This window comes from Acidimicrobiales bacterium (assembly GCA_035546775.1).
Lineage (GTDB): Bacteria > Actinomycetota > Acidimicrobiia > Acidimicrobiales > JACCXE01 > JACCXE01.
In genome coordinates, this window is sequence record DASZWD010000054.1 from 1 (window position 1) to 98,145 (window position 98,145).

Here is a 98,145-nt window from a genome sequence, read left to right on the forward strand (position 1 = left end):
ACTGATGAGCATGTTGACGATGCGCACGACGGGCGCGTCGTCGGGCATGACGTCGGCCGTCGTCGCCGTCTTGTGACGCGACGACTCGGCGGCTTCGAACGCTTCGACGAGACGGCCGACGGAGTCGAGCGCGCGATACGCGTTGTTGATGGCGCGTTCGATGTCGGACGACGGCGCGATGTGCAGCGTCACCGCCGTCTTCATCGCCGTGCGCAGCTTGTTCGCGGTTTCCGGCGACGGGTCCGCGGCGGCGACGATCACCGTGTTGTCCTCGCCGCGGTGCAGCGGGATGACGAGCAGTTCGCGCGCCGTGGCTTCCTTCAGCAGCGAGACGACTTCGGCGTCGGGCGCCTCGCGTCGTAGGTCGGCGAAGGGCACGCCGAGCTGTTCGCCGACGGCGGCTACGACGTCGCGCTCGGCGATCGCTCCCATCTCGACGAGCACATCGCTGAGCGCTTTGCCCGAAGTGCCCTGACGTTCCTTCGCCGCCTCCAGCTGCTCGGTGGAAATAAGGCCGCGCTGCACCAAAAGGTTGGCGATGGCCGATCCGGCGCCCGCGGATGGCGCCGCCGACTGGGTCGTGGGCGCGCTCGGCTCATCGAGCGCAGGGCGCTCGGTCGCCTTGCGGCGGCCCAGTGCCATTACGAACCAGCTTCAAAGGTCACGGGCGCACAATTTTACCGCGAGGCTCCACAACCGGGGGTTACCGCGGGATTGCCGGGTGGTGGCTTACCGGAGGCGTCGGCGGAACCCGAAGGCGAATGCCACCACCACGCCGAGGCCGAACACTTCGCGTGACGCGTCGTCAGCGGCCGCCGTCTGGGTTGGTGGGTTCGCGGGCGTGGGCGAGGGCAGCGTCACCGCGACCGGCGCGACCACCGCGACCGGCGGCGCCGGCAGCGGTGGGGGTGGCGGAGGTGGTGGCGTATCGGCGTCGAGGTGCACCGTCCAGCCGAGGTCGTGGAGGATGCCGAGCGCCGCGGGACCGACTTGGTGGATCGTCTCGCCGCGGCGGATCGTCGTGGTCATCAACGCGTCGGGACTCCCGGGCGAGTAAGCGACTTCCGCGAGGTGAGCCAGGCTGCAGTGGTAGTTCCATTGCGACCGCGACTCGATCCGGATGCGGCGGCCACCGGCGTCGCGCGCGGGGCCGCCCCAGACGACCGCGCCGCTCGTCACCGCGACGCGTAGCGCGGCCGACGGACTCGGGAACGCCGACTTGTCGAGCAGCGGTGCGCCGCTGCGCCCGTCGACGAGGAACCGGTCCATGGCGACGGCGCCGAAGCCGCTGCCGTCGTCACCGAAACGCCCCCACGCGACCTGGCCGTCGCCGGCGTCGTGAAACGACGCGAATAATCCGAGTCCGTGACCGATCTCGTGCAGAGCGAATGTTTCGAGGTCGACGTAGCCGGGCGGTGCCGGCGTGTCGGGGTCGAATTGCCAGCGCTCGCGCGTGCTGAAGGTGATCGAAACGTCGGGCCGCCCGTCGCGCAGGTCGCGCCCGCTCAACGCGTCGGCCAGCGCGACCGGTTCGAGGTCACCGTCGGGTGCGGCGCGCACGAGACGCAGGTGGTCGCTCGCCGCCGCGACCAGTGGCGGAAGGTCGCCCCAGTGCACGGCGACGACGACGGGCACCGGCGTGCTGACAAGCGCGCTCCAGTGCGTCAGCGCGCGCTCGATGGCGACGTGCGCCTCAAGCGGTACCGACGCGTCATAGCTCGCGCGGAACTCGCTGCTGGTGGCGTGCGCCGGCGCCGGCGCGGCCAGCACGACCGCCGCGACGACACCAGCAATGCACGCGTTGATCCGCCCCCGGAAACGCACGATCGCAGGAGACCATGCCCGGGTACCGCGGCGCTATGGCAGCGGTCACATCGTGGGACTACGTGGTCTTCGAGGGCAGGCCGTTGCGGATGTTGTAGACCGCGACCACGTCCGAGACCGTGATCAGCCCGTCGCCGAGGTTGCCGGTGTAGGCACCGGTCACGATCGCTTCCACCGCGCCGACGACCTCGTCGTCCTCGACGATGACGGTCACCTGGAGCTTGTGGGTGACGGCGAGCTCATAGGTCTGGCCGCGCCACTCACCCACCTTCTCGGGCGACTGACCGTGGCCCCGCACGTCGGCGATGGTGAAGCCGGCAAACCCGGCCTCCTTCAACTGCTCGGCGACGTTGTCGAATCGGTCGGGGCGGATGACAGCTTCGATGCGCTTCATTAACCGGCCACCTCTTCACGCAGCGCCTTGGCCGACGTGGCCACCGACGCGTTTCCGACGGGAGCAAACACTGGTCCCTGCGCTTCGAGGAAGTCGGGATAGGCCAGCGCCCCCATTTCCGGCAGGTCGAGACCGGCGATCTCGTGCTCTTCCTTCGAGCGGAACCCGACCGTCTTCTCGAGGATCTTGAAGAAGATGATGCAGGCGATCGAGCACCACACGACGAGGGTGACCACGTCGATGAGCTGGGCGCCGAGCTGGCCGGCGCTGCCGTAGAAGAGTCCCTTCACCGGCGAGGCGACTCCGTTGAGGCCGGCGCCGTACGAGCCGTCGGCGAACAGGCCGACGGCGATGAGGCCCCACAAACCGTTGGCGCCGTGCACCGCGACCGCACCCACCGGGTCGTCGACCTTGAGCACACGCTCGACGAACACGACGACACCGACGACGAGGCAACCGGCCACGGCGCCGATGACGCAGGCGCCCCAGGGGGCGACGAAGGCGCACGGGGCGGTGATGGCCACGAGGCCGGCGAGCAGCCCGTTGGCCGTCATCGACGGGTCGGGCTTGCCGAAGACACGCCACATCACGAGCATCGCCGCTATGCAACCCGTCGCCGAGGCCAGGATCGTGTTGACGATCACGGCGGTGAAGCGGAAGTCGGTGCCGGCGAAGGTCGACGCACCGTTGAAGCCCATCCAACCGACGAGGAGGATGAAGGTGCCGAGGATGGCCATCGGCAGGTGGTGACCCGGGATGGCGCGGGGCTTGCCGTCCTTGTCGAACTTGCCGATGCGGGGCCCGAGCATCTTGGCGCCCCAGAAGGCGGCCACGCCGCCCATGGCGTGCACGACGCCCGAGCCGGCGAAGTCGACGGCGCCGTGGCCGAGCTTCGGGCCCATCGCGCCGATCTGGCTCAGCCAGCCACCGCCCCAGACCCAGTTGCCGTAGACGGGATACAGGATCATCGAGGCGAACAGCCCCCACACGCAGAAGCTCGAGAACTTCCAGCGCTCCGCCATGGCGCCGGTCGGAATCGTGGCGGTCGCATCCATGAACACGAGCTGGAAGAAGAAGAAGCCCAGGATCGAAACGTCATAGGAGTTGCCGCCGAGGAAGAAGCCGTGGTGGCTCAGGATGTTCCAGGCGCCGATGTGCCACGGCGCGCCGAGTGACGTGATGCCGAGTATCCCTCTGACGTCGACGGATCCGAACATGAATGCGTAGCCGCACACGTACCAGCCGATCACCCCCAACGCGAAGATGACCATGTTCATCATCATGGTGTGGCTGGCGTTTTTGGCTTGCGTGAAGCCGGTCTCGACGAGGGCGAAGCCCGCCTGCATGAACAGCACCAGCACGCCACCGACCGTCAACCAGACAAGGTTGATGGCGATCCGGTTCTGCTCGACCTGGTCGGCGATCTTCTCGATCGTGGGCGTGTGCCCGCCGGTGAATGACGTCGATACCGACGCGTCATTGCCAGTATGGGTGCCGTTGTGATCCCCGTTCGCCGCGAAAGCAGTGCCCGCCGTTGCGCCCAGCGCCAGCAGCACGATCGCGACGACGCCAAAAATACGTCTACGCCACATGATGTCCTCCGTCCGTTTCGTCGGAGTGTTACATCGGCGTCAGAACGGCGTAAGGATCGCGACGGGCTTCTTCACGGACGTTCACGTGGCTGAAACAGATTCGAAACAATCCGACGGCGAAGCGCCACTTTCGATCGGTCGTTTCCTCGGACGCGGCGCATCGACGTCGTTCGTGTTGCAGGCGAGCGCCGTCGTGCTCAATTACGTCACGAACATCGTCTTCGCCCGCACGCTCGGCGTCGACGACTTCGGCGTGTTCACCTACGTCACGAACTGGGCCCGGATCGGCGGCGGGATCAGCCACCTCTCGATGGCGAGCAGCGGGCTGCGCTTCGTGGCCGAGCATTCCGCCGCCGAGGACTGGCCCGAGGTCAAAGGCGTCATCCGCACGAGCCGCCAGCTCCCGGTGTTCCTCGGCGGTGCGGCCGCCGTCATCGGCTCGGTCGCGATTCTGGCGGTCCAGGGACGCACACCGGCGTCGGTCGCCATGGTGCTGGCGTTGTGGATCATCCCCACCGCCGGGCTCATCGAGATGCAGGAGACGATCCTGCAGGCCTACCGGCTCATCTTCCGGGCGTTCTTCCCGTGGCTCGTGTTCCAACCGATCGTCGCGATCGCATTGGCGCTCGGCGCGCTGCTATTCGGCGTGCACGTGTCGGCCTCGATGGCCGTCGCCATCATGCTCGGCTCCTACGTCGCCGCGCTGGCGTTGCAGGGCGTGTGGTTGCACGCGGCGATACCCGCTGAGGTGCACGCCGCGCCCGCGGCTTACGAGTACCGCGCCTGGACGAAGGTGACGGCGCCGATCTTCCTGTCCAACGTGGTGTCGATCGTGTTCACGCGACTCGACGTCGTGATGGTCGGCATCTTCCTCGGCGCCAAGGAAGCGGGTATCTACGCCGTCGCCATGCGCGCCGGCAACCTCGCCCAGATCGGTCAGTCGTCGATGGCCGCCATCGTCAGCCCGCGCATCTCACATCTGTACTGGGCCAACCGCGAGGACGAGCTGCAGGACCTCGCGCTCACGTCGGTGCGTTGGATCTTCTTCCCGTCCGTGGCCCTGACCGCGCTGATGTTCCTGTTCGCCAACCCGATCCTCAGTGTCTTCGGCCACGCGTTCATCGCCGGGCGCTGGGTGCTGATCTGGATCGCGCTCGGGCAGCTGGTCAGCGTCAGCTCGGGGCCCGTCGGCTGGCTCATGAACCTCACCGGTCGCCAGAACACCGCGGCGAAGGTGTTCGGCGCCACCGCCGCGCTCACCGTCGTCGGCTACATCGTGCTCATCCCGTGGCTCGGCATCGTCGGGGCTGCTATCGCCAACGCGGCGGCGATCGCGGTGCGCAACCTCGTGCTGTCGAGGTTCGCCCGTCGCAGCCTCGGCTACAACGTGTCGGTCTGGGCGTCGCTGCGCCGCCGCCATCCGGAGCAGGCATGACCGTCCCCGTCGACGCGCCCGACGGCGAGGGCACCCAGGGCGTCATCCGCTCCAGCGCGCTCGTCGCCGTGGGGACGGGGTTGTCGCGCGTTACGGGGTTCTTGGCGCTCGCGGCGGTCGCCTACGCCCTCGGCTTCACCCGCCTTACCGACACCTACAACCTGGCCAACACGACGCCGAACATGGTCTACGAGTTGCTGCTCGGCGGCGTGCTGTCGGCGACGCTCGTGCCCGTCTTCGTCGAGCGGCTCGAGGACGACGACGCCGAAGGCATCGGCGCGGTCGTGTTCGTGAGCATCGTCGCGTTGGTGGCGCTGACCGCGGTCGGGCTCTTGGTGGCGCCGCTGATCATCCGGCTGCTGACGGCGGAGGCGCCCGGCGCCACCGCCCATCTGCAACGTCACGTCGCCAACGGCCTGCTGCGCATGTTCATGCCGCAGGTCTTCTTCTACGGCCTGATCGCGATCGCGACGGCGCTACTGCACGCGCGCCGGCGCTTCAACGTGCCGGCGTTCGCGCCCGCGCTCGCCAACCTCGTCGAGGTCGCGCTGTTCCTCTGGGTGCGTCACGTCGCGAGCGGCACGCCGACGCTGCAGCAGGTAGCCCACGATCGCGGGCTGGCGCTGCTGCTCGGGCTCGGCACGACCGCCGCGGTCGCGTCGATGGCGATCCCGATCGCAGTGGCGGTACACCGCAGCGGGCGCGTGCGCCTGTCGACGAGCTGGCGCCACCCGGCGGTGGCGAAGGTGTTCCGGCTCTCGGGGTGGACGATTGGCTACGCCGTGGCCAACCAGGCGTCGCTGTGGGTGATCCTCGTGCTCGCCAACCGCCACGCCGGCGGGGTCGCCGCCTACCAGGGTGCCTTCGTGTTCTTCCAGCTGCCGCACGGGCTGTTGGCGGTGTCGCTGATGACGACGATCACGCCGGAGCTGGCGCGGCGGGCGACGCGGGGCGAGTGGCAGGCATGGCGCGATCGCTTCGACGGCGGGCTGCGCCTGCTGCTCGTGGTGGTCGCACCGGCGGCGACCGGCTACGTGGTGCTGGCGCGGCCGCTGATCACGACGCTGCTGCAACGCGGCGCTTTCTCCAGCGGTTCGACGTCGCTCACCGCGCACCTGCTCGTGACCCTCGCCGCCGGCCTCCCCGGCTTCTCGGTGTACCTCTACACGCTGCGCGGCTTCTACGCCCTGAGCGACACGCGTACGCCCTTCGCGTTGAACGTGGTGCAGAACGTGCTCACCGTCGTCGCCGCGCTCGCCTTGGATCCACACTTCGGTGTCGCCGGGCTCACCGCCGCGATCGCGCTGGCGTACACGCTCGCCGCCGTGTTGGCGCTGGCCGCGTTGCGCCGCCGCGTCGGCGGCGTCGTGCGCATGCACACGGTCGTCACCGCCGTGCGGGTCTTCGTCGCCTGCGCTGTAATGGGCGCCGCGGTGGTCGCGATCCGCCACGTGACTTCGGGCCGCGGTGCGCTGATGACGACCGCGGTCGGCGTGCTCGTCGGCATCGTCGTCTACGTCGCCGGTGTCTCGGCGCTGCGGGTATCCGAAGCCCGCGAACTCGTCGGGGTCGCCCGGGGCGTCGTGCGTCGGTAGCTAGAACCCCAGCGCCCGCGCGATGGCGGCGTGCCATGCGGGCGACAGTTTCCCGCCGGCGGCAACGCTGAGATCGAAGCGGTCGCGCGCCCGTCCCCCGACGGTGTCGACGGACGCGGCATGGACGTCGACGCCGGCGTCGGCGAAGACCGTCGCGATGGCGTGCAGCAGCCCCGGCTGGTCGGCGGCGACGACCTCGCACGCCGTATAGGCCGGCGATGCGTCGTTGTCGAAGGTCACGCTGGCGATGGCAACGGACGTCGGCAGATACGGCCGGTCGAGGGCCCGGGCGAACTCGTCGGCTCCGGGAGCGCCGTGACGGTCGACGACGAAGCTCTGGAGCGCGGCGCCGTCGTCCCACGTGGCGACGACCGCCTGAAGCACGCCGATGCCGTGCGCCGCGAGTACGCCGGTCGTCCGGGCCAGCAGGCCCGGGCGGTCGCGGGCCGCGATGTCGAGGTTCCACGCACCGCGTCGGCGCGCTGGGGTGGTGGCGACGCGCACTTCGCCGGCGCGTGGCAGCGGGTCGAGCAGCGCGGCGTGGCGCGCCAGATCGGCGCGGTCGTGCACGGCCACATAGGCCGCGGGCGCGGTGGCGATGCGGTCGGGTACGGCGGCGCGGCGGCGCAGCGTGATCATCGGCGGGCCCGGCGCACGTCCACCGCGCCACTTTTGTACGAAGGCTGGCGCGAGTAGGGATCGAACGACGCGTTGGTCAGCTTGTTCGTCGCCACGTAGTGCATCGGCACGAACACCTGCCCGGCGCGCACCGTCGGCGTCACACGGGCTTGCGCCTGCATCGACCCGCGCCGCGACACGACGACGACGGAGTCGCCGTCTCCGATCCGTCGCCGGCGCGCGTCGTCGGGCGCCAGCTCCACGTAGGGCTCCATGTCGCTCAGCGAGCGCAGCACCGCCGACTTCGCCGTGCGGGTCTGGGTGTGCCATTGGCTCGAGCCGCCGCGGCCGGTGAGCAGGAACAGCGGGTAGTCGTCGTCGACGGGTTCGGCCACAGGACGCGGGGCCTCGAACACGAAGCGCGCCCGGCCATCGGCGTGGAAGAAACGGCCGTCTTCGAACAGGCGGCGCTCGTCGGTCGCTTCGACCACCGCGCCGCGCGGGAAGGGCCACTGCACGCCGCCGCAGCGGTCGACGGCGTCGTATCCGTCGATGCCCGTGATGTCGCACGGTCGACCGGCCGAGAGGCGCTGGATGATCCCGAAGACGTCCTCGGGCGTTTGCCATTCGGCGAAGAGATCGCCGCAGCCCCAGGCGTCGGCGATCAGGCGGAAGATGGCGAAGTCGGAGAGCGCGTCGCCGGGTGCGGCGGCGACCCGCTTGATGATGCCGACGCGGCGCTCGGAGTTGATGAAGGTGCCTTCCTTCTCCCCCCAGCCGGCGGCCGGCAAATACAGGTCAGCGCACTCCGCGGTTTCGGTCGTGGGGTACATGTCCTGCACGACGAGGAAGTCGAGCTTGTCGAACCCGAAACGCATCATGTCCTGGTAGATCCACGAGTGCGCGGCGTTCGTGGCAATGATCCACAGGCCTTTGATCTTGCCATCGAGGACGCGCTCGACGATCTGGTCGTAGGCGAGCGACGGGCGGTCGGGGATGCGGCTCACGTCGATGCCGAGGATGTCGGCCACGTCGGCGCGGGCGTCGGGGTTGGCGAAGTCGCGACCACCGAGCAGGTTCGTCGTGTTGCTGAACAGCCGTGAGCCCATGGCGTTGCACTGGCCCGTGATGGAGTTGGCGCCGGTCCCCGGCCGCCCGATGTTGCCCGTCATCAGCGCGAGGTTCACGATGGCCTGCGCGGTGCGCGTCGACTCGTGACCCTGGTTGACGCCCATCGTCCACCAGAACGACACGCGCTCGCCGTCGTGGATCGTGCGCGCCAAGCGCTCGATATCGGTGGCCTCGAGGCCGGCGGTCGCCGCCACGTGCTCGGGCGCGAAGTCGGCCACGAACGCGGCGAACGCGTCGAACTCGTTTGTGTGGGCGTCGATGTAGCCGTGATCCACCCAGCCCTCGCGCACGAGGACGTGCGCCACTGCGTACAGGAAGGCGAGGTCCGACTTCGGTGTGATGGCGTAGTGCTGCGTGGCCGCCGCCGCGGTCTCGGTCGTGCGCGGGTCGACGACGATGATCTCGGGTGCGTGCGGGTTGCGGCACACGCGCTCCCACATGATCGGATGCGCGATGCACAGGTTCGAGCCGACGAGCACGATCACGTCGGACTCTTCGAAGTCGGCGTAGGTGTACGGCGGAGCGTCGAAGCCGAACGACTCCTTGTACGCCACCACGGAGGTGGCCATGCACTGGCGCGTGTTGCCGTCGCCGTGGACCAGGCCCATCCCGAACTTGGCGAGCGCGCCGAGGAAGGCCATCTCTTCTGTCGGGATCTGGCCGGTCGAGAGGAAGGCCACCGACTCAGGGCCGTACGCGTCGAGGATCGCCCCGAAGCGGTCGACGAACGTCGTGATGGCCGCGTCCCAGCCGATGGGCTGGAGCTTGCCGCGATGATCGCGCCACAGCGGCGTCGTCCCTCGGTCGGATGCGCGCAGCGGCGTCAGCGCTTCCCAGCCCTTGGGGCACGCCATCCCGAGGTTGACCGGATACTTCGTCGTGGGCGTGATGTTCACCGCCTGGCCCTCGCGCAGGTGGACGTCGAGCGAGCACCCTGTCGAGCAGAAGCCGCACACCATCGAGGTGACCGCCGTTGGCTTGCCGGCTGCCGGCACCTGGCCGAGGCCGAAGCCGCCGGGCACGCGGGCGAGTTCGCGTGTGAGCTTGCCTGTCATCGGGTGAAGAAGCGCAGTCGTTCGCGCATCTGCAGCGTTATCACCGCGGCGAAGAGCGGAAGCGACCACGGCGACACGATCAGCGCGACCGTGGCCAGGCCCGCGATCGCGGCCCCGCCGAAGAACCGCGCGCCCACGTGAGCGAAACCCCACCGCGGGGTCGTCGCGTAGATGAGCACCGAACACAGCACGCCGGCGACGCCGGCGCCCGCGGCGGCGAGGCTCAGCGCCAGGGCCGGCTTCACTGCGTAGGCAATTGCCAACGGCATGAAGACGCCGAAGGCGAGGATCTCCCGCGACAGCCACGACGTTCGCAGCCCGAGCAGCGCGCGGTACGCGTATCGCGGTCGTCCGAGGTGAAACACCGACGCGCTCAACGCCAGCAGCCCCACGGCGGCGATGAGGGAACTGTCGACGACGCTGCGCCGGCCAAGGAACAGTTCGGTCACGAACGCGCCCACGGACAGCTGCGTGAGCACGAGCATGACGGCGAGCGCCGGGTGCCCCTCCTTGCGACTTTGTGTATCTGAGTGCACCCCAGCGCGCACGGGAATACACAAAGTCGGTTTGGCGGTCACGTACTGCGTCGTCGACAGCCCGTCGACGACGTCCGCGGAGTCGACGATCGTGATCGAGATCGCCTGATTCGGACAACCCTGCACGCAGGCCGGGGCTTCGCCCTCGGCGAGGCGCCCGCTGCACATGTCGCACTTGCGCACGATGCCGAGGCGGTGGTTGAACGTCGGCACCTCGTACGGGCACGTCAGGGTGCAATAGGAGCAGCCGATGCACTGGTCGTCGAGATGCCGGACGATGCCGGTGACGGGGTCCTTCTCGTAGGCGTTGACCGGACAGCCGCGCATGCACGCCGGGTCGACGCAGTGATGGCAGGCGGCGGTCACCGTCTGCTGCGTCGCCACGCCTCCGCGCTCGCCGTCGACGCGGGTGACGCGGCGCCACGCTTCGTCCTCGTCGAGACCGTTGAGCGAGTGGCACGCCACCACGCACGCCTTGCACCCGGTGCAGGCGTCGAGGTCGACACGAAACGCGTACTGCTGCCCGGCTTGAGGTGACGCAGTCGGCAGCAGGTCGCGGTAGTAACGCGCCTGCGCGTGTTCCGCGTCGGCTTCGTGGCGCTGGGCGAAGCGTTCGACGGCGGTCAGGTCGGCCTGTTCGGCCAGCCAGCGGTCGACGGGCGTCGCCTCCGGTGTGTCAATGGACGACAGCAGCGTCAACGCGCTCCGATCTCGATGCGCCCGCCGACGACGCGCGTCGGGAACGTCGTGAGGTGCACGGTGGCGTCGTCGAAACACGCACCGGTGCGCAGGTCGAAGCTCTGCTTGTACACCGGCGAGCTCACCTTGGGCGCGTCGCCCCGCGAACCCACGATGCCCCGCGACAACACGTTGGCCCCTGAGAACGGGTCGTAGTTCGACAACGCGAAAACGGTGTCGTCGTCCCAGCGGAACACCGCCACCTGTTCGCCGCCGACAAGGGCGGCGACGCCGCGGCCGGGAATGAGATCGTCGAGACCGCACACGTCGGTCCATGTCGTCAACAGCAGGTCGGTCATGCGTTGATGAAGCTCCTGAATCGGGCGACCCGCTGCGGGTCGCGAACGGTTGCCTTCCACTCACACTCGTAGGCGGCGACGTGCTGTTCCATCTCGGCCTCGAGTTCCGCCGCGATGCCGAGGCAGTCGTCGATCACGACGCGGCGGAGGTAGTCGAGACCGCCGTCGAGCTTGTCGAGCCAGGTCGCCGTGCGCTCGAGGCGATCGGCGGTGCGGATGTAGAACATCAAGAAGCGGTCGATGTAGGCGACGAGCGTGTCGTCGTCGAGGTCCTCGGCGAACAGGTCGGCGTGACGGGGACGCATGCCGCCGTTGCCGCCGACGTAGAGGTTCCAGCCGCGTTCGGTGGCGATGACGCCGAAGTCCTTGCTCTGCGCTTCGGCGCATTCCCGCGTGCAGCCCGAGACCGCCGACTTGATCTTGTGCGGCGCCCGCAGTCCGCGGTATCGCAGCTCGAGGCGAATCGCCATCGCGGTCGAGTCCTGCACCCCGAAACGGCACCACGTTGAGCCGACGCAGCTCTTCACCGTCCGCAGCGCCTTGCCGTAGGCGTGGCCCGACTCCATGCCGGCGTCGATGAGGCGCGACCAGATCGTGGGCAGGTCGTCGACGCGGGCGCCGAACAAGTCGATGCGCTGGCCGCCGGTGATTTTCGTGTACAGCCCGAACTCCTTGGCGACTTCCCCGATGGTGATCAGCTGGTCGGGCGTGATCTCGCCGCCGGGCACGCGTGGCACGACCGAGTACGTGCCGTCGCGCTGCAAGTTGGCGAGGAAGTGGTCGTTGGTGTCCTGGAGCGCGGCCTGCTCGCCGTCGAGGATGTAGCCGCCGCCGAGCGATGCCAGCATCGACGCCACCGCCGGCTTGCAGATCTCGCAGCCGTGCCCCGTACCGTGGCCCGCCAGCAACTCGGAGAACGACACGATGCGGTGCACGCGCACGATGTCGAACAACTCCTGGCGCGAGTAGGCGAAGTGCTCGCACAAGTCGTTGCGCACCTCGACGCCGGCCTGGCGCAGCTCGTCCTTGAGCAACTCGGTCACGATCGGCACGCAGCCACCACACGTGGCGCCCGCCTTCGTCGCCGCCTTGATCTCGCGCACGTCGGTGCACCCACCGTCGCGCACGGCGCCACAGATCGTCGCCTTCGTCACGTTGTTGCACGAACACACCGTTGCCGTCTCGGCCAGAGCGCCGACACCGACGACGGCGCGGTCGCTGTCGGCGGCGGGAAAGATGAGTTGCTCGGGGTGTTCCGGCGTCGGCAGGTCGCCGCGGCTCATCTGCAACAGCAGCTGGTAGGCGGACGCGTCGCCGACGAACACCCCGCCGCGTACTGACGTGCCGGCATCGTCGACGACGAGGCGTTTGTAGACCTTGTTGACGGGGTCGTCGTAGGTGATGGCGCGGGCGCCCTCGCCGGTAGCGAAGGTGTCGCCGAACGACGCGACGTCGACGCCCATGAGCTTCAACTTGGTGGAGAGGTCACCACCGTCGAACGTCGCCTCGCCGCCCAGGACGCGGTCGGCGGCAACGCGGGCCATTTCGTAGCCGGGGGCCACGAGGCCCCAGATCCGATTGTCGGCGAGGGCGCACTCGCCGATGGCGTAGATCGCCGGATCCGTCGTGCGGCAGCCGGCATCGACGACGATGCCGCCGCGCTCGCCGACATCGAGCCCGCACGCCCGTGCCAACTCGTCGCGTGGCCGAATGCCGGCGGAGAAGACGACGATGTCGACGTCGAGCGTCGCGCCGTCGGCGAAGCGGAGGGCAGCGACGCCGCCGTCATCACCGCCGAGGATCTGCTCGGTGGCGCATGACGTGTGCACGATGATGCCCAATGCTTCGACGTGCGAACGCAGCGTGGCGCCGCCGCCATCGTCGACTTGCAGAGGCATCAGCCGCGGCGCGAACTCCATGACGTGCGTGTCGAGGCCCAGCAAGCGCAGAGCATTCGCGGCTTCGAGGCCGAGCAGCCCACCGCCGATCACGGCGCCGACGCCACGACCCGCGGCATAGCTGCGAATCGCCTCGAGGTCGTCGAGCGTGCGGTACACGAAGCAACCCGGACGGTCGCGCCCGTCGATCGGCGGCACGAACGGCGCCGACCCCGTCGCCAGGACCAGGGCGTCGTAGGCGATGGTGTTGCCGCAGTCGGTTGCGACGCTCTTGGCCGCACGGTCGACCGCGATCACCTGCTCCGCGAGGTGCAGGTTGACCGGGTCGTAATCACCGGGGGCGACGAGCGAGAGTTCCTCGGCCGTCGTGCCCGTCATGTAGGCGCTGAGTCCGACGCGGTCGTAGGCGACGCGCGTCTCCTCGCCGATGACGATCATCTCGACGCCCGCTCCGCCGTCGCGGTCGAGCACGGTTTCCACGAACTTGTGACCAACCATGCCGTTGCCGGCGACGACGACGCGGAGCCGTGAGGTCACGCCGGCACCGCGGCGAGTCGCTTTGGCGCGATCTCGTGGGCCATCTCACCCCGCACGTACACCGCCCATGTGAGGCCGGCGAATACGACGTAGGACCCGAGGAACACCATCAGCGCCGGAACCGACCAGTCGGCGTGTTGGGCGGCGATGGCGAGTTTGTCGGCGGGTGTCGCCGCGGCCGTCACCAGCGCCGACACGTGGAGGCTCGCCTGGCGCAGCACCATCTGGATGAGCACGCCGCCGAAGGCGCCGATCGCGCCGATCACGCCGATGACCGCGGCAGCTTGGCGCTTGAAGTCGAGGGCGGTGGCCGCGTCCTCCGAACGACGCCGGCCGAGCGCCTGGTAGATCGACGGGATCATCTTGTAGGTCGAGCCGTTGCCGATGCCGCTGAGCAGGAACAGCACCTGGAACGAGAAGAAGAACACGCCGAAGCTGTGGCCCCGTACACCGGTGATCGCCGTGGCCGTCGCCGCCACCATGCCGACGAACACGCCCAGTGTCACCTTCGCCCCGCCCATGCGGTCGGCGATCCAGCCGCCCAGGGGCCGAGCCAGCGAGCCGACCATTGCGCCGGTGAAGCCAAGCCCCGCGAGGTACGTCGCGATGAACGGGTGCGCGCCCAGGAACTCGGGGAACGTGTTCTTGATCACGAGCGGCAGGGCGAACGAGAAACCGATGAAGGATCCGAACGTGCCGACGTAGAGGATCGACATGATCCAGGCGTGACCGTGCTTCAGGGACGCCTTGAGCGGCCCGGTGTCCGACTTCGCCTGGGTGAGGCTGTCCATGTACAGATACGACGCCACGACGGCGACGGCGATGAAGGGCAGCCAAATCAGCCCGGCGTGGGCGAGGTGCACCTTGTGCGGTTGCAGCTTCACCGCCGCGGCCGGCACGCCGACGATGACGGCGAGGGGCACGAGCAACTGGGCCACCGACACACCGAGGTTGCCGCCCGCCGCGTTGAGGCCGAGGGCAAAGCCCTTCTCTTTCTCCGGGTAGAAGAACGAGATGTTGGCCATCGACGACGAAAAGTTGCCGCCGCCGACACCCGCGGTCGCGGCGCACGCCAGCAGGATCCAGAACTGGGCGCCGTGCGACTGGTGGAGCAGCCACCCGCTAGGCACGACGATCGCCAGCAGCAGCGTGGGGATGAACAGCAGCGCGGCCGACAGCGTCGTCCACGCTCGCCCGCCGAAGCGCGGCACGGCGAGCGTGTAGGGCAGGCGCAACAACGAGCCGATGGCGTTCGGCGCGAGGGTGAGCGTGAACAACTCGGACAGCGACAGCTTGAAGCCGGCGTTACCGAGGTTGAGCACGACGATGGTCCACAACACCCAGACGGAGAAGCCGAGGTGTTCGGCGAACATCGACAGCATCAGGTTCTTGCGCGCGATCCGCTTCCCGGTGCTGTTCCAGAACGCGGCGTCTTCGGGGTCCCAGTGATCGATCCATCGGCTCATGGGACGCATTCAACGGGACGAGCAATTCCGAACCGTTGCCTTGCCGTGAACGGCGCGCGCCAAGCGCCGAACGTTGTCGCGGCCCGTGTGTGCGGTCCTCGTAACGTCGGGTTAACGCGCCGCGAGCATGTAGCCGCGCCGGATCACGGTGCGCAACGAGGAGCCAGCGGGGCCGAGTTGGCGCCGCAGGCGACTCACGACGACTTCGAGCGCGTGTTGGTCGACCACTTCGTCACGCCACACCGCGTCGAGTAACGCCCGCTTCGAGACGACGACACCCGCGCGCTGGGCCAACACCCGCAGCACCGCGGCTTCGCGGGCGGTGAGTTCGACGCGACGCCCGCCCACGATCGCGAGCGTCCCGGCGACTTCGAGCGCGTGGTCGGCGAGGTCGACGCGGACGCGTCGCCGCGCCACGGCGTCGACCACCGTATTGACCATCGCCCCCAGCAGTGGTCGTGTCGGTGCAATCGCCGCGGGCAGGCCATGGGCCACCGCGGCCTCCTGGGTGACGGGTCCGACGCACACCGGAATCACCCCGTGGGTGCACGCGGCACGTACGGCGTCGGTTTGATGGCGATCCGCCGCGAGGGCGAAGAAGTTGCCGACCGCCGCCGCGCTGGTGAACGTCACTGCATCCAACGACTGGTCGACCACGGCGTCGAGCAGCCGGGCGGCAGGCGCTTCGTCCTCCGGCCGTTCCCAGCGATATGTACCGATCTCGACGACGTCGGCTCCGGCGGCGCGCAGGGCGAGCGCCGCGCGGTCCGCGTCGGAGCCGTCTCTTTGCGACGCGACCCGTACACCGGTCAACGGCCGGTCGAGTAGGTGGGCGATCACTTCGGACAGGCGTCCCGATGGGCTGCGCCACGCCACGTCGCAGCCGATGGTCACGAGCGAACCGGCGGCCTTGGGGCCGCGAGCCACGATCTCGCTGGCGCGCAGGACGTCGGCGACGTCGGCACCGAGACCCCAACTCTCACACGCCGACAACCATGACCGGATGCCCAGCGCGGTATTGGCGAGCACGAGCGCCGGCGGGTCGCGCAGGAGAGCCTCGGTGTTCGCCCGCAGAGCGGCGTCGGCGACAAGGGGGAGGGTCCGCAGCGTCGGGCCGTGGAGGGCGCGGGCACCGTGACGGTGCAGCAGCTCGATCTGCTCCTCGGCGCGCCGATCGGCGGTCACGCCGACCGCGAAACCGTCGAGGAGTCCAGACGCCACCCTCTCAAAGTGGTGCCCGCATGTTTCGCCGCCGTTTCGGTTTGCGCACAGCGAGGCGAAATAGGTTGCGCTGGTGCCGACGACGATCATGTGGTTCCGCCGCGATCTGCGACTCGCCGACAACCCCGCGCTCGTCGAAGCAGCGCGCGCCGGCAGCGTCGTTCCGTTCTTCTGCCTCGACGACGCGCTGCTGCGGCCCGCGGGGTGCAATCGCGTGGCGTTCCTCCTGCGGAGCCTGCGCGCCCTCGACGCGTCGCTCGACCATGCGCTGGTGGTGCGCCGCGGCGATCCCGTCGCCGTCGTGCCGGCGCTCGCCCGCGAAGTCGGCGCCGACGCGGTCTACGCAACCGCTGACTTCGCGCCGTACGGCGCGGCGCGAGATGACCGCGTTCGCGCCGCGATGGCGCTGCCGCTGCATCTCGTTTCGAGTCCTTATGCCGTCGCGCCGGGGACGGTGCGCAACGGCAGCGGCGAGCCGTACAAAGTGTTCACGCCGTTCAAGCGTGCCTGGCGCGCTGCCGGGTGGCCGGCGCCGCGCAAAGCGCCGCGGGTGCCGCAGTGGGTGACCGGCGTCGCCAGCGACGGCATCCCGGACGACCCGCACACCGACGCCACCCTGCCTGCCGCCGGGGAGGCGGCGGCCAAGCAGGCGGCGCGGGCGTTCTGGGATCGGCACCTGGCGCGCTATGACACCCAGCGCGACCGTCCTGACCTCGACGCCACCAGTCGTCTCTCGCCGTATCTCAAGTTCGGCGCTCTCCATCCGCGGCAGTTGCTCGCCCGGCTCGACGGCACCGACGCCCACCGTGTGTTCACCGACGAGTTGTGCTGGCGCGAGTTCTACGCCGACGTGTTGTTCCATCGACCGCGCAGCGCTCGCGAGACGCTGCAGGCGAAGATGCGCGGCCTCGAGGTCGACACCGGTGCCAACGCGGACGCGCGCTTCGACGCGTGGGCGGCGGGCCGAACGGGCTATCCGCTGATCGACGCCGGCATGCGGCAACTGCTCGCCGAAGGATGGATGCACAATCGCGTACGCATGGCGACGGCGAGTTTCCTGGTGAAGGATCTCCACGTCGACTGGCGCCGCGGCGCCCGCCATTTCATGCACCACCTCGTCGACGGGGATCTCGCGTCGAACCAACACGGTTGGCAGTGGACCGCCGGCACGGGCACCGACGCTGCCCCGTTCTTCCGCGTGTTCAGTCCGACCCGCCAGGCCGCTCGCTTCGACCCCGACGAGGCCTACGTTCGGCGGTGGGTGCCCGAGTTCGGCACCGACGATTACCCCGCGCCGATCGTCGACCACGCCGTCGAGCGGGCCGACGCGTTGCGCCGCTACGCCGCGTTGCGATAGGTCGCGCGCCCGCCGGCCGGAGTAAAGTCCGGTGCGAGATCAAGCCAGGCCGGGGGGGGATGTGACGAAAGTCCGAGCAGTGCGTCGTGGCCTCAGCGCGGTCGTTGCTGCACTCGCGGTGGCGCTGCTGCCGTCCACGCCCGCCGTTGCCGCTCCGCCGCGGATTTGCAACTGGAGCCGCTACGGCCGTGACGCCAGCCTGAGCTTCGCCGCACCGAGCCGCTGCACCAAGCTCAACCGGGCCAACGCCGCGCTGATGGTGCCCAAGTGGTACTTCCACGGCAAGGACTCGATGTCGGCGTCGACCACGGTCGTCGACGGCGTCGTGTACGAAGGCTCCTGGGACGGCGTGCTGCACGCGCTGTCGGCCAAGACGGGCAAGCAGCTGTGGTCGTTCAAGGTCGACGACTCACACGAGAATGCCTTTGGTCGCATCGTGTCGACGGCGGCGGTCGACACGTTCGCCGTGCCCGGCGTCGGCAAGGTGCCCGTGTTGCTCTTCGGCGGCGGCGGCACCCTGTATGCCCTGGCCCCCGGACGCGTCGGGCCGGTGCTCCTCGCAAAGGTCGACGTCGACCCGCGGACACCCGAGTTGAAGGCGAAGCAAGACAAGGCCGGCGATCATCCCGAGGTCGAGATCGAGTCCTCACCGCTCGTCGCCCACTTCGCCGACGGCGATCGCATCTACGTCGGCTTCGACCTGCACAACAACGACCACGTGGGGCGCGCCGGCATGCTGGCGTTCACGCTGCGCCCCGACGTCGGCCACGGCCGGCCGTACGCCTTTGACCTCGCGTTCAAGTTCGACCCCGAGCGCCACGCGGTCCTCCACTCGTTGACGGAAGACTCGGGTTCGGGTTGGGGCTGCGGTGACGTGTGGTCGTCGCCGGCGTTCCAGCCGACGGGACCGAACGACGGCGTCGTGGTGTTCGGCACCGGCAACTGCGACCACTCGAAGGAGTCGGCGGCCGCCGGCGAGGTCGGACGCGAAGGCATCTTCGCCATCAACGCCCGCAGCGGCCAGCGGCTGTGGGAGTACCACCCGCGCCCGCCCCAGGACCTCGACGACGACTTCGGCGCGTCGCCCAACATCCTCGACAACGGCGCCGCCGTCGGTGAAGGCGGCAAGGACGGCTGGTACTACAAGCTCGACCTCCACACCGGGAAGTTGCTTTGGGCGTCGCACGCCGGTCAGGCGGGCCACCTCAACACTGGCTTCGCCGTCGGCGGGTTCATCGGTACCACCGCGGTGGGCAGGGTGAAGCCCGCAGGACTCGGTGCCTCCCGTCCAGCCATCTTCGGCGCCGTCGCCATCGATACGCCGATCGCCCGTCCGATCGACGACCACCACGGCTCGCTCAGCACCAACCTCGCCGCCGATCCCACCCGCGTGTTCTCGCTCGTCGCCATCGACGAGCAGACGGGCGACGTCCTGTGGCGCGCTCCGATAACGGCGCCGTCGTACGGCGCGGTCACCTACAGCAACGGCGTCGTACTGATGGCCGACACCGTCACGTTCAGCCTCGACGCTTTCAACGCCAACACGGGCGCGCTGCTCGCGTCGCGGCCGATCCCCGGGCCGCCGTCGAGCGCGCCCGTCGTCGTCGGCGACTCGATCTACGTCGCTATCGGCACCAGCGAGTCGGACCTCGAGTTCAAAGCGTTCGGCCACCAACTCCAGAACGCGTTCAGCGACACGATCGGCGAGAGCCCGCTGAGTCCGCTCAGCGGCGTCATCGCCTTCAAGCTCCCCGGCTAGCCGCGGCGAGCGATCTCGTCGACCACCGCGGGGTTGCCGACCACGTCGCGCCACGAGGGGACCCCGAGGTTGATCAACAGCAACTGCTTGCGCGAGCGCTCGATGATCTCGGCGCTCTCCTTGGCGTCGGCTTCCAGTAGCTCGGCCGCCATGTGGATCATCGTCTCGGCGATCGACGACGCCAGCATGCGCCGGTCCTCCGCCGTCCAGTCGCGCACGAAGGGGAACTGCTCCAGGTCGACCATCAGCTCGTCGGCGAACAACTCGAGTTCACGCCGGATCGCGCGCCGGATGCGCTTGACGCCGCCGTAACGCTCGCGGGCGATGAAGCGGAAGTGCAACTTGTTGCGTTCGGTCGCCGCCACGACGGCTTCGACGGACGCGTCGATGGCGTTGGTGATGAGGTTCGGGTTGGCGCGCGCGTCGCGCAGCATGGCGTGCAGCGACTCGAAGGACTGATCGACGAGGGCGAGGCCGAGCGCCTCCATGTCGTCGAAGTGACGGTAGAACGCGGTCGGGGAGATGCCGGCTTCCTTGGTGACCTCGCGCAGGCTGATCGAGTCGAAGCTGTTGCGACTCAGCAGTTTCAGCGCGGCCCGCAGCAGTGCCTTGCGCGTGAGTTCCTTGCTCTCGTCCCGAGACCGGGACGAGTACGCGCGGTGGTGCGGACTCGGCACCTGTGAAGTATGTCACATTCAGTTGACAGATGTGCACCGATCTGATTCAGTGTACATATGTTCACCGAATCGCTCGCCCGCCGGACCCTCAGCGGTCTCGTCCATGGGCGCATCGTGGCGGTCGACCGCTCGGCCACGAACTCCGTCCTCCTGACGATCGAGCCGAACCGCAACTGGACGGGTTTCGCCGCCGGCCAGTACACGCAGCTGTCGGTCGAGATCGACGGCGTGCGCCACACCCGCTGCTACTCCATGTGCTCTGTCGCCGGCGACGACCGCCGCTTCCAGCTAGGCATCAAGGCGCATCCCGACGGCCTCGTCAGCCGGTGGCTCGTGGCCAACGCCGCGCCCGGAATGGTCGTCGGCTTGACGCCCGCCGCCGGCGAGTTCGTGCTGCCCGACGCGCGCCCGACCCGCACCCTGCTCGTCAGCGGCGGCAGCGGCATCACGCCGGTGCTGTCGATGCTGCGCACGCTGTGCGCCGAGGGCCACGCTGGAGCCGTCACGTTCCTGCACTTCAACCAGTCGCCGACGGGCGTGCTGTGCGGCGACGAGATTGCGGCGCTCGCCGCTGCGCATCCGAACGTGCGCGTCGTCATGGCGTACAACGAACTGCTGACCGAAGCGCACCTCGACGCCGCTGATCCGCAGTGGCGCGACGCCGACGCCTTCGTGTGCGGCCCGGCCCCGATGATGGACGCGGTGCGTGCGCACTACGACGCCGCCGGCGTCTCGCAGCGCTTCCACCAGGAAGCGTTCACGCTCACCGCCTTCGTCGGCGAAGCGGGCGACGTCAGCGGCGCCGTCTGCTTCGCCGGCAGCCAACTCGAGGTGGCAAGCGACGGCCGCACGCTGCTCGAGCAGGCCGAGGCTGCCGGCCTCACGCCCCAGAACGGATGCCGCATGGGCATCTGCCACACCTGTCCTCGCCGGCTGGCTCGCGGCACCGTCCGCAACGTCGTCACCGGCGAACTCACCAGCGACCCCGACGTGAACGTCCGCATCTGCGTGAGCGTGCCCGTCGGCGACGTCGAAATCGATCTCTAAGGAGTCTCAAGAAATGGTTGCCGTTCTCCAACCTCAACTCAGCACCCGGGCGACCGCCGCGTCGTTCGGCCTCACCGACGACGACCTCGACGCCTTCGGTGCCGAACTCGACGCCTTGCGCGACAACGTGATCGCCACCCGCGGCCAGGCCGACGCCGACTACATGCGCCGCGTCATCCGCGTGCAGCGCAGTCTTGCGGTGTCGGGTCGCGCCAGCCTGTTCCTCGTGGCGGTACCCGGCCTCGGCCCCATCGCCTGGGTCTACGGTGCCGGCGCACTGGGCGTGGCCAAGATCCTGGACAACATGGAGATCGGCCACAACGTCATGCACGGCCAGTACGACTGGACGCGCGACCCGGCGCTGGCGAGCGCCACGTTCGACTGGGACACCGTGTGCCCCGGCGACCAGTGGAAACACTCGCACAACTACTTGCACCACACGTTTACCAACGTGGTCGGCAAGGACCGCGACATCGGCTACGGCGTGCTGCGCATGAGCGAGTCGAAGCGCTGGACGCCGTGGGACCTGCTCAACCCGCTCAAGGCGAGCGCCCTCATGCTCGCCTTCGACCACGGCGTGATGCTCCACGACGTCGAGGTCGAGCAGTTGATGAAGGGCAACAAGACCTGGAAGTCGCAGTGGCCGATCCTGCGCGACGGACTGAAGAAGTCGGCGAAGCTCGACGGCCTCGACTACGTCGTGTTCCCGCTGCTGACCGGTCCGTTGTTTCTCTCGACGCTCGCGGCCAACGCGACCGCCAACCTCGTGCGCAACCTGTGGTCGTTCTCGATCATCTTTTGCGGGCATTTCCCCGAAGGCACCCACCAGTTCAGCGTCGACGAATGCGAGAACGAGTCGAAGGGCCACTGGTACTTCCGCCAGTTGCTCGGCTCGGCGAACATTCGCGGCAGCAAGCTGTTTCACGTTCTGTCGGGCAACCTGAGCCATCAGATCGAGCACCACCTCTTCCCCGACCTTCCGGCGAGTCGCTACCAGGAGCTGGCGCCGCAGGTGCAAGCAATCTGTGAGCGCTACGGGCTGCCGTACAACACGCGGGGCTTTTCGGGTCAGCTCACCTCGACGTGGAAGAAGATCTGGCGGCTCGCATTCCCGGGTTGAGCCACGGACGGCTTAGCTTGTACCGGTGGAATCCGGGGCAGTGAGCGCGTTGATCGTCGACGACGCCGAAGACATGCGCCTGCTGCTGCGCCGCGTGCTCGAGCGCGCCGACATCACCATCGTCGGCGAGGCGGTCGACGGGCTCGACGCCCTGCGAGCGGTGGCCGAACTCGGACCACCACCGGTGCCGACCGTGATCGTGCTCGACAACATGATGCCGAATCTCAACGGACTCGAGGCCGCCGAGCAGCTGCTGCGCGATGACCCGACGTTGCGGATCGTGCTGTTCACCGCGTACCTGAGCGACGAGGTGTCGCAGCGGGCGGCCGAACTCGGCATCCGCGCCGCGGTGTCGAAGTCCGATTTGTTCAACCTCGCCCCGTTGATCCTCGACGTGGCGGGCGCCGCGTAGTCAGGCGGCCACGGCGCGGCGCAGCGCCGACAGATTGCCCTTCTCGACAAGGATCGCGCCGGCTGCCTTGGCGTCGCGCACGACATCGGGCGTCACGTAGTTCGTGTAGACGACCACCTGCATCCCGTCGCCCTGGACTTGGCGGGCGACGTCGACGCCGTCGATCCCGGCCCCGAGCCGCAAGTCGACGACGAGGACGTCGGGGCGCCGATCGGCGCACAGGCGCAGCCCGGTCTCCCCGCTGGTGGCCGTCCCCACGATCTCGTGGCCCTCGAGGCCGAGGTCGAGTTGCAGCAGGCCGAGCACCGCCTCGTCGTTGTCCACCAGCACGACGCGGCGCGGGCTCATGCCGACTTCGCCACCGTGGATTCGGCCGCGTGCGCGAGCGGGAGCGCGAAGGCGACCGTGGCGCCACCACCCGCCCGGCGTTGCGCCCAGATCCGGCCACCGTGGGACGTGATGATCTTGCGGCAGATATACAGACCGAGACCCGTGCCGGTGACGTTGGCGTGGCGCCCCCGGCTGAACTTCTCGAACGACCGCTCGATCTCGTCGTCGCTGAGACCAAGCCCGCGGTCGCTCACCTCCACGACGGCCTCGCCCCCAACCGTCGTGACGTGCACGTCGATGCGGCTGCCGACAGGTGAGTTCTTGATGGCGTTGTCGAGCATGTTGGCCAGCACCTGCTGGATGCGCTCGGGATCGGCGCGCACCTCGCTGTCGGTCGCCTCGGCGGTGACGACGAGTTCGCGCTCGGGATTGAGCACGCCGTCGACGGCAACCTGCGCCGCCGCCGCCAGGTCGAGCGTTTCGAACGCATACGCCAGCTCGCCGGCTTCGATGCTGGCGGTGTTCAAGACGTCGCGGCTAAGCGCGTGCAGCCGGCGGGCGTTGGCGTACGCCTGCGACAACGCGTGACGGCGGTCGTCGTCCTTCATCGCCTCCCAGTGGTCGATCAGTGTTTGCAGGAAGCCGAGCTGTCCGGTGGCGGGCGTGCGCAGCTCGTGTGACACGATGCTGATGAACTCCTCGTGCGCCGCGCTGATCTCGGCCAGGCGGGCCTGTTCACGCCGCGCCGCCTGCAGGCGGGAGAACAACGTAAAGAACGTGACGATGCCGCCGATCAGGGCGACGCCCATCAGCAACAACAGCGCCGAGCGCAACGGCGCCGTCAGGTCGCCCTCGAACTCCTTGGTCGTCTGCCGGAAGGTGGCGTGCCAGCCGACGCTCGGAATCGGTGCGCTGGCGGTGATCCACGCGCCCTTGCGGTGGAAGTCGGAACTCGTTCGCAGCAGCGACGCGTCGGCGCGCTTGCCGACGATGTTCACGTTGGTCGACGAGATGACCGTGCCCGTGCTGTCGACGAAGGAGTACTCGTCGGTCTTGGCGCGGTGGAAGCCGGCAATGAAGCCGTTGAACGCCGAGTCCTTGGCGACATCGGACTCCTGCACCAGCGCGCCGACGACGGGACCCGTCGCACTCGCGCGGATGGGGCGCGCGATGGCGATGGTCGGCAGCGGCGTCGTCAGGCTGGCCCGCGATGTCGCCAGCACCAGCGGCGTTCCGGCGAGCACCTTGTCGAGGCCGGCGCGGTCCACCTTGGTGCCGACCACGCCCGGATCGGCGAGGAGCGTGCCGTCGGTGACGACGCCGTGCGCGTCGACCAGGTACATGCCGGTGCGCGCCGTCGGCTGCGCCGCTTGGAGCTGCTCCAGACCGGTGGCGTCGGACGTATCGGACGGCGTCAGGTGCCAGGTCGCGCCCGTCACCGGGTTGGTCAGTCCCGCGGTCGAGGCCAGCGCCGGCGCGAATGCACTGTCGAAGACGCGGGCGAACTGTTCGAGTTGCGCCAGTTGCAGGCGCTCGAGGGCGTGACGCCCGTTGCGCTCCGCGCTGAGTACTGCGGTCACCACCGACGCGGCCAACGCGACCACGATCACGGCGGCGAACACCGCGATTACGCGGTCACGGCGTGAGGCCATGTCTCGTCTCCCTCCTGTGCAGCTTCCTTCGCTTCATGGAACAGCGGCAGCGTCACCCGGAACGTCGCGCCGCCCTGAGGCGTTTCGTTGATACGGACCTCGCCGTGCATCTGCTCGACGAGTTGCTTGACCAGTGCGAGGCCGATGCCGATCCCGCGTGTCGCCCGCAAGGACTCGTCGTCGACGCGGTAGAAGAGGCGGAACACGTTCTCGCGTTCCTCGGGCGCAATGCCGCCGCCGTGGTCGACCACGGCGAGAACCGCGGCCCCGTCTTCGATCCCGAGACCCACTTCGATCGGCGAGTTCGGCGGCGTGTACTTGGCGGCGTTCGTCAGCAGGTTGGCCAGGATGCGCTCGACCATCGACAGGTCGCCGTTCACCGCTACGTCGGGGGTGACGACGACGCTGATCGGGCGGTCGCCGAGAACCGGCGACAGCTGATCGACGACTTCGGGGACGACCTTGGTGAGATCGACGCGCTTGAGGACCGGCCCCGATCCCCGCTCCATCCGGGCGAAGTCGAGTAGGTCTTCGATGAGCAGTCCGAGGGAGCGGGCGTTGCGGCGGATGCGCTGGATGTAGTCGGCGCGTCGCGGATCGTCCGGCGCCAGTCGGTCGTTGTCGAGCAGCCCGGCGAAACCTTCGATGGCCGTCGCGGAGGTGCGCAGTTCGTGGCTGACCGACCCGACGAAGGCGATTTTCATGGCGTCGACGTCGCGCAGGCGCGCCACCATGCGCTGCTCGTTCTCGAAGAGCTGGGCGTTGCCGAGGGCGGCGGAGAGCAGCGTGCAGGCCGCGACGAGGCTTTCGACCTGACGCTCGGACATGCCGTTGACCGGTCGGGCGCGCACGACGCCGATGGTGCGGCCGCTGCGCTCGAGGGCGATGTGGACGTAGGTGTTCGCCGCGATCGGTCCGCGATCGGTGACGGTCTCGGCGGTGCTGTCGGCGCCCAGGTCGGCCCCGATCGAGAACACCCGGCTGAGCTCGCCGGTCTCGGTGGCGAGGCTTACCGAGCACGCGTCGAAGTCGAACTCGTTGCCGACCTCGACGACGAACAACGGCAGCAGCTCACTCAGCGTCAGGCTCTGCTGGAGCATCGGTCCCATGCGGGCAATCAGAGCCAGTTCCTCGGCGCGGGCGGCCGCCTCGGCTTCGCTGCGGTGAACGGCTCGCTCGCGGCGGCCGACGATCACGGCGATGGCGATGGCGAATCCCAACCCGGCGACGAGAGGCAAAACCGGCAGCGCGGATGTGTGGGCGGCCGGTTTCGGCGCGGCGACCGGCGGGCTGAGCGACACGAGATAGCCGGCGAGTGCCTGCCGGCGGCCCGCGACGTCGAGCGGGTCGGCGCCGCCGTACAGCGCCTGAGCCTGGACGACGGTGGTCGAGCCGTCGGCGAGCCGGCCGCGTGCCGACTTGGCCACCCCGGCGTCGCGCGCCAGGGCGAAGGCGAGCTGCACCGCCGGCTGTTGGGCGAAGTCGAGCCCCACGACCTTGGGGGCAGATGCGGGGGGCACCGCGGCAACCACCGGCAGCGACGTCGCCGCCGTCGTGCGCACGACGCCCATCACCTGCCCGGCCGGCGCGAAGCGCAGCAGGGTAGCGGTGAGATCGGTGTCCGACGCGATCTGGTTGCCGTCGATCGCGGCGGCGCCGGCGAGCAGCAGTCGGGCGGTGGCGCGCCGGTTGGCCTGGTCGGCCGCGGCGGCCGCCGCGGCGCGTGCGTGCGCGACGCGGCGGTCACGATCGTTCCGCGCGTTGCGCGCCGCGACGAACGACGGCGTGGCGGCCGCGAGGACCAGGAGACCGACGACCAACGGCGTGGTGAGGCGGCGCTTCACGCCGTCCACTCCGCCGAGAGTGTCTCGGGCAGCTTGAAGATGTCGGCCTTGCTGACGGCGACTACGCCGAGGCGTTCGGCTTCGTCGCGGATCACGCTGTCGAGATCGGCGGTGAACAGAAAGATCCGCTGGTCGGGTTGCTCGTGCAGGATCACCTCGGCGACTTGGAGGCCGGTCTGATCCGGCAACTGCTGGTCGAGGAGCACGACCTCGGGGTGGATCTCACGCCACTGGTCGAGCGCTTCGGCTCCCGTGGTCGCTTCGCCGACGACGGCGAGTTCGCCATGGGCATGTTCGAGGACGGCACCGACGAGGAGCCGCATGTCGGCCTGGTCATCGGCGACAAGCACTCCGTGCACAACGGCCTCCAACGATCGTCACCCCGAACCAGTCGGGCTGCGACAACGTTGACGCCCAAAACCAAACGTCGGGCGGTACACAGCCCAACAATTTGACTATTCGCGTGACGGGCGGACGCACCGCGGTACAACCCGTGGCGTGACTTCCGACACGACGGTGTTCCTGGCCGATGACGCCCCCGACATGCGCATGCTGCTCACTGCGGTGCTGGAACACGCGGGCTTCACCGTCGTCGACGAAGCCGTCGACGGCACCGAAGCGTTGGCGAAGGTCGCCGAGTTGTCGCCGCCGCCGGTGCCCACGGTGATGGTGCTGGACAACCGCATGCCCGGCGCCACCGGTCTCGAGGTCGCCGAGCGCGTCCTGGCGACGTATCCGCATCAGCGAATCGTCCTGTTCACGGCGTACCTCGACGCCGAAGTGGCGAGCGCGGCGCGCGCCGTCGGGATTCGCGAATGCGTGTCCAAGGCCGACTGGAAGACGCTGCCGGCGGTCGTCGCCGATCTCGCCGCCGCCTCTTAGACCCGGAGGTCCCGTCGGGGTACGCCCCGTACGATGAGAGCTATGCCGTGGACGCGCTGGGTCGGCACCTGCGTCGGTGTCACCGCCCTCAGCGTGTTCGTGTTCGTGGAGCGCGTCACGCTGCGCCAGTCGTTTCACGTGTTCAGCCACCTGCGTTGGGACTGGGCCGTGCTCGCGGCCCTCGCCGAAACAGTGTCCATGGGGGCGTTCGCGCTGGCGCAACGGCACCTCGTCGTCGTCGCCGGGCACGGCACCCACGTGCGCCATGCCGTGCACACCGCGTACGCCGGCAACGCCATCAGCAGCTCGATCCCGTTCGTCGGTGCCCAGGTCGGCACGGTGTTCACTTTCCGGGCGTACCGCCGCCACGGCGTGGACGGTCCGACGATCGCGTGGGCGCTCGCCATCGCCGGCGTGCTCTCGGCCCTCGCCTACGGCATCGTGGCCGGAACCGGCGCCGTGTTGTCGGGTAGCACGTTCGTGTCGGGTGCGATCGCGGGTTCGACGGGCGTCGTCCTGCTCGGGAGCGCCTTCGGGTGGTGGGCGTTGCGCCGCCAGTCATGGCGACCGGGCGTCACCCGCCGCGCCGTCCGGGTGGTGACGTGGCGCCAACGCGTGATGAAGCAGTCCTTCGGCCGGTCACCGGCAGAGGTCGTGGCGATCGCGTTCGAGCGCTTCGACGCGCTGCGGCCGCGGCGCGCCGATTACGCCACCGTCTTCAGCTACACGCTCGTCAACATCCTCGCCGACCTGTCCGCCCTGGCGTTGTCGATCGTCGCGGTGGGTGCCGGCGTGCCCTGGACGCGGCTCATCCTGGTGTGGGTTGCGGGCTCGACGGCCAAGGGCATTCCGTTCACGCCCGGCGGCGCCGGCTTTGTCGAAAGTGCGATCGCGCTGGCGCTCGTCGGCAGCGGCGTGCATCCGGCGACGGCCACCGCCGCGGCGCTGCTCTACCGCGTCGTGAGCTTCTGGATGCTCATCGCCCTCGGCTGGTTCGCCGTCGCCCTCCGAGCATTCCTCCGCCGGTCAGCTCCGGCCGCGGCCGTTGACGCGCCGACGCCCGCCGCTGTCGAATGACGCTGTCCGCCGCGCGGTGGGCGCGGTGCAGGTCGAAGTTCGACGCGATCGACCCGACGAACGGGCCGGCGACCGGCAGCCAACCGGCGGCTGCCTCCCGGAGCATGCGCGCCGCCAGGCGTTCGGCGGCGCGGGTGACCGTGGCCTTGCTGACATCGTCGGCGTCGGGCAGCACCATGCGCATGATGGCGAGCTGCACCGATTCGGGATCGTCGATGCCGGCGACGCGCAGCTTGTGCACGATGGTCGAGAACTCGACGTAGGTCTCCCACACCGCGGCGGTCACCTGCACGGCCAGCGCCGTCGGCGCGGTGATGGCGACGGTTTCGGGTCCGGCGAGGAGCAAGCCCTCCGCGGCGTTGGCCGCCAGCGGCCCGGCGGCACCGGTGATCGTCGCCGACACGTGTCCGACCACGCGGCTCTTGACCGGCAGCGTGTAGCGCGACGCCGCGTCGATCAACGGGATCAGGTCCCGCCCGAGCGCTTCGATGAGCTTGGGGTCCCGCGCCAGCGCCTTGAGGTCCTTCGGACGGCGCGCCTTGGCCAGTTTGGGCAGCGCGACCTTGGTGAACGTCGCGATCAGGTCGCGCACGGCGGTGGTGGCGGTGTCGTTCACACCCACGGCAGTGCCCGCTGCGGTCGTTGTCTAAAGACTCGTAAGTCGGATGCGGAGTTAGCTGCGGGCGTCGGTTAGGCGACGTGCACCCACACGTCGCCGGTGCCTTTCTTGCCGCCGTTGTCGGTGACCGTGAGCACGACGTGGTACGAACCGCCGGACGCGTAGGTGTGCGTGGCTCCCCGCCCACGCGTGCTGGCGGTCTTGTCGCCCCAGGTCCACTCGTACGACGCGATGGTGCCGTCACGGTCGGTGGCACGCGCCCCGCTCACTTGGACGGTGCGGCCGCTGATCGCGAGTGTGATGACCGACGTCGGTGCCACGTTGCCCACGACCGTCGTCGAGGTGGTGGAAGTGGTCGAAGTCGTGGAGGTCGACGTCGTCGTCGTGGGCAGGCTCGCGGCGGTAAGCGGCTGCCACGTGGGCATGTCGTCTTCGCTTCCCGACGTGAGCTGCCGCAGGTTCGTGCCGTCCACCGAGACGGTGTGGATACCGGCGTCGGCTCCCGCGAAGGAGAAGGCGATGGTCTGGCCGTCCGGCGAGAACGTGGGCGAGTACGCCCGACCCTCGGGCAGCGTCACCGGGATCTCGTGCAGACCGGCGCCATCGTCGCCGACGACGTACAGGTGCGCTCGGTACGTTCCGTCGAGCAGACTCTCGTTGGCCGCGAAGACCACGCTGCGATCGTCGGGCGCGAACGCCGGCTCGCTGCGCACCTGGTACGGCGTGGTCGCCACGAGGTGGGCGTTGGCGCCGTCGCGATCCGCGATCCACACGTCGAACAGGTTCTCGTTCAGGTACGTCAGGCGCCGGCCGTCGGCGGACCACGACGGATACCACTCGCCGGATCCGTCGTCGGGGAACAGCTGTTGCGCGCCGGTGCCGTCGTAATTGACGACTTCGAGCTTGCCGTGGCCTGACGGATCACCCTTCATGTAGACGAAGTGCGTCCCGTCGGGCGAGATGCTCACGTAGAGATGCGGCGCGATCCCCGGTACGACTTGCTTGGCGGAACCGTCGGCATTCATCACCAAGGCACCGGCCTGCGCGCCCAGGTAGGCGATCTTCGAGCCGCCGGCGAAGAAGCTCGGAAACGCGGCGGCGTCGGGTGCCTGGGTGAGCGCGTGCAGGTCGCTGCCATCGGGGTTCATGGCGTAGAGCTCGTACTGGCTGCCGCTCAACAAGCGCATGAACACGATCTCGCCGTTGCCTCCTGGCTGCGAGGCGCCGGCGACGGGCAAACCGATGGTTGCCAGTGCCACCGCCGCAATCGCGGAGAACACGCAAAGGGCCTGAACGACGCGGCGAAGCCGGAACTGCATCAATGCCTATCGGCGCCGAATCCCAACGACTTGAGCGTCACACCCTGTCGGTACGGTGACGGTGGGCATCGAAGCTGGCCGTCACCTCGGCTTCCTCATTCCGCATCACGTGAGGAAGTGACGAACCATGTGCGCAATCTGCGACGGCATGACCGAGGACCAGCTGCAGGGCGACTTGCAGCGCCGCATCGCCCGCTACGGCTACACAACGCTGAGCGTCGACGGCCCCGAGGAGTGGACCTACACGATCGGGTTGACCGCGTCGTTCGACCATCCCGAGTTCGTCGTCACCGGTCTCCCGGCGCGACCGGCGTCCATGGTGATCCAGGCGCTCGCCGATCGCGTACGCAACGGCGAGCGGTTCAGTTCAGCTGACTCGGAGCGGCTCGTCGACGAGTTCCCCGTCCGCTTCGGCGACGTCCACCCCTCGCAGTGGCAACACGGCCGCTTCGACGGCTGGAAGCGCTACTACGCCTGGCTCGGCCGCACGCCGGCGCTGCGAGAGGCGCTCCAGATCGTGTGGAGCAACGACGAGTGGATCTACCCGCCCGACGAGCGCTTCGGCCTCGAGTGCAACAACGCCTGCCAGCCGCTGCTCGACTCGCCGGCTACGGGCAACGTCAACCGCCGCCGCCGCTGGTGACATCACATGGAAGTGAACGGGTGGATGGAGCGGGTGACGGGAATCGAACCCGCGTTCTCAGCTTGGGAAGCTGATCTCGAACGTTGACGGCGAACGTTGGCGGATGAATGCGCTGGTCACGCGTGTAAGGCGGACCACCGCGAACGGCCGAGTTTCTCAGCGCATGTGCCATAGATGTGCCATGACGCTTGCTCTTGGTAGCCCACCCGCTCGAACAAGAGCGACACTGTGGAGTGGTCGATCTCGAAGCCGAGCATCCGACGCTCGCGACCTCGGCGTTCGGTCTTGTAGCTCTGCTCGAGCACTGGCAGAGCCATATTGCGGCCAAGACCGATGCGTCCGCATGGATGCAGGACTTGGAGTTTGCCGCGAGAACCGAGCGGCTGGCGGGCCACCTCCGCGCAGTGCTGAATCTCGCTAGTGCCGAGCTGTTCCCGTCTGCGCTCGTCGTCTGTCGCACCGCGTTAGAGCACCACGTGCTCGATCGGCTTCTGTTGCTCGCAAACCGTTATCGCTTGGATTTCCCAACGGACGCTGACGAGGATCGAGACCGATTGTTGGCGGAGTGGGAGGCACAAGAAGGGGACTGGACCAAACAGGTCGAGTCTCTCGCTCCGACCAAGCGAGGGTTGCGCCTCGTACGGCGTGGCCATGCGGTCATCAATCCCGAGGGAGACGTCGTTGAGCAGATATCTCCTTATTGGCTAGCGATGGAACACTACGACGCGCTCGCCGGACACCCCTCGACGCAGGAGCAGTTGCTGAGGCCCTTTCGAGAACTGGAAGACAGCGTCAAGTGGGCAAAGACGAGCCAGCAGCTCTACTCGGAGTACTTCAAGTGGGGGGCGCTGTGCGACAACCTCGAATTGAACGACCTGGCGTCCGCAGACGAAATCTTGCAACTCCAGGTTCACTATCGGTTTCTGAGCGCGTTCACCCACGCAACGAACACTGGTTACAACGTTGCGCACCGAGATGTCAGACCCAACTCACCGTCAGCGACCCATCTGCTCAGCGAGTTAGCGCTCCTCTACGTGGCCGTCGTCGCCTCAGCGCAGATCGACACGTGGGCGGCTTTTCTCGCCAAACGGAGCGAGCGTCTACGCCCGCTTGGTGCCGAGGTTGCGAAGATCGCCGAAACGGCGCGTCAGCGAATTGGATATTTCTGGTTTCTCGGTGGCAAGCCGCAGCCGTTCGACGTCTACGAAGAGGCGAACCGGAGAGCGCACCCTCTGCTACTTGAAGGCAAACCAATTCCGCTCATGACAGACGTGGTTCCGGAAGATGTCCGTTACTACTCCGATCCGTATGACCGGCTCGCAAGACTCCACGTCGGCGAACGCGAATTGACGACGGGTTTCGCCTTCGCGCCACTCTGGCCAAGCCTTCACTGGTGAGAGAGCCGCCTAGTCCGGTCCGGCGAGCTGCGACTCGGCCTCGATTGCAACTGCGGCCAGAGACTGGTCTGCGACGACAGCGGCGAACCAACGAGTTGCCTCGGCAGCGATGAGAGCGGTTCCTCGTAACGGTGTGTGCGAGGTCGGCGTCGGGTCCAGCGTCGGCTCGCCCGAGCTGATCGCTAGGTACGAGTCCGCCGAAATCGCTGTGGGGTGCGCGTACTTCGACTCCAGCAAAAAGGCGACGTACACATTCGAGACGCCAGCGCGTTCGCATAGTTTCTCGGCGCTGTTCAGCAACGCGACGCCCGCCGGTTCTTTTGTGCCTGGTCCTGTCACGAGTCGTGACTCGTCAAGGTCCCAGTCGCGGGCAATCGCTGCCCTTTTTGTGCGAGCTCCCTGATGTTGGTGCTCCCACCGGATTTGCCTCGAGCACTTGATCGGGCTCGTCCAGCAGCCACTTCATCGCTGCGTAGTGATGCAGTACCACACGCACCAACGGCGAAGACTCGTGAGCGAGGCCCGAGTCATGCAGCACAGCGACCGCGTGAGCGGTTCGGATGATGCGTGACCACCAGCCGTAGGCGACGAGTGCTTCAGTGCGGTGGCCACTGGCGGGCTCAATTGCGGGGAGTTCATGGTGAGCTCGGGCTAAGGATCGGATCGCTCCGTCTGCAACTCCCGCCGTCGTCATCCCGCGGCCTTGGGGCTGGACGGACGTGCTGTTAGTCGTGTGTACTCGTCGCGCGCGTCCTCATCGACTTCGACCGTGCCCTTGCCGGCCCAATGCCGGTCCTGCCCGCTCTTCTTTACGCCCGAGATCCAGAACTCCTCACCGGTCTCGACATCGAAGTGGTTGCCCGGACCGCCGCCGTATGGCTTTCGCTGGAGAGTCCGGCCTCGGTAATAAACGGTGCGGCCCGTCTTCGAAAATGAGACGCGACCGATCCAAGCAGGGCCGTCATCGTTGTAGCCCGACTTCAGTTCGACGTACATGATCCGGTCTTTCACCGGGCATCAGGGTACGGACTCGCGAAGCGCTCACAAGTCGGTATTCGAAAGCCGGCGAAGTCAGTCCCACACACCTGCATCGCAATGCTTGTTGTCCGGTTCGGGGGTCGCGAACGGCTTTGTAGAGGTGATGCTGAACCTTCCGGAACCACACGCGCCCGAGCCGCTGCTTCTGACCATCGTCGAGGCAGCCCGGCTGCTGTCGGTCGGGCGAACAACCGTCTACGAGCTCATCGACCGTGGCGAGATTCGTGCGGTGCGCATCGGTCGGGCATGCCGGGTCCCAGTCACCGCCGTAAACGATTACGTCGCGCGACTTTTGGCCATTGAGGACGCCACACCCCCTTCGTACCGTGAGTCGGCATGAGCATCGACGCCCGCAAGTTGAAGAGCGGCAAGACCGTCTACGACGTGAGGTTGCGCACGCCCGACGGCCACCCGTATAAGCGCACCTTCCGCACCAAGCGCGAGGCCGAGACCTTCGAAGCGCGCGAGGTCGCGGACCGCAGCCGTTCGACCTGGATCGATCCGCGCGTCGCCGACATCACGCTCGACGACTTCGCGACGCGCTGGCTCAAGAACCGAGCCCAGCTACGACCACGCACCCGCGAGCTGTACGACGGTCTACTGCGGCTCCACATCCTGCCGACGCTCGGCGAGCTGACGTTGGCGCGGCTGTCCTCATCGGCGGTTCGGAAGTGGCACGGCGAGTTGTACGCGGCTCGTCACCCGGGAGCGTCGACGGTCGCCAAGTCGTACCGCTTGCTGCGAACGATCCTCAACACCGCGGTCGAGGACAGCATCATCGGCAAGAACCCGTGCCTGATCGAAGGCGCCGGCGTCGAGCGAGCACCCGAGCGACCGACGGCGACGATCCCGCAGGCGATGGCGCTCGCTGACGCAATCGAGCCGCGCTACCGGCTCATGGTCGTGCTCGCCACGTTCGGCGGCCTTCGACTCGGCGAGTTGCTCGGCCTCCAGCGCTGCGATGTCGATGTCGACCGGGTCGCGGTGCGCGTCGACGACCAGGCCGTCGAACTCAAGAGCGGCGCCCGCATCGTCGGTCCGCCGAAGAGCGAAGCTGGGCGGCGGACGGTAGCGCTTCCTCCGCAGATCGCCGACGAGCTGCGCAGTCACCTCGCATCGTGGACCGCCGATGCTCCCGACGCACTCGTGTTCACCGAGGCCGACGGCTCGCCGCTCAGTCGTCGCATCTGGAACCTGCGCTGGAAGGCTGCCAAGTCGAAGATCGGCCTTTCGCATCTCCACTTCCACGACCTGCGCCACACCGCCAACACGCTTGCTGCCGCGACCGGTGCATCGACGAAGGAACTTATGGCGCGCATGGGCCACTCGACCGCGCGGGCGGCGTTGATCTACCAACACGCCACCCGGGATCGCGACGTCGTCATCGCCAAGGCCATCGGCGAGTTCCTCGAGGCAGCGGATATCAAGCCGGCCGACGAGGCGACCGTCACGCCGATCGAGGAGCTACGTGCCAACCGCGAGAGCCGCCAGCAGTCGCTCTTCGAGAGCGGCTGAGGTCAAGTCGATCACAGCCTTCCTACCGACGTGGAGTTGCTCGGTAGCTATCTCTTCGGCGCGCGTTCACGTTCCAAGTACGGCAACAGATGTTCGAGCTGCCGGTCGGCCAACTCAGCCCTCATATCGGGCAGCACCTCGCCACGCAGTTCCGGTACAGACACCTTGCGCTGTGACGCGATCCGGCCGGCAATGCCGGCGGTCTTGTCTACTTTCGCCGCGGTAAGGCGTGGCACCGGCAACGTGATGAGTGAGGGTCCATGGCGGTCGATCTGCTTGAGGATCTCGGGCATGTAGGCGATCAAACTGCCCCACTGAACGACCGGGTCGTTAATGCGATGTGTCCAAGTCACCACGCTCAAATTTGTCGCCACGAGCGCGATCGCTTCCTCGTCTTGTTCGAGTTGGCTCGGATCGGTCGTGACAACGCCCTCAAATCCGTCGTGTTCGGCAGCGAGATGCAAAAGCCAGTCGGGCGTCGACGTGTTCGAGAAGACGTTGTTGAAGTCAACGAGGTGCGTGTACGTGACAGTCGCGTCGAGTTGGTCAGCGTCGAACCGCGGCTTCGGGAAGTTCTGATCCAGGAGCCAACGTCGCGGGGCCAAGGCTTACGCCGCGGGTCGCAGCTTCGATTCGAGTTCTATGGCATCCCTGACCTGAAGCTTGTTCAAGCCGGGATACAAGTCGGCAATTTCGCCGGCGCTTAGTCCGCGATCGTGTTGGAGCGTCCAAACGTTCGCTGTCGTGATGCGGGTCGTAGCGATGCAGGGCTCGCCGGCCATAACGAGCGGCAGGATCGATGTGTATTCCGATGGCCTGACGAGGTTGGGCCCCCACATCGGCTTGCCAACGTCTGGCAGCTCCTGCGCGAAATCGAAGACACTCATCAAGGCGCCAAGCCCCTCCATGATCTGGTCGCCGGTCGCTCGATCGAACTGCTCGTCTTCGATCAGCAGCGCCCGGTGATCGCCGCGCAGTACCGGTAGCGCGTCGTCCGACGCTGTCTCGAGCAAGCTTCGGACGAGGTCCACGTGACGGGAAGCGTTGGCGGGCGTCTGCCCTGCGCCTCGGAGCCATACGAACAAACGGACCAGCACGAGATCGCGATACGACCATTGCTTCGGGCGGAGATCGTTGAAGTCCGGCACGAACACGCGCTTCTGCGCCCAGTCGTGGAGCGTGCGCTGTGGCACGCCGGCCAAGTGGGCGGCGCGCTCGTACGTGTATCGGCCGACAGGACGACGTAGTGCCCTCGCGAGGCTACGAAGCTCGCGCTCGGACGGCTCAGGAGGTGGCGGCACGCATACATGTTCGCACTCCGAAACGCGCAGTGCATCAACCGAACTCGTTTTCGCGGATGTGCCATGAAAGTGCCATCGCTGCTCGGCACGTCGAGTCGCTGCCACCTCGGCGCCGCCGTGACCAGCGGAAAATTTGGAGCGGGTGACGGGAATCGAACCCGCGTTCTCAGCTTGGGAAGCTGATGTTCTGCCTCTGAACTACACCCGCGTGGAGCGACGATCCTAACGGTCAGCACCGTGTGCGGAGTTGTCCGGCCGAAGACCCGACGAACTCCGCACACGCCCCCTCGGCGTGGCGTCAGGTACCGACGGCGAAGCCGAAGGGGTTGGCGAACTCGGGACGGACCGCGGCGATGGGGTCGCGCAGGTCGTCGATGTAGCCGAGCGCGAACGCTCCCTTCTGGTATCCCATGAGCCGCAGCAGTTGCTCGTCGAGGGTGGCGGCGCACTCGCGCGATACGGCCAGGTACTGGTTCTCCTCCTGACGCAGCCACCCGCGGTTGTAGGTGATGTTGACGCCGATGCGCGTTTCGTCGTCGGTCACGTTGGCGCCCCCGCCGTGGTACACCGCGCCCGTGTAGATGACGACGGAGCCGGCGCGCATCACCGCGCCGACGGTGTCGCTTTGTTCGAGCCGCAGGTCGTTCTCGGCGTGGTTCGAGCCGACGGCGACGCGGGTCGCACCGTTCTGTTCGGTGAAGTCGGTGATCGCCCAGATCGTGTTGCACTGCACCTCGTAGCCGGGCGGGAACGCGAAGAAGTCGAAGGCCCACTGGTCGCGGTGGATGACCTGCGCCGGGCTGTTGGGGCCGATGCAGATCGCCTGTGTGAGGTGTAGCTGCACGGCCGACGCGTCCGCCAGCAGCAGCTTGGCCACCTCGAGCACCAGTGGGTGGGTGACGAGGGGTCGGGTGGCGGGGGCGCGCTCGATCAGCGCACCGAAGCGTCGCGTGTTCAGCCCACTGAACTCCTCGACCCCCGGCGCGGTCGTCGCCAGCGGTTGCGCCAGTTCGGCGCGCAACGTGGCGATCGTCGCGTCGTCGAGGACGTCGTCGATTATGACGGCGCCGTCGCGCACGAGAACCGCGTGCACGTCGACCGCGGTTGCCGTCGGTGCAAAGTGTTCGAGTCCCATGACGACATGATGGCCTGCACCCGTAAGGTGGCGCCCATGAAAGCCGCCGTCTATTACAAGAACGGTCCACCCGAAGTGCTCCAGTACGAGGACGTTCCCGACCCCGTGGTCACGCCCGGCAGCGTGCTGATCAAGGTCGAGGCGGTGTCGATCGAAGGCGGCGACACGCTCAACCGTCTCGGCGGTCCGCTGCTGTCCACTCCCCACATCGTGGGCTACCAGGCGGCGGGCACGATCGTGGAAGTGGCCGACGATGTCACCGATCGCAAGGTGGGCGACCGCGTCGTGGCGACGAGCTTCAACGGCTCGCACGCCGAGTTGTTCTGCGTGCCGAGCCAGATCACCTGGACGATCCCCGACGGCGCCGACGTCGTGGCGTGTGCCTGCGTGCCCGTCGCCTTCGGCACGGCGCACGACTGCCTCTTCGAGTTCGGCCACCTCACCGAAGGCGAGACCGTGCTCGTGCAGGCGGGCGCCGGCGGCGTCGGCATGGCGGCGATCCAGCTCGCCAAGCGCGCCGGGGCGACGGTCATCGCCACGGCCAGCTCGCTCGCACGCCTCGAGCCGCTGACCAAGCTCGGCCTCGACCACCCGATCGACTACTCGCAGGACAGCTGGGTCGACGACGTGCGCGCCCTCACGAATGGCCGCGGCGTCGACCTCGTCGTGGACTCGGTCGGCGGCGCCACGCTCCAGAAGTCGGTCGCCTGCCTCGCCTACCGCGGCCGGGCGATCACCGTCGGCAGCGCCGGACGCGACTTCACCCCCTTCGACGCCGGCGTGCTCGGCATGAACAACCAGTCGCTCACCGGCGTGTTCCTCGGCGCCGAGATCGCCACCGAGCGCGCCCAGCGCATGATCCAGGACCTCGTCGACGACGTCGCCGCCGGCCGCCTCACCGTGCTCGTCGACCGCACCTTCCCCCTCGCCGAAGCCGCGGCGGCGCACGCCTTTATCGAGAGCCGCCAAGCAGTGGGCCGCGTCGTCCTCATCCCGTAGGCTCTCCGAATGGTCCTGTCTGACCGCTCCATCCGCGAGGCCATCGACGCCGGGCGCATCGTCATCGACCCGCTGGGCGACGACTGCATTCAGCCGTCGTCGGTCGACCTGCACCTCGACAACCTGTTTCGCGTCTTTCTCAACCACACGATGGATGTGATCGACGTGAAGGCGGACCAAGAGGACCTCACCGAACTGGTCAAGGTGCCCGAGGATCAGTACTTCGTGCTGCACCCCGGCGAGTTCGTGCTCGGTTCGACTTCCGAACTCGTCGGCGTCCCCGACGATCTCGTCGCCCGCATCGAGGGCAAGTCGAGCCTCGGTCGTGTCGGGCTGCTGGTGCACGCCACGGCCGGCTTCGTCGACGCCGGCTTCAACGGCTACCTCACCCTCGAGCTGTCCAACGTGGCCAACCTGCCGATCCGGCTGTACCCCGGCATGAAGATCGGCCAGGTCAGCTTCTTCCAGATGACGACGCCGGCGGACAACCCGTACGGCTCGAAGTCAGTCGGCTCGAAGTATCAGGGCCAGCGCGGGCCCACGCCGTCGCGCTTCTTCGAGAACTTCAAGAAGTAGAAGCTCAGGAAATCGACCCGCCGCGTTCCAGCGCGTCGAGGAGATGCATCGAGATGTCGGCCACGACGACGTCGTCGCGCCCGTGTTCCTTCACGCCGTCGTCGATCATGATGTAACAGAACGGACAGGCGGTGGCCACGCGTGAGGCTCCGGTGGCCAACAGTTCGCGCGACCGCTCGGTGTTGACCTTGGTTCCGACGTGTTCTTCCATCCACATGCGGGCGCCGCCGGCGCCGCAGCACATGCCGCGGTTGCCGTTGCGCGGCGCCTCGACGATGTCGACACCCTTGAGCGAGCCGATGACGCGGCGCGGCGCCTCGTACACGTCGTTGTGGCGGCCGAGGTAGCAGCTGTCGTGGTACACGACGCGCTCGTCGAGCGACGCGCCGGACATGTCGAGCTTGCCGGTGTCGATGAGGTACTCGAGGAACTGGCTGTGGTGGACGACTTCGTAGGTACCGCCCAGCTGCGGGTACTCGTTGGCCAGCGTGTTGAAGCAGTGCGGGCACTGCGTGATGATCTTCTTGACGCCCATGCCGTTGAGCGTCTCGACGTTGGCGCCCGCCAACATCTGGAACAGGTACTCGTTGCCCGAACGGCGCGCCGGGTCACCGGTGCACTGCTCGGAGGGGCCGAGGATCGAGAACGACACGCCGGCGCGCTGGAGCAGCTTGGCCGTGGCCTGCGTGACCTTCTTGTTCTTGTCGTCGAAGGAACCGGCGCAGCCGACCCAGTACAGGTACTCGGCCTCGATGGGCGACGAGCCGTCGATGATGTCGATGCCGACGAGACCCTTCGCCCAGTCGGCGCGCTCGTTCTGGTTCATCGACCACGGATTGGCCTGGTTCTCCATGGCGCGGTAGGCGTTGCCCAATTCGGCGGGGAAGTCGGACTCCATCAGCGACAGGTAGCGCCGCATGTCGAGGATCTTGTCGAGGATCTCGATGTTGACCGGGCAGATGTCGTCGCACGCCTTGCACGACGTGCACGCCCAGATCTCTTCCGACGAGATGCGCTCGAACACCGAGTCGGACTTGACCGTCAGCTCGACATCCTGGCCCACGACCGGCGACACCGAACCCGACGGGTGCGTCGCCGCCATCACGTGGCCGACTTTCAGCACGATCTCGCGGGGGTCGAGCGGCTTGCCCGTGGCGTGCGCCGGGCACACCGACGTGCAGCGCCCGCACACCGTGCAGGCGTCGGTGTCGAGGAGCTGCTTCCACGTGAAGTCCTCGATCACGTTGGCGCCGAAACTCTCGAGGCTCGTCTCCATCATGTTGGGCAGCGGCTTCATCGCGCCCTTGGGGCGGTCGCGGTCCGACAGGTACATGTTCATCGGCGAGGTGAACATGTGGCGCAGCTTGGTCGTCGGGATCAGCACGAGGAAGGCGACGAACGCGGAGGCGTGCAGCATCCAGAACGTCTGGTGCCAGCCGTGCATGTGGGTGTTGTTCTGGAACCAGTACGAGACGGGGTAGCCGACGACCGACCACTTCTCGAACGCCGGCCGACCGACGATGGCGATGCGGAACCCTTCGACGAGGAAGCCGCCGACGCCGATGAGCAGGAACAGGCCGAGGATGACGTAGTCCTCGGGACGCGTCTTGATGCGCACGCGATAGACGCGCTGGACGAAGCGGCGGTAGATCGCCCAGCTGATGCCGATGATGAACAGCACGCCGGCGATATCGGCGCCGAATGACAGTGCTTGATAGGCCCGGCCGTGCAGGAACTTGAGCGACTTCGGCGCCTGCTCGTTGAAGATGACGAGGTTCGTGACCGCGAACAGCACGAGGAACGGGAAGTAGATCAGGCTGTGCATCAGCCCTGCCGCGCCGTCGCGCAGCAGCGTGCGCATCCACACCCCAGAGCGGAACGCCTCGATGCGCTGCTTGGCGTTCTTCGGCGTCGTCTTGCGCCGGTCAGGCTGGCCCCGCTCCCAGTTCTGCGCCCGCAGGGAGAACAGGTAGCCGACGCAGAGGAAGGCGACGGTCAAGACGCCGTAGAAGATGCCCTTGACCGGCGAGGGGATGTTCAGGAAGTCGTGCCGGCTGACGGGGGAGTCGTCGTGGAAGTGGAAGATCGCCGACGCCGTACCGGCGGCGAAGGTGAGCACGGCCCAGCCGACGCCGAGGAGGAGCGCGATGTGGCTCGGGCGGAGGCGGCGCGACGGCTTCTGCGATTCGGCCATGCGTTGCAACTTAGTGAACGCCGCTCGCAGGAGCGGAGTTCAAGACGTGCGGCTAGTTGCTGCCCATGTCGGCTTCGGCCAAGCGGGCGGCCATCGCCGCCAACAGCTTGTGGGCCAAGCCGGGGATGCTGTCGAGCACACCGGAGAATTCGCGCTGGCCGAGGACCAGCAGCGTCGTCTCGCCGCGGGCCGTGACCGTGGCGTTGCGCGGGCCACGATGCAGCAGCGCCAGCTCGCCGAAGTACTGGCCCGGGCCGAGCCCGTTGAGCTTCTTGCCCTTGCGCTTCACGTCCACACCACCGCTGAGCACGAGATAGAACTCGTGGCCCGGGTCGCCTTCCTTACACAGCACCGCGCCGTCGGGAACTGTCACTTCGTCGGACGCGCGCCCGATCGTCGTCAGTTCCTTCTTGGAGCACGCCGAGAACAGCCGCACTCGTGCGAGTTGATCAAGCTTCGTGTCTTTCGCCACTTTGTCCAGCCTCCCCTTGGCACGTTGAGCGAACAATAAGCGCGTCGCGAGCCTTCACGGCGGCGAAATGTCCCTGCAATGTTTCGTCTCTACGTTTTGCACCGTGGACGTAGTGCTCTTGCGATGGCCCGCGGAGGCGGCGCGGCGCGAGCACCTCGTCGAGATCGGCCAGGCGCGCCTGCTGCTCGTCGAGGACGGTGCCATGCCGCCCGAGGCCGTCGACTGCGTCGAGGACTGGATTCGCGTCCCCGCGTCCGAACTCGACCTGCGGGCGCGGCTGACGGCGCTCGAAGTGCGCGCCCGGCATCACTCCGTCACCACGCCGAGCCTCGACGGCGACGGCGTGCTGCGCTTCGGCCCCGGCTGGGTGCCCCTGCCACCGGTCGAGGCTCGCCTCACCGCCACGCTCGTCGACCGCTTCGGCGCGGTCGTCTCCCGTGACGCGCTGGCGTCGGCCGGCTGGCCCGACGGCGCCGCCGGCCGCAACGCCCTCGACGTCCACGTGCTGCGCCTGCGCCGCCGCGTCGGACCCCTCGGCCTGTCGATCAAAACCGTTCGTTCTCGGGGCTACCTGATGGAGGCCCTCGAACCACTTCATGCGGGTTATGGGACAACGGGGTCCCATAACCCGCAGAAAGTCGCCGGCGGCTAGAGGTAGGCCTCGGACTTGACCGTGTAGTCGTCGTTCATCTCGAAGACCCACGGCTTGCCCGTCGGGATCTCGAGCGAGGGGATCTCGGCGTCGCTGATGTTGAGGAGGTGCTTCACCAGGGCGCGCAGCGAGTTGCCGTGGGCGGCGACGAGCACCGTCTTGTTCTCGTGCAGCTGCGGGACGATGGCGTCGTACCAGTACGGCAGCACCCGCACGAGCACGTCGGCCAGGCACTCGGTCGCCGGCAGCAGCTCGGGGGCGACATCGGCGTAACGGAGGTCGTTGATCGGGTGGTGCGGCGAGTCCGTGGCCACGGGGGGCGGCGGCACGTCGTAGCTGCGGCGCCACAGCAGGAACTGCTCGGTGCCGTGCTTGTCCTCCGTCTCCTTCTTATTAAGGCCCTGGAGCGCGCCGTAGTGGCGTTCGTTGAGCCGCCAGTGCCGGTGGACGGGGATCCACTCGCGGTCGCAGGCGTCGAGGGCGAGGTTGCAGGTGGTGATCGCCCGCCGCAGTAAAGAGGTGTGGGCGACGTCGGGCAGCAGCCCGGCGGCCGCCAGCGCCTTGCCCCCGTCGACGGCCTCGGCGCGGCCTTGTTCCGTTATGTCCGGGTCTTGCCATCCCGTGAACACGTTGAGCAGGTTCCACTCGCTCTGGCCGTGCCGGACCAACACCAAAGTACCCATGGCATTGCAACGTAGCGGCCCGTAGAGTCCGCACGAAGTGGCGTGGAAGTTGGGGCCTTACCGCGTGGAGGACAAGCCGTTCGCCGCCGGGGCGACCGCCGAAGTCTTCGCGGCCCGAAAGGGCCGGACGGGCGAGCGCGTCGCGCTGAAGGTGCTGCCGCTGCGGACGTTCCGCGAGCGCGCCGCCGCTGAGGCGGAGGTCGGCCGGATCGACCACCCCCGGCTCATGACCGTGCACGACTCCGTCGTCGACGAGCGGCGTGGCGTCGTCGGCCTCGTGATGGACCTCGCCAACGAAGGTGACCTGCGCAACGCCCTGCGCGGCGCCGGCGCGCCGACGCCCATCGAGATGGTGCAGATCACCGACGACGTGCTGGCGGCGCTCGAAGCGCTCCACGCCGTCGGGCTTGTCCATCGCGACATCAAACCCGAGAACATCATGCTCGAGCGCGTCGACGGGGTTCTCCGAGCGCGCCTGGGCGACATGGGCATCGTGCGCCCGATCGACCGCACCCGCAGCACCGGTTCCGTCCTCGGCACCGACCTCTACATCGCGCCCGAAGTGCACGACGGCGGGGCGCCGTCGGCGGCTGCCGACCTGTGGGCCGTCGGTTACGTGCTGTACGAGGGCCTCTTCGGGGCGCCACCCCACGCCCACGCCAAGACGGCGTACCAGGCGATCGGCCTGCTGCGCGCCGAAGGTCCGAACCGACCGCCGAACGTTCCCGACGCGATTTGGAACGTGGTGGCGGCGCTGCTCTCGCCGTTGCCTGACAGACGGCCCGAGTCGGCACGCGCCGCCCGGGCCCTGCTCGACTCGGCCCGGCCCGCCGCCGAGAACGCGTCGATCGCGCTTGACGCTCCGCCCGACCTCGCGGGCGCGGCGCGCCGGCAGGGCACGCGCCGCCGCTCGACGGGACGCGCCGCCGACGGCTTCGTTCGCCCGACGCCGCGCTACGAGCGCAACTCCACGGTGGCGCGTGTTCTCGCCGGCGCGGCGATGATCGCGCTCGTCGTCGGTGGCCTGGCGTGGGCCGGTGGTCGCGACCGCTTCACGTTGCTGGGCAACGCGCCCGAGACGATCGGCGCCGTGCGCTCACTCACACCGCTGCCACCCGAGTCCAACACAATCGTGCCGACGCAGTATCAGTGGCGCCTGAAGCAGGGCACGCTCACCGGCCGTTTGGACGTGACGAATCCGTCGAACCAGCCGACGTTGGCCACCGAGATACCAGAGTTGTTCCCCCAGAGCGCCGTGCGCGGCAACGTGCTCGCTCTCGTCGGTCACGACGAGCCGGTCCAAAGGCAGAGCGACGGTTCGGTGCTCGTGCACTTCGACGTGCCGCCGATCGCGCCGCATCAACACCACGTCGTCGCCTTTCGTATGTCGGTTCCGACATCGGTGAGTGACGCCGTGCTGTTGGCGCGACTGGTGCGCGACCGCCAGGCCGCGATCTCACGCCACGCGCTGGCGCTCAGCGACGCGCCGACGTTGGCGTCGGTGTCCCTCGACCTTGTACCGGCGTCGGTCACCGTCGGCCAGCGCGCCGTCGCGAACGTGCACGGCGCCACTCCCTACGGCCAGGACGCGCCGGCGGCGTTGCTCAAGGACGCGCAACTGCAGGTCATCGGGAGCACGGGCATCGTGCGCGTCGACGGCTTGAGCGTCGTGGGCGTCGCCCCCGGTGCGGTGGTCGTGCGCGTGATTGTCGGCAATCTGCATGCCGACACGCCGGTAACCGTCGTCGCGGCGCCCGTCACCACTCCGAAGACCACGACCGTGCCGCGCGTCCACCGTGTGCCCACGACCGAGACGACGCTGATCGAGGAGGAGGAACCTCCTCCGCCGCCGCGGGATTACTCGGTGTGAGCAGCTTCGACGTCGCGCTGCTGATCGTGACCGACGCGGGCGAACGACCCGTCGTCGCCACCGTGTCCGATCACACGCTCGTCGCCGATCTGGCGGCCGCCGCCAGCGGTTCGGCTTCCGTGCCCCTCGCCCGTCTCGGCGAACGCCTCGATCCGGCGGCCACGCTGGCCGACGCCGGCGTTTGTGCCGGCGACACTCTGCGAGTCGGTGAGTCGGTGGTCGGTGACTGGAAGCGGCTCGGCCCGGAACTCCGGGTGATCGGTGGCGTCGATGCCGGGCAGCGCCGGCGCATTACTGAAGGCACGCTGGTCGTGGGACGCGACGCCGCCGCCGACTTCGTCCTGTCGTCCCTCGGCGTCTCGCGGCGCCATGCCGAACTGCACTGGACCGGCGCCGAAGTCGTCGTGCGTGACCTGGGTTCGCGCCACGGCACGTTCGTCGACGGCGAACGGATCCCGCCGGGCGACGCGCTCGCCGTCGCTCCGTACGCCGCCATAGAAGTCGGAGACAGCGTGCTCACTGTGGCCGCGGGCCCCGAGCCGGCGCCGGTCGTCGAGCGCGGCAGGTTCCGGTTGGCGAAGACCGACAACGCGCCGCGTCGGTCGTACGCCCCCTTCGTCATGCCCAGCGCCGGGGCGATTGCGTTCGCCGCGGCCGCCGGTGGTGCGCCACTACCGGTCACCCTGGCGGCGACGCCGGCAGCGCTGCTCGCCGGATTCGGCGTCGACCGGGTCTTGGCGCGCCGGGCCCAACGGCGCCTCGACGACGCGCACACCGCCCGTCTCGCGTCGATCGGCGCCGACATGCGCCTCGAAGCGAACGCGGTGGCGCGCGCGGGACGAGCGTTGCATCCGGATCCGGCGGCCCTACTCAGCCTCCTGGAGCGACGGAGCGCGTCGTTGTGGTCGCGGCCGGGCGACGATCTCGTGGTGCGCGTCGGGTTGGATGCCGACGCGCACGCGGTGGCGGTCGACGCCGACGACGCCGACGCCAAGGTTTTGGCTCCGGCGGGCGTCGCCCATGCCGTACCGATCACCGTGGCGTGCGACGGCGAGCCGCTCGCCGTCATCGGGCCCGAGCCGTTTCTCGACGACCTGTTCACGTGGCTCGTCGTGCAGGCCGCGGTCGCGCTGCGCCCCGACGACGTCGAGTTGCTGGTCGCCAGCGACGATCTCGACCGGTGGGCGTGGACGGCGCTGTTGCCGCACGCGCGCGCCCAAGTGGTCGTGTCCTCAGGTGCCGTGGCGAGCGGACTGCCGAGCGCCGAGCGCGCCCGCCGCCTCGTCGTGCTCGATCGCGTGCCGGCCGTGGCCACCGGTCCGAACGACGTCGTGTTGTTCCGGCACGAGACGAACGGCGGCCGTCACGGCGACGGCGTCGTCATCCGCGCGACGCGCCCGACTCGGGTGAGCGTCTCGACGCGGCACGCGGCGTCGTCGGCGGTGTTGGCGGACGTACCGGCGGCCGCTTCGGGCTACGCACTCTCGGTTGCGATGCATCTCGCAGCGCTCGGCGGCCACCGCCGCGGACGAAACGCCCTGCCGGCGCGGGTTCGTTTACCCGACATCGTGCCGGCGGTGACCAACGCCGCGGCGATCGCTCGCGGCTGGCGCCGCGCCGTCGACCCGGTGGTGGCAGTCGTCGGTGCCGACGAACACGGCCCAGTGGCGGTGACGCTCGCCGGCGCGGCGAGCCACATGCTCGTCGCCGGCACCACGGGCGCGGGCAAGACCCGCCTGCTCGAAACGCTCGCGCTCGGCCTCGCCGCCAACTACTCGCCGAGCGCCCTCAACCTCATGACGATCGACTTCAAGGGTGGCAACGAGCTCGCCGGGGCAACGCGGCGCTAACACCACATCTCTGCGGACGCGAAGAAAGCGCCTCTCGACGTGTGGCCCGAAGGCCCTCACGCGAGAGGCGCAATCTTCTGTCGATCGTCGCTGGGGGTCGACGTCGACAAAGCCGGTGCCGTCACAAGCCGGCGCCGACCTTCAGCTCAGCCGGGCCACCTTTCCCGGAGCATCCCGACCGGTAACCGAGGCGCCCTTCACCCGCACAGCAACGGGCTAGGCCTGAGCTAGGAGGTGGTGGTCGTAATTCACGACTCGGGCGGGTTGTTGGCCGGCGCCGCGTAGGTGCCGACGCCCAGCAGGATCGACACGACGATCGCCACGTGCGCGACGTCGAGGACGTGGCCGTGCACGAACGGCAGCGACGCCAACGCCGCGACGCTCGTGACGGCGTGCGGGACGAGCTTCCAGCGTCGGCCGAGCCACGCGCCGACGCGGATCGACAGAGGGGCGGTCTTGCGGGTCATCGTGCCTCCAAGGCTTGAGCGCGGTAGTGCGCGTCTTCGGACTGCTTCGTGCAGGGCCGCGGCGCCCGATCCGAGTACTCCTTGCGCACCGCGGCCTCTTGCTCGGCGAGGAACGGGGCGATCTGCGCCTCCTGCGCGGGGGTCGGTCTGATGCCCTGCGCGTCGAACGACCGGAAGATGAAGGACTTCCACGATTCGCGTTCCTTCTGGATCGCCTTTGCGAGCTCGTCGTTGTCGCGGAGGCACTCGCGGTGCCGGGCCTCGGAGCGAGCCTGGATGATCGCGCGATCGTTGGCGCGCAACGACAGGTAGCCGGCGGCGAACACCGCGCACATGCCGACGACGATCACGACAAGCAAGGCGACGACGATCTTGAGCAGCCGGACCGGGTCCGGCGCCTTCTTCGGGGCCGTGTACGGAGACGTCACGTCGATTCCTTTCTCTTGAGACGGCGCAGCTCGGCCTCGAGCTCGGCGCAACGGGCGCGCGCGGCGTCACGGTCCGCCTCCGCCTTCAGCCGGGCGTCGCGTTCCTTGTCGAGCTCCTCGCTGATGCGTTCGATGTCGCGGTCCTGGCGCTGCGACAACTTGTCGAGCCCGTCGATCGCCACCGCGGCGGCGTTCGTCTTGTTCTTCGCCATCTCCACGTTCTTCGTGGCACGACCGGCGATCCACGCGCCAACAGCCGCCGCAGCGACGAGGCCCACGAGACCGACGACAGCAACAGCAAACGATTCGCCGGCCACAGGCGATTACTCCTTCGGAAGTCGCGCGAGCACCTCGTCGCTCTTGTCCTTGAGCCCGGTGGCGATCGTCACGAGCTCGTCAGCGGTGCGCTGCAGCTTGCGGATGGCCAACACGAGCGCAGCGAGCGGCAACAGCACCAGCACGACGGCGAGGCCGACGCTGAGACGAGTCCAACCTGACGACGCGACGAACAGCGCGCCGGCCAACACGCATGCGGTCTTCATGTGAGCGGTCCTCCCGGTCTGCCCCGACCCGCACCGACTTCGAACACCGAGACCGCCCGTCACCGAGCGATCGGAGCCGCCCACGCGGCCTTCCACGTCACCGGCCCCACGACGCCGTCGACGTGAAGCCCGATCTGCCGTTGGAACTGCGCGCACACAGACTCAGACTTCGGGCCGTAGGCGCCGTCGACGCTGATCGACCAGCCACGGTGATGCATCTGCGACTGCCACTCGTGCACGTCGGCACCGTGCATCGGGTTCCGCAGGTAGCGGCCCGGCCACCCCGGCACCGGCGACGACGGCGCGCCCGAAGGCACCGGCGCCGCAGGCGGCGCCGAGTAGGTGAGCCCCGGCACGAGCCCGGCGTGCGTCCACGGCCTGCCGTTGGCGCCCCAGTTCCCGACGCCGTACGCCTTACCTCTGGCTTCGATCGTCGAGCCGTTGCCGAGCGACACCGCGACGTGATGCTCGCTGCCTGTCTGGATGAACAGCAGCGCGCCCTGCGTTGCGATGCCCTCGGCGACCGAGATCTCGGTGCCGTGCGACTTGCAGAACGCGAGCTGGGCGGCGGACCCGTCCGGCATCGGCGTGCCGACGCGGAACGTGCCCCACTGGACGAGCTCCGAGCAATCGAACGGGTCGCCGTGCGCCTTCGGGTCGGGATCGTTGAGGTTCACCTCGGCGCCGTAGACGTAGCGGTCGCCGGCCTCGTGTTGGCAGAGCGCGACGAAGTCAGCCGCATAGGGCATGGGCATCTCCTTCAGGGACGGCGCGGCCGGCGGCCGCGGGTTGTTGCGGTTACGAGATCTCGAGCACGCCGGTGAAGATGAGCTCGTCGGACGTGGCCCACGTGACGGGCGACGTGGCACCGACAGAGCTGGCGCCGTTCGAGATGGCCTCGATGTGTGTGCCGCTGGCGATCACGAACGCGGAGAGCACGTAGTTGTTGCCGGTCGACGCGTCGTAGCCCTTCGCAGAGAGAGCCTGCACGCTGCCGACCGTCGTCACGCCCGGCGGCAAGTCGAAGAAGTACGACCCGGTCCCGAACGTCGTCGTGGACCCGGCGACCCACCGGACGCGGACGTACAGCGTCTTGCCGAGCTTCTTGTAGGCGCCGGAGAGCGTGCCGTTGCCGAGCGAGGGCGCGGTGCCCGACGTCGACCATGTCGGCGTGTACGCCGTCCACGCGGAGCCGATCTCGGCGAAGTTCGAGTTGATCAGGTCAAGCCAGGCCGTCGGAACGACGACGCCGGTCGTCGGGTCGTGCGTCGCTGCCGGGTTGGCGTCGTATGCCATCTGAGAACCTTCCGCCTAGTAGCCGGGCCGGGTCGAGACGCCCGCCGCCGAGACACCGGCGATCCAATACGGCTCGCCGGTCGTGTCGAACGGCACCGGGGCGCAGAAGAACACCGTCGAGAGCCCGGAGTCCTTGTTCCACCGCTGCTCGATCCCGATGATCCAGCCGTCGTAGGAACGGGTGCCGCCGTAGGTGGGCCGCCACTTGACGGTGATCCGGTCGTTGAGCTTGCGGGCGAACACGTGCGCCCACGCCGGGTGCGTCGACTTGCGCGGCTCGAGCGTGACCGACCGGACACGGCGGTGCCGGTCCTTCTTCTCGGTGACGACACGCTGGGCCCGGTACAGGCTCTCGTCGTCGGTCTGATACAGCAGTCCCGTCTCCGAGAAACTGCGCTTCCGATACGTCGTTTTGCTCGCCGCGTCCTCGGCCGGCACGGCGTCGCCGCCGGCGCGCTGCATCGTGGAGTAGTTCACGATGCGGTCGTCGGCGAGAGCGATGCGTGCCGGCGGGATCTCGGCGCCGCCGCCGTCGCCGATCGTCACCTGCGACGTCACCGACGCCGCCGCCGTCCACCGGTACTGGCGGTTAATGAACCGGACCTTCCCGCCGTCCTGATGGTCGATGTACACCGAGCCGTTCTCAGTCTTGGCGATCGCCAGCATCGCCGACCAGGCGTCGCCACCGATGCTGGCGGCCTGCATCGTCGTGTTCCCCGTCGCGATGTTGCGCTGAGTCGACGAGTAGCCGATCAGGTCGAGGATCCGGCCGAGCCGAGTCGACGTGAGATCGCCGGCCCACGGCGTCGTGCCGGCCGACCTGTGTGCGGACACGCGGGCGCTCGACAGCGCCGACGTGTACAGCGCGAGCTCGTCGACGACGCCGGTGAGATACCTCGTCGGCGACGTGCCGGTCAGTTCGCCGGCGGCGACCTTCACCGGCTTGGCGGGCCACGTGACAGAGCCAGGCGCGCCGCTCGTCAACGTCTTGCCCTCGACGCCGTCGACATAAAGGCTCGTCGTCGCCCCGGCCTGCGTGATCACGATGTGATGCGTCGCGCCGTCGAACACCGCGGCCGTCGACTGGTACTCGCAGAACACGCCCGAGGCGGTGTCCTCGTACCGGTACTGCAAGTGCTGGTCCCCGGGCGCCACCATGCGGAGCTGAATGCCGTCGTAGACGGTCCCGATCTGGAGCAGGAACCGGGTGATCGAGGCGTCGCTGTTGGCGTTGACCCACAACTCGAGCGTGAAGTTCGCGCCCAACGTGATCGAACCGGTCACCGCGTCGTCGACGCCGTCGAAGTGGACCGCGGCGTTGTCGTCGTTCACGATGAGCCCGGCGCCGCTGTTCGCCGGCGCCGTACCGGCGTAGGTGCCGGCGTTCCCGTTGCCCGACGCGTCCGCGGCCGTCGAGCCGGACGACTCGCCGAGACGCCACCACAGCGCCGGTGTGTCCGCCGCGACCTCCGTCGCGTACGCCGACGACACCAGGTCGGTGTTCGAGAAGAACTCGGTGACGTCGACCAAGTGGACGTTCACGACCGAGTCGGGGAACTGCGACGCCTCGACCTGGAAACCGTCCTGCGACACCTGGCCGTAGAACACGTCGGTGTTCGCCGTCGTGGTGCCGCCAAGGATCCGGAACCATGTGCCGGGCAGAAGCTTGCCGAAGTACGTGCCCGACGTGTTGTCGGGGTCGAACAGGCCGGCCGAGTTGTCGAGCAACAGGTCGCCGGTGCCGGCGCCGGGCTGCGTGAACTCGTCCTCGGTGCCCCACTTCGTCGACCAGGCGAACGTTTTCAACGTGATGTCGACCCAGTCACCCGACGACGGCACCGCCGATGACGCGATACCGGGAGCGAACTGGATGAGATGCGCCGGATACGAGCCGTTCCCGGGCGTGGTGACCGTCGAGATCGCCGGCGCCTGCGTCGCCAACACGATCGCGGCGGCGGACGGGGTGACGGTGGTGCCGCTGACGATCGTCGGCGATTGCGGCGCCAACACCACCGCGGCCTCGGACGGCGTGACCGTCGTGCCGGTCGTCGCCGCCTTCAGCTCGATACCGATACCCAACGACTGGATCGACGTCGACCACGACGCATCCACGGACGTGTCGTTGTCGCTACGCCACTGGGATTCGAGGGCGGTCGCGGGTCCGCCGCCGGCGATGTCGCCGAGCTTCGTGAACCCGGTTCCCTGCGTCGTCGACTCGTTGGCGAGATGAGCGAACGCGCCGTACGTGCCGTTGTCGACCGAACCGAACGCGGCGAGCGTGACCGTCGCCGACGTCGCAGCCGAGAAGCCGCCACCGCCACCGCCGGACCCGGCGACGGCCTGCACGATCGCGTTCGACCCGTTCGTGCCGCCGGTGTCGCATCCGGAGAAGTCGTCAACAGACCACGAACACGACGTCTGCGTGACGCCACCGAAATCGATGACGATCGCCGCGGGCGTCGGCGACGCCGGCGCGACGCCCCGGAAGATCGTGAGGCGGCTCGTCGCGCGGACGTCGGTCGAGACCTGCGTCCATGTCGTGACGCCGCCGCCCGAAATCGTCGGCGTGTCCGGCGTCGTCGCCTTGCTGTTGAGGACCGCGACGAGGATCAGGTCGTTACCGGTCGGTGACACCGACGCCGTCGAAAACGACGACGCGTCCGTCGAGTCGCGGCTCGCGGTGAGGTTCGTCGCTGCGATCGTCATGCGAACTCCGTCACGGCCGCCAGGCCCGCTCGATTAGGCGTAGTCGAGGGTGAAGATGCCGTTCGCGTTCCACTGGATCGTGAACGTGCCGCCCGTCACCGAGAAGTCGGCGCCGAACGTGATCGCGACGATGCCCGGCTTCGCGGTCGGCGAAGCGATCGTGTCGTCGTAGACGAGCACGCCGCGCACACTGCTGAACGTCGCCGACGCCCACGACAGATCATTCGCGTCGAAGTTCAGCTGCGTCGCCACCGGCGAAGCCACGACCACAGTCAGACCGGACAGCGCGGCCCCGCCGGCCGAATAGCCCGTACCCGACACCTCGTTGGCATTGAACGGCGCCGCCGCGTACGCCGTGTTGGTGTCGAAGTTCGGCGTCGTCAGCGAGTTCGTAAACAGCGCGGCCTTGATCGAGTCGCTGTCGAGATCGACGGCGGTCGTGTTCTTCAGGATGTCGCGCAGCGTGAGCCCGAACGCTCCGCTTGCATTAAACGCCATGCCTTTAGCCCTCGCCCTCGTTCACGGCCGCCTCGAGGCCGGCGGCGACCACGTAGTCGCGGATCTCCCGCCAGTAGCGGCGAGAGGCGTGCAACGCCTCACACGCCGAGTCGTAGGCGTCGTGCTGCTCCCGGGTGACCTCGCCGCCGCCGTCGACGACAGCCTTCGTGGCGTCGTACGCGGCGTACAGGTCGATGACACCAGGCAACGACTCCGCCCCCACCGGCGCGCTCGGCGGCCGTTCCGAATCAGACATCGACACTCCTAACCTCTGATCGCTTTGCCCTGCACACGGGTGTGCTCGGCGAACACGGTGGCGTCCTGGCGCCCGTCCCAATGCTCGGTACGCACCCCCGCAACACCCGGCTTGTCCTCACGCGCGACCGGCGTCGACCGCGACGAACCCGGCCCCGAACCCATCCGACGAAACGCCGAGCTCGGCCGCCCCACACCAACACGGCGCTTCCACTCCTCAGGCGTCTCCGGCCTGTCCGGCTTCACCGACATCGCTTCCCCCTCTACGGCTTCAGGTACGCGCCGCGGCCGTTACCGATAGCGCCACCATGAGCGAAGTGGTACTCGAGGCCCTGGACTACGGCGGCCGCGACGTCACGCTCGGTCGCCAATACCTGACCCGTTTGGACGATCACGGTCAGATCGCCGCGACTGCCGCCAGCCGGCTGGCCAACGACATCGAGCGGTGAACGCGAGGACGTGCCGTCGAGGTCATCGTTCGAGACGACGTACTCGCCGCCATGCGCCAGGATCACCTGAGGCGCGCCCTTCGGGCCGGGCACGAAACCGCCCTTGGCGAACGCGTGCAAGCGACGGCCAGAGTTGTCAGCCTGAACCAGGTTGACCTGGACCGTCTTGTCCTTGATCCCGCCGAGAGCACGATTCACGTCGTCACGGAACTGGTCGAACTTCGACGCGGCATCCTTCAGCTTCGGCCCGATGCCCGGCACCCAGCCGAACGCCGACGCAGCCGCGTGGATGATCGTGCCGACCATGCCGAGGATCTGATCGGCGACGAACCTGACGCCGGTCAGGAACGCGTTCTTGATCGTGTCCCAGTTCTTCGCGATCACGACGGCGAGCAGCGCGACGGCGGCACCGACAGCGACGAACGGGATGGCGTCGAGCGCGATACCGAACGCTGCCGCGCCCACGGCGCCCTCGGCGAACAACGGTCCGATCACCGCGGCGGCGACGCTAAGCCCGCCAAGGACCGTGATGAGGCCGCCGCCGAGAACGATCGCCTGTTGCATGCCGGGACTCAGTTTCGAGAACGCGTCCGCGCCGGCACCGATTGCGTTGAAAAGCTTCGTCGCTAGCGGCTCGGCGGCGACGAAGACTTGGTTCTTGATTTTCGTCCACTTCTCGCTGAAGTCTTCGGTGTCGGCTCCGGCCTTGCGGATGGTGTCCTTGCCGGACGTGATGCTCTTGAGCATGTCGTCGTAGGACAACTTGCCGGAGCGGATCAGACCGGCGAACTTCGTGCCTGCCTTGGTGCCGAAGACTTCCATCGCGTCGCCGGCGGCCTTCGTGTCGTTCGGAGCGTTCTTGATCGTCGCGAACGTGTCGGCGAGGAACTGTTGCGCCGGCACACCGTCCTTCGCTGCGGCCGCCAGTGCCTTACCGAGTGCGGGGATCACGTCGGACGTCGAGAGGCCTTCCTTGCCAAGCGTCGCGACGAGAGCGGTCGTTTCGCCGATCGTGAAGTGGAACTGGCTGAGCGTCGTCTGAGAATCAGCCACCTGCGACGCGAGATCTGAAAAGGCGACGCCAGACTGCTGCGACGCGCGGAACATCTCGTTGAGGATCGCCGGAGCATCCGCGGCCCGGACTCCGAACACGTTCAGCGCGTCGGTGGCGGACTGCATATTTGCCTGAAGATCGGTGCCGGTGATGCGGGACAGCTCGAGGAACTGCTCGGAGAGGCCGCGGCCCGTCTTGCCGGTCGCGTCCATCTTCTGCGCGACAAAAGCGACGGCGTCGCCGGCCGACTTGAAGTCGGTCGGGACGTCCTTCACCACGGTCTTGAAGTCGGCCTCGAGGCCTTTCAGCTTGTCGCCGGTCGCGCCGGTCGCGACGCGCAGGTGATCGTTGACGGCGTCGAAGTCCTCGCCGACCTTGTACAGAGCGCCGCCGATCGCGCCGATCGCGGCGCCGGCGCCGGCGGCGACGGTCGCGTACTTTGCGAAACCGGAGCCCGAGGTGCCGAGCCCGGCGACGACCTTGGACACGGCCTTCTCGAACGACGACGAGTCGCCGAGGAACTTGACGACAACCTCATTTGCGGCCATGCGTTTTCACCTCGATTCTCGGGCCTTGCGGCGGTATTCGTCGACCTGGAGCTTCAGGTCCTCCACCTCGGCGAACGTGAGGTGTTGCACTTCCCACGGCTTGACGCCGAACAGGTACGCAAAGAACGGCAGATACGACCTCAGCCGCCTTCGCTGTGTGAAGGGTCCTCGAGCTTCTCTGCGGACTCCTCCTCGTCGTCGCCGATCGGCTCGACGATGTCGAAGTTGATGGCGTCGGACACCGCCCGGAACGCCAGGCCCTTGCTGCTGCCGCGGCGACGGACGAGCCAGGCCAGGCCGGCGAACATGCGGGCACCTTTCGGACCGTCGCCGAGCAGGATGGCGTCGAGGTCAGGGCCGCCCTGGGCGAGGAGGTCGCCGACATCGCTGGCGGTGATGTCGGAAGGCGACACGCGGTAAGCGCCGGCGAACGGGCCGGACGTGACACGGAACGTGATGTCTGGCATTGAAGGATTCCCCTCGGTTCGTTTGGTGTGATGGGTCAGGTGAGATGGGCGCGGTCGAGCAGGTCGGCCATGCCCTCGTCGTAGGTCTCGAGCGCCTCGTCGCGGGTCGCGACGATCGCCGGGAAGATGATTCGGCCTTCGCGGATGAACGGGCGTTCCACGGACTTGTTTCGGCCGACGCGGCCGCCGAAGTCGATGAACCCGTAGTACGGGACGCGGGCGCCGCCACCCTTGATCGAGGCACCGCGCTGCTCGGCCCGCGCGACGAGCGACGCACGCAGCCGGCCGCTGAGCTCAGGGGCGCGGCCCTGTGCGTTGCGGGCGACGATCTCGGAGACCCGCTTGTGGAGTTGGCGGAGCTCGCGCGGCAACTCGTCGGACACCTGGCGCAGCGCCCGCTGCACCTCGATGAGGCCGACAACTCCGATGCCGTGCGCGCCGGCGTTGACCGCCACGGCTACGGCGTGGACTCGCCCGAGACGACCGTGACGGTGAGCGCGGTCGAGTCGGCGGCGGTGGCGACGAACTTGCCGGAAAGCGGCTGCTCGAGCACGTCCATGTTCGCCAGGTTCGGCATGCCCTTGTCGGACCGGATGTTGCCGGCGACGGTGACGGAGTCCGAGCCACGCGTGAACGCGAGGGACAGCGCGGCCTCGGTGCCGTTCACGATGCGGTTGAGCGCCGTGAGCGACTCGAACTCGCATTTGAGATCGAACGAATACTGGCGGCGGCCGTTCTCGAGCGGCTCGCTGATCGTCGAGTCACCGGTGAAGATCCGGTCGAGGTTGAACGCGTTGACACCCTTGATCGACCCGGACTTCACCTTCGCCGCCGACCCGCCGATCGTGATGGCGCCGTGCACGAACGACAACAGCTGAAGCCCCGACGTGTACGACGCCGACGCCAGCGCGGTGGCGGTCGTCTGGTCCTTGGCGACGACGGTGAACACGAGCTTCACGTGCTTGTTGACCTCGAAGCTGAGCTCCCAGTCGAGAATCTTCACGCCGTTCCACGTGAAGGGCTGCACGGTGCCGTCATCGGACGGACGGCCAGCCTGCACCGTCAGACCCTTGCCGGTCAGATCGCCCGGCGAGATGGTGTGCGTGTACGGCCCCGCGCCCGTCGTGACGACAGAGCCGAGCGCGTGCTTGAACAGCAGCGCAATGTTCTTCGTCGCCAGCTCGAGCGTGATCGGCCCCGTGACGCGCTTCGTGCCGCCGACCCAGTCGTCGGAGCGCAGGACGCGTTGCCCGGAACGGATCCCTTCCGACTCGATCCGCGCGATGTCGAGGTCAATGTTCTCGTCGAGCAGCTCGTAGAACCGCGTGACGGTGACCGCGGTCCCCCACGTCGACTCCTCGGCGACGCCGAGCTGACCGGAAATTCCCGAACCTGTAGCCACTACTTGCCCTCCTCGGACTTGTCAGCGGCCGCGGGCGCGGCCTTGACGGGGGTTTCGGCCGAAACGGACTTCGGCTTGCGGCCCGGCGTCGCGGCCTTCGCGCCGGCGGCGGCGGGCTCGGCGAGACCCTGATCGATGAGCGAGGCCGCGACGTCGTCGTCGACGTCGACGATCTGGCCGCGTTTCACCTCGAGCTGTGGGTCGGCGAGCCCGCGGGGCTCTGCAATCCAGCGAATCTTCATGACGGCGCTCCTCGATTCAGATCAGGCGGGCGTTGACTTCGACTTCGAACTCGATGACGCAGGCGGCGCCGTTCGTTGTCGGGTCGGCGAGCTCACGGAACTGGCCGGCGACGGCGTGCACGACACCGTCGACGTTCCCGAGGCTTGGGTCGTCGGCGAGGGTGTCCTCGATCTCCTGCAGCAGCACAAAGGCCCGCGTCTCGACGTCGGCGACATCTTCGGGTGCATCGCTCACCACGGAGACGACGAGCGTGAGCGCGTAGTTCTCGTCGCGCTGCTTGCGGCCGGCCTTGATGTTCGCGATCTCGTGACGGCCGGTGACGCGGTCGGTGTAGATCGCTTCGCGTTCGATGAAACTCTCGCCGGGGTAGCCCTGCGAGATCTGCACGCCTGCGAGCGCGCCGTTCGCCGAGAGAAGTGCGACGAGCGCGGCCTTGACAGCCGGCACGGTCGACCCGGTAGCCATCAGCCGATCGCCGCGACACGGTCGGGGCGACGGTCGTCGAGGAGCAGCTCGACGACGGCGTTCGGTACCGCAAAGGGCGCGACGCCGAACACGGGGCCCGACTCGGCGTCGACGCGGTAGGCGCCGGCCTGCGGGCCGCGCTGGCGCCACACATGGGCGATCATGATCAGCGCGGCTTGCTTGAACTTGTCGGGCGCCGCGGCGGTCGAGGCGGCACGGCCGCTCGTGTACGTGAACACCACGTTGCCCTGTCCCTGCAGGTACCGCCATTCGATGCCGCTGCGCCGGCGGAACACGAGAGCGGTCTCCGGCTTCACGAGGTAAGCGTCGGCGGGCTTCGTGTCGAACGTCTCGGGCGAGAGCGTCGTGCCGGCACCGGTGCTGTCGTACTCGACGGCGTTCGTGATCGTGGTCGTTGCCAGCGGGCCGACTGCGGCGTGACGCAGCTCGATCGACGAGTAGCCGCGGTCGACGGCCTCGTCGAGGAACTGTCGGCCGACGAGCGGCCCGCCGTCGTAGGTCTCGTTGGTGAACGTGCGGTTCACGACGGGGCCGCACAGATCGACGAGACGCTGCGACACCGCCGTGATGACCGAGGCGAGCTCGGTGTCGTACGTGCCCGTCGCGCTCTTGACGTTGATCGCGGTCTTGCCCTCGTCGAGCGTAACGATGTCGTACTGATCAGCCACGTCTCAGCTACTTGCCCTTGCCGCGCGGAGCGACCGCCTTCTTGGCCGCGCCTACGGCCTTCTTGGCGGTGCCTGCGGCCCCTCGCGGTCCTCGGACGGGCTTCGCATCCGGTTCGGGTGCGCCGGCACCATCCGGTTCGCTGGCGGCGTTTTCGGCCGGGTCTGCGGCGGGCGCACTGTGCGGTCGTCGACTGGTTCCTTCACTGATCGCCTCCTCGGCGTAGCCCTGCGAGATCAGGTCGTCGGCTTCGTGCTCGGGCACGTCGAGCTCGTCGCCCACCTCCGGCCACGGCACGCCGTTGCGGTACCCCTGGATCTTGAGCTTCATTCGGACGGTCTTGTTTGCGACACGCATAGTCATATTTCCTTTCGTTTGATCTGTTGCTCGAGCACGTCGACTTTGCGAAGGGCGGCGTTCCAAGCTTCGAGATCGTCAGGTCGAAGGGCCTCGTGTCGATCGAGAACAGCCAATTCCCAGTTGGGCGATGAGACGTCAGCGGCGCTGTAGGCGTCAGCGGTGCCCGATGCTGCGAGGTAGAGAAGCGCTCGGCGAGCAAGTGTCACGCTGTCACGAAGGTTCCCGAGAGCAGCGTTACAAGCGGTGCAGAGGAGACCTCGCACGGCCCCGGTTGCGTGATCATGGTCGACAGCGAGTCGTCGGACAGGTTTGCCGTTGCGAAGTCAATACTCGTTCTCTTCGGGCCGACAGCGGCACATGGCGCAGCGCCCACCCTGAGCGGCCAGCAGGGTCTCGTAGTCTGCGATCGTGATGCCGTACTTCCGGGCATAACGCAGCTCCCGGTCGTAGTCCGGATCCGCATCTCGTTTCGCCGCCGCGCGTTGCCGATTTCGTTCTCGCACTTTCGCGAGATTCGCGGCGCGCCATTCCCTCTGCCGCTCAGCGTCGCAACGCTTGCACCGGGAGGCACGTCCCCCCGTAGATCCTCGGTGTATTGGGAAGTCGACCATGGGCAGCTCACGGTCGCACCCCGGACACATCTTCGTGCCTTCGATGAGCGGCGCGACACGAGCCCGTGCAGCGCGCCTTTCCCGGTCGCGGGCGCGCAGCCGTTCCTGATTCGCCTCGCGCCACGCCTTGTAGCACTCACGGCATTGCCACTGAAGCCCATCAGCTCGGTCGCCCTTCCGATTGAAGGCCGATGTCGGCTTCGATTGATTGCAGACCGGGCAAGTCTTCGTGGCCATTCTCCTTTTGGGACCTGCGAGGGTCAGAGCCGGTGGGGCGCGCAGTTCGTGCGCGCCCCACCGAACATCGGCGTCAGATCCGGCTTAGGTGGCCGAGTTGACGTAGAGCTTCACCGCACTGGCATCCTGAGTCAGGCCGTCGTAGCGACCGAACCCGAGGAAGCCGACCTGCAATTTCTCAGCGAAGCGCTCGTCGAGGCGGAGCAGCTGGCCACCGCTGACCGTGCGCACGACGTAGCCGGCGCTGAAGGCGCCGAACGCGATCGACTTCGCGTTGGCGGCCATCGTCGCCATCGCGTTGTTGATCGAGATCGGGTAGCCGAGCAGCGTGTCGGGCGAGTCGAGGCTGATCGCCGGCTGCCACAGCGGCCGGTTCTGGCTGTCCTTGAGCTTGCGGATGATCGCAAGCGACAGGTCGTGCATCGCCCAGCGGCACTGCTCGGACTGGCGGTAGGCGGCGTCGACGGAATGGATCAGGTCGACGAGGTCGTCGTAGATGACGGTGGTCGTCTGGCCGGTCGTGCCGGTCTTGCCGGTCGTGGCGCCGGTGACGTAGCCCTGGGGCTGCGTGCCGCCGCCGGTGCCGGTCGTGAAGTGCTGGTTCACGATGCGACCGAGGCGCTGGCCGGCCTTCTTGGCGATGAACGCCTCGATGTCGATGCCGGTGTCCTGGAGCAGCTGGCGGGACACCGGGATCATCTTCGAGGAGTACATGAAGGCGTTGAGCGTCTTCTGCCCGAAGGTGAGGTCCTGGTTCGCGGCCGCGGTGTTCTCCGAGAGGAGCTCGCCGACGTTCGACGTGTCGTCGTTCGTCGCCCACGGCAGCGCGTTGCCGGCGTCCGTATTGACGGTCTCGGCGATCGTCGCGACGTTGGCGTACGCCTTCAGCGTCTCCGTGACCTTGGCCCAGAAGCCCTGGGGCACGGTGTAGCCGCCGGCGCCGCCAGTGGCGATGCCCTGGTCACGGAAGTTGGCTTCCATGAGCGAGCGCTCCTCGGCGTCGAGGTTCGCGATGCCGCCTCGGCAGTACTTGACGAACGCTTCGGCGTACTGATCGCGGCTCCCGCCCGGGTCGCCGGTCGGGTTGACGACGACGGTGTCGGCGTCGATGTCGGCGAACCGCTTGTCGAGCTTCTCGCTCTTCTCGCGGTTCTCGATCTGCGTGCCGAGCTCGTCGACCTTGGCGAGCGCGCGTTCCCACGCGGCCTCGTCTTCGCCCGACATCGGGTCGCCCTTCTTGGCGCGCTCGTTGAATTCCTGGGCCTGAGCCCAAATGCCAGCCCGCTCTTCGCGGAGCTCCTTGATAGTCGGCATTAGCCAACCCTCTCTTTCATGAGGTCCATCTGCATCGCCAAGTGGGCGCGTGCGATGGCACGGATGGGGGGTTCGCCCGTGGTCTCTGCCGGCGGACTGTCATCACCAGTGGCCGCGTCCGCGGCCGGCTGGCTGGTATCGCTTTCGCGAAGGTCCGCGGCCGGCGCAGCCAATGGATGCGCCAGACCGCGGAGAACGTTGACGAGCTCGTCGTCGGGATCGGCGAGGCGCTTCGCCAGCGCCGCGATCATCGGATCGTCGAACCCTTGCGCACGCGCGCAGGCGAGCAGCTCGCCGCGCATCGACGCGTCGGTGCCGCCGTACGCGGGCATCCCGCACACGGCGACGTCGAACAACTCCATCTCCCGGAGCGTGAGGAGGTCTTCGCCGTCCTCGGCAAGGGACCACTCCCAGGTGATCGCTCCGAACGCGAACGACATGCCGGTGAGGTCACGGCGGGAGAGCCCGGTCTCGACGTCGCGGGCGTACGAGTAGTCGCCCATATCGGCGTCGACGGCCAGGCCGACGTCGTCTTCGGAGAGACGGAGCGTGTCATTCGACGTGCGCGCCAACAGCAGGCTGTTGTTGTGGTCGCGATTGAAGATGATGTCGTTGTTCTCGACGACCTTCTCGCGGATCGTCTTCGTGAACGCGCCAGGGTCGATCTGCTCCCACCAGCCGTACCGCTTCGACCCGATCCACGTCCGCTGGTTGAAAACGGCGGCGTGGCCCTTGAAGCCAATGCCGTCGCCGCTGTCGGCGGCACGCGTTGCCATGTCGCCGACAGCGCGAGTGCGGCGAATGTGGCCCGCGGCATCGACGGGAATGTCGAGCTTCCGGCGAGCGGTTTCCATGGTGATGACGCGGCGCGTCATATCGGGCAACGCACGAGGCATTGAGTGCTCCTTGTCGGAGGTGGGGCGGTAAAGGAAGGAAGCCGACGTCGCGGCGCCGGTCACGGCGTGGAGTCGTCGGGCAGCACGGGGTCGACGGTGTTCGAGTCGACTGTCTTCGGAGCCATGTCGTCGCCTGGGGCGACGGCGTTCTTGATGTTCGCTAGCGCGACGATCGTGAAGTCACCAGGGTTGTACGGCGAGACGCCGTCCCACACGATGACATTCACCACGTTGCCGTCGCTGTCGACAAGCGCGTACCGCGCGTTCAGGTCGTCGGAGCCGTGCTCCACGATGAAGTCAGACACGCTCGTCCACCCCCTCTTAGAAGTAGTTGATGACGACGATCAGGCCGGCGCCGCCATCGCCGCCCTTGCCCGAGCTCTGACCGTTGAGTGACGCGCCTCCACCGCCGCCACCGCCGCCAGGAAAGCTTCCGTTGGCGCCCGCTCCTCCCGCACCCGCGCCGCCGCCAGCGCCGCCACCGCCGCCCGCGGCACCGCGCGGCGGTGGAGCAATCGGCGTGGGGGTGTTAGACGCTTGCGTTCCAGCCCCACCGGGCGCGACGCCCGCGCCACCCGAGGTGGTGCCTCCAGCCCCGTAAGCATTCGATCCGCCGCCGATGCCACCGTTGGCGGACGTGTTGGTCGCGTTGATTCCACCACCACCACCGCCGCCAGCAGCACCCAAGGCCGCATTCGCGCCCTGTGCACCGGTCGAATTTGATCCGGCGCCACCCGAAGAGCCTGCGCCGTAAAGGCCGCTGCCATTCTGGCCCGCTGCGCCCGCTGCGGCCGTGCCGCCTGAACCTGCCGACCCCACGTAAATCCCTAGTGCGAACGTGTAGTCCGCCGCGCCGAATCTGCTAGCTCCGGCAGCGGTGCCGTTGTTGCCGTTCGTGTCGTCGGCGGTGACGGCCGCGCCGCCAACACCATTAGCCCCAACCGTCACGGTCACAGACGACGGAAGCTCAGCGGCCGACACGTCCGCTATTGCGAGTGCGCCGCCGCCACCACCACCACCACCGAAACGATCAGTGCCAGCCGCGCCTCGACGGCCAGAGCCGCCACCGTTGCCAGCGCCGAACACCATCACACGCACGGCCGTCAAACCCGCGCGCTTCGTCCAGGTGCCCGACGATGTGAACACGTCGATGATCGCCGCCGGCCGCGCGGGATTAATGATCTGCATGAGCTAGACACCACCCATCAGGACGTCAAAGGTGATCGATCCGGACGCGACGATCGCCCACACCTGCTCGCCCTGATCAAGCTGTTCAGTAATGATCGTCCCGGCAACGACGGGAACGCGGCACCCATTTCCCGCGGTCACGGAGTCCGATCCTCCGAGCACGACAGTGCCCGCTCCTTGCGCGACGGCCATGAACCGGGCGCCCGCGTTGTTGTCGTGAGGATCGGAGTCGAGGCGCACGGCAGTCGTGCCCACGACAACACCCTGCTGCGGTGAAAGTGCCATCCTCGTGTGCTCCTTTGGATTACGCGGCGAGCGCCGCAGCGATCGCGCCGGCCTTGTCGGTGGCGGGATCGAACACGGTCATGTTCTTCGGCAACAGGTACACGTCGAGACCATCGACGGGCTCTTCGTTCTCGAGGACGCGGACCTCGTTGAGCGACAAGGCGCCGATCATGACCATCGTCCGATAGAACTCGGCCCGAGCCCGCGAGTCGCCGCGCAGCAGGCCCTCGAGCGAGTACTCGGCGAACCATGACCCCGACGTCCACCCACCCGGCAACAGCTCGCGCGTGGCGCGCTGCTCTACGAGATCAGCGAGCTGCTTGAACCCGAACTTGACGACGCCGAGCACCTGCTGCTCGATGCCGGTACCCCACGACGTCGTCTTCTCCATGTCGCCGAGCATGAACGGCGGCAAGCCGACCATCCGAGAGATGTCGGTCACCGCCCACTTGCGCGACGTGAGCAGCTCGGCCTCCTGCGGCGGGAGCATGATCGGCTCGAACTTGAGGCCCTTGTCCAGGACGACGACATCGCCCGTGTGCTCAACGCCGGCGGTCTTCTGCCGCCACCGGGCCTTGATCGCGTCGGCGATGTCGTTGTTGAGCTTCTGCTCGGTCTGCAGCACACCCTGGATGCGCATGCCGGCGCCGAACAGGCGAGCAGCGGTCTCCTCGGCCGCGATGCCGGTGCCGAGCGACTGGCGGAACACATTGAGTGGGCTGATGCCGGCCACGCCGTCGATCGACAGGTACGGCACGTGAAAGATGTCCCACGCCGAGTAGGTCTTCACCGATCCGTCGCGCGCCGTGACGTGGAACACCTTGCCCTCGGGGTTCGACGACGAGGGGTCGACCTCCTCGACCCGCACGCGAGACGGGTGCAGCGGCCACACCTGGCGCACGATGTCGGCGCCGTCGCGCAACTTCCGGCCGTACATGTTCCCCCAAGTGACGGCGTTGGCGTACATCGTCTGCCAGAACTCGAACGGTGTCTGACGGGGGTTGGGGTTGTCGAGCACCGTGCGCTGCATCACGGCCGTCCGCGTGCCGCGCTGATAGGGCTTCAGCGGCAGCCCGGCCATCGTGCCCGAGACGATCGACACGCCTCGGTAGTACGCGGGGATGCCGAGGACTCGCTGCTCGGACACCCGCACGCCGGCATGAGTGCGCTCGCCGCCGAGCCAGTCGACGATCGACGGCGACGACAGCGGCACTGTCGGATCTTCGAGAGACCGTGACCCGCCGAACAGCGAGCGGAGAACCGTCACCGGCCGGTGCGCTCAGGGTCGCTCTGGCGACGCAGATCGAGCTCGAAGCTCTTGCCCAAGAGGGCGACGCCGCCGACGACGAAGGCCGCGGCGTGATGCATGTCGTGCTGGGCCACGCCGACCACGACGAGCGCGGCGCCGCCGAGCTCGAGAGCCGCGACACGAAGACTGCGAACGACAGAGAGCAACGACTTGACCACGGTGGTCCTCCTCAGTAGATGTCGCCGACGGCGTCGTCGCTGTCGGCCGTCACCACGGCGCGCACGGCCATCGTCACGGCCTTGATCGGCGAGATCTCGATCGGTGACGCACGCATCGCCCAAGTCCACGCGTCGCCGACGAGGCGGCGCCGCGCGCTGGCGACGGCGTAGTCGAGCTCGGGTTGCGACAGGTGTCGGAATGCCCGCCGCATGATCAGATCGTTGAGCGTGCCGCAGGCGTCGACGAGATCCTTCTGCGAGCACTCCTCGTACTCGACGCCCAACGCGTCCAGCTCGTCGGCGATCGTGCACCGCGGCCCGCCGACCTCGATCACGATGCGACCGCCGTGTTCCCGGCGCAGCTCGAGCAGGCGCTCGGCCACCCAGTCGGTACCGCGCCGATACTCGACGACCTCGCCGTGTACGAACTCGAAGTCGGTGACGCCGGCAGCGGCGATCGTCGACCACGTCAAGTCGTACGCGACGGAGACGGCGAACACGATCCCGTCTTCGATCTCCGAATCTGCGTCGGCGCACGCGTGCCACTTGTCGAGGGCGATGCCATCGACGGACTCCTCGGGATCTTCCCACCATCCCAGCCGTTCCCGCATGTACTCCCGGACCGGCATCGATAGACGCTCGGCACGGATGTAGGCGCGGGTGATCCGACGATCAAGAGCGGGGTTCGCCTGACGAACGAGATCCATGTCGTCGAGCGCGCAGCCGACCGCGACGCCGGGCCGATGATCGCACTGCTCGACCGCGCACGGCCGTTGCTCCGCGCACCACTCGATGTAGCTCAGCGTCGGATCGCCACCGGGCCGGCCACGCTCACGCAGCGCCCGCAGCACCTCCGACGATGCGAAGCCGGCCGACGACCCATAGATCGCCTGCGGGTTCGGCCGGGCCGACAGTGTCGGGAACAGCGAACCGATCATCGCCGCGATCACAGCGAACGCCTCGTCGAAGAAGATCGTGTCGCCCGACAGGCCGCGGCCCCGCGTCCTCGAACGCGCCCGGAACTGGATCCGCTGACCCGTCAGCAGCTCGATGCCCTCTTCGCCGTTCGTGTTGTTGATGTGCTTGACGCGGCGACGGAGATGATCCCACTCGGTGAAGAGGCTCTCCATCACCCGGAACGCCTCGATGGCGGTCGAGAACAGGTGGGCCGACCACGAGATGAGCTCGTCATCGAAGAGCAACAGCTTCGCCAACGCGATGACGATGAAGCAGAACGTCTTGAGGTTCTGCCTCGGCGCGATCAGCACGCCCTCGATCGCCGCCCACTTGCCGAGCGAATTCTCCGCAAGCAGAGCATCGATCGCGATGCGCTGCTCAGGGTCCGGCACCAATCCCACCGTCTCGGCGAGACCGATCGCTTCGGCGCCCGCCGACGACCGATGCTCGGGCACCCACAGGTACGCCGGCTGCACAACCTCCAAGGTCGCCGCCGACCTACGCGCCACGAGACCGTCGCTTCTGCCGTTGCTTCTCGAGCTCGTCGATCGGGTCCGACTTCTTCGCCGCGTTCACCGTCGCCGCCTGCAACGCGGCGCGCAGCTCCTTCGCCAGCGCCGCCATCGCCGAACCGGAGTCGACACCCTTGTCGAGACGCAACGCCAAACTCAGAGCGACGCGACCGAGCGGCGTCGTCTCACGCTTGCACTCGACGAGCGAGTCGTACGTCGCCTGCGTGATCGTCGGCCCAGGCAGCTCGGCGCTCGTCGACGCCTCGTGAGCGTCCGCTTTCTTCCGGCTCGCCGCCTTACGACACGCGTCGCTGTGATACTTGCGCGATCGACGCTCGGCCTTGAACTCCTTGCCGCAGCCGGCGCACTCGACAATCACCAACGCCGCGACCGAACCTTTCCGACGCCGGCACGCAACAGATTGCCGAGCGTGGCCCCCGCGCTGCGGTTGCAACGAGCGTGCGCCCAACGAACTGGACCGCCGGCGCCGCCGAGAGCACGCGGCTTCACGTGGTCGAGGTCGAGCTTGTCGCTCGGCCACATCGGCTGACGACAGAACGGGCACGGCGAGCCGTTGGGCAACGGCAACACCGAGCGGAGACGTCGATGCTCGGAGCCAAGACCCTGTTTCGGCATGGCACCGCCTCGTCGTTACGCGGACTTTTGTTTTTCGGGGAGAGAAAAGCGCGTGCCGGGGTCTTCCGCCGGTCACGACGATTGAAGATTCGACCCACCCCTACCCCTTGCCGAGGTTCGCCGGCGCGACTCCACGCACGTGTTCCGTGCACGATGCGGATCGACGCCGGCCGGCGCAGCTCCACCACGTCGTAGACGCGCGTGGATCCTCGGCCGCTGCTGAATAGCTGGCCGTCACCATCTCGGCCGGTGCCTCAAGGCGCACTGCGCCGAAGCTAGGTGATGTCCTCCACTGAACCACACGAATGTGATTTGGTCAAGCACTCTCTGACGAGAGGAACTCGACGAGGTCCGGGTTGCGTCGGATCACGTCGACAAGAGCGGGGCGCGATGCGGTTCACGATCGCCTCTTCGAGACGTTCGTCGAGCTCGACGTCGAGGCCGACAAGGTTCATCAGCGTGTGCAGAAGTTCGTGCACGAGCACTACGCGGACGTTGTCGACGTTGGCGCATTGAGCCAGGTCGATGAGGATGCAGAGCTCGGCGCTGTCGGTCCGGCCGGAGAACAGAGTCGCGGGTCATCGCGTCGCGCCGCGTCGAGCTCGGCTTGCTTCGAAGAGACGCGGTAGCGGAACGGTCCGACCTGGATCGCGGTGGGCGTCGTGGTGATCACGCGGCGTTGCCCTTGGCGTTCTTGCGCACCGTCTTCTTCCGGCAGGCGTGGCATTCCTTGCGGCCACGAGCTGCGAGCCGGCCGTCGTTGTTGATGCAGAAGCGATCAGGGCCGGCGTCGATGGATGCGTTCTTGGTGGCGTGCCGGTGTGCGAGCTCGAACTTGCCGCGCACGTTGGCGAGATGACGGTCGGCCCGTGCGAGCCAGGTCATCACCGCCGAGGCATGGACAGCGTCAAGCCGCGTGGCGCGGTCGGCGAGGTAGTTGAGTCGCCAACGGATCACCACCAGCGTGTGCGAGTACTCGGCGAGGGCGCAGTTCTCGATGCGCGCCACGACCGGGATGCGACGCTTCTGGCCGGGCCGCTGGCCCGGTTCGGGACCACAGGCAACGCACGCATGCTCGAGCGCCACGTCGGCCGCAACGAGTCGACGCGCCGCGTTGCGCAACGCCTCCTGCGACAGGTGATCGCCGATCGCGATGTCGTACTTCGCGCCCGGCACATAGACCGACTGCTTCAGCGCTTCCGCCTTCTGCTCGTCGGTCAGAGCCCGGTGCACGACGCCACGCTCTTTCGGTGCCGTCGAGATATCCCACGCCTCGACCCACGCCCAACGAACCATCTCGTCGATGTAGGCGACGACAGCGAGCAGGCCCTCGTCGAACTGGTCGGGCTCGTACGACTCACGGTCCTCGGGCTTTGTCTTGTTGACGTGCCCACGAACCATGTCCAGGATCAACGACGGCGCCGCCTTCAAGTCACGGTCCTCTCGGGCCAATCAGCGCACCCGTCGGTGCCTGAGACCACGGCAGTGAGCGCGCTGTCAGAATGTGCAGTGGTGGCCCTAACAGTTCGCCGCATCGGCGACAAGATCGCCCTGGTCGTCGGCATCGCTGTCGCAGCCGGGACCGTGCTCACCCAATGCGGGGTGTTCGACGCCCGCAAGGCGCGACACTGGTCCCATGCCTGCGTCACAGTGGCGATGCGACCCGACCAGGGGGCGCAGCCCGACGACTTCGGCTTGTCGCTCAGCCAGTTCCGTGCCGCGGCGTGGACCGTATGCATGCGCGAGAACGGGTACACGTGTCCGCCGCCGCGAGGCGAAATCGCTGCGCCGTCGTGCCGCCAGTCGGGAAGCTCGGCTAGTGCGGATAACCCCTTCGACCGATAGGCGTCAACTACTTGCAGGTGTGATCGTCGCAGCGACGTTGATCGGCGCCGCGGCGAGTGGCGTGGCGGCGGCGGCGTTAACGACCGTGCGTTAGGAGTCCGCCAACCACTCTTCGATGTTGGCGATGTCCTGAGCGACGTCGCGGTGATCGATACACGGTGCGGTGATGATCCCGGCAACATGTGCCCCGCCGTCGCGTTCATCGGTAAGCACCTTGACTCGCACAGCGCAACCGCACGCGAGCACAACATCGGTCGGCGCGTGTTCCGGCATCGTGACAACGACGATACGACGATCTTCGCGACGGCATCCGTCGCCCCTTGACTCATGGTGTCTGCTGCCACTAGCTCGGCTCCTTCTTCGCCCACAGATCACGGTCGCCCTCGGCGACCTCATCAACGTCCTCGAAGAACGCTCCATCGGCGTCGAGCACGCCGACCTTCTCCATGCCGAGCGCCCGCAGCACCACATCGGGGTTGTTCTCGATCACCCGCATGACGGCATCGACCGACAACAAGCAGGCGCCTGTGTAGTGGTCACTGCCAGCTTCACGGAGCAGTTCACGTAGTTGCTCTCCTGCCACTCGTTCGGATGAAGGTGCGGGCTTCGTCGTATGTCCTACCGACTCGGCCGTCACGGACGGACTTGCCGTGCCCGACTCAACGGAAGCACGCCCACTATCGGAGCGCCCCGCACCCTCATCGAAACGATCGTCTGCTGCCATCACGCCTTATCTCCGAAGTCGGGCGGGAAGTAGCGCACAACGAGTTCTTCGCCAACGTGCTCGGTCGCCAGTTCGTACGGGTAGTCCTCGCCGCCGAGAGCACGCACAAAGGCGTCGGGGTTCTTCTTGATCTGCTTCGCCACGTCCGCCAGGAACGCACGCATCGACGGCACCGTGTCAGCCTTGTGCTCAGAATGCGACAGCAACGCAGCGGTCATCAGTGCGTCTCGTAGATCGTTCTTCCCTGCCACGGCTAGCTGCCCTTCTTGATGTGGATAGTTGCCGGGAACAGCCACGCCGATCCGGCGGCGACCTTCGCCAGCGACACGGGTTCGCCACCCAACGCACGCAGCACCGCGTCTTGGTGGCTCAGGACCAGCGCGTCGGCCGCGACCATCGCGCCCATGACGAGCGCGTTCTCTGGCGTCCAGCCGTCAACGTTCACGTTGGCGACGGCTTCCTTTGCGAGCCGCGCCAGTTCCTCTCGGGCCTCATCACGTCCTGCCACTAGATGGCCTCCCAGTCGGTAATGCGTCGAACCTCAACTCGGAACGGTCGGCAACCGAGGGATTCGTCTGCGTTGTCACGTTCACACCAGCGGCGGGCCTCAGCCTCGTCGTGGGCGTATGAAGGCGTGTGATCCTCTGAACAGACGACTCGCCATTCGGTCACTTCTGCCACTACTTCGCTCCTTCGTTGACGCCCGCACCAGGCGGGCAGATGCAGCCCCGCTCGGGGTACTCGCACCAGTAGACGTGCTGCGGTTCGGGCTTCGGATGCCGACCGAGACAGCCCTTCGGGGCGTAGAGAAGCGGCTCGTTGTGCTCGGCGCAGTACTCCCAACCCGCCGCCTTACACACCGCCCGCATGGCGTCTCTCAGACCGTTGCGTTCTGCCACGTCAGTCGCCCTTCTTCATCGGAACGGTCCAGTCCTGAAACCACTGGTCAGCGGTGTAGTTGAACCAACCAGGGTTCAACGCCTCGCCGCCCAACGCGCGCAGCACCACGTCGGGGTTGGCGAGGATGGCGCTCACCTGCTGATCGAACGTTGAGTCACCATTCCGCTCGGCGGCGAACTTGGCGTCACGCAACAGGCAGCGCAGTTGCTCGCGGTTGTCTGCTGCCACGGCTAGTCCTCCCCGCAGTTCAGGCACGGTTCGAGGTCGCTGTCGGTGACACCCCACACGACGCCCTGCCCGCCGCACCCAGTGCAGTCGGACTGGCCGCTCGGCGGGTGCACGGCGTCAATCGCTAGGAACACACGACGGAGCGATGCTCGGTAGTCGTCGGGCATGTTCGATCCGTACTGCTCGGCCCACTCGGCGACTTGTAGGAGGTCGTCTACGTCAACGGTCACTTCTGCCACGTCAGTCCTCCACTTTCGGGCCGTACCTGACGGCCTCGACTTCGACGCGCTTGATGTCGCACTCCGACATGACCATCGGCTTGTCCTCGCGCACGGCGCGCTCGAACTGCGCCTTGATGGCCGCGGCCTGCTCAGGTCCGATGGCGTGTTTCGTGACGATGATCGGCGGCGTGAGCGTCAGATAGCCGCGCTGCCACCGCCCGTCGACCAAGCGCCACGGCCCCGTCCACTTCGGACGACCGATCGGCACGATGCACCCATCGCGCTCGTCGAGCGTGATCGCTGCTGCCTCCATCAGACTGGCTGATCCTCTCGGAAGTACCGCTTCTCGATCGCGAACGACATCCACGAGCCCGATGCGAGCATCGTCAGGCCGTGCTGCTCGGCTTCCTCGTAGGTGGTGAATCACATGAACCCGATCTCGCTGCCGTCGTTGTCGACCCCCACGGCCGAGTAGCGCACCCTGTGGAACGGATGAAGGGCGGGCATGGTTTAAGACACCTCACGATCATCGAACTCAGTTTCGGCAGAAACCGGGCCAGGGCCAGAGCCCGCACCCGACCCGGCAACGGCGCCGTCACCGGCCCCACCCGGCCCGCTCAGACCAGCGCCCGACCCGTCGCCGACTTGGCCCGAACCTGGCCCGGATTTGGCCCGACCTGACCGGTGTCCGGAGTCGCGCGCGTGTCGCGCTCGCGAGGCCAAATCCGGTTCAGTCCCGGTTAAACCCGGACTTGGCCCGTTTTTGGCCGGGGTCAAGTCCGGGTCAGATCCGTACGGATCGCTGACCAGCGACAACGCTGTTGTGCCGGGCGGGAGAAGGGCCATGCCAGCCTCTTCGGGTGTGCGGTCGCCTTTGCGGCCGTTGCATTCGCGGCACGCGACGACCACGTCGGCGAGTGCGTTGCCGCCATCGGGCGCGAACTTGTCCGGATCGACGTGGTCATACGTGCCGCCGAGCGCGCCGCGCTTGTCGAGGAAGTTGACCCTGCGGCCGCAGTAGCGGCACAGCGTGCCGTCGCGCTCGAGGATCTCTTGGCACCGTTCACGCCAGCGGGTGAGCGCCTTCGCCCGGTTGGCGCGCATGCGGGCGATCGGGATCTTCGACTGATCCGTGGTGAGCTGCCACTCGTAGTAGTCGTGGAAGTAGTACTCGCCCGGGCCGATCTTGCCGCCGCCGGCGAGGAACTGCTGGCAGTACTCCGACGTGCACTTCTTGATGCCCGCAGCGGTGTGCCACAGGCCGACCTTCACGAGGCGCTTGGCGGTCTCGTCGACGTTGTCGATCTCCTCGAAGTACGCGGCGTCGCGGAGGATCACCTCGGTGACGACACCGCCGCTGCCCTTGCCATCGTTCGATGCGTTGACCTCCTCGAGCGCGCCACGCCACAGCGCGCGAGCCTCCTTGCCCGCGGCGCGGGCCTTCGGATGCTTGTGAAACTGGTCGCTGGTCTTGACCCACATCAGGCGGTCGGCGCTCCGATCCGCCCGATGGCCGCGACGAGGATGCGATCGACGCGGTGCCGCTCGTGGTTCAGCGCGGCGCGGAGCTCGTCGGCGAGCGCCGACGGCGAGTATCTCTCGCCGAGGAACCGGTCGATCTCGTCGCGGATCGCTTCGATCGCGCGACGGTCCAACACGATGCCGGGCTGCATGCCGTCGACCGCCTGTACGACGACGCTCTCGTCGACCGGGCGCCACACGCCGTCCTCGTACAGCACGGTGTTCCGCTGCTCGTTGAGCAACGCCAGGCGCACCCCGTTGCGCGGGAAGTCATCGAAGATGTGGGCGCGGAACGTCACGCGGCCGGCACTCCCTCGGCCATCGCGAGCATGATCAGCTCGCACGTCTGGATCAGTGCGTCGATCGCGGCCCAGGAGAGCGGCAGGCCCTGCTTGAGATGCGTGTAGAGGGCGGAGCGGATCGCTTGCGCCATGTAGACGACGGCGAGCAGCTGCGCCTCGTCGTAGAAGACCGGTGAGGCCTCCTGGTCGAGGAGCGACGCCGTCGCGAGGTTGCGGATGTTCTGACGGAACCACGCGCGGTGCTTCGGGCCACCGACTCGGAGCGCGCCGGCCTGCGAGGCGCGGAGTTGGTCGAGACGGTTGCGGATCGTCGCCGAGCGGTGCGCGTCACTGGCGGCGCACTCGTTGCAGGGAATGAGATCGAGGTCGTGGATTCGTTCGAACGGCGGCGTCGCTACCGGCGCGCCGCACAACGCCTGTTCGGAGCCAGGCACGTAGGCGTGTATCACGAAGCGTTCGAGCTTCACGCTGCGATCGTCGTCAGCCATCTACTGCCCCCCCCCTGGACTCGTGGTCGAGCTGTGGCGCGCCTACGGCGACAAAGCGGCGGACGTCGCCCTTCCATAGGCCGTGGCGTTCCACGATCGAGGTGAACTCCTCGAGGTCGTGGCCGCGGGTCGACAGCTTCAGCTCGCCGTCGTCGTCGATGTAGGCGTCGCAGTGCGACAGCTCGTGATCGACCAGCGCGCGGCGCTGCCGCTCCGACAGGTTGATCCACTCGTCCTCGGCGAGCTCGATCACGAAGAACTGCTCCGGGACGATCGAGTCCTCCGACATCTGCCCGGCGAGCCATGCGTTGAGGCCGGTGAGCTTGCGTGCCGAGCCGAGCACGACGCGGCCCTTGGTCTTCGTCGCTTTCGATCGGAACACGAACTCGATCCGGCAGCCGATCAGGCCGCGATGGTGCTCCGGGATGAGCTCGCCGGCGATGCGTCCCGCCTCCGACGCGTAGCGGTACTCGACGGCGCCCACTAGGCGACCACCGCGGCGCGGGGCGTGCGTTCGTCGCCGGTCGGGAGACGACCTCCGTGTGCCGTCATCGTGTGCGACCGGAGCGAGGCGAACTTGTCGAGCGGCGCGGTGAACGGGCACGCGTCGCAGCGCAGTAGGAGAGCGGCGTCGTCGGACTTGCGGGGCCGCGTGGCCGTGTCGGCCTTGTAGCCGTGGCGGTGCGCCCGGTGACGTCCGAGAGACTGTGGACGATCGAACGACGCGGGGCACTCGTCGCACTTGAACGCGAGCTCCGACGTCGTCGACGCAGTCGCGCTAGTCACGGCCGGCGCCCTTCGCCCGGCTGACCGTTTCGGCGCCGCGGATGGGGGGGGTTCAGCGGCCGTGTCGAGGTCGCCGTCTTCGCGCTTCTGTGCGTCGGTGCGGTCGTCGACGATCGACAGCGGCCGCAGCGGCGCCGGCGCGTCGTCGGTGTCGGTGTCGGTGTCGGCGATGATCGCTTCGAGCGTGGCGATCGTCGACGCGAACTTGTCCATGAGCGCCAACGCGGCGGCGGATGGCACCCGCGGCGACGTCACACGGAGATCGCCGCCTGACGGCAGATGCAACGTGACGGTGATGGCGACGTCCTCGTCGAGGGTCGGCAACGTGCTCATGCGAATGCTGCTCCTTGTGGGGCTGGGATTGAGGGTTAGGACGCGCGGCGGCGCGCGTTGATGTCTTCGAGGATCTGCCGGCACGCGGCGACGCCGGCGTGACCGCGCTCTTTCTCCTCGTCAGTCAGAGGCCGGAACTCGACGCGGCCGGCTGGCGTGTCGCGAGGCTTGTGACCAAGGCGGCAGCTACACGCCCACCGCTCATCGGGCTTCCGCCGATCCGGCGTGCGGCACAGCCCGATCGGGATCGCCTGCGCCGGCTGCTTCGACTTCAGCTTGTTCAAGATCTCCTTGACCTCGTACGGCTTCAGGTCGAGCTCGGCCGCGAGGCCGCTGATCGTCATGCCCTCCGTGCCGGCGGCGTGCAACAAGCCGATGAGCCGACCGGTGCGGGACGACGACGGGAACCGGTGCGAAGCCATCAGTCGACCACCTCTCCGACGCCCCACCGAGGCGACCGGAGACGGGTCACGAGCGTGTCCCAATGCCGCGGCCGGATCACCGTCGAATGCACCCCAGGAACGGCGCCGAACGCGTCGAGCCACTGCTCCTGCGCCGCGGTCGTGCGGCCGTCCTCGCGCTTGACCTCGAACACCAGGCACTCGCCGTTGCGCAGCAACACGATGTCGGGGAATCCGGGCTCGGAACGCTTCGAGTCGTACACGTGGAACGCCAGCCAGCCATCGGCACGCGCCTCATCAAGGATCGCCTGCATGAACTCGGCCTCCGACACGCACGCCAACAACCGAGCCTTCGCCGACATCGTCGACATGTCGAGCGGCGTCACTGGCGCGCCGCCTCAGGGACGAACGGGAACACGTGCGCGAACGCGTTCGACAACACGATCGCCACGTCGATGCACTGACGGCCGGCGGCGTTCGCAATGTCAGAGGCGATGTTGCGGGCCAGCGAGATGCCGCACATCACCGCGAACACCGTCGCCTCGTCGTCGAGGTCGAGACCCATCCCCACGGCCCAATCGCGCACGAGCGCCTCGGCCTGATCGGACCGCGACACGTAGGCCGCGTCGCCGCCGAGCTGCGCGGCCGACATGCGGCGGGCCTCGGCGATGTCAGCCAACGTCGTGGCGAACATCGACCAACGGGGGGGGTTCAGCGACGGCAGATCATCGAAAGGCCGCGACGTCACGCCGACACCTTCGACTTCTGCAGGCCGGACATGCCGGCGAGCGCGATGCGCAGCATCGTCGTCAGGTTCCGGCCGTTACGGGCGACCTGCGACTCCACGTAGTCGACGATGTCGAGCTGCCGTGAATCTGCGGCGGTGGCGGGCCGCAGCACAGTCACCCAGCGGCGAAGGTGCGCCTCGAGGAGCTCGTGATCGGCGATCGAAGCGTCGACCGCCGCGCTGCGGCACACGTCGATGCGGAACGCGACGTCGAGCTTCTGGAAATGCAACGCGACCGGTGTGACGCGCACCTCACCCTCGACGAGGAACATCTCCGTGAACGGCGACTGCCGCGTGTCGAGCACACCCGACACCGGGCCGGAGTCGGTGTCGATGATCACGCCGACGAACGGCAAATCAGGAGCGCCCTGGGAGCGCCGCAGCTCGCGGAGCCGGCCCACGCCCGTCTCGGTACGAAGCGTGCGTTGCCCGGTCATGCCGCCTCCTTCGACCGGCACTCCGGGCCGATGTGCAGCTTCACAGACACCGGGTCCTTCAACCGCCGGCCGCAGCGGCGACACCGCACCGCGGCGTCAAGCTCAGCGACGAGCGCCTCGCCGAGCGCGCGCCGATCCTCGGCGTCGTCGGCGAGCAACACCGCCGCTGACTTCGCGGCATAGCCAGGGCCGCGGCGCATCTGCACCTTGGCCCACACCGCCGCCTCCCGCGGATCGAACGGCACGAGCTACTCGGCCTCGCCGTCTGCGTCTTCGTCTTCGGCCAGAGCGTCGTCGATCTCGACCTGCTCGACGTTGGAGAGGTCGAAGCCGATCGACGTGAGCCAGTCGCGGTACCCGACAACGAGATCGGTCGGCACGTAGTTTCGATCGCCGTAGGTCGCGTTGGCGGCGAAGTACGGCACGCGCTCGGACTCGGCCGTGTCGTGCGCGAACAGCGTGCCCTCGATCGCCGACAACGCTGCGCACACCGAGGCGTAGCGAAGATCCTCGACAACGAGCTCATCCCACTTGGCCTGGCGCTCCGCATGGCCGAGCTCGGACCGGTCGATGCCGGCGATGTCGAGCGCGCGCAGCAGGTCCGGATACAACTCGGAGTCGTACGCGAGCTGCGCCGTGGCGAACGCCTGCAGCGGCCACAAATCGGGATCATCTGCGACGCGAACGCGGATGAAGGCCCGCCGTTCGATGGCGCGCTTCCGGGCCACGGCGAACCGCTCGGCGTCGGCCGGGTCGACTTGGCGGGTAACGACAGGTGACGACTCGCGCGGCTTCGACGCGTCGACGATCGACTCGACGGTCGGCGGATCATCGGCCGACAGGTACGAGTACCAAATGCGCTGGGTCGCGACGTCCTCGTGCGCGTCCGGATCGACGCACACCCAAACGACGCCGCCCTTGTCGTTGACGACCGCGCCGTGGCATGACTCGGCCGCGTGATCGTCGATCGTCAACGCCAGCCATGTCATCCAGTGGAATTGGTGCGTACGTGTCAGGGTCTCGATCTCGTTGCCGACAAGGACCACGGCCGTGGAGTTGTCGATCTGCTCCGGGTCGGCGACGTGAACGCCGTCACGCTCGAGCTGGCCGAGCGCGGCCTGCCTTGCCTTCTGATCGGCGCGGCGAGCGAGCTCCCGATCGATGTCCTGCACGATCAGCTTCTCGTCGAGCGTCTTGCCCGACGTCAGACGCTCGACGAACTCGGCGTCATCAGCCACCTGCGTCAGCTTGTAGGCCGTCTCCGTCGACAAATCGCCGGAGTCGTACAACTTCAACGCCGGCCCCGGCAGAGCACCGATCGAAAGCCGCTTCGACACATGAGCGGCAGAGCGGCCGCACTCCCTGGCGATGTCCTTCTGCGCCATGCCATCGGACACGAGCGCCTGATAGGCGACGACCTCTTCCATCGGCGTCAGATCCCACCGCTGACCGTTCTCCGTCAGCATGATGATCCGCTGCTCCGGAACCGACGGCTCCGGCCGCACAACGACCGGCACCGTCACGTCGCCTGCCTCGATCGCCGCCGCACGCCGACGATGGCCGGCGAGGAGCATCAGCTGACTGCCGAGCTGGCCGTCCGAGCGCGTCGTCTCGAAGACCAGCAACGGCTCGAGCACACCGAGCTCGCGAATCGATGCGGCGAGACCGGACACGTCGCCCACATCACGGCGCGGGTTACGAGGGTTCGGCGCCAGCTCCGACGCCTTCACCCAACGCAGCTCAACGTCGGTTTCGGTGGAAACAAGCGCCGTCACTGGCCCACCGCCACACCGACACGACGACGATCCGCCTCGCGGAGATCGCGCGCGACGCGGTCGGCAACCGCGGCCGGATCGGCAATTGCGGCCGGATCGACGTGCACGACGACACGCGTCGACGACCCGGAGCGAGACGACCCGCGGTGCTTCAGCACCAGGCGTAACGCCGCCAACGCCGTCTGGCAGATCAGGATCACGGTGCCGAGCCACAAGACCACAAACGCGATCCAGCCGGCGACACCGAGGCCGTGAGCAGGGGCATGCATCACAGAGACACCTCTTCTTCTGTGGGGTAACCGACGACGCCGTCGCCGTCGAGATCAGTTACGTCATCGATGAAGTCGCCGGCACCGAGCTCGGTGAACACCTGATCCACCGACCGATACGCCTGCGCCAACAACTGGCGCTGACCCGCGTCGAGGCCGCGACACGTCACGACGTTCGGCGACGAGAAGTCCTCGAGCAGCGCCAACACGCGCGCCAGGTCCTCGACGACCTCGGCGACAGACAAGTCGGAGGCCATCAGCAAGCCACCAACGAATTTGGGCCGACCTCCGGGGCTGCGGCAGACGAGAAGACGATCGAAAGCGCCCCACCAACGGTCTTGTGAACGCCGGAGACTGCAAGACCCTCACATGCCTCACGCAGCTTCGAGAGTCCGCTGACGGCGCCCGGGGGGTAGGCGCCGCCAGCGGTGGACCCATCGGCCAGCCCGAACCCCGCGCCGCCGTTCCCGCCACTTCCCCGAAGCGACAACGACGACACGAGGATCGCACCATCCGATGCGTCATAAATCAGCGTCACCACTGCCACCGCCCCGCCGCATCAAGCGTTGGGTGCGAGCCCTCCACCTTCTCGATGTTGCGGTCGCGGCGACGAGCACGCTTCACCTCCGCTGCAACCAGCGCGCGCACATCGGCCTCCGACAACAGACCCTCGACCGCGCCGCTATCACCACGCGACGCCCACCACGCACCAAAGCCGAACGACAACGAACACGCCACCCAAAACCCGATAACAACCGCCGCCGCAGTCACCGGACCGCGCTCCCGCGCTGCTGCGCCCGCACAGGCGACTCGATCAGCACCGCGATCTTCCGCAACGCCACCGCGTCCTCACACGTCGACGGCAAACCCTGACGCGACAACGAACGCGCCAACACCACCTCGGCATCAGCGCGCACCCGCGCCTGACGCTCCTCGGCCGACTCGACCCGCTGGCTCATGCCACTGCCGCCGAGTCATTCGGATTGGCAACAAGAGCGCGAGGACTGACCTTCAGAGCGTCGGCCAGCATGCGGATGACCTTCTCCGAGCCGTGCTTCCGGCCAGCTTCGAGATCGCACAGGTACGACAGCGAGATCCCCGCCTCGAGCGCCAACTCCTTGGGCGTGACCATCTGGCTCTCGCGGATCGCCCGCAAGGCCTCTGAATGGATCATCACCCTTGCCTTCATCGCTATTCAGCGTAGTTAAGCGCAATAACGGAGTCAAGAGGAAAATTCAGCGCAGCAACGAAGACTCGCAGGTCAGCCCGACGACACTCTTGTAACTACAAATGTGCAGTTCACGGCCACTACGCTCTAGTTCGCTACAAGGCAGTTGACTACGCTGAATTTCGCCAACAGTGTGCGGGAGTGGCCATGGCAGCGGAGCAAGAGACTTGGACGGAGCTCGCTGATCTGATCGATCAACAGATGGCGCAGCTCGGGTGGTCGCAAACTGACTTGGTTCGTGAGTCGCGAGTCGCGGCGAACACCGTCCGAGCTCTTCAGCGGGCGGAACGGACGAGCTATCGACCGAACACTCTTCGAGCCGTGTCGCGGGCTCTCGGCTGGTCACCGATGGCGATCGAGGTCTTCGTAGGAGGAGGCGACCCGCCCTCGATCGGCAAGAAGGCGCTGACCGACGAGCTCGACCGCGCGCACCAAGGCCGAGCCCGCCAGGTAAACACGGCGGCGGCACTTAGCGGCAAGATCGATCGCCTGACACCGGGCCAGCGCGCGACGATCGAGGCGCTTGTCGATCAGCTACTAGGGGAGGACTGATCCGATGACGAACGAGTGGCTCGACCGCAAGACGACTAAGGGCCGAATCGTGATGGCCGTGAGCGCCTTAATCATCGTGCTGGCGATCGCCGGCCTCGCAGGTGGCAAGAAGAAGCACGACGCCGCTTCGTCGGGTTCGACACCACTCACGACGACGCCCGCCGAAGCGAAGGTGACGTGCGCCGAGTTCCCAGCAGCGGACCCGACGATCCGCAACAACATTGCCACGGCCTACCTCGACGCCCACGGTTACGCCGTGACGATCACCGGCACCGCGAACTTCCTCGACGACATCGATGCCGACTGCGCGAAGCTTCCGCCGCACACGCTCGTCACCGACAGCGCTGTCATGAAGTACCTCGTCACGTTGCACGGGTCGCGCTACCGCGGCTGAACGCGTCACACCCTCGGTGCATCATCTTGAGGTGGCAGGAGCAGCACGCCGGCACGGCTGGGATCCGTGGCGAGAGCTACGGCAGCGAGATCATCTTGTGCTCGGCATCGAGCAGCTGCCCGACGTGGTCGGCGGTGGCGTGTACTGGCCGCGCGGCGATCGGGCTGCCGTGCTGATCGACAAGCGGCTGACGCGGCTTGAGCGGCTCGAGGCCGTCGCGCACGAGCTCGTGCACGACGAGCACGGAGGCGGCTGTGACTGCGAGGGCATGCCCGACACCTGGACGGTCGTGGCCGAGCGCGCCGAGGCCCGGGTGCACAACGAGGTGGCGCGCCGCCTGGTCCCGCTCGACCAACTCGCCGCGATGCGGGCGATCGCCGAGGTCAATCAGCTCACACTCGACTCCTGGCATGTGGCCGAGCACTTCGACGTGCCCGAACGCGTCGCCGCCCGCGCGATGCGGCTCCTCGACGTCGACTAAATCGCCGCTGCGTCAGCGCCGCTGGTGTCGGTGAGGTACTTGCGCAACGCGAGACGGATGATCGCGGCCATCGGCCGGTCCTCGGCCTCCGAGCAGTCGTTGAGTTCGTCGACGAGGTCCGCGGGAAGTCGGACGAGTTCCCGGGTCAAGTTTCCGGCGAAATCGCGACGGTGGCGATGGAAGATCGAGTCAGGTGAGGATCGTGCTCGCCGTGCGCCACTCGCGGGCCATCTTGCGCGGCTTGTTGCCGGTCACGAGGCTGTGGGCGACGTTGTCCGGCTGCGGGTCGTGAGCAACTACTTGGCCGTGGGTATGGCGGGCGTATCCCGCTGAGAACTGCGCGACAGCTACGCCCCCGGCGTCGCGATGCATCGTTTCGTGGTAGTCGCCGGACTGGACGAGGCGGGCGGCGTCGACGGACATCGATGGGTCGATGAAAGCGGCGCTGCTGGGCCCATACACGCCGTCGGTGTCGGGGATCCAGTGATCGGAGTGGATCCGACGCCAGAGCAGGTCGTCGTCGTCGATCGGTTCGACCGGGCTAGGCACCTTGCGTGAGGAACCTGCGCACTTCGTCGCCGAGCCACCTGGCGTCGTCGTAGGTCGTCACGATGCGCTCGACTTCGGCGCCGCCGACAGCGACAACCGCGTGCGCGTGATCGTGTGCCGACACCTCAAGCTCGATCGCGTCGTCGCCGCGAATCCACTCGATCAGAACGCCGCCATCGGCGAGCGGCACGAGATTGATGTCCGGGCCGTCATAGTCGAGCTCGTCGACGATCTTGGTGGCGTGCGCGACAGCGTTGATGTGCACGCGCTCCTCGCCGCTGCTGTTCCAATTCGCTGGGAGGTCAAGAAGGTGTTCGATGCGGTCACGCCACGCCCGCACCCACGGGCGCCGGGTGTGCATCGCGAGCACGAGTTGATCGACAGACTGATGTTCGTCGATCACCGACATCGTGCTGGGAAGGCGCGACCCACGCATGGTGTAGATCGCCGAGGTGAGCGCATCGCCGCCAGCGGCGTGACCTACGAAGATGGTCGGTGTCGCGACGACCCATCCGGGCGTTGCGATCTCGAGGCGGTACTCGCTGCTGCGGAAGTGGACGTTACGGGCGCGAGCGAAGTCGAGCCGTACGCCGAGTTGGTGGGAAGCTGTTTGTGAGGGCATCAGGTCTCTCTTCCCCAAGCCTTGTGCATCTTTGGAGTGGTGAACGAAGTGAACCCTCGCACGATCCAATCGTGTGCGACGTCCAAAAAGTTAGCTAGTTCGCTGGGGTCGGACGTGGAAGGCCAGCCGCGTGCGATGAGGCGGATCAGCGTGGCGTCGGTGTCGGTGTCTCGGCGGCGTGCTGGCGTCATGTCGATGGTCAGCACACCGAGATCGTCGGGAAGGTCGTATTCGGCGCCAATGCGAAGCGAAGATGGCCGCGGCAGGAAGGCATCGCTGTACCGGCCGGACCATGGCGCTACGAGATCTCGGGCGCGTGGCGCGGGGTCGACGGGGTTGACGTAAGTCACTTCGAAAATGTTCGGAACAATCGGCGCGTTCAGCCCCGCGGCAAGGTCGCACACCTGACTGAAGACGTTGTCCCACGTCGGCCGGATCGAGTCGAATGACGGGTAGCCCTGGGAGTCGTCGAGCCGGCGCCAGTTCAGCGCGACACGATCGTGTTGAAGCTGGATGAGGTGTACCTCGTCCTCATCCTGCAGCCAGATGCGCGGACCGATCGGCGCGTTACTGATCTGTAGCTGCAGTTGCGCCTCGTCGGCGCGGCGAGTGGGCATCGGGCCGAGCGGCGGCTGCTCGGAGACGTTCAGAAACCCTGTGAGGTTCGCTAGCTCCGTGGCGATGGTGACGAGCTGCATCGTCGTTGGGAGCGGCGCGAACTGCACAGCGATAGCCACCTCGTTGACGGGTGGATCGATGTACGTGGGCTTGGGCGAGGGCTTCGTCACGTCAATGTGATTTCCACACATTCACCGTACAGGCACACGGCTGCTACTCCGTTGTCACGGCTCGCTGCGGTGGTCATCGCCAGAAGATCTCGACGCGGTCGCGCAGCACTCGGGGCCCGCGCAGGCCCGGGCCGATCACGATCCGGTCGATGAGTGCCGAGAAGATGGCGTGGCGTTGCGGGTCCGACAGGTCCGGCCACGCGGCGCGCAACGCGCCGGGCCGGCCTCGGAAGGGGATGAGCGCGCCGGCAGCGGTGAGCGTCTCGCCGGCCGCGGCCTGCGCCGCCTCGAGCCGTTCCTGCACCTTGGCGCGGGCCACCTTCCATTCGCCCATCGAGATCACCCGATCCGCGTACGCCGTGGCGAGCTCGGCGAGCTGCGCCTCAGCGTCGCGCATGTCCTCGGCGGCAGCGCGCGGCCGCTTCGGCGCATGCGCCGCGAGGTCCGACTTGTCAGTCCACAACAGAACGGCCTCGGTGACGATGTCGACCACGTCCTCGCGGTTGATCGTCACGCAGCCGGCCTCTGACGCGCCACGACACCGAAGCCGCGACTTTCCCTTGCGCGACTCGCCGGCGTAGAGCGGCCCGCCGCAGCCGGCACACACGACGATGCCGTTGAGGACGTGCGCCGGGCTCGTGCGCTTCGGCTTCGACTGACGGAAGGCGAGCACGGCGCGGGCGTTCGCGACGTCGTCCGGCGTGACAATCGCCGGCCACGTGCCCGCGATCAGCTTGCCGCGGTAGGCACGCTGTCCGGCGATCACCGGACGCGTCAGGATCGACTGCAGCGTGCCCGACCGGGTCCAAGTCCCGCCGGCGACGGTGGGCACGCCGCGGGCCTGCAGATCACGCGAGAGCGAATACAGCGACTCACCGGCGAGGAACCGGCCCATCATCTCCCGAACGATCGCCGCTTCGGCCTCATCGATGACGTAGGAGTACTTGCCGTCGACGCCGGCGACACGCTGATAGCCGAACGGCCGCGACCCGCCGATGTGCGGCTTGCCGGCCTCGGCGAGCTCCTCGACCTTGCGGCGAATTCGTTCGGACTTGTGCTCCGACTCGCCGCGCGCCACGGCGCCGATCACTCGGGCCGTCGTGCGTCCCGCCGGCGTCGACAAGTCATAGTGGCCAGCGGTAACCGTCACCACGGCGCAGCCCGCGGCCTCGATCAGATCGATGAAGTCCTCGAGCTCGCGAGGGGAGCGATGCAGGCGATCCGGATGCCACGCCACGACACGATCGACCGCGCCCGCCTTGATGTCGTCGAGCATCCGCAGATACGCCGGCCGGCGCTTCCCCGAGAACGCCGACACGTCGTTGTCCTCGTAGATCGACACCGGCGACCACCCGTTACTCGAGCACAACTTCTCGCAATCGACCCGCTGACGCTCGACACCGAGCCTCGCGAGGTCCGCGTCCCGACTGATCCGCACATACACCGCCGTCGCCATGCCGAAGTACGGTACTTAGACGGTGTAGCGGGCCTGTCGCGGCTGCCGCACTGTGTTGGCGCGGTCAGCGACCGCGACGCGACCGAAGTCGATCGCGCCATCGCGGCTATCGGCCGGGAGCTGGCACGTCGCGACGACGCATTTGCCGCTGCGGGTGCCACCGATCGCGACGACTTCGTCGCCAAGACCGGCGCGGTCATGCCGCACCTTGTCGTGATCGCCGACGAGTTCGGGCAGTTCCGGAGGGAGGACGGTACGGGCACGCGGGTCGCCGCGCTGTTGCGGATCGCGGCGCAAGGTCGGTCCAAGGGGGTGCACCTCGTGCTCGCCACCCAATCGCCGAGCATCGACGTCACTGCCGACATCCGCCAGAACGTCGGCGTGCGCTTGTGCTTGCGCGTCGCTGAGCCAGCCGAGAGCGTTGCCGTGCTGGGCACGACCGACGCCCTGGCGCTGGCCCAGCCGGGCCGCGTCGTGCTCGCCGACGGCGAGCGCACGCGCATCGCCCAAGTGGCGCTCAGCCGCGGCCCGGTCCTGATCAACGACGCGGCGGACCATCCGGTGGTCGTGCGTGACCTCGTCGACGTGGCCGCCGGCCGCGCTGCTCCGAGCCCGGCGTTGCCGACGGAGCTGTTCGACGCCATCGTCGATGCGATCACGATCGCGGCGACCACCGAGGGTCTCACCGCCTCTCCGTTACTCGGAGCACCGTTGCCGGCGTTGGTCGAGCGCGCCGACCTCGCCGGCGCCGATCGTTCCTGGGCCGTGGGCGGGTACGTCGTCGCCCAGCGCGATCGTCCGGGCGTGCCCGCACCGGCGCCCGTCGTATTCGACCCGCACCGGCACGGGTCACTCACGATCGTCGGCGGCCCCCGGTCGGGCCGCACGACCACGCTGCTCACGCTCGCCGAAGCGGTACGCGACCAGGCCGACGCGCAGCATCCGGCCGTCGTGCACGCGGTGGATTGGGCTGGCGGCCTCGGCGTCCTCGCCGGTGCCGCCGCCGACGCCGGCGTGGTGGCCTACCGCGACTTCGACCATCTGCGCCGCACCCTGACCTGGCTTCAAGGCGAGGGCACTCCCGGGGTCGCCCGGATCGTGCTCATCGACCGCTATGACGCGTTGTTGCGTGACGTGCGGGACGTCGACGCCATTCTCGCCACCGAACTCGCCGATCTGCTGCAAAGCGGCCCGCGCCGGGGCGTGTTCCCAGCCGTCACCGTCGACCCCATGTCTCTCGTCGGTGGCGCCGCCCACCTCGGCGGCATGCGCCTGGTGCTGCCCGTCGACGACCCGTCCGTTGCGACCGCCGCCGGCCTGCCCCGCCGCAGTTTCGCCCTGCCGGGCCGTGCGATCGCGCTGCCCGACGGCGACGACGCGCAGATCGGCGTGCCGCGCCCACCCGCGGCCGGGGCCCAGACCGCGGTCGGCCACGTCGCTCCGCTGCCGCGCCAGGTCGACGCCGAGGCCTTCGCTGCTCTCACCGGTGAGACCGCGCTCGTGGGCCTCGGCGGTCTCGACGTGCTCGGACCCGTCGTCGTGGACTTCGACCGCGCCGGGCCGTGCGTCGTCGTCATCGGTCGCAGCGGGAGCGGGCGTTCGACGGCGTTGGCGACGATCGCCGGCACCTATGCCGGAAGCCGCCAAGTCGTGCGGGCGACGGCGCACGAGCCGTGGACGCCGGGCGAATCGCCGTCGCTCGTGATCGTCGACGACGCCGCTCGCGCGGCGTGGGTCGCGGACCCGGACCTGCCGGAAGCCCTGCGCGCCGGGCGCCACGTGCTCGTAGCCGCCTTCGATCAGGCCGACCTTCAATCGCTCAGCTTCGGCCACTGGCTGGTGCGCCGACCCTGCCCCGGCCTGCTGCTCGCCCTCGACGCCACCACCGACCGGATCGTCGCCGGCGAACGGGTCGGGTTCCACCCGCCCGCCGAATTGCGCGCCGGTCCGCCCGGGCGCGGCTGGTGGTGCGAACGCGGCCGCGGAATTCCCGTCCAGGTCGCTGACACCACCCGGTAGCGCGGATACGTTCCAAGGGTGCGGTGGAAGCAGGCGGCGGCAGCGGCTGCGGGGCTGCTTGCTGCCGTCGGGCTGAACGCCCACAAGGCCGCGGCGGACGACGCCGCCGACGCCCCGCCCGCCGACACGCCGGCGTCGACCACCACCACGTCGACGACGGTGGCTCCCGTGGAGCCCCCCGAGCAGCACAGCCCGCTCGACGAGCAGCGCCAGGCCCGCTTCGCCGCGGCCGCGGCGGCCGCGGCCGCGGCGGACCAGATGCCGGCCGGGTCGGGGCCCGTCCACACCGGGCGGCCCAAGCCCGCACCTGCTCCCACGCCCGCGACGCCCGACCCGGTGGTCACCGCCGGCGACGCGTCGGATTCAGGCTCGCAACTCCTCGCCGACGACCTCGTCGCCCTGGCGCGTCCTTTCCGAGCGGCAGCCGCCGGCGCGCCCGCTGCGACCGGCGCGCCGCGCCGGCTTATCCCCAGGGCGGCGGCCGACACCGCGCCGGCAACGCCGCTCGAGGCGACCCCGGCCGACGGCCCGGCGGGCAAGCCGCCGACGCCGGCCAATGCCCCCGGGCTCAACGCCACGGTCGTGGCGACGCCCGCCGTGCCCAAGGCCACCCCGCCGGCCGCCGTCGAGCCGCCCACGAGCGACGACGCCTGGTACCCGGCGTGGGTGACAGACGAGGCCGATCAACGGATCGCTGACAGATGGCGCACGTCCCCGGTCCGGGGCCCACCGCCGACGGTCGCGACCGCACTCGGTAACGACGCCCGCAACACGACCACGCAGGTTGCGGTTGTCCACGACCAGTCGGGTCACACCACGGTGTCTGTTTCGTCCCAGACGGCCACGGTCCACAACGTGGGCGTCGCCACAGCGGACAGCTCGGCCGGGGGTGACGCCACGGCGAGGGGCAACCGTTCCGCCACCGACATTCTCCAGGTGAGCGTGATCGAGCAGCGGGGGAGTGGGTCGGCAACCGTCGAACAGTCGGCCACCGTCGACAACGTCGGTACGGCGAGCGCCACATCGGCTGGCGCTGTCGACGCCGCCGCTTTCGGCAACGACTCGCAGACGAATGTCACCCAGATCGCCGTCGTGTTCGTCGAGGGCTCCGGTGACGCCCACGTGGCGCAGTCGACCGACATCGACAACGTCGGCGTGGCCACGGCCGAGGGCACCGACCACAGCGCCACGGCGATCGGCAACCAGTCGAGCACCGGCGTCACCCAGATCGCCGTTGTGCACGTGCGCAACGAGGACGTGAACGTCGGGCAGACCCAGACCACCAGCAACATCGGGATCGCAACCGCCACCGGCGGCACGGCGATCGGCAACAGCGCAACAAACACCACGACCCAAGTGGCCAAGGTGAATCGGTAGAGCGATTGCGGGAGCGGACCAATACGGTCCGCTCCCGGCGCGTCCAAGTACTTTTTGCGCCGATGCCGAACTCACGGTCGCGGAGGAACAACCCGTCGAAGCAGGAGCGCGCCGCCCTCCAGTCGGCGGCCCGCCAGGCGAACCAGAACCGCAAGCAGCGCCGCGGGCTGGGCTATGCCGTCGCCATCGCCTTGGTGGCGATCCTGTTCACCTTCGGCGTCCTCGGCCAGAACCTCAACGGCCGCGGCAAGAAGTCGACGGCGACCACCACGCCGGACCAGAACATCGCGGGCAAGCCGCCGTGCCCCAAGCTCGACGGCAGCTCGAAGCGCCAGCTGATCTTCGACACCGCCCCCGGGCCCTGCGTCGACAAGAACAAGGTCTACGACGCGGTGATCCAGACGACGGCGGGCACCCTGACCGTCGAGATCTACCCGGCCCGGGCCTACAACGCGGCGAACAACTTCATCTTCTTGGCGCTGTACCACTTCTACGACGGGCTGCCCTTCCACCGGGTGCTGCGCGACACGTTCGTCCAAACCGGCGATCCGGTGGCCCCCGGCATCACCAGCGCCGGCTACGAGTTTCCCGACGACGGCCTGCCCGCCTCCTCGAGCCAGTACGTGAAGGGCGCCATGCTCTTCGCCCACGAGGCGGCCGACGCCAACGGCAGCCAGATCCTCATCATCAGCGGGCCGGGCGGCGCCTCGCTCAATCCGACCTTCCCGCTGTTCGGTCAGGTCAAGAAGGGCTTCGGCGTGCTCGACAAGATCAACGCCGGCGCCAGCAACAACGTCAACATGCCGACGCTGCGCTACTCGATCGTGACCGTCGAGGTGCACGAGCACAAAGGGTGACGAAATCCCTCGTCAGCGCCACAGAGAGCAAACCCTCAACCTGATCTAGACCCTTGGTTGAGGGTTTTTCCCCGGCGTACTGACGCGTTTCAGCGCCTTTCACGCCTCCCAAATGTTTGACGCGGGCGTGGCCCGCCAGTAAACCTGCGGGTGCCGACGTGCGACCTCTCTGTGCAGCAGAGGCGACGTGGGGCGAGGCGAACAACACGCTTCCCCTTCCGATGACAGTGCATCGGGCACCCCGTACCAAACGCCGAGGCGTCTTCGTCGCGGCGTGCTTCACCCAGCAACACAAAGCAACACCCAGCAGTACCCGCAGTAACCAGCAGTACCTACCTATCCAACAAACGAGAAAACACGAAAGGAGGTGAGAAATTGGTTACGAGCAAAGAGAGGACTGGCTCCAAGTACGGTGCCATTGCCCTTCTGTTTTCCTCCGCGGTCATGCTGTTTGTCCTGATGTTTGGCGGGGTTGCGCACGCTGATGAAGCGGCGACAACTGCCAACGCAGGTGCAGCAGGAGCGAATACTGGCGGAAACACGGCAGGTGGCAATGGTTCGAACAACGGAGCCACCAGCAACCAGGCAGCTGCCAGTACTTCTGGCGGCGATGATGCTGTCGCGCCCAACTCTGCGAATTCGGGTAACTCGTCGAACGGTTCCGCCAGCATTACGACTGGCAACGCCAACTCGACGGGCAACTCGGCCACGAACAACGTGTCGCAGACGACGGTGCAGGGTCACAACGGTGTCGTCTCCATTACCGACCAGAACGCGACTGTTGTCAACATTGGCATCGCAGGCGCGAACACGGGCGGTAATACGGCAGTCGGCAACGGTTCCGTGAACAACAGCAATGCCACGCAGAACGCGACCGCTACTGGCGGAAACGGTGATGCGGTTGCCACAAACGATGCGACGGTTCACAACGACTCCGGCGGCGACGCCCGTATTTCTACGGGTGACGCGTCTGCTACAGGGTCGACGTCGAACAACACCATCAATCAGTCGAATTCCATCGACTGTCCCAACTGCCTCGGTGTGGTCGCCCTGGGCGATCAGAACGCCACCATTGTGAACGTCGGCATCGCCGGCGCGAACACTGGCGGTAACGCCGCGGTTGGTAACGGCTCCACGAACGTCGCCAACGCCAATCAGGCGTCGGCAGTGACGAACGCTGGAACCGGCGATTCGGTCGCCAGCAACACCGGCACCGCGTCGACCAACTCCAACGGCACGGCCGGCATTATGACCGGCGACGCCAATGCAGTGGGCAACGTGGCTACCAACAGCGTCACGCAGATCCGGAACATCGATGCACCTGGCGCCATGGGCGTCATCGTGCTAGGTGACCAGAACGCGACGACCGTGAATGCGGGAGCGGCATTCGCCAACACTGGCCTGAACACTGCGGTCGGTAACGGCGCTACTTCGACGTCGAACGCCGTCCAAGGTGCAGTTGCTGGTGCAGGTCCACCGGCTGACGACGCTGTCGCTTCGAACGACGGCACCGCCAGCACCAACAGCAACGGCTCCGCCAGCATCAACACTGGCGCCGCCAGCGCTACCGGTAATCGCTCTACTACCAATCTCACCCAGGCGCTCAACGTGAACACGACCGGCCATGTGCTTGTCCTCACGGATCAGAACGCCAACGTCTTCAACCTCGGTCTCGCTGTGGCGAACACCGGCGGCAACATTGGCGTGGGCAATGCCTCCACCAACGTTGCGGCTGTCGCTCAGACTGCGGCCGACACCAACGCTGGAGCGAACAACGGCGACACCGTCGCTGCGAACTTCGGCACCGCTACCGATCCGTCCAACGGTTCGGCTTCCATCACGACTGGTGCGGCTTCCGCCACTGGCAATGACTCCACGACGAACGTCTCTCAGGCGATCAACGCGAACTCGACGGGTGGCCTCGTGCTGCCTGATCAGACCGCGCTCGTGGTCAATGCCGGTATCGGTATCGCCAACACCGGTCTCAACCTTGCCGTGGGTAACGGCTCGGTGAACGTCGCTGCCGCTGCTCAGGCCGCAACCGTGGTCAACAACGGCGACGACTCTGTTGCATCCAACTTCGGTGATGCCACGACGACGAGCAACGGCTCGGCGTCGGTCACCACCGGCTCTGCCGACTCGCTCGGCAACTCGGGCAGCACCAACGTCGCTCAGGCCGTCAACACCAATGGTGCTGACATCGTCCTGGCCGACCAGACCGCTGCCGTCATCAACTTCGGCCTCGGTGTGTCCAACACTGGCCTCAACGCTGCTATTGGCAATGCCTCTATCAACGTTGCTGCCACGGCACAGACCGCGACCGTCAATCCGGCTCAGTCGGATGCAGTTGCAAGCAACTTCGGCGATGCCGCCACCAACAGTGACGGTTCCGCCAGCATCACCACCGGCAATGCCACCTCCGTGGGCAGCGCCGCCGACTCGACCTTTGCGCAGACCGCGAACGCCAATGGCGCCAACGGCTTCCTGCTCACGGATCAGACGGCGATCGCGGCCAACATCGGCCTTGGCTTTGCCAACACCGGCCTGAACCTGGCTATCGGCAACGTCGCGATTTCGGTCGCCGCTGTCGGTCAGCTCGCTCAGGTCCTCTTCGGTGGTACCGACGACGCAGTGGCGGCGAACTTCGGTTCGACGAAGACGGAGAGCAATGGCTCCTCGTCGATCACCACCGGCGCCGGCTCTGCCGTGGGCAGCCGTTCGACCACGAACGTTGCCCAGGCCGCCAACATCGACGGTGCGGGTTTCTCGCTCCCCGATCAGACGGCTGTCGCAGTGAGCGTCGGCGTTGGCGTTGCCAACACCGGCGGCAACATCGCAGTGGGGAACGCGTCCCTGAACGTTGCGGCTGCTGGCCAGACGGCTCAGCTGCCGAACAGCAACTTCCCGAACGCGGGTGACCTCGTTGCGAGCAACGACGGCACGGCCACGACTTCGTCGAACGGCAATGCCAACATCGTCACCGGCGCCGCCAGCGCCATCGGCAATGACAGTGCAAGCACCACGAACATTTCGCAGGCTGCCAACAGCAATGGTGGCAACTTCCTGCTGAGTGATCAGAATGCGACCGTTGTCAACGTCGGTATCGCGGCTGCGAACTCTGGTGGCAACATCGCTGTCGGCAACGCTTCGCTGAACGTCGCCGCCAGTGCACAAACCGCCGGCATCCGGGAAACCGGCGCCGGCAGCATCAACGCGGGCGATCTCGTTACTTCTAACGACTCGACCGTGAGCACCACCTCGGGCGGCAATGCGAGCATCACCACTGGTGCGAGCACGGCCACCGGCAATGCCGCGACCACCAACGTTTCGCAGTCGGCGAATCATGACGGGACGGGTTTCTCCCTGCCTGATCAGACCGCCAATGTGACCAACGTCGGTATCGCGGTTTCCAACAGCGGCCTGAATGCGGCCGTCGGTAACGCTTCGATCAACGTGGCTGCCACTGGGCAGAACGCCGCGATCCGCGAAACCGGCGCTGGCAGCATCCGCGCCGACGACCTGGTGGCGTCGAACAATGCCACCACCAGCACTGACTCCAACGGTTCGGCGAGCGTCACCACCGGTGCCGCCACCGCCACGGGGTCGACGTCGACCACGACGGTCAACCAGGCTTCCAATACCAACATCACCGGTAATGGTTTCGCCCTGAACGACCAGACGGCCAACGTCACCAACATCGGCGTCGGTGTGGCCAACTCCGGCCTCAACGCCGCCGTTGGCAACGGCTCCATCAACGTCGCGGCCGCCGCGCAGACTGCTCACATCCGTGAATCGGATGCGGGCAGCATTCGCGCCGGCGACCTCGCCGTGGTGAACGATGCCAGCAACACCAACAACAGCAACGGCAGCGCCAGTGTCACCACCGGTGCTTCCACTGCGACCGGCAACATGTCGACCACGACTGTGAATCAGGCCGCCAATACCAACATCACCGGTAATGGCTTCACCCTGAACGACCAGAACGCGGGCGTCGTGAATGCTGGTGTCGGTATCGCGAACTCGGGTCTGAACCTCGCGGTCGGCAACGCCTCGGTTAATGCCAATGGCAGCAACCAGCGTGCCTTCGTGCGTGAGTCGGGCGCCGGCTCGCTTCGTGCCGACGACGTCGTCGCTAGCAACACCAGCGAGGGCGGCAACACTTCGGATGGCAATGCCAGCATCACCACTGGTGCTTCCAACGCCATCGGCAACGACGCTGGTGCTACCACCATCGTCAACCAGGCCAGCAATAGCAACATTGCCGGTTCTGGCTTCGCTCTGGTTGACCAGAACGCTCTCGTCGTCAACGTCGGTATCGGCGTGGCGAACAGCGGTCTCAACCTGGCGGTTGGCAACGCTTCGCAGAACACCGTCACCAATTCTCAGGCGGCGCGTATTCGTGAATCGGATGCCGGGAGCCTTCGCATTGCCGGCGACGCTGCCGTGGTGAATGACGCCACGCAGTGGAACCAGAGCAATGGTTCGGCTTCGGTCCACACTGGCGACGCTGTTGGCTCGGGCAACCGTTCCACCACCGTTGTCAACCAGGTGGCCAACAACAACATCGATGGTCTCGGCTTCACGGACGTGGATAACGCCACGGTCGTCGTGAACTTCGGTGTCGGCCTTGGCAACAGCGGTCTCAACGCCGCTATTGGCAATGCCTCGCAGAACACCAACATCGGCCCGCAGGCTGCCGTTATCCGTGAAACGGGTACCGGTTCGCTGAACGTGGGTGGCGATGCGGTTGCGTCCAACACGGCGCAGCTGAACAACAACTCCGACGGCAGCGCCAGCATTACGACTGGTGTCGGCTGCGGATTTGGTAACACCTCGACGACCGAGACGAACGCCACCCCGGCGGACGACTCGACGACGCTGGTGTTCAACATTGGTGTTGGCGTCGGTAACTCCGGCATCAACGCCGCCGTTGGCAATGGCTCCGTCAACACCATCACTGATGCTCAGAACGCGCGCTTCGACGAAGCGGGCGCCGGCAGCCTCAATGTTGCTGACGACGTTGTCGCCGCCAACACGGTCTCGTCCGCCAACAAGTCGAACGGTTCTGCGAACCTGACGACCGGTGGTGCGACGGGCTTCGGCAACACGAGCACGACCATGACGAACGGCGATTCCATCGTCGTCAATCTTGGTCTTGGCCTTGCCAACACCGGCCTCAACGTCGTTGTCGGCAATGCCTCTACCAACACCATCACCTCGACTGTCTTCGCCGGCTTCGTTCAGGCCGGCCCGGGCAGCATCAACCTTGGTGATGATGGTGTGGCGAGCAATGACATCACCGAGTCCAACGACTCGAATGGCACTGCCAACGCCACCACTGGTGATGCCTACGCGCTGGGCAATCGCTCGGCGACTGGCACCGTCGACGGCGAAGACTCGACCACTCTGAATCTCGGTCTTGCCTTCGCTAACTCCGGCCTCAATGTTGGTGCCGGTAACACTTCGGTCAACACGACGACCCACACCGCCACGGCTACGGCTCCTGGCGAAGTGGCGTCGAACGTGGCGACTCTTAGCAACACGTCGGACGGCACGGCGAATATCCACACGGGTAACGCCAACGCCTTCGGGAACATCGCATCGAATGCGACGTGTCAGGGCATCGACTTCGGGCCTACCTGCCCGCAGCCGGAGCTCCCGCCGCTGCCGCTGCCCTGCCCTTGCCCCCATCCGGGTCCTGGGCCGGTCGTTCCTCCGACGCCTGGTACCACGCCAACGCCGGTTCATCCGTCGGTGTCGTTGCCGAACACTGGTGGGTCGGTTGAAGGTCTCGCTCTGCTTGGCCTTCTGCTCCTCACCATCGGTGTCTTCCTTCGTCGGAAGGCGCGCACGGCGTAGGTGATCCCACCAACGCTGTAGGGGAGGGGGAGGTCTTCGGACCTCCCCCTCTTCGCGTCTGCCCCTCGTCGCGCTGGGGCCGTACACTGCGCGCATGGGCGTGCGGGCAAGTATCCGGCGCGGCGCGCTTACCGTCGGCCGCACCGGTCCGATGCAGCGACTGCTGCGGTTGTACGAAGACCAAGGGCTCGTGGCCCCCGCCGTGGTCGCGACGGACGACGCCGAGGCACGCGCTCGGCGCGACCTGTGGGACCGCTACCTTCCCCGGCTGCCGCAACCGACGCTCGAGGACTTGACCGAGCACCTCGACGACTCCGACTTGCCACCGCTCGACCGCGCCGGCGTAGACCCCTCGACCCTGACCGCCGACCAGCGTCAATGGTGGGAGGAGGGCTTCGTGCTGAAGGAGGGGTTCATCCCCGACGACCTCCTCGACGCCTACTGGGCCCGGCGCAGCCAGCTCGAGGACCTCGGCGGCTGGCCGCAGGGCGCGCCCTACCTGACGGTGCCCGAGGCGCTCAACCTGTCCGTGTACCGTCCCCTCGTCGATCTGCTCGGTGAACTCATCGGCGAACCGATGGCAGTGAACCTGAATCTCACGGGCATCGTGAGCACCGAACGCAACTGGCACCAGGACGACTACCTGAACTATTCGGGCACGAAGAGTTGGTACTGCGCCGTGTGGTTCGCCGTGAAGGACATCGATCCAGAAAGCGGGCCGTTCCAGTACGTGCCCGGCTCGCACCGGTGGCCCGTGGTGCGCCGCGACCGCATCCGCCTGTTCTTGCCGCCCGAGGACCGCGAGGGCAACCAGTGGCCCAAGAAGACCGAGGCGATCCTCGACCCGGTCCTGATCGAGGAGATCGCCCGCCGCGGCGCCGAGGTGCGGACCTTCCTCGGCAAGAAGGGTGACGTCCTCATCTGGCACGGTCGCCTGGTGCATCGCGGCAGTCCGCCGGCGGTGCCCGGCACGATCCGCCACAGCTTCATCGCCCACTACACCGGCATCAACCACTGGGCCAACGGCCCCAACGTCGGCCACCACCCCGACGGCGGCATGTACTTCTTAGACGCCTAGCGCCGGCGGCCTCACGTCTACTGTCGCTTCCAATGGTTGAACCCGTCGAGGCGGTGATTTTTGATTGGGGTGGGACGCTGTCGCACTGGGTGCCGCAGGCGCAGGTGCCCGAGTTCTGGCGGGCTGCGGCTGCCGCCATCGACCCGGCGCGCATCGACGACCTGGCCGCTGCGCTCATGCGGGCCGAGCACGACGTGTGGGCCCAGATCCGCGGCGCCCAACGCTCCGGCAGGATCGAGGACATCTTCGCCGCCGCCATGGCCGAGCACGACGTGGAGTTGGCCGAAGCGGAGTTCCAGCTGGCCGCGGGCAAGTACTTCGAAGCGTGGGAGCTCGAATTGCGCCACAAGGACGACGCCGTGCCCATGCTCGCCGCGCTCAAGGGGATGGGCCTCAAGACGGCGCTGCTGTCGAATACGCACTGGCCGCGGTCGTTCCACGAGGAGCTCCTCGAACGCGACGGGCTCGCCGAGTTCATCGACGAGCGCGTCTACTCCTCGGAGCTGACCCACGTGAAGCCGCACCCGATCGCGTTCCGGACGACGCTGCGCGCTCTCGACGTCCGACCGGCGCGGGCGGTATTCGTCGGCGACCGGCGTTACGACGACGTGTTCGGGGCCCAATCAGCGGGAATGCGGGCGGTGCTGGTCGTGCCGGGCCCGGAAGACGACGACTACGTCGTCAATCCCGACGCCACCATCGAGTCGCTGGCCGAGCTGGTCGCCGTGATCGACGGCTGGCTGCACCCGAGCCGCCGATGAGTGCTGTTTTGGAGCGCCGCGGCGCGGCTGGAAGGATGGGCCTATGCGCAAGATCCTCGTCGCAGTAGCGGCATTGACGATGGTGGGTGGCGCTGCCTGTGGCGGCGGCGGCTCGAAGAAGGCAACGACGACGACCCAGGCGAGCGGCACGGCCCCGGCGGCGGTCATCAAGGCTGAGGGCACGACGTGGACGCCCCAGGAAGTGACCGTCAAGGTCGGCGACGTGGTCGAGTGGGATGTCGACGGCAGCATCGTGCACGACCTGCACGGCGACGACGGCATCACGCACAAGGCCGGCTCGAAGTTCACGGTGACCCACGTCTATTCCAAGCCCGGAACGTACTCCTACCAGTGCTCCATTCATGCGGGAATGAATGGCACCGTGACGGTTACGCCCTAGTTCGTGGCGAGGCGCTCGGTCAGTTCCGCGTAGAGGCCGCCGGTCGCGATCAGTTCGCGGTGGGTGCCGCGCTGGATGATCTGGCCGGCGTCGACCACGAGGATCTGGTCGGCGTCGTGAATCGTCGAGAGGCGGTGGGCGATGACCACCGCGGTGCGCCCGACGAGGGCGTGGCTGAGCGCCTCCTGCACGAGCGCCTCGGTTTCGGCGTCGAGACTGTTGGTGGCCTCGTCGAGGATGACGATGGCCGGGTCCTTCAGCAGCAGGCGGGCGATCGCCACGCGCTGTTTCTCGCCGCCTGACAGCCGGTAGCCGCGCTCGCCCACGACGGTGTCGTAGCCGTCGGGTAGCGCGGCGATCACGTCGTGGATGCGCGCCTTGCGGCAGGCGTCGTGGAGTTGTTCGGTGGTGGCGTCGGGCGCGGCGTAGCGCAGGTTGTGCTCGACGGTGTCGTGGAACAGATGTGGGTCTTGTGTGACGACGCCGATGGCGGCGCGCAGGCTGCCGAGCGTGAGCGAGCGCACGTCGTGGCCGTCGATTTTCACAGCGCCGCCCGTCACGTCGTACAGGCGCGGGATCAGATTGCTGATCGTCGTCTTGCCCGCTCCGGACGGCCCGACGAGTGCGACGAGCTGGCCCGGCTCGGCGGTGAAGGACACGCCGTGGAGGATCTCGGCGGAGGGCTCGTCGGACAGCGGCGTCTCCCCGTCGCCCTCGAGCGACATCACCGACACCGCGGACGGTGCCGGATAGCGGAAGCGCACGTCGTGGAACGTGATCTCACCGCGACAGTTGACGAGGTCGACGGCGTCGGGCGCGTCGACGATCGGCGTCGGCGCGTCGAGAATCTCGAAGCAGCGTTCGAAGCTGACGAGGGCGCCGAGCAGGTCGACTCGCGACGACGCCAGGTCGGTCAGCGGCGAATACAGCCGCGTCACGTACAGCGACAGGGCGACGAGCGAACCGATCTTGAGCGATCCGCTGATGACGGCGCGGGCGCCGAGCCAGTACACCGCCGCGGTGCCGAGCGCGCCGGCGAGCGTGAGCGACGCGTAGTACAGCCGGCTGACCATCGCGAGCTGCACGCCCGTGTCGCGCACCGTCCCGGCGGTCTCGGCGAACATGTCGCGCTCGCTCTTGGCGCGGCCGAACAACTTGACGAGCAGCGCGCCGCTCACGTTGAAGCGCTCGGCGATCGTGGCCGACATCGTCCCTTGGAGCTGCATGCGCTGGCGGTTCATGGCCACGATGCGCGGGCTCAGCCAGCGGTCGACGGCGATGAGGATGGGGATGATCGTGAGCGACGCCAGCGTGACCTGCCACGACAGCTTCAGCATCACCACGACCACGGTCGCCAGCAGGCAGATGTCGGACCACACCGTGGCAATGGTGCCGATCGTGGCTTGAGCGCCCACCACGTCGGAGCTCATGCGGTTGAGCAGTGCGCCCGTCTGCGTGCGGGTGAAGAAGGCGAGCGGGAGTTGCTGGCCGCGTTCGAACATCGCTACCCGCAGGTCGAAGATCAGGCTCTCGCCGATGTGGGCGCCGAACCAGCGCGACAGCGACCGCAGCGCCGATTCCGCCAGCGCCAAGCCCACGGCGAGGACGAACAGCACGTTCACCTGCCGGAGGTTCTCGTGCGGGATGGCGGTGTCGATCAGCCGTTTGAACACCAGCGGCGGCGCCGCGGCCACGAAGGAGATCACGACGATCGTGGCCATGTAGAGGAAGAGCTGGACGCGGTACTTGCCGGCAAAACTCCAGGCGCGCTTCAGCGTCGCCCGGTCGACGCCGGCCGCGGCCCGGTCGCGCCGAGCCAAGCGCGCCATGCCGATGCCGTGGTAACCCGCGGGTTGCATCCGAGGTGAATGTACCGAAGCGGTGTGACCCCTCTAACCTCGCCACCGTGCGTCGGCTGTTTGTTGCCTTTGTTGTCCTCGCAGCCCTGCTCGGCGCGTGTGGGGGCAAGGACAAGACG

113 protein-coding genes and 1 tRNA gene are annotated in these 98,145 nt (G+C 67.7%); 30 read left to right on the plus strand and 84 right to left on the minus strand.

Going from position 1 to position 98,145, the window contains the following annotated elements; all coding sequences use genetic code 11:
* The 4 genes from VHC63_13050 to amt form a co-directional block, all read right to left on the minus strand.
* Window positions 1–642 (minus strand): hypothetical protein (locus VHC63_13050; GenBank protein ID HVV37530.1); only part of this gene is annotated, 642 nt, incomplete at its 3' end.
* 87 nt (window positions 643–729) lie between these two features.
* Window positions 730–1,824: a hypothetical protein gene (locus VHC63_13055; GenBank protein HVV37531.1), complete on the minus strand. Its 1,095-nt coding sequence runs from the start codon at window positions 1,822–1,824 to the stop codon at window positions 730–732.
* A 58-nt stretch (window positions 1,825–1,882) separates the two neighbouring features.
* Window positions 1,883–2,218: a P-II family nitrogen regulator gene (locus tag VHC63_13060; GenBank protein HVV37532.1), complete on the minus strand. Its 336-nt coding sequence runs from the start codon at window positions 2,216–2,218 to the stop codon at window positions 1,883–1,885.
* The gene (gene amt / locus VHC63_13065; GenBank protein HVV37533.1) at window positions 2,218–3,810 is read right to left on the minus strand and encodes an ammonium transporter; all 1,593 of its coding nucleotides are present in this window, start codon (window positions 3,808–3,810) and stop codon (window positions 2,218–2,220) included. The genes VHC63_13060 and amt overlap by 1 nt, the downstream gene beginning before the upstream one ends.
* An 85-nt stretch (window positions 3,811–3,895) precedes the next feature.
* Between amt and VHC63_13070 the strand changes: the two genes are divergently transcribed.
* On the plus strand, window positions 3,896–5,245 hold the full coding sequence (locus VHC63_13070; protein HVV37534.1) for a polysaccharide biosynthesis C-terminal domain-containing protein: 1,350 nt from the start codon (window positions 3,896–3,898) through the stop codon (window positions 5,243–5,245).
* Window positions 5,242–6,840 carry a murein biosynthesis integral membrane protein MurJ gene (gene murJ / locus VHC63_13075; GenBank protein ID HVV37535.1) on the plus strand — a complete coding sequence of 533 codons (1,599 nt, stop codon included), beginning with the start codon at window positions 5,242–5,244 and terminating at the stop codon, window positions 6,838–6,840. The genes VHC63_13070 and murJ overlap by 4 nt, the downstream gene beginning before the upstream one ends.
* Here the strand turns inward: murJ and VHC63_13080 are convergent, their stop codons facing one another.
* The 7 genes from VHC63_13080 to VHC63_13110 form a co-directional block, all read right to left on the minus strand.
* Entirely contained in the window at window positions 6,841–7,479 is a 639-nt protein-coding gene (locus VHC63_13080; GenBank protein HVV37536.1) for an ACT domain-containing protein, read from the minus strand.
* Window positions 7,476–9,644 carry a molybdopterin-dependent oxidoreductase gene (locus VHC63_13085; GenBank protein ID HVV37537.1) on the minus strand — a complete coding sequence of 723 codons (2,169 nt, stop codon included), beginning with the start codon at window positions 9,642–9,644 and terminating at the stop codon, window positions 7,476–7,478. Before VHC63_13085 ends, VHC63_13080 begins: the two co-directional genes overlap by 4 nt.
* The gene (locus tag VHC63_13090) at window positions 9,641–10,879 is read right to left on the minus strand and encodes a DmsC/YnfH family molybdoenzyme membrane anchor subunit (protein HVV37538.1); all 1,239 of its coding nucleotides are present in this window, start codon (window positions 10,877–10,879) and stop codon (window positions 9,641–9,643) included. The genes VHC63_13085 and VHC63_13090 overlap by 4 nt, the downstream gene beginning before the upstream one ends.
* A complete protein-coding gene (nirD, locus tag VHC63_13095) occupies window positions 10,876–11,217 on the minus strand; it encodes a nitrite reductase small subunit NirD (protein ID HVV37539.1) in 342 nt (113 codons plus the stop codon). The genes VHC63_13090 and nirD overlap by 4 nt, the downstream gene beginning before the upstream one ends.
* Window positions 11,214–13,652 carry a nitrite reductase large subunit NirB gene (nirB, locus tag VHC63_13100; protein ID HVV37540.1) on the minus strand — a complete coding sequence of 813 codons (2,439 nt, stop codon included), beginning with the start codon at window positions 13,650–13,652 and terminating at the stop codon, window positions 11,214–11,216. The genes nirD and nirB overlap by 4 nt, the downstream gene beginning before the upstream one ends.
* Window positions 13,649–15,118: a nitrate/nitrite transporter gene (locus VHC63_13105; protein ID HVV37541.1), complete on the minus strand. Its 1,470-nt coding sequence runs from the start codon at window positions 15,116–15,118 to the stop codon at window positions 13,649–13,651. Before VHC63_13105 ends, nirB begins: the two co-directional genes overlap by 4 nt.
* A gap of 111 nt (window positions 15,119–15,229) precedes the next feature.
* Entirely contained in the window at window positions 15,230–16,339 is a 1,110-nt protein-coding gene (locus tag VHC63_13110; GenBank protein HVV37542.1) for a uroporphyrinogen-III synthase, read from the minus strand.
* A 73-nt stretch (window positions 16,340–16,412) separates the two neighbouring features.
* Here VHC63_13110 and VHC63_13115 point away from each other — a divergent pair, with 73 nt between their 5' ends.
* Together VHC63_13115 and VHC63_13120 are read left to right on the plus strand one after the other, a co-directional pair.
* Entirely contained in the window at window positions 16,413–17,696 is a 1,284-nt protein-coding gene (locus tag VHC63_13115) for a deoxyribodipyrimidine photo-lyase (protein HVV37543.1), read from the plus strand.
* A gap of 79 nt (window positions 17,697–17,775) precedes the next feature.
* Window positions 17,776–19,455, plus strand: coding sequence for a PQQ-binding-like beta-propeller repeat protein (locus tag VHC63_13120; GenBank protein ID HVV37544.1), 1,680 nt, complete (start codon window positions 17,776–17,778; stop codon window positions 19,453–19,455).
* On the opposite strand, the gene VHC63_13125 is transcribed toward VHC63_13120, so the two are convergent.
* Complete coding sequence (locus VHC63_13125; protein HVV37545.1) at window positions 19,452–20,132, minus strand: TetR family transcriptional regulator; 681 nt, start codon at window positions 20,130–20,132, stop codon at window positions 19,452–19,454. The two genes, VHC63_13120 and VHC63_13125, sit on opposite strands and share 4 nt — an antisense overlap.
* 57 nt (window positions 20,133–20,189) lie before the next feature.
* Between VHC63_13125 and VHC63_13130 the strand changes: the two genes are divergently transcribed.
* Genes VHC63_13130 through VHC63_13140 form a run of 3 tightly spaced genes read left to right on the plus strand, consistent with a single transcriptional unit; the run spans window position 20,190 to window position 22,711 of the window.
* A complete protein-coding gene (locus tag VHC63_13130) occupies window positions 20,190–21,179 on the plus strand; it encodes a ferredoxin reductase (GenBank protein ID HVV37546.1) in 990 nt (329 codons plus the stop codon).
* A 13-nt stretch (window positions 21,180–21,192) separates the two neighbouring features.
* Window positions 21,193–22,299 (plus strand): acyl-CoA desaturase, encoded by a 1,107-nt coding sequence (locus tag VHC63_13135; GenBank protein HVV37547.1) that lies wholly within the window; start codon window positions 21,193–21,195, stop codon window positions 22,297–22,299.
* Between the two features lie 25 nt (window positions 22,300–22,324).
* Complete coding sequence (locus VHC63_13140) at window positions 22,325–22,711, plus strand: response regulator transcription factor (GenBank protein ID HVV37548.1); 387 nt, start codon at window positions 22,325–22,327, stop codon at window positions 22,709–22,711.
* Here VHC63_13140 and VHC63_13145 read toward each other — a convergent pair whose 3' ends face one another.
* The 4 genes from VHC63_13145 to VHC63_13160 are packed head-to-tail and all read right to left on the minus strand — an operon-like array spanning window position 22,712 to window position 26,896.
* Window positions 22,712–23,059: a response regulator gene (locus VHC63_13145; protein HVV37549.1), complete on the minus strand. Its 348-nt coding sequence runs from the start codon at window positions 23,057–23,059 to the stop codon at window positions 22,712–22,714.
* The gene (locus VHC63_13150; protein HVV37550.1) at window positions 23,056–24,693 is read right to left on the minus strand and encodes an ATP-binding protein; all 1,638 of its coding nucleotides are present in this window, start codon (window positions 24,691–24,693) and stop codon (window positions 23,056–23,058) included. Before VHC63_13150 ends, VHC63_13145 begins: the two co-directional genes overlap by 4 nt.
* Window positions 24,669–26,537, minus strand: coding sequence for an ATP-binding protein (locus tag VHC63_13155; GenBank protein HVV37551.1), 1,869 nt, complete (start codon window positions 26,535–26,537; stop codon window positions 24,669–24,671). The genes VHC63_13150 and VHC63_13155 overlap by 25 nt, the downstream gene beginning before the upstream one ends.
* Window positions 26,534–26,896 carry a response regulator transcription factor gene (locus tag VHC63_13160; GenBank protein ID HVV37552.1) on the minus strand — a complete coding sequence of 121 codons (363 nt, stop codon included), beginning with the start codon at window positions 26,894–26,896 and terminating at the stop codon, window positions 26,534–26,536. The genes VHC63_13155 and VHC63_13160 overlap by 4 nt, the downstream gene beginning before the upstream one ends.
* A 139-nt stretch (window positions 26,897–27,035) precedes the next feature.
* Between VHC63_13160 and VHC63_13165 the strand changes: the two genes are divergently transcribed.
* Window positions 27,036–27,419 carry a response regulator transcription factor gene (locus VHC63_13165; protein HVV37553.1) on the plus strand — a complete coding sequence of 128 codons (384 nt, stop codon included), beginning with the start codon at window positions 27,036–27,038 and terminating at the stop codon, window positions 27,417–27,419.
* Window positions 27,420–27,461: 42 nt separating this feature from the next.
* Window positions 27,462–28,496, plus strand: a complete 1,035-nt coding sequence (locus tag VHC63_13170; protein HVV37554.1) for a lysylphosphatidylglycerol synthase transmembrane domain-containing protein — start codon at window positions 27,462–27,464, stop codon at window positions 28,494–28,496.
* Here VHC63_13170 and VHC63_13175 read toward each other — a convergent pair.
* Together VHC63_13175 and VHC63_13180 are read right to left on the minus strand one after the other, a co-directional pair.
* Window positions 28,396–29,118: a hypothetical protein gene (locus VHC63_13175; protein HVV37555.1), complete on the minus strand. Its 723-nt coding sequence runs from the start codon at window positions 29,116–29,118 to the stop codon at window positions 28,396–28,398. The genes VHC63_13170 and VHC63_13175 overlap by 101 nt on opposite strands.
* 68 nt (window positions 29,119–29,186) lie before the next feature.
* Complete coding sequence (locus VHC63_13180; GenBank protein HVV37556.1) at window positions 29,187–30,395, minus strand: PKD domain-containing protein; 1,209 nt, start codon at window positions 30,393–30,395, stop codon at window positions 29,187–29,189.
* A 166-nt stretch (window positions 30,396–30,561) separates the two neighbouring features.
* On the opposite strand from VHC63_13180, the gene VHC63_13185 reads away from it, so the two are divergent.
* Both VHC63_13185 and VHC63_13190 read left to right on the plus strand, forming a co-directional pair.
* A complete protein-coding gene (locus tag VHC63_13185; protein ID HVV37557.1) occupies window positions 30,562–31,077 on the plus strand; it encodes a DUF4262 domain-containing protein in 516 nt (171 codons plus the stop codon).
* Window positions 31,078–31,310: 233 nt separating this feature from the next.
* Window positions 31,311–32,474 carry a hypothetical protein gene (locus VHC63_13190; protein HVV37558.1) on the plus strand — a complete coding sequence of 388 codons (1,164 nt, stop codon included), beginning with the start codon at window positions 31,311–31,313 and terminating at the stop codon, window positions 32,472–32,474.
* A gap of 690 nt (window positions 32,475–33,164) precedes the next feature.
* On the opposite strand, the gene VHC63_13195 is transcribed toward VHC63_13190, so the two are convergent.
* A complete protein-coding gene (locus VHC63_13195) occupies window positions 33,165–33,485 on the minus strand; it encodes a hypothetical protein (protein HVV37559.1) in 321 nt (106 codons plus the stop codon).
* 130 nt (window positions 33,486–33,615) lie between these two features.
* Between VHC63_13195 and VHC63_13200 the strand changes: the two genes are divergently transcribed.
* Window positions 33,616–33,852, plus strand: coding sequence for a helix-turn-helix domain-containing protein (locus tag VHC63_13200; GenBank protein HVV37560.1), 237 nt, complete (start codon window positions 33,616–33,618; stop codon window positions 33,850–33,852).
* Window positions 33,849–35,027: a tyrosine-type recombinase/integrase gene (locus tag VHC63_13205; GenBank protein ID HVV37561.1), complete on the plus strand. Its 1,179-nt coding sequence runs from the start codon at window positions 33,849–33,851 to the stop codon at window positions 35,025–35,027. Before VHC63_13200 ends, VHC63_13205 begins: the two co-directional genes overlap by 4 nt.
* Window positions 35,028–35,074: 47 nt before the next feature.
* On the opposite strand, the gene VHC63_13210 is transcribed toward VHC63_13205, so the two are convergent.
* From VHC63_13210 to VHC63_13225, 4 genes are all read right to left on the minus strand, one after another.
* Window positions 35,075–35,632, minus strand: a complete 558-nt coding sequence (locus tag VHC63_13210) for a hypothetical protein (GenBank protein HVV37562.1) — start codon at window positions 35,630–35,632, stop codon at window positions 35,075–35,077.
* A gap of 3 nt (window positions 35,633–35,635) precedes the next feature.
* Window positions 35,636–36,220 (minus strand): DUF433 domain-containing protein, encoded by a 585-nt coding sequence (locus VHC63_13215; protein HVV37563.1) that lies wholly within the window; start codon window positions 36,218–36,220, stop codon window positions 35,636–35,638.
* Between the two features lie 242 nt (window positions 36,221–36,462).
* A tRNA-Gly gene (locus VHC63_13220) sits at window positions 36,463–36,536 on the minus strand.
* A 90-nt stretch (window positions 36,537–36,626) separates the two neighbouring features.
* On the minus strand, window positions 36,627–37,463 hold the full coding sequence (locus VHC63_13225; GenBank protein ID HVV37564.1) for a phytanoyl-CoA dioxygenase family protein: 837 nt from the start codon (window positions 37,461–37,463) through the stop codon (window positions 36,627–36,629).
* A 36-nt stretch (window positions 37,464–37,499) separates the two neighbouring features.
* On the opposite strand from VHC63_13225, the gene VHC63_13230 reads away from it, so the two are divergent.
* Together VHC63_13230 and dcd are read left to right on the plus strand one after the other, a co-directional pair.
* Window positions 37,500–38,462, plus strand: coding sequence for a zinc-binding alcohol dehydrogenase family protein (locus tag VHC63_13230; GenBank protein HVV37565.1), 963 nt, complete (start codon window positions 37,500–37,502; stop codon window positions 38,460–38,462).
* 9 nt (window positions 38,463–38,471) lie between these two features.
* Window positions 38,472–39,038: a dCTP deaminase gene (dcd, locus tag VHC63_13235; GenBank protein ID HVV37566.1), complete on the plus strand. Its 567-nt coding sequence runs from the start codon at window positions 38,472–38,474 to the stop codon at window positions 39,036–39,038.
* Between the two features lie 4 nt (window positions 39,039–39,042).
* On the opposite strand, the gene VHC63_13240 is transcribed toward dcd, so the two are convergent.
* Window positions 39,043–41,232 (minus strand): heterodisulfide reductase-related iron-sulfur binding cluster, encoded by a 2,190-nt coding sequence (locus VHC63_13240; protein HVV37567.1) that lies wholly within the window; start codon window positions 41,230–41,232, stop codon window positions 39,043–39,045.
* 52 nt (window positions 41,233–41,284) lie between these two features.
* On the minus strand, window positions 41,285–41,704 hold the full coding sequence (locus VHC63_13245; protein HVV37568.1) for a cyclic nucleotide-binding domain-containing protein: 420 nt from the start codon (window positions 41,702–41,704) through the stop codon (window positions 41,285–41,287).
* 103 nt (window positions 41,705–41,807) lie between these two features.
* Between VHC63_13245 and VHC63_13250 the strand changes: the two genes are divergently transcribed.
* Window positions 41,808–42,356 carry a helix-turn-helix domain-containing protein gene (locus VHC63_13250; protein ID HVV37569.1) on the plus strand — a complete coding sequence of 183 codons (549 nt, stop codon included), beginning with the start codon at window positions 41,808–41,810 and terminating at the stop codon, window positions 42,354–42,356.
* Here the strand turns inward: VHC63_13250 and gpmA are convergent.
* Window positions 42,353–43,039, minus strand: coding sequence for a 2,3-diphosphoglycerate-dependent phosphoglycerate mutase (gpmA, locus tag VHC63_13255; protein ID HVV37570.1), 687 nt, complete (start codon window positions 43,037–43,039; stop codon window positions 42,353–42,355). The two genes, VHC63_13250 and gpmA, sit on opposite strands and share 4 nt — an antisense overlap.
* Before the next feature lie 37 nt (window positions 43,040–43,076).
* Between gpmA and VHC63_13260 the strand changes: the two genes are divergently transcribed.
* Together VHC63_13260 and VHC63_13265 are read left to right on the plus strand one after the other, a co-directional pair.
* On the plus strand, window positions 43,077–44,909 hold the full coding sequence (locus VHC63_13260) for a serine/threonine-protein kinase (GenBank protein ID HVV37571.1): 1,833 nt from the start codon (window positions 43,077–43,079) through the stop codon (window positions 44,907–44,909).
* Complete coding sequence (locus VHC63_13265; protein ID HVV37572.1) at window positions 44,906–46,759, plus strand: FHA domain-containing protein; 1,854 nt, start codon at window positions 44,906–44,908, stop codon at window positions 46,757–46,759. Before VHC63_13260 ends, VHC63_13265 begins: the two co-directional genes overlap by 4 nt.
* 248 nt (window positions 46,760–47,007) lie before the next feature.
* Here the strand turns inward: VHC63_13265 and VHC63_13270 are convergent, their stop codons facing one another.
* From VHC63_13270 to VHC63_13395, 26 genes are all read right to left on the minus strand, one after another.
* Window positions 47,008–47,226 (minus strand): hypothetical protein, encoded by a 219-nt coding sequence (locus VHC63_13270; GenBank protein HVV37573.1) that lies wholly within the window; start codon window positions 47,224–47,226, stop codon window positions 47,008–47,010.
* On the minus strand, window positions 47,223–47,654 hold the full coding sequence (locus tag VHC63_13275) for a hypothetical protein (protein HVV37574.1): 432 nt from the start codon (window positions 47,652–47,654) through the stop codon (window positions 47,223–47,225). Before VHC63_13275 ends, VHC63_13270 begins: the two co-directional genes overlap by 4 nt.
* A complete protein-coding gene (locus tag VHC63_13280) occupies window positions 47,651–47,971 on the minus strand; it encodes a hypothetical protein (protein ID HVV37575.1) in 321 nt (106 codons plus the stop codon). Before VHC63_13280 ends, VHC63_13275 begins: the two co-directional genes overlap by 4 nt.
* Before the next feature lie 6 nt (window positions 47,972–47,977).
* Window positions 47,978–48,196 (minus strand): hypothetical protein, encoded by a 219-nt coding sequence (locus tag VHC63_13285; protein HVV37576.1) that lies wholly within the window; start codon window positions 48,194–48,196, stop codon window positions 47,978–47,980.
* Between the two features lie 59 nt (window positions 48,197–48,255).
* The gene (locus tag VHC63_13290; GenBank protein ID HVV37577.1) at window positions 48,256–48,945 is read right to left on the minus strand and encodes a peptidoglycan-binding protein; all 690 of its coding nucleotides are present in this window, start codon (window positions 48,943–48,945) and stop codon (window positions 48,256–48,258) included.
* 49 nt (window positions 48,946–48,994) lie between these two features.
* Complete coding sequence (locus tag VHC63_13295) at window positions 48,995–49,492, minus strand: hypothetical protein (protein ID HVV37578.1); 498 nt, start codon at window positions 49,490–49,492, stop codon at window positions 48,995–48,997.
* Between the two features lie 15 nt (window positions 49,493–49,507).
* On the minus strand, window positions 49,508–52,198 hold the full coding sequence (locus VHC63_13300) for a LamG domain-containing protein (GenBank protein ID HVV37579.1): 2,691 nt from the start codon (window positions 52,196–52,198) through the stop codon (window positions 49,508–49,510).
* Window positions 52,199–52,231: 33 nt separating this feature from the next.
* Window positions 52,232–52,696 (minus strand): hypothetical protein, encoded by a 465-nt coding sequence (locus VHC63_13305; GenBank protein HVV37580.1) that lies wholly within the window; start codon window positions 52,694–52,696, stop codon window positions 52,232–52,234.
* A gap of 4 nt (window positions 52,697–52,700) precedes the next feature.
* Window positions 52,701–52,952, minus strand: a complete 252-nt coding sequence (locus VHC63_13310; GenBank protein HVV37581.1) for a hypothetical protein — start codon at window positions 52,950–52,952, stop codon at window positions 52,701–52,703.
* 262 nt (window positions 52,953–53,214) lie between these two features.
* Entirely contained in the window at window positions 53,215–55,002 is a 1,788-nt protein-coding gene (locus VHC63_13315) for a phage tail tape measure protein (protein HVV37582.1), read from the minus strand.
* 140 nt (window positions 55,003–55,142) lie between these two features.
* Complete coding sequence (locus VHC63_13320; GenBank protein ID HVV37583.1) at window positions 55,143–55,469, minus strand: hypothetical protein; 327 nt, start codon at window positions 55,467–55,469, stop codon at window positions 55,143–55,145.
* Between the two features lie 35 nt (window positions 55,470–55,504).
* Window positions 55,505–55,924, minus strand: a complete 420-nt coding sequence (locus VHC63_13325) for a hypothetical protein (GenBank protein ID HVV37584.1) — start codon at window positions 55,922–55,924, stop codon at window positions 55,505–55,507.
* 2 nt (window positions 55,925–55,926) lie between these two features.
* Entirely contained in the window at window positions 55,927–56,871 is a 945-nt protein-coding gene (locus VHC63_13330) for a phage tail tube protein (GenBank protein HVV37585.1), read from the minus strand.
* Entirely contained in the window at window positions 56,871–57,113 is a 243-nt protein-coding gene (locus VHC63_13335) for a hypothetical protein (GenBank protein ID HVV37586.1), read from the minus strand. The genes VHC63_13330 and VHC63_13335 overlap by 1 nt, the downstream gene beginning before the upstream one ends.
* A gap of 16 nt (window positions 57,114–57,129) precedes the next feature.
* Entirely contained in the window at window positions 57,130–57,561 is a 432-nt protein-coding gene (locus VHC63_13340; protein ID HVV37587.1) for a hypothetical protein, read from the minus strand.
* A gap of 17 nt (window positions 57,562–57,578) precedes the next feature.
* Window positions 57,579–58,268, minus strand: a complete 690-nt coding sequence (locus tag VHC63_13345; protein ID HVV37588.1) for a hypothetical protein — start codon at window positions 58,266–58,268, stop codon at window positions 57,579–57,581.
* A 7-nt stretch (window positions 58,269–58,275) separates the two neighbouring features.
* Window positions 58,276–58,596 carry a hypothetical protein gene (locus tag VHC63_13350; GenBank protein HVV37589.1) on the minus strand — a complete coding sequence of 107 codons (321 nt, stop codon included), beginning with the start codon at window positions 58,594–58,596 and terminating at the stop codon, window positions 58,276–58,278.
* Window positions 58,597–59,558: 962 nt separating this feature from the next.
* Entirely contained in the window at window positions 59,559–60,788 is a 1,230-nt protein-coding gene (locus VHC63_13355) for a phage major capsid protein (GenBank protein HVV37590.1), read from the minus strand.
* A complete protein-coding gene (locus VHC63_13360; protein HVV37591.1) occupies window positions 60,788–61,684 on the minus strand; it encodes an HK97 family phage prohead protease in 897 nt (298 codons plus the stop codon). The genes VHC63_13355 and VHC63_13360 overlap by 1 nt, the downstream gene beginning before the upstream one ends.
* Before the next feature lie 59 nt (window positions 61,685–61,743).
* The gene (locus VHC63_13365) at window positions 61,744–61,989 is read right to left on the minus strand and encodes a hypothetical protein (GenBank protein ID HVV37592.1); all 246 of its coding nucleotides are present in this window, start codon (window positions 61,987–61,989) and stop codon (window positions 61,744–61,746) included.
* Between the two features lie 16 nt (window positions 61,990–62,005).
* Window positions 62,006–62,872 carry a hypothetical protein gene (locus VHC63_13370; protein HVV37593.1) on the minus strand — a complete coding sequence of 289 codons (867 nt, stop codon included), beginning with the start codon at window positions 62,870–62,872 and terminating at the stop codon, window positions 62,006–62,008.
* A gap of 3 nt (window positions 62,873–62,875) precedes the next feature.
* The gene (locus tag VHC63_13375; GenBank protein HVV37594.1) at window positions 62,876–63,157 is read right to left on the minus strand and encodes a hypothetical protein; all 282 of its coding nucleotides are present in this window, start codon (window positions 63,155–63,157) and stop codon (window positions 62,876–62,878) included.
* Between the two features lie 19 nt (window positions 63,158–63,176).
* Window positions 63,177–64,370: a phage portal protein gene (locus tag VHC63_13380; protein ID HVV37595.1), complete on the minus strand. Its 1,194-nt coding sequence runs from the start codon at window positions 64,368–64,370 to the stop codon at window positions 63,177–63,179.
* A gap of 50 nt (window positions 64,371–64,420) precedes the next feature.
* Window positions 64,421–64,624, minus strand: a complete 204-nt coding sequence (locus VHC63_13385; protein ID HVV37596.1) for a hypothetical protein — start codon at window positions 64,622–64,624, stop codon at window positions 64,421–64,423.
* Between the two features lie 11 nt (window positions 64,625–64,635).
* Window positions 64,636–66,057 (minus strand): hypothetical protein, encoded by a 1,422-nt coding sequence (locus VHC63_13390; GenBank protein HVV37597.1) that lies wholly within the window; start codon window positions 66,055–66,057, stop codon window positions 64,636–64,638.
* A gap of 22 nt (window positions 66,058–66,079) precedes the next feature.
* Window positions 66,080–66,475: a hypothetical protein gene (locus tag VHC63_13395; protein HVV37598.1), complete on the minus strand. Its 396-nt coding sequence runs from the start codon at window positions 66,473–66,475 to the stop codon at window positions 66,080–66,082.
* Between the two features lie 610 nt (window positions 66,476–67,085).
* On the opposite strand from VHC63_13395, the gene VHC63_13400 reads away from it, so the two are divergent.
* The gene (locus tag VHC63_13400) at window positions 67,086–67,358 is read left to right on the plus strand and encodes a hypothetical protein (GenBank protein HVV37599.1); all 273 of its coding nucleotides are present in this window, start codon (window positions 67,086–67,088) and stop codon (window positions 67,356–67,358) included.
* 40 nt (window positions 67,359–67,398) lie between these two features.
* Here VHC63_13400 and VHC63_13405 read toward each other — a convergent pair whose 3' ends face one another.
* Window positions 67,399–68,181 (minus strand): hypothetical protein, encoded by a 783-nt coding sequence (locus tag VHC63_13405; GenBank protein ID HVV37600.1) that lies wholly within the window; start codon window positions 68,179–68,181, stop codon window positions 67,399–67,401.
* Window positions 68,182–68,241: 60 nt separating this feature from the next.
* On the opposite strand from VHC63_13405, the gene VHC63_13410 reads away from it, so the two are divergent.
* Window positions 68,242–68,574: a hypothetical protein gene (locus tag VHC63_13410; protein ID HVV37601.1), complete on the plus strand. Its 333-nt coding sequence runs from the start codon at window positions 68,242–68,244 to the stop codon at window positions 68,572–68,574.
* 90 nt (window positions 68,575–68,664) lie between these two features.
* Here VHC63_13410 and VHC63_13415 read toward each other — a convergent pair whose 3' ends face one another.
* From VHC63_13415 to VHC63_13530, 24 genes are all read right to left on the minus strand, one after another.
* Window positions 68,665–68,847, minus strand: coding sequence for a hypothetical protein (locus tag VHC63_13415; GenBank protein ID HVV37602.1), 183 nt, complete (start codon window positions 68,845–68,847; stop codon window positions 68,665–68,667).
* 70 nt (window positions 68,848–68,917) lie between these two features.
* A complete protein-coding gene (locus tag VHC63_13420; protein HVV37603.1) occupies window positions 68,918–69,091 on the minus strand; it encodes a hypothetical protein in 174 nt (57 codons plus the stop codon).
* 206 nt (window positions 69,092–69,297) lie between these two features.
* Window positions 69,298–69,516, minus strand: a complete 219-nt coding sequence (locus VHC63_13425; GenBank protein HVV37604.1) for a hypothetical protein — start codon at window positions 69,514–69,516, stop codon at window positions 69,298–69,300.
* A gap of 35 nt (window positions 69,517–69,551) precedes the next feature.
* The gene (locus VHC63_13430) at window positions 69,552–69,806 is read right to left on the minus strand and encodes a hypothetical protein (GenBank protein HVV37605.1); all 255 of its coding nucleotides are present in this window, start codon (window positions 69,804–69,806) and stop codon (window positions 69,552–69,554) included.
* A gap of 172 nt (window positions 69,807–69,978) precedes the next feature.
* Window positions 69,979–70,197 carry a hypothetical protein gene (locus VHC63_13435; protein HVV37606.1) on the minus strand — a complete coding sequence of 73 codons (219 nt, stop codon included), beginning with the start codon at window positions 70,195–70,197 and terminating at the stop codon, window positions 69,979–69,981.
* 1 nt (window position 70,198) lies between these two features.
* Window positions 70,199–70,426 carry a hypothetical protein gene (locus tag VHC63_13440; protein ID HVV37607.1) on the minus strand — a complete coding sequence of 76 codons (228 nt, stop codon included), beginning with the start codon at window positions 70,424–70,426 and terminating at the stop codon, window positions 70,199–70,201.
* A 2-nt stretch (window positions 70,427–70,428) separates the two neighbouring features.
* Window positions 70,429–70,656, minus strand: a complete 228-nt coding sequence (locus tag VHC63_13445) for a hypothetical protein (protein ID HVV37608.1) — start codon at window positions 70,654–70,656, stop codon at window positions 70,429–70,431.
* A 10-nt stretch (window positions 70,657–70,666) separates the two neighbouring features.
* On the minus strand, window positions 70,667–70,960 hold the full coding sequence (locus VHC63_13450) for a hypothetical protein (GenBank protein ID HVV37609.1): 294 nt from the start codon (window positions 70,958–70,960) through the stop codon (window positions 70,667–70,669).
* 197 nt (window positions 70,961–71,157) lie between these two features.
* Window positions 71,158–72,129 (minus strand): HNH endonuclease, encoded by a 972-nt coding sequence (locus VHC63_13455; protein HVV37610.1) that lies wholly within the window; start codon window positions 72,127–72,129, stop codon window positions 71,158–71,160.
* Window positions 72,129–72,467, minus strand: coding sequence for a hypothetical protein (locus VHC63_13460; protein HVV37611.1), 339 nt, complete (start codon window positions 72,465–72,467; stop codon window positions 72,129–72,131). The genes VHC63_13455 and VHC63_13460 overlap by 1 nt, the downstream gene beginning before the upstream one ends.
* A complete protein-coding gene (locus VHC63_13465) occupies window positions 72,464–72,958 on the minus strand; it encodes a hypothetical protein (protein ID HVV37612.1) in 495 nt (164 codons plus the stop codon). The genes VHC63_13460 and VHC63_13465 overlap by 4 nt, the downstream gene beginning before the upstream one ends.
* Entirely contained in the window at window positions 72,951–73,442 is a 492-nt protein-coding gene (locus VHC63_13470) for a putative metallopeptidase (GenBank protein ID HVV37613.1), read from the minus strand. Before VHC63_13470 ends, VHC63_13465 begins: the two co-directional genes overlap by 8 nt.
* A complete protein-coding gene (locus VHC63_13475; GenBank protein ID HVV37614.1) occupies window positions 73,442–74,077 on the minus strand; it encodes a C2H2-type zinc finger protein in 636 nt (211 codons plus the stop codon). Before VHC63_13475 ends, VHC63_13470 begins: the two co-directional genes overlap by 1 nt.
* 35 nt (window positions 74,078–74,112) lie before the next feature.
* The gene (locus VHC63_13480) at window positions 74,113–74,499 is read right to left on the minus strand and encodes a hypothetical protein (GenBank protein HVV37615.1); all 387 of its coding nucleotides are present in this window, start codon (window positions 74,497–74,499) and stop codon (window positions 74,113–74,115) included.
* Window positions 74,499–74,864: a VRR-NUC domain-containing protein gene (locus tag VHC63_13485; protein ID HVV37616.1), complete on the minus strand. Its 366-nt coding sequence runs from the start codon at window positions 74,862–74,864 to the stop codon at window positions 74,499–74,501. Before VHC63_13485 ends, VHC63_13480 begins: the two co-directional genes overlap by 1 nt.
* The gene (locus VHC63_13490) at window positions 74,861–75,226 is read right to left on the minus strand and encodes a hypothetical protein (protein HVV37617.1); all 366 of its coding nucleotides are present in this window, start codon (window positions 75,224–75,226) and stop codon (window positions 74,861–74,863) included. Before VHC63_13490 ends, VHC63_13485 begins: the two co-directional genes overlap by 4 nt.
* A complete protein-coding gene (locus VHC63_13495; protein HVV37618.1) occupies window positions 75,223–75,702 on the minus strand; it encodes a hypothetical protein in 480 nt (159 codons plus the stop codon). The genes VHC63_13490 and VHC63_13495 overlap by 4 nt, the downstream gene beginning before the upstream one ends.
* Window positions 75,699–75,947, minus strand: a complete 249-nt coding sequence (locus VHC63_13500) for a DUF6011 domain-containing protein (protein ID HVV37619.1) — start codon at window positions 75,945–75,947, stop codon at window positions 75,699–75,701. Before VHC63_13500 ends, VHC63_13495 begins: the two co-directional genes overlap by 4 nt.
* Window positions 75,948–75,950: 3 nt before the next feature.
* Entirely contained in the window at window positions 75,951–77,477 is a 1,527-nt protein-coding gene (locus VHC63_13505) for a ParB/RepB/Spo0J family partition protein (protein HVV37620.1), read from the minus strand.
* Window positions 77,474–77,746 (minus strand): hypothetical protein, encoded by a 273-nt coding sequence (locus VHC63_13510; GenBank protein HVV37621.1) that lies wholly within the window; start codon window positions 77,744–77,746, stop codon window positions 77,474–77,476. Before VHC63_13510 ends, VHC63_13505 begins: the two co-directional genes overlap by 4 nt.
* On the minus strand, window positions 77,746–78,003 hold the full coding sequence (locus VHC63_13515) for a hypothetical protein (protein ID HVV37622.1): 258 nt from the start codon (window positions 78,001–78,003) through the stop codon (window positions 77,746–77,748). Before VHC63_13515 ends, VHC63_13510 begins: the two co-directional genes overlap by 1 nt.
* 277 nt (window positions 78,004–78,280) lie before the next feature.
* Window positions 78,281–78,517 (minus strand): hypothetical protein, encoded by a 237-nt coding sequence (locus tag VHC63_13520; protein HVV37623.1) that lies wholly within the window; start codon window positions 78,515–78,517, stop codon window positions 78,281–78,283.
* The gene (locus VHC63_13525) at window positions 78,514–78,705 is read right to left on the minus strand and encodes a hypothetical protein (protein HVV37624.1); all 192 of its coding nucleotides are present in this window, start codon (window positions 78,703–78,705) and stop codon (window positions 78,514–78,516) included. Before VHC63_13525 ends, VHC63_13520 begins: the two co-directional genes overlap by 4 nt.
* Entirely contained in the window at window positions 78,702–78,935 is a 234-nt protein-coding gene (locus VHC63_13530) for a helix-turn-helix transcriptional regulator (GenBank protein HVV37625.1), read from the minus strand. The genes VHC63_13525 and VHC63_13530 overlap by 4 nt, the downstream gene beginning before the upstream one ends.
* Window positions 78,936–79,322: 387 nt before the next feature.
* On the opposite strand from VHC63_13530, the gene VHC63_13535 reads away from it, so the two are divergent.
* Genes VHC63_13535 through VHC63_13545 form a run of 3 tightly spaced genes read left to right on the plus strand, consistent with a single transcriptional unit; the run spans window position 79,323 to window position 80,401 of the window.
* The gene (locus VHC63_13535) at window positions 79,323–79,526 is read left to right on the plus strand and encodes a hypothetical protein (protein HVV37626.1); all 204 of its coding nucleotides are present in this window, start codon (window positions 79,323–79,325) and stop codon (window positions 79,524–79,526) included.
* Window positions 79,527–79,530: 4 nt separating this feature from the next.
* A complete protein-coding gene (locus tag VHC63_13540; GenBank protein ID HVV37627.1) occupies window positions 79,531–79,920 on the plus strand; it encodes a hypothetical protein in 390 nt (129 codons plus the stop codon).
* Window positions 79,921–79,951: 31 nt separating this feature from the next.
* Window positions 79,952–80,401 (plus strand): hypothetical protein, encoded by a 450-nt coding sequence (locus VHC63_13545; GenBank protein HVV37628.1) that lies wholly within the window; start codon window positions 79,952–79,954, stop codon window positions 80,399–80,401.
* Here the strand turns inward: VHC63_13545 and VHC63_13550 are convergent.
* From VHC63_13550 to VHC63_13575, 6 genes are all read right to left on the minus strand, one after another.
* A complete protein-coding gene (locus tag VHC63_13550; protein ID HVV37629.1) occupies window positions 80,398–80,550 on the minus strand; it encodes a ribbon-helix-helix protein, CopG family in 153 nt (50 codons plus the stop codon). The genes VHC63_13545 and VHC63_13550 overlap by 4 nt on opposite strands.
* A 40-nt stretch (window positions 80,551–80,590) precedes the next feature.
* Window positions 80,591–80,950 carry a hypothetical protein gene (locus tag VHC63_13555; protein HVV37630.1) on the minus strand — a complete coding sequence of 120 codons (360 nt, stop codon included), beginning with the start codon at window positions 80,948–80,950 and terminating at the stop codon, window positions 80,591–80,593.
* The gene (locus tag VHC63_13560) at window positions 80,943–81,572 is read right to left on the minus strand and encodes a hypothetical protein (protein ID HVV37631.1); all 630 of its coding nucleotides are present in this window, start codon (window positions 81,570–81,572) and stop codon (window positions 80,943–80,945) included. Before VHC63_13560 ends, VHC63_13555 begins: the two co-directional genes overlap by 8 nt.
* A complete protein-coding gene (locus VHC63_13565) occupies window positions 81,572–82,360 on the minus strand; it encodes a TIGR04255 family protein (GenBank protein ID HVV37632.1) in 789 nt (262 codons plus the stop codon). The genes VHC63_13560 and VHC63_13565 overlap by 1 nt, the downstream gene beginning before the upstream one ends.
* Before the next feature lie 73 nt (window positions 82,361–82,433).
* Window positions 82,434–83,816 (minus strand): recombinase family protein, encoded by a 1,383-nt coding sequence (locus VHC63_13570; protein HVV37633.1) that lies wholly within the window; start codon window positions 83,814–83,816, stop codon window positions 82,434–82,436.
* A gap of 15 nt (window positions 83,817–83,831) precedes the next feature.
* A complete protein-coding gene (locus tag VHC63_13575) occupies window positions 83,832–84,113 on the minus strand; it encodes a hypothetical protein (protein HVV37634.1) in 282 nt (93 codons plus the stop codon).
* Window positions 84,114–84,128: 15 nt separating this feature from the next.
* Here VHC63_13575 and VHC63_13580 point away from each other — a divergent pair, with 15 nt between their 5' ends.
* The 7 genes from VHC63_13580 (at window position 84,129) to VHC63_13610 (ending at window position 96,167) form a co-directional block, all read left to right on the plus strand.
* On the plus strand, window positions 84,129–85,835 hold the full coding sequence (locus tag VHC63_13580; GenBank protein ID HVV37635.1) for a hypothetical protein: 1,707 nt from the start codon (window positions 84,129–84,131) through the stop codon (window positions 85,833–85,835).
* Between the two features lie 18 nt (window positions 85,836–85,853).
* Window positions 85,854–87,212, plus strand: coding sequence for a hypothetical protein (locus VHC63_13585; GenBank protein HVV37636.1), 1,359 nt, complete (start codon window positions 85,854–85,856; stop codon window positions 87,210–87,212).
* Between the two features lie 62 nt (window positions 87,213–87,274).
* Complete coding sequence (locus VHC63_13590) at window positions 87,275–88,069, plus strand: peptidylprolyl isomerase (protein HVV37637.1); 795 nt, start codon at window positions 87,275–87,277, stop codon at window positions 88,067–88,069.
* Window positions 88,070–88,513: 444 nt separating this feature from the next.
* Window positions 88,514–93,928: an LPXTG cell wall anchor domain-containing protein gene (locus VHC63_13595; GenBank protein HVV37638.1), complete on the plus strand. Its 5,415-nt coding sequence runs from the start codon at window positions 88,514–88,516 to the stop codon at window positions 93,926–93,928.
* Window positions 93,929–94,022: 94 nt separating this feature from the next.
* The gene (locus tag VHC63_13600) at window positions 94,023–95,006 is read left to right on the plus strand and encodes a phytanoyl-CoA dioxygenase family protein (protein ID HVV37639.1); all 984 of its coding nucleotides are present in this window, start codon (window positions 94,023–94,025) and stop codon (window positions 95,004–95,006) included.
* Between the two features lie 32 nt (window positions 95,007–95,038).
* Window positions 95,039–95,767, plus strand: a complete 729-nt coding sequence (locus tag VHC63_13605; protein ID HVV37640.1) for an HAD family hydrolase — start codon at window positions 95,039–95,041, stop codon at window positions 95,765–95,767.
* Between the two features lie 43 nt (window positions 95,768–95,810).
* Entirely contained in the window at window positions 95,811–96,167 is a 357-nt protein-coding gene (locus VHC63_13610) for a hypothetical protein (GenBank protein ID HVV37641.1), read from the plus strand.
* Here the strand turns inward: VHC63_13610 and VHC63_13615 are convergent.
* A complete protein-coding gene (locus VHC63_13615) occupies window positions 96,164–98,026 on the minus strand; it encodes an ABC transporter ATP-binding protein (protein ID HVV37642.1) in 1,863 nt (620 codons plus the stop codon). The two genes, VHC63_13610 and VHC63_13615, sit on opposite strands and share 4 nt — an antisense overlap.
* Window positions 98,027–98,145: the final 119 nt, after the last annotated feature.

Bases quoted from the DNA above. Each gene is read 5' to 3' on its own strand.
- VHC63_13060 (HVV37532.1), bottom strand. From the start codon at position 2,218: ATGAAGCGCATCGAAGCTGTCATCCGCCCCGACCGATTCGACAACGTC.
- amt (HVV37533.1), bottom strand. From the start codon at position 3,810: ATGTGGCGTAGACGTATTTTTGGCGTCGTCGCGATCGTGCTGCTGGCG.
- murJ (HVV37535.1), top strand. From the start codon at position 5,242: ATGACCGTCCCCGTCGACGCGCCCGACGGCGAGGGCACCCAGGGCGTC.
- VHC63_13080 (HVV37536.1), bottom strand. From the start codon at position 7,479: ATGATCACGCTGCGCCGCCGCGCCGCCGTACCCGACCGCATCGCCACC.
- VHC63_13085 (HVV37537.1), bottom strand. From the start codon at position 9,644: ATGACAGGCAAGCTCACACGCGAACTCGCCCGCGTGCCCGGCGGCTTC.
- nirD (HVV37539.1), bottom strand. From the start codon at position 11,217: ATGACCGACCTGCTGTTGACGACATGGACCGACGTGTGCGGTCTCGAC.
- VHC63_13105 (HVV37541.1), bottom strand. From the start codon at position 15,118: ATGAGCCGATGGATCGATCACTGGGACCCCGAAGACGCCGCGTTCTGG.
- VHC63_13130 (HVV37546.1), top strand. From the start codon at position 20,190: ATGTTCACCGAATCGCTCGCCCGCCGGACCCTCAGCGGTCTCGTCCAT.
- VHC63_13135 (HVV37547.1), top strand. From the start codon at position 21,193: ATGGTTGCCGTTCTCCAACCTCAACTCAGCACCCGGGCGACCGCCGCG.
- VHC63_13145 (HVV37549.1), bottom strand. From the start codon at position 23,059: ATGAGCCCGCGCCGCGTCGTGCTGGTGGACAACGACGAGGCGGTGCTC.
- VHC63_13150 (HVV37550.1), bottom strand. From the start codon at position 24,693: ATGGCCTCACGCCGTGACCGCGTAATCGCGGTGTTCGCCGCCGTGATC.
- VHC63_13170 (HVV37554.1), top strand. From the start codon at position 27,462: ATGCCGTGGACGCGCTGGGTCGGCACCTGCGTCGGTGTCACCGCCCTC.
- VHC63_13185 (HVV37557.1), top strand. From the start codon at position 30,562: ATGTGCGCAATCTGCGACGGCATGACCGAGGACCAGCTGCAGGGCGAC.
- VHC63_13200 (HVV37560.1), top strand. From the start codon at position 33,616: ATGCTGAACCTTCCGGAACCACACGCGCCCGAGCCGCTGCTTCTGACC.
- VHC63_13205 (HVV37561.1), top strand. From the start codon at position 33,849: ATGAGCATCGACGCCCGCAAGTTGAAGAGCGGCAAGACCGTCTACGAC.
- VHC63_13225 (HVV37564.1), bottom strand. From the start codon at position 37,463: ATGGGACTCGAACACTTTGCACCGACGGCAACCGCGGTCGACGTGCAC.
- VHC63_13230 (HVV37565.1), top strand. From the start codon at position 37,500: ATGAAAGCCGCCGTCTATTACAAGAACGGTCCACCCGAAGTGCTCCAG.
- dcd (HVV37566.1), top strand. From the start codon at position 38,472: ATGGTCCTGTCTGACCGCTCCATCCGCGAGGCCATCGACGCCGGGCGC.
- VHC63_13240 (HVV37567.1), bottom strand. From the start codon at position 41,232: ATGGCCGAATCGCAGAAGCCGTCGCGCCGCCTCCGCCCGAGCCACATC.
- gpmA (HVV37570.1), bottom strand. From the start codon at position 43,039: ATGGGTACTTTGGTGTTGGTCCGGCACGGCCAGAGCGAGTGGAACCTG.
- VHC63_13270 (HVV37573.1), bottom strand. From the start codon at position 47,226: ATGACCCGCAAGACCGCCCCTCTGTCGATCCGCGTCGGCGCGTGGCTC.
- VHC63_13285 (HVV37576.1), bottom strand. From the start codon at position 48,196: ATGAAGACCGCATGCGTGTTGGCCGGCGCGCTGTTCGTCGCGTCGTCA.
- VHC63_13290 (HVV37577.1), bottom strand. From the start codon at position 48,945: ATGCCCTATGCGGCTGACTTCGTCGCGCTCTGCCAACACGAGGCCGGC.
- VHC63_13295 (HVV37578.1), bottom strand. From the start codon at position 49,492: ATGGCATACGACGCCAACCCGGCAGCGACGCACGACCCGACGACCGGC.
- VHC63_13300 (HVV37579.1), bottom strand. From the start codon at position 52,198: ATGACGATCGCAGCGACGAACCTCACCGCGAGCCGCGACTCGACGGAC.
- VHC63_13305 (HVV37580.1), bottom strand. From the start codon at position 52,696: ATGGCGTTTAATGCAAGCGGAGCGTTCGGGCTCACGCTGCGCGACATC.
- VHC63_13310 (HVV37581.1), bottom strand. From the start codon at position 52,952: ATGTCTGATTCGGAACGGCCGCCGAGCGCGCCGGTGGGGGCGGAGTCG.
- VHC63_13315 (HVV37582.1), bottom strand. From the start codon at position 55,002: ATGGCCGCAAATGAGGTTGTCGTCAAGTTCCTCGGCGACTCGTCGTCG.
- VHC63_13320 (HVV37583.1), bottom strand. From the start codon at position 55,469: ATGCCAGACATCACGTTCCGTGTCACGTCCGGCCCGTTCGCCGGCGCT.
- VHC63_13335 (HVV37586.1), bottom strand. From the start codon at position 57,113: ATGAAGATTCGCTGGATTGCAGAGCCCCGCGGGCTCGCCGACCCACAG.
- VHC63_13350 (HVV37589.1), bottom strand. From the start codon at position 58,596: ATGAAGCTCAAGATCCAGGGGTACCGCAACGGCGTGCCGTGGCCGGAG.
- VHC63_13355 (HVV37590.1), bottom strand. From the start codon at position 60,788: ATGCCGACTATCAAGGAGCTCCGCGAAGAGCGGGCTGGCATTTGGGCT.
- VHC63_13360 (HVV37591.1), bottom strand. From the start codon at position 61,684: ATGCCTCGTGCGTTGCCCGATATGACGCGCCGCGTCATCACCATGGAA.
- VHC63_13370 (HVV37593.1), bottom strand. From the start codon at position 62,872: ATGCAGATCATTAATCCCGCGCGGCCGGCGGCGATCATCGACGTGTTC.
- VHC63_13375 (HVV37594.1), bottom strand. From the start codon at position 63,157: ATGGCACTTTCACCGCAGCAGGGTGTTGTCGTGGGCACGACTGCCGTG.
- VHC63_13415 (HVV37602.1), bottom strand. From the start codon at position 68,847: ATGCCGGAACACGCGCCGACCGATGTTGTGCTCGCGTGCGGTTGCGCT.
- VHC63_13425 (HVV37604.1), bottom strand. From the start codon at position 69,516: ATGACCGCTGCGTTGCTGTCGCATTCTGAGCACAAGGCTGACACGGTG.
- VHC63_13450 (HVV37609.1), bottom strand. From the start codon at position 70,960: ATGGAGGCAGCAGCGATCACGCTCGACGAGCGCGATGGGTGCATCGTG.
- VHC63_13455 (HVV37610.1), bottom strand. From the start codon at position 72,129: ATGTGGGTCAAGACCAGCGACCAGTTTCACAAGCATCCGAAGGCCCGC.
- VHC63_13465 (HVV37612.1), bottom strand. From the start codon at position 72,958: ATGGCTGACGACGATCGCAGCGTGAAGCTCGAACGCTTCGTGATACAC.
- VHC63_13475 (HVV37614.1), bottom strand. From the start codon at position 74,077: ATGAGCACGTTGCCGACCCTCGACGAGGACGTCGCCATCACCGTCACG.
- VHC63_13480 (HVV37615.1), bottom strand. From the start codon at position 74,499: ATGGCTTCGCACCGGTTCCCGTCGTCGTCCCGCACCGGTCGGCTCATC.
- VHC63_13495 (HVV37618.1), bottom strand. From the start codon at position 75,702: ATGACCGGGCAACGCACGCTTCGTACCGAGACGGGCGTGGGCCGGCTC.
- VHC63_13510 (HVV37621.1), bottom strand. From the start codon at position 77,746: ATGCATGCCCCTGCTCACGGCCTCGGTGTCGCCGGCTGGATCGCGTTT.
- VHC63_13515 (HVV37622.1), bottom strand. From the start codon at position 78,003: ATGGCCTCCGACTTGTCTGTCGCCGAGGTCGTCGAGGACCTGGCGCGC.
- VHC63_13525 (HVV37624.1), bottom strand. From the start codon at position 78,705: ATGAGCCAGCGGGTCGAGTCGGCCGAGGAGCGTCAGGCGCGGGTGCGC.
- VHC63_13530 (HVV37625.1), bottom strand. From the start codon at position 78,935: ATGAAGGCAAGGGTGATGATCCATTCAGAGGCCTTGCGGGCGATCCGC.
- VHC63_13535 (HVV37626.1), top strand. From the start codon at position 79,323: ATGGCGATCGAGGTCTTCGTAGGAGGAGGCGACCCGCCCTCGATCGGC.
- VHC63_13540 (HVV37627.1), top strand. From the start codon at position 79,531: ATGACGAACGAGTGGCTCGACCGCAAGACGACTAAGGGCCGAATCGTG.
- VHC63_13560 (HVV37631.1), bottom strand. From the start codon at position 81,572: ATGCCCTCACAAACAGCTTCCCACCAACTCGGCGTACGGCTCGACTTC.
- VHC63_13570 (HVV37633.1), bottom strand. From the start codon at position 83,816: ATGGCGACGGCGGTGTATGTGCGGATCAGTCGGGACGCGGACCTCGCG.
- VHC63_13590 (HVV37637.1), top strand. From the start codon at position 87,275: ATGCCGAACTCACGGTCGCGGAGGAACAACCCGTCGAAGCAGGAGCGC.
- VHC63_13595 (HVV37638.1), top strand. From the start codon at position 88,514: ATGCTGTTTGTCCTGATGTTTGGCGGGGTTGCGCACGCTGATGAAGCG.
- VHC63_13600 (HVV37639.1), top strand. From the start codon at position 94,023: ATGGGCGTGCGGGCAAGTATCCGGCGCGGCGCGCTTACCGTCGGCCGC.
- VHC63_13605 (HVV37640.1), top strand. From the start codon at position 95,039: ATGGTTGAACCCGTCGAGGCGGTGATTTTTGATTGGGGTGGGACGCTG.
- VHC63_13610 (HVV37641.1), top strand. From the start codon at position 95,811: ATGCGCAAGATCCTCGTCGCAGTAGCGGCATTGACGATGGTGGGTGGC.
- VHC63_13615 (HVV37642.1), bottom strand. From the start codon at position 98,026: ATGCAACCCGCGGGTTACCACGGCATCGGCATGGCGCGCTTGGCTCGG.